Genomic DNA, 115,343 nt, shown 5'->3' on the forward strand with positions numbered 1-115,343 from the left:
CAGCGAACTGTCCGCGCGCTTCTCCTCCCCCGAACCCCATCTGCTGCTGGACGCTACCGAGGCGCCGAAACCCGTGGTGCACAGCCTCGAACTGCGTGGCGTGAGCTACAACCCGCCACCGGTGGAAGGCAGCGAGCCGTTCCACCTGGGGCCGATCGACCTGGACATCAAGCAAGGCGATATCGTCTTCATCGTCGGCGAGAACGGCTGCGGCAAGACCACCCTGATCAAACTGCTGCTGGGGCTGTACCAACCCCAGGCCGGGGAAATACGCCTGAACGGCGAGGCCGTGACCGACCCGGCCCGGGACGACTACCGCCAGCTGTTCACCACCGTGTTCGCCGACTACTACCTGTTCGACGACCTGGTCCAGGGCGGCGGCCAGCAGTCACTGGACAGCGCCACCCAATACCTGGACCGCCTGGAAATCGCGCACAAGGTCAGCATCAAGGACGGCGCCTTTACCACCACCGACCTCTCCACCGGCCAGCGCAAGCGCCTGGCCCTGGTCAACGCCTGGCTCGAAGGGCGCCCGGTGCTGGTGTTCGACGAATGGGCGGCGGACCAGGACCCGGCCTTCCGGCGGATCTTCTACACCGAGCTGCTGCCGGACCTCAAGCGCCTGGGCAAGACCATCATCGTCATCAGTCACGACGATCGCTACTTCGATATCGCCGACCAACTGGTCCGTCTGCGCGCAGGCAAGGTGGTGCGCGAAATGCAACCGGCCTGAATCTTTTTTTCCGGTTTGTTCATGAAGGAACGTCTCACTATCGTTAATGAGAATTAACCGCAATAAATACCAGCACCTGCCAACCTATACATAGAAGAGAACGCATCCATGCCAGCAGTACTCGGTCTCAGTCCCCTGAGTAAAGCGCTATCCATGCGAAAGGCCCTGAACATCAAGCTTCTCCCCAGCGCACTGGCCCTTGCGGTGTCGCTGCCGGTAGCCGGCTATGTACAGGCCCAAGAGATCGAGCTGGACATTCCCGTGCAATCGCTAGGCAGTGCCCTGCAGGAGTTCGGGCGGCAGAGCAACCTGCAGGTGCTCTATAGCCCGCAGGACGTACAAGGCAAGCAGAGCACCGCGGTGAAGGGCAAGATGGACGCGCAACGGGCCATCGGCATCCTGCTGACCGGCAGCGGCATCCGCTACAGCCTGCAGGGCAACTCGCTGACCCTCAGCGCCACCAGTGCCGGCGCCGAGGGCCTCGAGCTGAGCCCGACGCAAGTGACCGCCAACCAGTTGGGCAACGTGACCGAAGGCACCGGCTCCTACACCCCGGGCACCATCGCCACCGCCACCCGCCTGCCGCTGACCCTGCGCGAAACCCCGCAGTCGATCAGCGTGGTCACCCGCCAGCACATGGATGACTTTGCCCTCAACAGCGTCGACGCCGTCATGCGTCATACCCCGGGCATCACCGTGTCGGCGTTCGACACCGACCGGACCAACTACTATTCCCGCGGTTTCTCGATCAACAACTTCCAGTACGACGGCATTCCCTCCGCCGTGCGCAACGTCGCCTATTCGGCGGGCAACACCCTGAGCGACATGGCGATCTACGACCGCATCGAAGTGCTCAAGGGCGCATCCGGCCTGCTCAGCGGCGCCGGTTCCCTGGGCGGCACCATCAACCTGGTGCGCAAGAAGCCCACCGCCGACTTCCAGGGCCACGCCACCCTGGGTGCGGGCTCCTGGGACAACTACCGCAGCGAACTGGATGTCAGCGGCCCGTTGACCGAAACCGGCAACGTCCGCGGCCGGGCCGTGGCCGCCTACCAGGACAAGAACTCGTTCATCGACCGCTACTCGACCAAAAACTCGGTGTTCTACGGCATCCTCGAGTTCGACCTGTCACCCGACACCCTGCTGACCGTGGGCGCCGACTATCAGGACAACGACCCCAAGGGTTCCACCTGGTCCGGCAGCTTCCCGCTGATCAACTCCAAGGGCGAACACAACAGCGCCAAGCGCTCGTTCAGCAACGCCACCGACTGGAGCAGCTGGCAGCAGTACACCCGCACGGTCTTCGCCACCCTGGAACACGACCTGGGCGACGGCTGGGTGACCAAGCTGCAACTGGACCACAAGTACAACGGTTACGACGCCCAGATGGGCTCCATCCAGTTCGACCAGCCGCTGCCCGACGGCAGCGCCGAAATCAACGCCCAGCGCTACAAGGGCGACACCACCAGCGACTCGGCCGACCTCTATGTCAGCGGCCCGTTCAGCCTGCTGGGCCGCGACCACGACCTGGTGCTCGGCGGTTCGATCAGCAAGGCCCACTGGAAAGGCAAGGGTTACTGGGACGAAACCTTCTCGGTCCCCAACCGTGTGGATTACAACAACTGGCACGGCAACCTGCCCAAGCCCGACTGGGGCCCGGTGTCGCAGCCCACCGACGACGTGATCCGCCAGACCGGCGTCTACATGACCACCCGCCTGAACGTGACCGACGACCTGAAAGTCCTGCTGGGCGGGCGCGTGGTCAACTACAGCCTGACCGGCTTGACCCCGACCTACACCGAATCCGGGCGCTTCATTCCCTACGCCGGGGCAATCTACGACCTGAACGATAACTTCTCGGTCTACGCCAGCTACACCGACGTGTTCATGCCCCAGGAGAACTACAACCGCGACCGCGACAACAAGTTGATCGAGCCGGATGAAGGCAAGAACTACGAAATCGGCATCAAGAGCGAATTCTTCGACGGTCGCCTGAACGCCAGCCTGGCCTACTTCGAAGTCAAGGAAACCAACCGTTCGGTACCGGACGATGCCTACAACAACCAGACCCCGACGCCGCCCAACTACGCGTACAAGGGCAGCAAGGCGACCACCAAGGGCTACGAACTGGAAGTGTCCGGCGAACTGGCTCCGGGCTGGCAGGTGCAGGGCGGCTACACCCACAAGGTGGTGCGCGACGACAACGATGTGAAGCTCTCGACCTTCGAGCCCGAAGATCAGCTCAGCCTCTACACCACCTACAAGCTCACTGGCGACCTGGACAAGATGACCATCGGCGGCGGTGCCCGCTGGCAGAACAAGGCCTGGCAGCAAATCTGGAACAGCCCCAAGGGCGTGAATGAAGACATCACCCAGGAATCCTACTGGGTGGTGGACCTGATGACCCGCTACCAGATCACCAAGAACCTGTCGGCGACGCTCAACGTCAACAACATCTTCGACAAGTACTACTACACCAACGTCGGCTTCTATAACTCGGCCATCTACGGTGAGCCACGCAACGTCATGGTCACCACCCGCTGGGACTTCTGATACCCCGCCCCCGCGTCCCCCAAGCCCTGGGAAGGTTCCACCTTCCCAGGGCGTTTTTGTTTGCCCCGGATTCCCTGGCCCCCCTGTAGCCGCTGCCCCGCCGTACAAACAAAAACGCCCCCGGTCACCACAGCGACCGGGGGCGTTTTTTATCCTGGCGGCGTTTACTCCATGGCGGCGACAAAGCTCTCCACGAACTCGGCGTTGTCGATGATCCGGTCATGGTCGGTATCGATCACCACCGAACGCGCCACGCAGGACTGGCCGATGACCTGCCGCATGCTCGACTCGATCAGTTCCTTGTGCTGGCCGGCCCGGCTCAGGCCCGCCCACCAGCAACTGATCGGCGCCTTGATCGGCTTGAAGTCGGCCTGTTCCAGACGCTCGGTCAGGGTCCGGTCGACTTCCCAGGAGATCTCGGCCTCGTTGCCTCGCAGCAACTCTTCCTTGATCTCGCGGAAGGCGTCGCCCAGGGTCTGTTCGGCCCAGGCGCAGAAACGGCTCCATTGCTCGGCCTCGTCCGCCGACCCCGCCTGGCAGTCCAGCCAGGACTGGCGGATCGGCTCGGCGAATTCGCCGAACATCACCCCGAGCAAGGCCACCCGCCGTTCGTTGGCCGAAACCTCGCGCTCATCGCTGATCACCGCCGCGTCCCAGTACTGCTTGAGCCAGACAGGCGGCGCGGAGTCGATCCAGCCGACCATCTCGACCTGCCGCCCCGCCTGCTCCAGGGCATAGGCGACTGCCAACGCCAGGTTGCCGCCCAGGGACCATCCGGCCAGGCGGAAGGCGCCCTGTGGCTGGGCGTCCAGCAGTTGCCTGCTGTAGTCCTCGACCATGGCTTCCCAGCTCGGCACTTCGCCCCCCTGTTCGGCCAGGGCCCGGCAGATCACGCCCATCACCGGCCGCTGCTCGCGCAGCGCCAGGGCGATGGCCTTGTAGCAATGCACCGAGCCGTAGCTGGGGTGGAACAGGTACAACGGAGTGCCCTGGATCTGGCTGTTGAGCTTGACGATCAACGAGCTGCGCGCGTTGCCTTGCAGGCAATTGGCCTGGCCGCGCACGGTCGGGTTGAGCATCAGCTGGCTGACCGACAGGCCAATGCCGCTGGCCTTGCGAATCCGTTCCTTGAGCATCAACACCAGCAGCGAGTGGCCGCCCAGTTCGAAGAAGTTGTCGCTCCGGCCGACACGCTCCACGCCCAGCACCTCGCTCCAGATCGCCGCGAGCTGTTGCTCCAGCTCGCCTTGCGGCGCTTCGAAGTCCTGCGTGCCCTGCTGCGCGTCGGGTTTCGGCAGCGCCTTGCGGTCCAGCTTGCCGTTGGGGCTCAGGGGCATCTGCTCCAGCACCACCCATTGCGCCGGCACCATGTAGTCCGGCAACTGGGCCGCCAGGTGCGCGGCCAGGGTGTCGCGCCAGTCGTCAGGGTGTTCCTGCAGCACCAGGTAGCCCACCAGATGCTTGCCCTCTACCGCCAGCACCGCGGCCTCCCTCACCAGGGCGTGTTCCAGCAGGCGGGCCTCGATCTCGCCCAACTCGATGCGCAAACCGCGCAGCTTGACCTGATGGTCGATACGGCAGGCGTATTCGATCACCCCGTCGGCGCGGTAGCGGGCCAGGTCGCCGGTGCGGTACATGCGCTCGCCGCTGACGAACGGATGGGCCACGAAACGCTCGGCGCTCAGGCTCGGCCGCCGGTGGTAACCACGGGCCAGGCCGACCCCGCCCAGGTACAGCTCGCCCAGCACGCCCACCGGCACCGGTTCGAGGTTGCCGTCCAGCACATAGCAGCCCAGGTTGGCGATCGGTGCCCCTATTGGCACCGCGTCCCGCCCCTCGTCGACGCAGGTCCAGTGGGTGACGTCGATCGCCGCCTCGGTCGGGCCGTAGAGGTTGTACAGGCCGGCAGCCGGCAACTTGGCGAAGACCTGCTGCTGGGCATCCACCGGCAAGGCTTCGCCGCTGCAGATAATCCGTTGCAGGCTGTGGCAGGAGGCTACAGCCGGATCTTGAAGAAACGCCTGCAGCATCGAAGGCACGAAGTGCAGGGTCGTGACCTGCTGCCGGTTGATCAGGCGCACCAGCTTTTCCGGATCACGGTGATCCCCCGGCGCCGCCACCACCAGGCGCGAGCCGGTCATCAGCGGCCAGAAGAACTCCCACACCGAGACGTCGAAGCTGAACGGGGTCTTCTGCAAGACCGTGTCGTGCGCGTCCAGGCCATAGGCCTCCTGCATCCAGCACAGGCGGTTGGTCAGTGCCGAATGACGGTTGCCCGCGCCCTTGGGTTGCCCGGTGGAGCCGGAGGTGTAGATCACATAGGCGAGGTTTTCCCCGTCCAGCGCCACCTGCGGATTGTCCTCGCTGTAGCCTTCGAGCCAGCCTTGCCCCTGATCCAGCACCAGGCACTCCAGGTCGTGCGGGATCGGCAGGCGTTGCAGCAGGTGATCCTGGGTCAGCAGCAGCTTCACCGCGCTGTCTTCGAGCATATAGGCCAGGCGTTCGCGCGGGTATTCCGGGTCCAGCGGCACATAGGCGCCACCGGCCTTGAGCACCGCCAGCAAGCCGACCACCATCTCGATGGAACGCTCCAGCGCCAGCCCCACCAGCACATCGGGACCGACACCGGCGGCCATCAGGCGATGGGCCAGGCGGTTGGCGCGGCGGTTCAGCTGGGCATAACTCAGCTGTTGCTCGCCGAAGGCCAGCGCCGGCGCATCCGGGCTGCGCAGCACCTGATCCTCGATCAGCTGGTGCACGCCCCGTTGCAGCGGGTAATCGCGGGCCGTGGCGTTCCAGTCATGGACCATCCGCTGGCGCTGCGCGACCGGCAACGACGGCAGGTCCGCGAGGCGCTGCGGCTCAGGCGTGGCCAGGGCCAGCAGCAGTTGCCGGAAGTGCTCGGCCAGTTGCTCGATGTCCTGCGCGCCGAAGGCCTGGCGGTCATAGTTGAATTCCAGCACCAGGGTTTCGCCGATGGCCAGCAACACGGTCAATGGATAGTGGGTCTGCTCCAGGCTCTCGATGGCGCCAAAACGCAGGCCCGCTGGCGAGCCCTGCTCCAGTGCCTCGGACACCGGGTAGTTCTCGAACACCAGGATGCTGTCGAACAGCGCTTCGCCACCCAGCCCGGCCCAGCGCTGGATCTCGAACAACGGCGTGTGTTCCTGCTCGCGCAGGCGCAGGTTCTGCTCCTGCAGCTGTTGCAGCCATTCGCCCACCCACATCTGCGGGCTTGGCGTGGCCACCACCGGCAGGGTGTTGATGAACAGGCCGACCTGTTGCTCGATCCCCTGCAATTCCGCCGGACGCCCGGCCACCGTCGCGCCGAAGGCGACGGTGCGCTGGCCGGTATGGCGTTGCAGCAACAATAGCCAGGCACTTTGCACCAGGGTGTTGAGGGTGACCTTGTTGCCCTGGGCGAACGCCTTGAGGCGCTCGGTCTGGTCGCGATCGAGGCTCAGGCGGTGGGCGCCGTTGACCAGCGCGACAGCCGCGTCCTGGGCGACGCCACGGGCCAGCCGCGTCGGTTCCTCGAGGCCAGCCAACTGGCCTTTCCAGAAGGTTTCGCTGATCGAACGGTCCTGCGCCTGCAGCCAGGCGATGTAGTCGCGATAACGCCCGACAGGCGCGCGCAGGGTCTCGCCGGCATAGTGTTGCAACACCTCGCCGAACAGCTGCGAACCGCTCCAGCCGTCCATCAGGATGTGATGGTTGGTGTAGATCAGGTGATGGCTGTCGGCGCCGGTGCGCACCACCACCAGGCTCAGCAAGGGCGCCTGTTCCAGGACGAAGCCCTGGGTCCTGGCCGCTTCGGCCAGGTTGTCGAGGGCTTGCGCCTGGTCCGCGCGGTGCTGCCAGTCATGTTCGACCAGGGGCACTTGCCGCTGCTTGTAGACCACTTGCAGCGGCTGCTCCAGCTCCGCCTGCCAGAGGAAAGCGCTGCGCAGGATATCGTGGTGCTCCAGCGCCACCTGCCAGGCCGCCTGGAAGCGCCCGACGTCCAGGCCCTGCACATCGACCCGCATCTGGTTGATGTAGTCGCCCGAGCCCTGCCCGTACAGGGACTGGAACAGCATGCCCTGCTGCATCGGCGACAACGGATAAATGTCCTCCACCTGCTGGATCGGCAATAACAAGCCATCAAGCTGTTCCTGGCCCAGCCTGGCCAGCGGGAAGTCCGACGGCGTGGCGCCACGGTTCTCGCTCTGGCAGCAATGCTCGATCAGCGCCTTGAGTTCCTCGGCGTAGTCGTCGGCCAGTTGCTGGATAGTCGCCTCGTCGAACATTGCCTGGCTGAAGCTCCAGTTCAGGTTCAGCTCGCCACCGTACACCTGACCGTTGATTTCCAGCCAGTTGCCCAGCGCCGCCTCCGGGCTCTGCTCGGCGCCGGCGGAGTCGCCGGACGGCGCGAACAGCCCTTCGGCCTCGCCGCCCTCGAAGCTGGCATCGAACTGGCCGAGGTAGTTGAAGGTGATCCGCGGCCGCGGCAGCCGGCCCAGCGCTTCGCGGATCCGCGGGCTGCCCAGGTAACGCAGGGCGCCGAAACCGATGCCCTTGTCGGGAATCGCCCGCAGTTGCTCCTTGATCGCCTTGAGCGAGTCGGCCAGGGTCGGCGCCGGCACCAGCTTCACCGGATAGATACTGGTGAACCAGCCCACGGTGCGCGTCAGGTCGATGTCGTCGAACAGCTCTTCGCGACCGTGGCCCTCCAGGCGGATCAGGGTCGACTCGTGGCCGCTCCAGCGCCCGATGACCCGCGCCAGGGCGGTCAGCAGCAGATCGTTGATCTGGGTGCGATAGGCCGCCGGCGCATCCTGCAACAGCTTGCGGGTGAAGGCCTGGTCCAGGTGGGTGGTCACGCTCAGGGCATGGCGGTTGCTCAGGCTGGCGTCCGGGTTGGCGCACGGCAGCTCGGCCCGGCCCCCCTGCAATTGCTCCTGCCACCAGGCCAGCTCGCGTTCCTGGGCCGCGCCCTGGGCATAGCCCTGCAGGTGCCGGGCCCAGTCGCGGGTCGAACTGGTCTTGGCCGGCAGCACCACGGCGGTGTCACGGGCCAGCTGGCGATAGGCGCTCTGCAAGTCCTCCAGCAGGATGCGCCACGACACCCCGTCCACCACCAGGTGATGGATCACCAGCAGCAAGCGCTGGGAACCGTCGGCCAGCTCGGCGAGGACCGCGCGCAACAGCGGGCCCGCGCCGAGGTCCAGGCTGCGCTGGGCTTCTTCGCCGAGGGCGGCGAGCTCCTCGACGCCTTGCAGCGCGCTCTGCCACAGCACCTGGTCGGCCTGATGCTGCTCGGCCGGACGATAGGCCGCGTGCCAGCCGGAGGCATCGGCCACGAACTGCGAACGCAGCGCGTCGTGCTGCACGATCAGTGCTTGCAGGGCCTGGGTGAGGATCGCCGGGTCCAGGCGCTCATGGGGTTGCAGCACCACCGACTGGTTCCAGTGATGACGCTCGGCGATCTCGTCCTCGAAGAACGCCTGCTGGATCGGCAGCAGCAACAGCTCGCCGCTCAGCGCGGCCTGATCGATCGACAGCCCCTCGGTCCCCTGGCGTGCGACTGCGGCCAGGCTCTGCACGGTCTGGTGCTGGAACAGGTCCTTGGGCGTGAAGCGAATGCCCGCCTGACGGGCGCGGCTGACCACCTGGATCGAGATGATCGAGTCGCCGCCCAGTTCGAAGAAGTTGTCGTTCAGGCCGACCTGGGGCAGGCGCAGGACTTCGGCCCAGATCGCGGCGATCTGTTGTTCCAATTCGCTCTGCGGCGCCACGTACTCCTGTTGCAACAGGCTGGCGTCCGGCAGTGGCAAACCCTTGCGGTCCAGCTTGCCGTTGGGGGTCAGCGGCATGCTTTCCAGGAACATCAGGTGCGCCGGCACCATGTAGTCCGGCAAGCGGGCCTTCAGCGCCCGACGCAGGGCTTCGCGGCACGTCGCCTGGGCGGCAACATCCGCGGCCACTGTCGGATCCAGGGTGACGATGTAACCCACCAGTTGCTTGCCGCTCGGCCCGGCCTGGGCCACCACCACCGCTTCGCGCACCGAGTCCTGCTCGCGCAGGCGCGCTTCGATCTCGCCCAGCTCGATACGGAAACCGCGGATCTTCACCTGATGGTCGACCCGACCCAGGTAATCCACCACACCGTCCGGACGACCACGGGTCAGGTCGCCGCTGCGGTACACACGGCTGCCGGGGGCACCAAACGGATCCGGGACAAAACGCTCGGCGGTCAGCGCCGGACGCTCCAGGTAACCGCGGGCCACGCCTTCGCCGCCGAGGTACAGCTCACCGGCGACGCCGATCGGTTGCAGGTTGAGCTGGGCGTCCAACACGTAGCCGCTGCGGTTGCCCAATAGCTCGCCAATCGGTGCATAGGCCGCGCCGCATGGATCGCCCTTGCGCGCCTTCCACAGCAGCGGCGTGACCACGGTTTCGGTCGGGCCGTAGCCGTTGAACAGGTAGGTCGGGCGCAAGGCGCGCCAGGCCAGGTCGTAGCTGGATTGCGCCACCGCGTCGCCGCCAAAGCAGTACACCCGCACCGCCGGTGGGTTGCCGTCGCGCTCGGCATGTTCGGCCAGTTGTTGCAGGTACACCGGCGGGAACACCCCCACAGTCACACCGTGGCGATGCATCTGTGCGTAGGTGTGTTCCGGCAGCCACAGGCTGTCATCGCGGATCAGCACCCGGGCGCCGTTGATCAGCGGGTGCATCCAGCCTTCGTGGGAACCGTCGAAAGCGAAGGACATGAAGTGCAGCTCGCAATCCGCCGGGGTCATTTCATACCGCTCGCCGGTGGCGATGATGTGCGCTACCAGCGGACCGTGGGAGACCGCCACGCCTTTCGGCAGGCCGGTGGAGCCGGAGGTGTAGATCACGTAGGCCAGGTTGTCGCCATCCAGCGCCACGTTCGGCGCACTGTCGTCCTCCCCTGCCCAGTCCTGGATGCGGTCCACCGCCAGGCTGTCCAGCCCGTCCGGGATTGGCAGCTGCTGCGACACCGCGGTATGGGTCAGCAGCAACTTGGCGCGGCTGTCCTGCATCATGTACAGCAGGCGATCACGCGGGTATTCCACGTCCAGCGGCACATACACACCGCCAGCTTTGAGTACCGCAAGGAAGGCCACCATGATTTCCGCGCTGCGCGGCATGGCGATCGCCACCCGCACTTCCGGGCCGACGCCACGGGCCATCAGCGCCCGGGCCAGGCGGTTGGCGCTACGCTCCAGCTCGCCGTAGCTCAACTGCTGATCGCCAAAGATCACTGCCACCGCTTCCGGGTTTTCCCGGGCGCGGTCAGCCACCAGTTCATGTACCAGACGCTTGGCCGGGAAGCCGGAGTCCGTGCGATCCCACAACGCCAGGATCTGCTGCCGTTCGGCGCTGTCGAGCAGGTTCAACTGGCCGATGCTCTGCCGTGGATCGGCGACCATGGCCTGCAACAGGTTCTGCCAGTGCCGGGCCATGCGTGCCACCGTGGCCGGTTCGAACAGGTCCAGGGCATAACCCAGGGAGGCCCAGATGCCCTCCTCGGCTTCCTGGATATCCAAGTCCAGATCGAAATGCGCGGTGCGGCTGTCCCACTCCAGGCCCTCGACCCGCAGGCCGGGCAACTGTTGCTCGGCACGAGCGCCACGGGCGTCGGTCTGGTGGTTGAACATCACCTGGAACAGCGGGTTGTGGCTCAGGCTGCGCTCGGGTTGCAGCGCCTCCACCAGTTGCTCGAACGGCAGGTCCTGGTGGGCCTGGGCCTCCAACGCGCGCTGCTTGACCTGTTGCAGCAGCTGGGCAACCGTCATTTGCCCGTCGATATCGGCCTTGAGCACCTGGGTGTTGACGAAGAAGCCGATCAGGCGCTCGGTCTCGACCCGGTTGCGGTTGGCGATCGGCACGCCGACGCGAATGTCTTCCTGACCGCTGTAGCGGTGCAACAGGGTCTGGAACGAAGCCAGCAACAGCATGAACAGGGTCACGCCCTGCTGCTGGGCCATGGCCTTGAGCTGGGTGGCCAGCAGCGGGTCCAGGGCGATGCCCAGGCGCGCGCCGCGATGGCTTTGCACCGCCGGGCGCTGATGGTCGAACGGCAATTCCAGCACCGGCTGCTCGCCGCCCAGCTGGCCCATCCAGTAGTCCAGCTGGCGTTCTCTTTCGCCGGCTTCCATCCACCCGCGCTGCCATGCGGCGTAGTCCGCGTACTGGATCGGCAAGACCGGCAACTGCAGGTCCTGACCCTGGCTGTAGGCCGCGTACAGCTGCACCAGCTCGTCGACCATGATCTGCATCGACCAGCCATCGGAGACGATGTGGTGCTGCACCAGCACCAGCACATGCTCCTCCTCGCTCAAGCGCAGCAGCTTGACCCGCAACAGTGGGCCCCGCTCCAGATCGAACGGCCGGGCGATTTCCGCTTCGACCCGGGTTTTCAGCTGGGCCTCATCGACGCCCTCGGCATCGACCAGAGCGATATCGACAGACGCCTCGGCGCGAATCACCTGCACCGTGCGCTGGCCGTCCTGTTGCAGGTGGGTGCGCAGGCTTTCATGGCGCGCCACCAGGGTGTCGAAGCTGCGGTGCAGAGCGGCCTGGTCCAGCCGGCCCTTCAGGCGCAGGGCACTCGGGATATGGTAGGCCGCGCTCTGCGGCTCCAGCTGCCAGAGGAACCACTGGCGCTCCTGGGCATAGGACAAGACCAGGGGCTGGCCGCGCTCGACCGGCGGCATGGCCGGCGCCTGGGCGCCCTCGGCATCGCCGGCCGGCAAGGCGCGGACGAAACCTTCGAGGCGCGGCTGCTCGAACAGGGTCCTGAGCGGCACTTCCAGCCCCAGGGTATGGCGCAGGCGCGAGACCACCTGCATGGCCAGCAGGGAGTGGCCGCCCAGCTCGAAAAAGTGATCGGTCAGGCCAATGCGTTCGGCCCCCAGGATATCCGCCCAGATCGCCGCCACCTGTTGCTCCAGCGCGCTCACCGGCGCGATCCAGGCCTGCTGCGCCTGGCTGGCGTCCGGTTGCGGCAGGGCCTGACGGTCCAGCTTGCCGTTGGGGTTGAGCGGCATGCGCTCCAGAAACAGCAGGTGCGCGGGCACCATGTAGTCCGGCAATTGCTCGCGCAACGCGGCCTTGAGCCGCTCGCCCAGGGCCTGTTGCTGCTCTGGCGATGTCAGCGGCCGGGTGGCCACCACATAGCCGATCAGCTGGCTGTCGGCGGCCAGCAGCACGGCTTCGCGCACCTCGGCCTGGGCCAGCAGCAAGGCTTCGATTTCCCCCAGCTCGATACGGAAACCACGAATCTTCACCTGATGGTCGACCCGGCCGACGTACTCGATCACCCCGTCGGCGCGGTAGCGCGCCAGGTCGCCGGTGCGGTACAGACGCTCGCCCGCCGCGCCGAACGGATCGGGCATGAAGCGCTCGGCCGTCAGCAGCGGGCGCTGCAGGTAGGCCCGTGCCAGGCCGCTGGCGCTGCCGATATAGAGTTCGCCCACCGCTCCCACCGGCAACAGGTTGAGGTCGCGGTCCAGCACATACAGGGCCCGCCCCGGCAACGAGCGGCCGATCGGGCTGGCCGTGGCGCCCATGACCGGGTCGGCCGCGGAGCAGTCCAGCACGCTGGAGACCACGGTGGCCTCGGTCGGGCCATAGGTGTTGAGCAACCGCACCTGCTCCAGGCCGGCCCGGCGCCACTGGGCAGGACCGTCGAGGGGCATCGCTTCGCCGCCGATATGCACCTGGCGCAAGGCCCCGTAGGCGCGCGGGCCGGCCGCCAGGCAATCGAGCAGGAACAGGTTCCAGTAGGCGGTCGGCAAGTCGGCCAGGGTAATGCCCTGGCGGATGATTTCGCTGTACAGGCGGGCGCTGTCCCACAGTTCGGGACCGCGCAGGACCACGCTGGCGCCATGGGTCAGGGCCGGGTACAGCTGCTCGACGAAACCGTCGAAGTTCAGGGTGGCGAATTGCAGGACGCGGTCATCCTGGGACAGCCGCGAATAACACGCGGCGATGCCGGTGAACTCGCTCAGGGCGGCGTGATCGATGGCCACGCCCTTGGGCTTGCCGGTGGAACCCGAGGTGTAGATCACATACGCCAGGTTGTGCGGGTCGACCGCCAGCCCCGGATCGCTCTCGGCGCACGACGCCAGTTGCCCGTCCGCCAGGTCGATATCCAGGGCCGCCAGGTCGGCCGGCAAGGGCAGGCGCTGGCGCAGGTGGGACTGGGTCAGCACCAGGCGCACGGCGCTGTCTTCGAGCATGTGTACCAGGCGCTCGCGGGGATATTCCGGGTCCAGCGGCACATAGGCGCCGCCGGCCTTGAGCACCGCCAGCAGGCTGACCACCATGGCGAAGGAACGCTCGACCGCGACCCCCACCAACACTTCCGGGCCGACGCCCTGGTCGATCAGGTAATGCGCCAGGCGGTTGGCCTGGCGGTTCAGTTCGGCATAGCTCATGCGCTGCTCGTCCAGCAGCAGGGCCACGGCATCGGGACGCTGCCGGGCCTGCGCCTCGAATAGTCGATGCACAGGCCCTTGCGCCGTGACGGTGGCGCCGGCATTCCACTCCTGGACCATACGCCGCTGTTCGTCCGCGCTCAGCAGCGGCAGCTCGCCGATCAGTTTCTGCGAACTACCCTGCATGCCGCGCAGCAGCCCTTGCCAATGCTGCGCCAGGCGCTCCACGGTGGCCGCCTCGAACAGGTCGGTGGCGTAGGTCAGGGATGCCCAGAGGTCGTCGCCGGACTCCTGGGTGTCCAGGCTCAGGTCGAAGTGGGTGGTGTGGCTGTCCCACTCCAGGCCTTCCACGCGCAGGCCGGGCAACTGCTGTTCGGCGCGGGCGCCACGGGCGTCGGCCTGGTGGTTGAACATCACCTGGAACAGCGGGTTGTGGCTCAGGCTGCGCTCGGGTTGCAGCGCCTCGACCAGTTGCTCGAACGGCAGGTCCTGGTGGGCCTGGGCCTCCAACGCGCGCTGCTTGACCTGTTGCAACAGCTGGGCAACCGTCATCTGCCCGTCGAGATCGGCCTTGAGCACCTGGGTGTTGACGAAGAAGCCGATCAGGTGCTCGGTCTCGACCCGGTTGCGGTTGGCGATCGGCACGCCGATGCGGATATCCGACTGGCCGCTGTAGCGGTACAGCAGGGTCTGGAACGAGGCCAGCAGGAGCATGAACAGGGTCACGCCTTCGCGCTGCGCCAGGCCTTTGAGGCCCGCCGCCAGCGACGCCTCCAGCTTCAGGTCGAGACGCGCGCCGCGCTGGCTCTGCACCGCCGGGCGCGGGTGGTCCAGGGGCAGCTCCAGCACCGGCTGCTCGCCCCCCAGCAGGGCGCACCAGTAACCCAGCTGACGCTCCTTCTCCCCCGCTTCCATCCAGCTGCGTTGCCACAGCGCGTAGTCGGCGTACTGGATCGGCAGCGCCGGCAATTGCAGGTCCTGGCCTTGGCTATAGGCGGCGTACAACTGCACCAGCTCGGCCACCATCACCTGCATCGACCAGCCATCGGAAACGATATGGTGCTGCACCAGCACCAGCACATGTTCGTCCTCGGCCAGGCGCAGCAGCCTGACCCGCAGCAGCGGGCCCCGCTGCAAGTCGAAGGGCCGGGCGATTTCCGCTTCCACCAGAGTCTTGAGCCGCACATCGTCGGCGCCCTCGGCCTCAACCCGCACGATCTCGACGCGGGCCTGGGCATCGACCACCTGCAGCGTGCGCTCGGCGTCCACCTGCAAACGGGTGCGCAGGCTTTCATGGCGCGCCACCAGGGCGTCGAAACTGCGCTGCAACGCGGCCTGGTCCAGCCGGCCTTTCAGGCGCAGGGCGCTGGGTATGTGATAGGTGACGCTGTCCGGCTCCAGCTGCCAGAGGAACCACTGGCGTTCCTGGGCATAGGACAGCGGCAGGCGGTCGACCGCCATGCGGGTCGGGGCAATCGGCAACTGAGCGAAGCTCATGCCACGGCTTTGCAGCCGTTTGTAAAACAGCTTGCGTTGTTCCAGAGGCAGGCGAACGAAGCGAGACACCAGATCGATATTTTCATTGGAAAGCATTGTTCAAATCGCCTCAAGTTCGCTCAAGAAATCTCTAAGATCATCAAAATCGGCAGCACTGCCCGACCGGCAATCGCCGGCGGCCTGGGCATAGGCCTGCAGTGATTCGGTGTGGAACAGCGCGGCCAACGGCACTTCAAGCCCCAGCTCGGCATGCACCCGCGAGGTGATCTGGGTCGCCAGCAGGGAATGGCCGCCCAGCTCGAAGAAGTGATCGTTCAAACCGACCCGTGGCAAACCCAGGACTTCGGCCCAGATCGCCGCGATCTGTTGTTCCAGTTCGCTCTGCGGCGCCACGTACTCCTGTTGCAACAGGCTGGCGTCCGGCAGTGGCAAACCCTTGCGGTCCAGCTTGCCGTTGGGGGTCAGCGGCATGCTTTCCAGGAACATCAGGTGCGCCGGCACCATGTAGTCCGGCAAGCGGGCCTTCAGCGCCCGACGCAGGGCTTCGCGGCACGTCGCCTGGGCGGCAACATCCGCGGCCACTGTCGGATCCAGGGTGACGATGTAACCCACCAGTTGCTTGCCGCTCGGCCCGGCCTGGGCCACCACCACCGCTTCGCGCACCGAGTCCTGCTCGCGCAGGCGCGCTTCGATCTCGCCCAGCTCGATACGGAAACCGCGGATCTTCACCTGATGGTCGACCCGACCCAGGTAATCCACCACACCGTCCGGACGACCACGGGTCAGGTCGCCGCTGCGGTACACACGGCTGCCGGGGGCACCAAACGGATCCGGGACAAAACGCTCGGCGGTCAGCGCCGGACGCTCCAGGTAACCGCGGGCCACGCCTTCGCCGCCGAGGTACAGCTCACCGGCGACGCCGATCGGTTGCAGGTTGAGCTGGGCGTCCAACACGTAGCCGCTGCGGTTGCCCAATAGCTCGCCAATCGGTGCATAGGCCGCGCCGCATGGATCGCCCTTGCGCGCCTTCCACAGCAGCGGCGTGACCACGGTTTCGGTCGGGCCGTAGCCGTTGAACAGGTAGGTCGGGCGCAAGGCGCGCCAGGCCAGGTCGTAGCTGGATTGCGCCACCGCGTCGCCGCCAAAGCAGTACACCCGCACCGCCGGTGGGTTGCCGTCGCGCTCGGCATGTTCGGCCAGTTGTTGCAGGTACACCGGCGGGAACACCCCCACAGTCACACCGTGGCGATGCATCTGCGCGTAGGTGTGTTCCGGCAGCCACAGGCTGTCGTCGCGGATCAGTACCCGGGCGCCGTTGATCAGCGGGTGCATCCAGCCTTCGTGGGAACCGTCGAAAGCGAAGGACATGAAGTGCAGTTCGCAATCCGCCGGGGTCATTTCATACCGCTCGCCGGTGGCGATGATGTGCGCTACCAAAGGACCGTGAGATACCGCCACGCCTTTCGGCATGCCGGTGGAACCGGAGGTGTAGATCACATAGGCCAGGTTGTCGCCATCCAGCGCCACGTTCGGCGCACTGTCGTCCTCCCCTGCCCAGTCCTGGATGCGGTCCACCGCCAGGCTGTCCAGCCCGTCCGGGATTGGCAGCTGCTGCGACACCGCGGTATGGGTCAGCAGCAACTTGGCGCGGCTGTCCTGCATCATGTACAGCAGGCGATCACGCGGGTATTCCACGTCCAGCGGCACATACACACCGCCAGCTTTGAGTACCGCAAGGAAGGCCACCATGATTTCCGCGCTGCGCGGCATGGCGATCGCCACCCGCACTTCCGGGCCGACGCCACGGGCCATCAGCGCCCGGGCCAGGCGGTTGGCGCTACGCTCCAGCTCGCCGTAGCTCAACTGCTGATCGCCAAAGATCACTGCCACCGCTTCCGGGTTTTCCCGGGCGCGGTCAGCCACCAGTTCATGCACCAGACGCTTGGCCGAGAAGCCGGAGTCCGTGCGATCCCACAACGCCAGGATCTGCTGCTGTTCGCTATCGTCGAGCAGCACCACCTGGGCAACGCTCTGCTGCCGGTCGGCGACCATGCCTTGCAACAGGTTCTGCCAGTGCCGGGCCATGCGCTCGATGGTCGCGGCCTCGAACAGATCGGTGGCATAACTCAGGGACGCGCGCAGCTCGGCCGGCGCCTCCTCGATATCCAGGGCCAGGTCGAACTGGGCCACGCCCTCGTCCCAGGTCACCACCTCGATATCCAGTTGCGCCATGGACTGCAATTGGCTATCGGCCGAGGTCACCCGGTGGTTGAACATCACCTGGAACAGCGGGCTGAGGCTCAGGCTGCGCTCGGGTTGCAGCGCCTCCACCAGTTGCTCGAACGGCAGGTCCTGGTGGGCCTGGGCCTCCAGCGCGCGCTGCTTGACCTGTTGCAGCAACTGGGCAACCGTCATTTGCCCGTCGATATCGGCCTTGAGCACCTGGGTGTTGACGAAGAAACCGATCAGACGCTCGGTCTCGACCCGGTTACGGTTGGCGATCGGCACGCCGACGCGAATGTCTTCCTGGCCGCTGTAGCGATGCAGCAGGGCCTGGAACGAAGCCAGCAACAGCATGAACAGGGTCACGCCCTCGCCCTGGGCCAGGGTCTGGAGGTCCGCCAGCAACTGCGCATCCAGCCGCAGGTCCAGGCGCGCGCCACGGTGGCTCTGGATCGCCGGACGCGGGTGATCGAACGGCAATTCCAGCACTGGCTGCTCGCCGCCCAGCTGGCCCATCCAGTAGTCCAGCTGGCGCTCTTTCTCGCCGGCTTCCATCCACTGGCGTTGCCATATGGCGTAGTCCGCGTACTGGATCGGCAGCGCCGGCAAGTGCAGGTCCTGGCCTTGGCTGTAGGCGCCGTACAGCTGCACCAGCTCATCGACCATGATCTGCATCGACCAGCCATCGGAGACGATGTGGTGCTGCACCAGCACCAGCACATGCTCGTCCTCGGCCAGGCGCAGCAGCTTGACCCGCAACAGCGGCCCCAGCTGCAAATCGAACGGCCGGGTAATCTCCTCCACCACCCGGGCCTTGAGGCTGGCCTCGTCGGTTGTCGCCAGCGCGATGTTGAGGGTTGCCTCGGCGCGAATCACCTGCACCGTGCGCTGGCCATCCTGCTGCAGGCGGGTGCGCAGGCTTTCATGGCGCGCCACCAGGGTGTCGAAGCTGCGCTGCAACGCGGCCTGGCCCAGCCGGCCCTTCAGGCGCAGGGCGCTCGGGATATGGTAGGCGGCGCTCTGCGGCTCCAGCTGCCAGAGGAACCACTGGCGTTCCTGGGCATAGGACAGCGGCAACGGCAGGTCGCGGCTGACCTTGTGGATCGCCGGAACCTCGCTGGCCACGTTGCCCAGCGCGTTGACGAAATCCCCCAGCAGCGGTTGCTCGAACAGGGTCTTCAGCGCGACCTCGATGCCCAGCGCCTGGCGCACCCGCGAAACCACCCGCGTGGCCAGCAGGGAGTGACCGCCCAGCTCGAAGAAGTGGTCTTCCAGGCCGACCTGCCGGGCGCCCAAGACATCGGCCCAGATCGCCGCGACCTGTTGTTCTTTTTCGCTGACCGCCGGCACATGGCGTTTCTGCAACAGGCTGGCGTCCGGTTTTGGCAGGGCCTTGCGGTCCAGCTTGCCGTTCGGCGTCAGCGGCATGCGCTCGAGGAACAGCAGGTAGGCCGGCACCATGTAGTCCGGCAACGATTCGCGCAGGGCTGCCTTGAACCGCTCGCGCAGCACCGCCTGATCCGCCTCGGTGGTCGCGTCGTGGGTCACCAGGTAGGCGACCAGTCGATCGTTCTCGGCCAGCACCGCCGCTTCGCGGACCTCGGCCTGGTCACGCAGGCAGCTTTCGATTTCACCCAGCTCGATGCGGAAACCACGCACCTTCACCTGATGGTCGACCCGGCCGATGTACTCGACCACGCCATCAGCGCGATAACGCGCCAGATCGCCGGTGCGGTACAGCCGCTCGCCCGAACCGGCAAACGGATCGGGCACGAAGCGCTCGGCGGTCAGCGCCGCCCGGCCGTGGTAACCACGGGCCAGGCCGACGCCGCCGATCAGCAGCTCGCCGGCCGCCCCCACCGGGCACGGCGCCAGGTCGGCGCTGAGGATGAATAGCGAGGTATTGGCAATCGGCCGGCCGACAAAGGGCTGGGCGTCGCACAGACGATAGGCCGCCGACCAGATGGTGGTTTCGGTCGGGCCGTAGAGGTTCCACACCGTGCCTTGCAGGTCGAGCATGCGCTGGGCCAGGTCGTTCGCCAGCGCCTCGCCGCCGCACAGGCACTTGATGCCGCGCAGCAGGGAACGCCGTTCGCTGTCGAGCAGCATGCGCCAGGTCGAGGGCGTGGCCTGCACCACGCTGGCCGCCTGGGCCTGCAGCAGGTCGAGGATCGCTTGCGGGTCCAGCGAAAGCTCCTTGTCGCCCAGCACCACGGTCGCGCCCACGCTCAGCGGTACATAGAGTTCCAGGGCGAAGATGTCGAAGGAGAAGGTGGTCAGCGACAGCATCCGCTCGTCACGGCCGATCTCCAGGATAGCGGCCATGCCGCTGGTGAAGCTGCTCAGCGCCTGATGACGGATCATCACGCCCTTGGGCCTGCCGGTGGAGCCCGAGGTGTAGATCACATACGCCAGATGCTCCGGCGACAGCACCAGGTTCGGGTTCTCGTCGCTGCACCCGGCTTCGGCAACCGGCCCGTCCACCAGCAGCACCCGCGGGCCGCTCGGCAGTTGCAGGCGCTCGCGCAGACGCTCCTGGGTCAGCAGCACCTGGGCGCGGCTGTCTTCGAGCATGAAGGCCAGGCGCTCGGCCGGGTATTGCGGATCGAGCGGCACATAGGCGCCGCCGGCCTTGAGGGTGGCCAGCAGGCCGACCACCATCTCCACCGAACGCTCCAGCGCCACCGCCACCCGCACGTCCGGACCGACCCCGGCGTCCATCAGGCGATGGGCCAGGCGGTTGGCGCGGCGGTTCAGTTCGGCATAGCTCAGCGACTCGCCGTTGCAGTGCAGGGCAATGGCCTGCGGTTGCGCCAGCACCTGGGCTTCGAACAACTGATGCACGCCCCGGTCCTGTGGATAAGCGGTCGCCGTGGCGTTCCACTGATGCACGATCTGCTGCCACTGCGCTTCGCTGAGCAACGGCAGGTCGTCCAGGCGCGCGCTGGCTTGAGTCGCCACGGCCCGCAGCAGGTTCTGCCAGTGCTGCATCAGGCGTTCCACGGTGGCCGCTTCGAACAGGTCGGTGGCGTAGGTCAAGGAGGCCCAGAGACCTTCGGCAGTCTCCTGGGTATCCAGGTTGAGGTCGAACTGCGCGGTGTGGCTGTTCCACTGCAAGCCTTCCATCAGCAGGCCGGGCAGTTGCCGGGCGTTACGCGCGTCGCTCTGATGGTTGAACATCACCTGGAACAGCGGGTTGTGGCTCAGGCTGCGCTCGGGTTGCAGCGCCTCCACCAGTTGCTCGAACGGCAGGTCCTGATGGCTCTGCGCTTGCAGCGCGCGCTGCCTGACCTGCTGCAACAGCCCGACAAAGGTCATCTGAGCGTCGATATCGGCCTTGAGCACCTGGGTGTTGACGAAGAAGCCGAGCAGATGTTCGGTTTCCACCCGGTTGCGGTTGGCGATCGGCACGCCGATGCGGATATCCGCCTGGCCGCTGTAGCGGTACAGCAGGGTCTGGAACGCGGCCAGCAACAGCATGAACATCGTCACGCCTTCGCGCTGGGCCAGGGCCTTGAGCTGCTGCACCAGTTCCGGCTCCAGCGCCAGATCCAGGCGCGCGCCACGATGGCTCTGCACCGCCGGGCGTGGACGGTCCAGGGGCAATTCCAGCACCGGCTGTTCGCCCCCCAGCAGGGCCTGCCAGTAATCCAGCTGGCGTGCCTTCTCCCCTGCTTCCATCCAGTTGCGCTGCCACTGTGCGTAGTCGGCGTACTGGATCGGCAGCGCCGGCAATTGCAGGTCCTGGCCCTCACGGTAAGCGGCGTACAGCTGCACCAGCTCATCGATCATGATCTGCATAGACCAGCCGTCGGAGACGATATGGTGCTGGACCAGCACCAGCACATGCTCCTCCGCACCCAAGCGCAGCAGGCTGACCCGCAACAGCGGGCCCTGTTCCAGGTCGAACGGCCGGGCGATTTCCTCGTCCACCAGGCTTTCCAGCCGGGCTTCGTCGGCATCGGTCAAACGGATCGCGATGGCCCCTTCGGCGTCGATCACCTGCACGGTGCGTTCGCCGTCCTGCAACAGGCGGGTACGCAGACTTTCGTGACGCGCCAGCAGGCTGTCGAAACAGCGCTGCAAGGCGTCCAGGTCCAACCGGCCCTTCAGGCGCAGGGCGCTGGGCACATGGTAGGCGGCGCTGTCGGGCTCCAGCTGCCAGAGGAACCACTGGCGTTCCTGGGCATAGGACAACGCCAGCGGCTGGCCACGTTCCAGGACCTGCATCGGCGGCGTGCCGGCCCCTTGCACCTCGGCGCAGGCGGCGGCGAAAGCGCCCAGGGTCGGCTGCTCGAACAAGGTACGCAGCGGCACTTCCAGGTGCAGCTCATGACGGACCCGGGAGATGACCTGGGTGGCCATCAGCGAGTGTCCGCCGCGCTCGAAGAAGTGCTCGCCCAGGCCGACAGGCGCGCTTTGCAAGACGTCTTCCCAGATCGCCGCGAGCTGGCGCTGCAAACTGGTTTGCGGCGCTTGATAAGCCTCGCCGCCCTGAGCCGGGTCGGGTTTGGGCAGGGCCTTGCGGTCCAGCTTGCCGTTGTGGTTCAGCGGCAGGCGGTCGAGCAACAGCAAGTGGCTCGGCAGCATGTAGTCCGGCAACGAACGGGCCAGCGCCTGCAACAGTTGCGCGCGATAAGCGTCCTGCGATGGCAGGGTCGCCAGGGCCGGATCGCTGGCCACCACATACGCCACCAGTTGCGCACCCGCCGGACTGTCCTGGGCGATCACCGCCGCCTCGCGCACCTGTTCCAGGGCTTGCAGGCAGGCTTCGATCTCGCCCATTTCGATGCGGAAACCGCGAATCTTCACCTGATGGTCGATACGGCCGACGTACTCCAGGTCCGCGCCGTTGTAACGGGCCAGGTCGCCGCTGCGGTACAGCCGCGCCCCCGGTTCGGCGGCGAAGGGGTCGGGCAGGAAACGCTCGGCGGTCAAGCCGGGGCGATCGAAATAACGCTGCGCCAGGCCAAACGACGCGCCAATGCACAGCTCACCGACACCACCGGCCGGCAACAGCTGGCCGGCGCTGTCGAGCACATAGAGCGCGCGTCCGCCAATGGCCTGGCCGATCGGCACGCCAAAGGCATCGCTGGCGTCTTCCAGGCGGCACTCATGCACGCTGGAGACCACCGTGGCCTCGGTCGGGCCGTAGGTATTGAGCAGGCGCACATGCCCCAGGCCAGCCTCGTGCCACAGGCGCAGGCCCTCGACGGACATGGCTTCGCCGCCCACATGCACCTGGCGCAGGCGGCCCAGGGAACGCTTGGCGTCGATCGCGCACTCGCGGGCCAGCAGGTACCAGTAAGCCGCCGGCAAATCGGCCAGGGTCACGCCATGGCGGACCATCTCGTCCGCCAGTTGCCCGACATCCCAAGGCTCGTCGCCACGCATGACCAGGGCCGCGCCGACGCAGAGCGGCGGATAGCACTGCTCGACAAAACCGTCGAAGCTCACGGTGGCGAACTGCAGCACCCGGTCCTCGGCCGTCAGCCGCGAATACTCGGCGGCGGTCTGGCAGAACTCGCGCAGCGCGCCGTGATCGATGGCCACGCCCTTGGGCAGGCCGGTGGAACCTGAGGTGTAGATCACATACGCCAGGTCGCTGGCGGCGGCGCGGTTCTGCGGATCGCTGTCGGCATACGCCGCCAGCTCAGTGTGCAGATCGTCCAGGCACAACGCTCCCAAGCCCAGTCGCGGCAGCGATGCCGGCAATACCAGATCTTCCAGCAGCCCGGCTGCGCACAGCAGCAGGTCCAGGCGGCTGTCCTCGATCATGTAGGCCAGGCGTTCGGCCGGGTATTTCGAGTCGAGCGGCACATAGGCCGCGCCGCTTTTGAGCACCGCCAGCAGGCTGACGATCAATTGCGGGCCTCGGCCCATGGCCAGGCCGACCCGCTGGCCGGGCGCCACGCCCTGCTCCAGCAGGCGGTGCGCCAGGCGGTTGACCAGGGCATTCAACTGGCCATAGCTCAGCCGCTGGTCGCCGGCTTGCAGCGCCAGCGCGTCCGGGGTGGCGGCGGCCTGCGCGGCAAAACGCTGGTGCACCAGCTGTTCGCTGTGCAGGTGCAGCACCTGGGGCTGGCTCACGGCGAGGACCGCGGCCTGCCCGGCGCCATCCAGCAGGCGCAGTTCGCCCAGCGGCGCCTGCGGCAGGGCAACCATCTGCGCCAGCAGGTGCTGGAGGTCGGCGCTCAATTGCGCAACCTGGGCGGCGCTGAAGCGCGCCAGGTCATAGCTGAACTCCAGGCTCAGCCCGGCGCCGAGCTCGATGCCCAGGGTCAGCGGATAGTGGGTGCGCTCGTGGTTGTGCAACTCACCGAACGCCAGTCCGGCCGGCGCGCCGCCCTTGAGGGCCTCGGCCACCGGGAAGTTCTCGAATACCAGCAGGCTGTCGAACAGCGCCGTCCCCTGCTGCCCCGCCCAGCCCTGGATGTCGTAGAGCGGTATATGTTCGTACTCGCGCATGCTCAGGTTGAGGTTCTGCAGCGCGGCCAGCCACTGGTTCAGCGGCTGGTCCGGCGCCGCCGCGCAGACCAGCGGCAGAGTGTTGATGAACAGCCCCAGTTGCTGCTCGATACCCGGCAAGGCCGCCGAACGCCCGGCCACCGTGGCGCCGAAGACCACGCAATCCTGCCCGGTATAGCGTTGCAGCAGCAGGCCCCAGGCCGCTTGCACCAGGGTGTTGAGGGTGACCTTGTGCTGCCGGGCGAAGTCCGCCAGCCGCTGGGTCGCGGCTGCGTCCAGCGCCACCCGATACTCGGCGCTGCCGCTGCCGTCGACCGGCGGACGCAAGGCCTCGGCCAGCAATGTCGGGGTTTGCAGCGGGGCCAGCGCGGCCTTCCAGAACCGTTCGCCGGCAGCGCTCGACTGCTGCTGCAACCAGCCCAGGTAGTCACTGTACTGACTCAAGGGCTGGCCCAGCGGCTGGCCCGGGGCCTGTCCGGCATAGTCCTGGATCACTTCGGCGAGCAGCTGCGCGTTGCTCCAGCCGTCCATCAGGATGTGGTGGCTGGTGTAGATCAGGTGCCAGGCATCGTCGCCGCGGCGGACCAGTTGCAGGCGCAGCAGCGGCGCGCCGCTCAGTTCGAAACCACGCTTGCGCTCGGCGCTCGCCAGGGCCTCGAGGTCCGCGGCGGCCTCCTCGATGACCTGCCATTGCAGCTCGACCTGACGGTGCACCACCTGGTGCGCGACCTCCAGCCCCAGCCAGTGGAAGCTGCTGCGCAGGATCGCGTGGCGGTTCAGCGCGGCTTGCCAGGCGCGAGCGAAGGCCTGGAGATCCAGGCCGCGGATATCCAGGCGCAGCTGATTGATATAGGCCTCGGCCTGGGGCTCGTACAGGGTGTGGAACAGCATGCCCTGCTGCATCGGCGACAGCGGATAGAGGTCTTCGATGGCGCTGCTGTCCGGCGCCAGCACATCCAGCTGAGCCTGGCCGATGGTCGCCAGCGGGAAGTCCGACGGCGTGGCCTGGCCGGCCGGGACCGCGCAGCAATGGGCGATCAGCGCCTTGAGTTCCAAGACATAGGCGTCGGCCAGGCGCTGCACGGTGGCGTCCTCGAACATCTCGCGGCTGAAGCCCCATTGCAGCGCCAGCTCGCCACCGTAGACCTGCCCTTCCAGGGTCAGCCAGTTGGCCAGCGGCGCATCCGGGTCCTGGGCGCGGCCGCTGCTTTCCACGGCGGGGACCAGCAGCGCCGTGTCGTCGAACTGACGGTCGAACTGCCCCAGGTAGTTGAAGGTGATGCGCGGCGCCGGCAGGGCCCGCAGCAGCTCGCGACTGCCCGGCTCGCCCAGGTAGCGCAGCAGGCCGTAGCCCAGGCCTTTGCCCGGCACGGCGCGCAGTTGTTCCTTGATCGCCTTGATCGCGCTCGCCAGTTCGTCCTGGGGCTGCAGGCGGACCGGGAACAGGCTGGTGAACCAGCCGACGGTGCGGCTCAGGTCGAGGTCGGCGGACAGTTCTTCGCGACCGTGGCCTTCGAGTTGGATCAGCGCCGCGTCCTGCCCGCTCCAGCGGCAGAGCACACGGGCCAGCGCGGTCAGCAGCAGGTCGTTGACCTGGGTGCGATAGGCCGCCGGCGCGCTTTGCAGCAGTTGCCGGGTCAGCTCGCTGTCCAGCCGCGATTCGATCTTGCGCTCCAGGCGATTGTGCAGGCCGCCTTGCGGGTTATCGCACGGCAGGTCGAGCCCGGCCTGTTGCTGCGCCTGCCAGTAAGGCAGTTGAGCCTCCAGTTGTCGGGCATGGCTTTGCAGCTGCTCGGCCCAGGCCTGGTAGGCGCTGGTCTTGGCCGGCAAGGCCACTGCGCTACCCGCCGCCAGCTGGCCGTAGGCGCGCTGCAGGTCCTCGAGCACGATGCGCCAGGACACACCGTCCACCACCAGGTGGTGGATGACCAGCAACAGGCGCTGGCTGCCATCGGCCAGATCCACCAGCGCGGCCCGCAACAGCGGCCCCTGCTGCAGGTTCAGGCTGCGCTGGGCCTCGTCGCAGAGCACAGCCAGGGCTTCGGTGTTTTCAGCCTGGCACTGCCACAGGCCGCTCTCCCCGAGCGGTGCGGCGTGGCTTTGCTGCCAGCCGTCGGCGCCCTGGACAAAACGCAGGCGCAGGGCATCGTGATGATTGAGCACTGCCGTCAGCGCGCCTTCCAGCCACCGCGCTTGCAGCTTCTGGCGCGGGGTCAGGAGCAGCGACTGGTTCCAGTGGCCAGGTTGGGCAATCGCCTGCTCGAAGAAATACTCCTGGGCCGGGGTCAGGATCGCCTCGCCGCTGACCGGGCCCTGGTCGATCACGCTCGGGCTCTCGAACACCGCCGCCAGCGCCAGGCTGCGCACCGTCTGGTACTGGAACAGGTCCCGCGGGCTGAGGCGGATGCCGGCCTGGCGGGCGCGGCTGACCACCTGGATCGAGATGATCGAATCGCCGCCCAGTTCGAAGAAGTTGTCTTCCAGGCCGACCTGCTCCAGGCCCAGGACGTCGCACCAGATCGCCGCCAGGGCTTTCTGCGTGGCGTCCTCGGGAGCGATGAAGGCGTGCTGCGCTGTGGCTTCGGGCAGCGGCAACGCCTTGCGATCGAGCTTGCCGTTGGTGGTGACCGGCAGTTTCGCCAAGGGCATCAGGTAAACCGGCACCATGTATTCCGGCAGGCTGCCCAGCAGCCACGCCTTGAGCTCTTGCTGCCAGGTGGCGGCCGGCTCGGCGTCCTCCAACACCAGATAACCCACCAGTTGCTTGCCGCCCTGCACCAGCACCGCGGCTTCGCGCACCAGCGGGTGCTGCATCAGGCGGGTCTCGATTTCGCCCAGCTCGATGCGCAGCCCGCGCAACTTGACCTGGTGATCGAGGCGGCCGAGGTATTCGATGACCCCGTCGGCGCGCTGGCGCACCCGGTCGCCAGTGCGATACAGGCGCGTGCCAGCCTCGAACGGGCTGGTGACGAAACGCTCGGCCGTCAGCCCCGGACGGCGATGGTAACTGCGGGCCAGGCCGGCGCCGCCCAGGTACAGCTCGCCGGCGACACCGGCTGGCACCGGCGACAGCTCGGCGTCCAGCACATAGGTGCGCAGGTTGGCGATCGGACGGCCGATCGGCACGCCAAGGGCGCCCTCGTCGACACAGGTCCAGTGGGTCACGTCGATGGCCGCTTCCGTCGGCCCATAGAGGTTGTACAGCGCGGCGTCCGGCAGCTTGGCGAACACCTGCTGCTGGGCGTCCAGGGGCAAGGCTTCGCCGCTGCAGACAATGCGCTTGAGGCTGGCGCAGGCCCGTACGCCCGGCTCGTGGATGAACGCCTGGAGCATCGACGGCACAAAATGCAGGGTGCTGATGCCGTGCTTGACGATGGTCTCGATCAACAGCGCCGGCTCGCGATGGGCGCCCGGCGCAGCCACCACCAGGCGCGCGCCGGTCAGCAGCGGCCAGAAGAATTCCCAGACCGACACGTCGAAGCTGAACGGGGTCTTTTGCAGCACCGCGTCGCTGCCGTTGAGCCCATAGGCGTCCTGCATCCAGCACAGGCGGTTGACCAGCGCGGCATGGCTGTTGCCGGCGCCCTTGGGCTTGCCGGTGGAACCGGAGGTGTAGATCACGTAGGCCAGGTTCAGCGGCCCGCCGGCCAGGGCCAGCGGGGCTTCGCTGTAGCCGTCCAGCCAGTCCTGGTCCTGATCGAGGATCATGACCTTGAGCGCCTCGGTCGGCAGCACCGGCAGCAACGCGCTTTGCGTGAGCAACAGGGCGATGCCGCTGTCTTCGATCATGTAGGCCAGGCGGTCCAGCGGGTATTCCGGGTCCAGCGGCACATAGGCGCCACCGGCCTTGAGGATCGCCAGCAGGCCGACCACCATTTCGATCGAGCGCTCGACACAGATGCCCACCAGCACGTCCGGGCCCACACCCTGCTCGCGCAGCAGGTGCGCCAGCTGGTTGGCGCGGGCGTCGAGCTGGGCGTAGCTCAGTTCACGCTCGGCGAACACCAGGGCCGGCGCATGCGGCGTACGCCGCACCTGCTCTTCGATCAACTGGTGAAGGCAGCGCTCGACCGGGTAGCGGGCCTCGGTCTGGTTCCACTCCAGCAGCAGTTGCTGCCGTTCGGCGGCGGCCAGCATCGGCAGCTCGCCGACCCGCTGCGCGGTATCGGCGACCATCGCCTGCAACAGGCGGGTCCAGTGTTGCGCCATGCGCTCGATGGTGGCGGCGTCGAACAGGTCGTTGGCGTAGGTCAGCGCGGCCTGCAGCTTGCCGGCCTTCTCGAAGGTGTCCAGGGTGAGGTCGAACTGGGTGGTGCGGCTTTGCCACTCCACCAGGCCCAGCTCCAGGCCCGAGGCGGTGCTGACCGCGCTGATGTCGGCGACCTGCGGCTGATGGTTGTACATCACCTGGAACAGCGGGGTATGGCTCAGGCTGCGCTCCAGCTTGAGCGCCTCCACCAGTTGCTCGAACGGCAGGTCCTGATGGGCCTGGGCGCCGAGGGCCGCTTCCTTGACCTGTTGCAGCAACTGGCTGACCGGCGTCTGCCCGTTCAGCCGGGTACGCAGCACCTGGGTGTTGACGAAGAACCCGATCAGCCCTTCGACTTCCGCGCGGTTGCGGTTGGCGATCGGCACGCCGACGCGGATGTCGTCCTGCCCGGTGTAGCGATGCAGCAGCACGTTGAAGGCCCCGAGCAACAGCATGAACAGCGTCACGTTGTGCTGCCTGGCGGTGGCGCGCAACTGCGCGGCCAGGGCCGGCTCGATGGCGAAGTCATAGCGGGTGCCGCGATAGCTGGGCATCGCCGGGCGCGGATGGTCGGTGGGCAACTCCAGCACCGGGTGCTCGTCGCCCAGTTGTGCCTGCCAATACTCCAGTTGCCGCGCCTGCTCGCCGGCTTCCAGCCAGCGGCGCTGCCACAGGGCGTAGTCGCTGTACTGGATCGGCAAGGCCGGCAGTTGCGGCGCTTGCTGCCGCTCATGGGCGTCGTAGAAACGGATGAATTCGTCGATCAGCACATTCATCGACCAGCCGTCGGAAACGATGTGGTGCAAGGTCAACAGCAGCACATGTTCCTCGTCCGCCAGCTTCAGCAGCTTGACCCGCAGCAGCGGCCCGCTGCCCAGGTCGAACGGTTGCAGCGACTGGCGCTGCGCCTGGTCCGCGACCGCCTGCTCGCGCGCGTCGGGCGCCAGGGCGCTCAGGTCCACCGACTCCACGGGCACCGCGGTCTCGACCGCCACTTGCTCCAGGCGCTCGTCGGCATGGCGCTTGAACACCGTGCGCAGAGTCTCGTGGCGCGCCACCAGGCTGGCGAACGCCTGCTCCAGGGCCGGCAGGTTCAGGGCGCCACGCAGGCGCACCGCGCCCGGCAGGTTATAGGCGCCGCTGTGTGGGTCCATCTGCCAGAGGAACCACATCCGTCGCTGGGCATAGGACAGCGCCTGGCGATCCTCGGCGGCGATCCCGGCGGGAATCGGAAACAACGAAAAGTCGATGTTTTCCGCCCGCAGACCATCGAGGAACAACCGCCGCTTTTCCAGCGGCAGCTCGATAAATCGACTGGCGAGTTTCAGGGACTTTTCAGCATTCATCTGGCTTCATCCGTACATGTTGGGTATCGAGCATTGGCTCGGCTATCCCTACGGAACGGATGGGCAGGAGGAAAAATTAACCTCTCGCGGCGGCGCGCCAGGGCGCGGCCCGCCGTTAAATTCCACGGATGGCGACTCGTCAAAAGAGGACCATCACTTTCCACACAAGGTCGCGATCATGTCCTCTGCAACCTCACTGGCCAACTTCCTGTCAAACAGCTCGCTGGCAAACGGCTTGCGCAAACTGGTTGGCGCAGGCAACCAGCAGCCGCGCGCCTACCGCCTGATCAATGTCCAACTCAAGCAACGGATCAGCCTCAGCCCCTGCATGGCGCGCTTCGTGTTTACCGGCGAGGACGTCGCCCACACCCGCACCTTGGCGCCGGACCAGCGCATCAAGCTGCTGTTCCCCGCTGCCGACGGCCTGCCGCCCGAGCTGCCGTGCATCGGCGACTGGCACGCAGCCCGGCGCAAGCTGCCGGCGGCGCAGCAGCCACCGATGCGCACCTACACCATCCGCGCCCTGCGCGCCGAGCCCGCGGAGCTGGACGTGGATTTCGTGCTGCACGGGGTCACCGGCCCGGCGTCGCGCTGGGCGACTCACGCCAGGGTCGGCGACCGCCTGCAAATGGCCGTGCCCGACAAAGCCTTCAGCGGCGACCCCGGCGGCTACGAATGGCAACCGCCGGCGGGAATCCGCAAGGTCCTGCTGATCGGCGACGAAACCGCGCTGCCGGCCATCGCCGGGATTCTCGAAGACCTGATGGCGTACCCGACGCCACCCGATGTCCAGGCGTTCATCGAGGTGCCCCACGAAAGCGATTGCCTGGCGCTGCGCCACAACCACCAGACCCGCCTGAGCTGGCTGCCCCGCGACGTGCTGGGCGCCAGCCATGGCGAGGCGCTGATGCATGCCGCCCGGGAACTGGCCGAGCTGCCCGCGCCGGGCAAGCACCCGCGCCCCCTGAAACCCCAGGAGAACGCCGACGACCTGCGCCCCTGGGATTCGGCGAAACCTGCGGACAACAACTTTTATGCCTGGATCGCCGGCGAGTCGGGCACGGTCATGAAGATCCGCCGGCACCTGATCAACGAGCGCGGCCTGGAACGCCGCAACCTGGCACTGATGGGCTACTGGCGCCTGGGCCGCTCGCTGGAATAAAGGCAGCCCCCTCTTGCTCCCCGCAAAAAAAGACCCAACGCCAGGCGCTGGGTCTGCACAGTCGCAGCAACACCCCTTCAACCCGTCAGCGCCACCCGCCGGGCATGCCGACGCCGATGGGGCTCAAGGTGATCCTTGATCATGCGCAGCACCTTGGGCTCGTGCTCATGAATGAAGAAGTGCCCACCGGATAGCATGTCCACGGAGAAGCTGCCGCTGGTTTCCCGGCGCCAGGCCATCAGTTGCTCGGTGCTGGCCCGGTCGTCCTTGCCGCCCAGCACATGCACCGGGCACTTGAGCGGGGTCCGCTGCTGCGGACGGAAACTGCCGCACAGCAGGAAGTCGGCGCGCAGCACCGGCAGGGTCAGGCTCATCAGCTCCTGGTTGGCCAGTACCTCTTCAGGGGTGCCGTTGAAGGTGCGCAGCTGTTCGATCAACTGGGCATCGGTTTTCGGCTCGGCCAGGTCGCGGTCGTATTCACCGCGCTCGCTCGGCGCCGCGGTGCCCGAGGCGAACAGCGCCACCGGCTCCGGGCCTCCCAGCTGGCGCAGGGCATGGGCCATCTCGCACGCCAGCAACGCCCCCAGGCTGTGGCCGAACAAGGCATAAGGCGCCTGCAATGCCGGCAAATGCTCCCTGGCCAGCTGCTGCGCCAACCCCGCCAGATCGGTTTGCAAGGCTTCGCCAAAACGCGCGCCCCGCCCCGGCAGTTCCACCGGCTGCAACTTCAGCCAGTCGGGCAGTTTGCGCCGCCAGCGGCTATAGACCATGGCGCTGGCGCCGGAATACGGCAGGCACAGCAGCGTCAACTGGGTCACTGTGTTCCCCTTGAAAAAAATGATGGTAAAGACTGAACGTGCCACCTGGCCGGCAAATTAGTGCGCAAACTGCTTAGTACGGGTCATTTGATACAGGCCCTGGAGCCTATAAATTTCCCGCCACAGCCTTCGTTCCCTGTTGCAGATCAAACCGCAAACAAGAGAGATCGCCGTGGACTTGCAGACCATTCTGTCAAAGCTGTTCGCCAATGCCGGTGCCGTGGGAATCGAAGGCACCTTTCAGTTCGTGTTCGGTCCACAGCTGGCATTCTGGTCAGAGGTCAAGGCACACAGCCGGACCGAAGCCGGCCGGCATCCGGCGCCTGATGTCACCATCGAGGTCGCCCAGGCCGACTTTCTCGGGATCATGGGCGGCAGCGCCAACGTCGAGGAACTGTTCGCCAGCGGGCGCCTGAAAATCGGCGGCAACATGGGCCTGGCGACGCTGCTGCCGCAGATCATCGACCATGCCCGACATGGCGGCGCAGTGGAAAAGAAAGTCGAGATGAACACCCGCTACCCCACCCCGCCGCGCTACAGCGAGCAAGTCTCGGCCGGCCTGCCGACCCAGCGCACGGTGGAGCGGCGCCCGCGCAGCGGGCTGTCGGTAGAGGAGTTCAAGACGCGCTACCTGCCCCAGGGCATTCCCGTGGTGATCAGCGATGCCCTGCAGGACTGGCCGCTGTTCAAGCTCAGCCGCGAAGAATCGCTGGTGCATTTCGCCGAGCTGCAAGGCATCACCCGCCACGGCGACTACGTGAAAAAGACCTTTTCCACCGAGCGCGACTTCCGCTCCACCTCCATGGCCGGGTTCATCGCCGCGCTGGACAACCCCGCAGCAAAAAGCGCCGACGGCGAACCGCCCGCCTATATGGGCAACAACATCCTGCCGGCGCAGTTGCTGGAGCAGATCCAGTACCCGCCCTACTTCGACCGCTCGCTGTTCATCCCGCCGCGGATCTGGATCGGCCCCAAGGGCACCCTGACTCCGCTGCACCGCGACGACACCGATAACCTGTTCGCCCAGGTCTGGGGGCAGAAGTCCTTCATCCTCGCCGCGCCCCACCACCGTGAGGCCCTGGGCACCTGGTCGACCGCCCCCGAGGGCGGGCTCGACGGCTGCGAGGTCAACCCGGACGCGCCGGACTACGAGCGTTTTCCGGCCTCGCGGGACGTGACCTTCCTGCGCCTCACCCTGGAAGCCGGCGACCTGCTGTTCCTGCCCGAGGGCTGGTTCCACCAGGTGGAGTCGGTGTCCACCTCGCTCTCGGTGAATTTCTGGGTCAACTCCGGGCGCGGCTGGTAAGGCTCAGGCGACCGCCGGCTGGCCGCGGGTCAGTCGGCGACAGCTCTGTACCGCCGCCCCCAGCACCACCACTCCCGCCGCCTGCGCCACCCAGAAGCCGCTGCGTGCGCCAAAGGCATCCACCAGCCAGCCGGAACTGGCCGCGCCGATGGCCACGCCGATGCTGACCCCGGTGACCAGCCAGGTCAGGCCCTCGGTAAGCTTGGCCGGCGGCACGATGTTTTCCACCAGGGCCATGGCGACGATCAGGGTCGGGGCGAAGAACAGGCCGGAGACGAACACCGCCAGGGACAGGCCGAAGATATTGCTCGCCAGCAGCAATGGCAGGGTGGTCACGGCGGTGGCGATGCCGCCGTACATGAACAGTCGCGGCAGCGGGATATTCAGTTTCAGCGCACCAAAGGCGATACCCGCCAGGCAGGAACCGATGGCGTACACCGACAGCACGATGCTCGCCGCCGCGGGTTGCCCCTGCTGCTGGGCGAACGCCACGCTGACCACGTCCACCACACCGACGATCATGCCCATGGCGATCATCAGCAGCACCAGCAACTGCAACTCCAGCGAGCGGATGATCGACGCGTCGTGCCCGGCCTCATGGGGGTGCACCGGCGGCTCGGTCGCCCGTTGCGCTACCAGCGCGGTGACGCCAATCGCCAGCATCAGCAGCGCCGCCAGCGGCCCGGCCTCGGGGAAGGCCGCCACGCACAGCCCCACCGACAACGGCGGGCCGACGATAAAGCACACCTCATCGAGCACCGATTCCAGGGCGTAGGCGGTCTGCAACTGTGGCTGGCCGCGGTACAGTTCGGTCCAGCGGGCGCGGATCATCGCCGGTATGCTCGGCATGCAGCCGGCCAGGGCGGCGAACAGGAACAGCGTCCAGTGCGGCGCCTGCAACCGGGTGCACAGCAGCAACGCCAGCAGCGCCCCGCCGCCCAGGCCGGCGGCGATCGGCAGCACCCGGCCCTGGCCGAAACGGTCGACCAGGCGCGACACCTGGGGTGCGCAGAAGGCCGTGGCCAGGGCGAAGGTCGCCGCCACCGCACCGGCCAGCGCGTAACCGCCCTTGAGCTGGGCCAGCATGGTGATCAGGCCGATGCCGGTCATCGACATCGGCATCCGCGCAATCATCCCCGCCACCACGAAAGCGCGACTGCCGGGGGCCTTGAACAGTTCGCGGTAAGGGTTTGCCATCGTCATCACACCTTGTCTGAGGGCTGTAACTTGCCAGAAATGCACCGCAAGGCAAAAATACATACGGTGCGTATGTGAGAAAGCATGAGAACATACGCAGCGTATGTCAATCCACCTGTCAGCTGTGTGAGTGCCCGCCATGAGCCCGCGTCAACGCGCCGAGATGATCGAAGAAACCCGCAGCAAACTCATCGCCAGTGCCCGCCAGGCCTTTGGCAGCCTGGGTTATGCCAACACCTCGATGGACGACCTGACGGCCGAGGCGGGCCTGACCCGGGGGGCCTTGTATCATCATTTCGGCGACAAGAAAGGCCTGCTGGCGGCGGTGGTGGAACAGCTCGACACAGAGATGGACCAGCGCCTGGAGGCGATCTCGCGCGGCACCGACGACCTCTGGGGCGCCTTCGTCCAGCGTTGCCGCACCTACCTGGAAATGGCCCAGGAAGCGGAGATCCAGCGCATCGTCCTGCAGGATGCGCGCGCGGTACTCGGGGACCTGACCGAGGCCAGCGAGGAACAGTGCGTGGCGTCCTTGAGCACGCTGCTGGATGAGCTGATGCAGGCCGGCCTGGTGGTCAACGCCCCCAGCGAAGCCCTGGCGCGCCTGATCAACGGCAGCCTGCTCGACGCCTCGCTGTGGATCGCCCGGGACGAGCATCCGGGGCAACGCCTGCAGCAGGCGTTGGTCGGCCTGGAGGCGCTGTTGCAGGGCTTGCGGGTGCGCTGAGCCCTGGCACCCGAGGCTTGCACCGCCCCCGCCCTGCTCCGGGAATTCGTAACCCCGGTGAACTCCTGCCCGCTCTTGCCAGTCAGCTGAACAGGCTCTCCGGTTAAGGTGCGTGCTCATGAACATCTCCCTGAACCAGCAAGTCGCCCTGGTCACCGGCGCCAGTTCCGGCATCGGCGCCGCGGCGGCCACCGCCCTGGCCGCGGCCGGGGCTTCGGTGGTGCTCAATTACCATCGGCAGGCGGCGCCCGCGGAAAAACTCGCCGCCGACATCAACGCCTGCGGCGGCCGGGCCATTGCGGTGGGCGCCGACATTTCCCGGGAAGATGAAGTCCAGCACCTGTTCGACAAGGCCCTGGAAGCCTTCGGTTTCCTCGACATCCTGGTGGCCAACTCGGGCCTGCAAAAAGACGCCGCCACCGTGGACATGACCCTGGAGGACTGGAACCAGGTGATCGGCGTCAACCTCACCGGCCAGTTCCTCTGCGCCCGCGCCGCCCTGCGCATTTTCAACCGCCAGGGCATCCGCACCGGCGTGTCGCGGGCCGCCGGCAAGATCATTCACATGAGCTCGGTGCACCAGTGGATTCCCTGGGCCGGGCACGTCAATTACGCGGCGTCCAAGGGCGGCGTGGACATGCTGATGCGCAGCCTGGCCCAGGAGGTCGGCCACCAGCGCATCCGCGTCAACGCCATTGCCCCGGGCGCGATCGCCACGCCGCTCAATCGCCAGGCCACCGAGAGCGCGGCCGAGCGCAAGCTGCTCGAGCTGATTCCCTACGGCCGTATCGGCGACGTCAAGGATGTGGCCAACGCCGTGGTCTGGCTGGCCAGCGATGCGTCCGACTATGTGCTTGGCAGCACCCTGGTGATCGACGGCGGCATGAGCCTGTATCCGGAGTTTCGTGACCATGGCTGACACTGAACGACAGGCGCCGATCGACGCCCACGGCATCATTGGCGACCTGCGCACCGCCGCGCTGGTCAACGACAAGGGCAGCGTGGATTTTCTCTGCTGGCCGGAGTTCGACAGCCCGTCGATCTTCTGTTCGCTGCTCGACACCCCGGACGCCGGCATCTTCCAGCTGGCACCGGACCTGCCCGACGCCCGCCGCGAACAGATCTACCTGCCGGACAGCAACGTGCTGCAGACCCGCTGGCTCAGCGAACGGGCCGTGGTGGAAGTCACCGACCTGCTGCCGATCGGCGACAGCGAGGATGACCTGCCACTGTTGATCCGCCAGGTACGGGTGGTCAGCGGCCGCACCACCCTGCGCCTGCGCTGCGCGGTGCGCCATGACTATGCCCGCGCCACGACCCGGGCGCGGCTGGACGGCGACGCGGTGTGCTTCGAGGCCGACCAACAGCCGGGCCTGCGCCTAATCGCCAGCCAGCCCCTGCGCATCGACCGGCAGGCGGCGGTGGCCGAGTTCGAGCTGGCACAGGAGCAGAGCGCCGAATTCATGCTCGGCGGCATCGACGATCCGCGGCTGGTCGCGGGCGGCAGTGACCTGTGCCTGGAACGCACATTGAAGTTCTGGCGCGACTGGATCGGCCAGTCCAACTACCGCGGCCGCTGGCGCGAGATGGTCAACCGTTCGGCCCTGGCGCTGAAGCTGCTGACCTCGCGCAAACATGGGACGATCGTGGCCGCCGCCACTTTCGGCCTGCCGGAAACCCCGGGCGGCGAACGCAACTGGGATTATCGCTACACCTGGATCCGCGACGCGTCGTTCACCGTCTACGCCTTCATGCGCCTGGGTTTTGTCGAGGAGGCCAACGCCTACATGCGCTGGCTGCGCGGGCGGGTCAGCGATTGCTGTGGCCAGCCGACCAAGCTCAACATCCTGTACGCCATCGACGGCCGCCAGCAGTTGCCGGAAATCCAGTTGCCGCACCTGTCCGGGCATGGCGGCGCGACGCCCGTGCGCATCGGCAACCAGGCCTACGACCAGGTCCAGCTGGACATCTTCGGCGAGCTGCTGGATGCGGTGTACCTGGTCAACAAATACGGCGAGGCGATTTCCCACGAAGGCTGGAAACACGTAGTGGATGTGGTGGATCAGGTTTGCAGTAGCTGGGACGGCGAGGATGTGGGTATCTGGGAAATGCGCGGCGAGCAGCATCATTTCCTGCATTCGCGGCTGATGTGCTGGGTGGCCCTGGACCGGGCCATCCGCCTGGCCTCGAAGCGCTCGCTGCCGGCGCCGTTCGCCCGCTGGGACCAGACCCGCCAGGCGATCTACGACGATATCTGGAGCAACTTCTGGAACGAGGAACGCGGGCATTTCGTCCAGTACCGGGGCGGCACCACCCTGGACGGCTCGATGCTGCTGATGCCGCTGGTGCGTTTCGTCGGCGCCCGCGACCCGCGCTGGCTGGCGACCCTGGAGGCCATCGAAAGGACCCTGGTGCGTGACGGCATGGTCTACCGCTATCGCAACGAAAACAGTCAGATCGATGGCCTGGCCGGCACCGAAGGCGCGTTCGCCGCCTGTTCGTTCTGGTACGTCGAATGCCTGGCCCGCGCCGGCCAGGTGGACAAGGCCCACCTGGAGTTCGAGCAACTGCTGCGCTACGCCAACCCGCTGGGGTTGTACGCCGAAGAGTTCGACAGCCATGCCCGGCACCTGGGCAACACCCCCCAGGCACTGACCCACCTGGCCCTGATCAGCGCGGCGAGCTTTCTCAATCGCCGGCTCAGTGGCGAGAAGATCCTCTGGCAGCCTTGAGCGGCCTCGCTCGTCGCACGCAAATACCCGCACTCTTCTGCAGGAGCGAGGCTTGCCCGCGAAAGAGGCAACGCGGAATGCCGGGTGTACCGCGTCATCGTTCATCGCTCGCAAGCTGCGCTCCTACAGAAGCACACGCCGTTCGCGGCAACGGCGGTTTGCGGGCAGAATAGGCCGCCCGGTCCTCTCGAGGATTCCCATGCGCCAGGTGCTGCTGATCATCGATGTGCAACCCACGTTCAACCCGCCGGACTGGCTGGTGAACGGCATCAACGCCCTGCTCGGCCAGCTGCCCTCGGTGGCCACCGTCGAACACCATGACGAAAACCACACGCCCTTCATCCGCCAACTCGGCTGGCAACCCGCCGCCGATGACCACAGCCTGGTCGCCGCCGACCGCGTCTTCATCAAGCACGGCTACTTTCAGACTTTGTCCATGGCAGCTTCACCCTGTCCGGCTTCAACAAAGTGCAAAGGGACTATCAGCGGGATGCGCCCTACTCACTATTGGGCGACTACCTCATTGTCCAGTCGGATGAAGGCACGTATGTGCGGGTAGTCGAAGACATCACGATCGCTGAGCTGATTGGCCAGCACGGGGCCTACATCACGCTGAAGGCCTTCGACATTGCGCTGACCATGCTCATGCGGGCGTCCGGTGACTATGCCGATGCGTTCAATTGGTGGCCGGGACGCACGATGCTGGAGGACTATGACGCGCTCGTCAGCCAGTACGACGACAATACGAACTTCCTCTGGCTCTCTGAAAAACATCGGTTGGCCGTTTGCAGGGTAGAAGGCCGATACCGATGAGCTAGAGTTCGAATCTTGGTCAACGATGGTGCCTGGAATGAAAAGCTCGCCTTCGCTCGAACACGTGCTTACGCCCCGCCTGCATATCGCCTACGAACACCACGGCCCCGCCGACGGTGCGCCGGTGATCTTGCTGCACGGTTTTCCCTACGATCCCCGCAGCTACGACGAGATCGCCCCCGAGCTGGCGGCGCGTGGTTATCGGGTGCTGGTGCCGTACCTGCGCGGCTACGGCCCGACCCGTTTCGCTGGCCCCGACATCCTGCGTTCCGGGCAGCAGGCGGCGCTGGCCCAGGACCTGCTGGACCTGATGGACGCCCTGCAGATCCGCCAGGCCGCCCTCGCCGGTTTCGACTGGGGCGGTCGCGCCGCCTGCATCGTCGCGGCCCTGTGGCCGGAGCGGGTGCGCTGCCTGGTGAGCGCCGACGGCTACAACATCCAGGACATTGCCCGCTCGACCCAACCGCGGCCGCCCGAGACCGAGCACCGGCTCTGGTATCAGTACTATTTCCACACCCAACGCGGCGTGGATGGCCTGACCGCCAACCGTCGCGAACTGTGCGCACTGCTGTGGCAACTGTGGTCGCCGACCTGGGACCGTGGCCGCGAACTCTACGACCTGAGCGCGCCGTCGTTCGACAACCCGGACTTCGTCGAAGTGGTGATCCACTCCTACCGGCATCGCTTCATGTACGCACCGGGCGACCCGAGCCTGGAACATATCGAGCAGGCCATGGCACAACAGCCACCGATCCGCGTACCGACCATCTCGTTGTGCGGCGGCGCTGACGGGGTCGGCCCGGCAAGCGAAGAAGACGAAGACATCGGCCTGTTCACCGGCCCTTACCAACGCCGGATCTTGCCCGGGGTCGGCCACAACGTCCCCCAGGAAGCACCGCAGGCCACCTTGCAGGCGCTGCTGGAACTACTGGAAGCCTGACTCCCCCTCCGGCGAAAAACGCTCCCGATACGCCTGCGGCGTCACGCCGACGAGCCGCAGGAAGCTGCGGCGCAGGGTTTCTTCGCTGCCGAAGCCGCACTGCACCGCGATGCGCTTGATCGGTACGCCGCTGTCGCCGAGCAGGCGCCGGGCGCTTTCCACGCGGATCTGTTCGATGGCCCGGGCCGGGGTCTGGCCGGTGTCGGCGCGGTAGTGGCGGACAAAGCTGCGTTCGCTCATGCCGGCCTGTTCGGCCAGGGTCGGGAGGTTCAGCTCGCGACCGAGGTTTTCGGCGATCCAGGCGTGCAGGTCGTCGAAGCGGCTGCCCTGCTTTTGCAGGGCCAGGGTCGCGCTGAACTGCGACTGGCCGCCCGGGCGCTTGAGGAACACCACCAGTTGCCGGGCCACGTCCAGCGCCAGGGCGTGCCCCAGGTCCGCCTCGACCAGCGCCAGGGCCAGGTCGATGCCGGCGGTGACGCCGGCCGAGGTCCAGACCGGCCCCTCGTTGATGAAGATCGGGTTGGCTTCCACCCGCAAGCGCGGATATTGCCGCGCCAACTGCTCGCAGCGGGTCCAGTGGGTGACCACCCGGCGCCCGTCGAGCCAGCCGCTGGCGGCCAGCAGGAAGGCCCCGGTGCACACCGACGCCACCCGCCGCGCCAGCGCTGCCTGCTGGCGGACCCAGGCCACCAGCGCCGGGTCTTCGGCCGCGGCGTACACGCCCCAGCCGCCGGCGATGATCAGGGTGTCGCAAGGCGTGCCCGGCGCCGGCAAGGGCTCGGCCAGCAGCGCCAGCCCGGCCGAGGTGGTCACCGGCCCGTCGCCCGCGGCGATCACGTTCACCGCGTAGGGCAGCGGCAGGCCTTTATGCCGCGCCAGGTCGTTGGCCGAAGAAAACACCTGCAACGGGCCCGTGACGTCGAGCACCTGGGCGTTAGCGAAGGTCAGTACATGAACGGTTCTGGCGGTCTGGGGCATGGTTGGCGTGAATCGTGGGCAGGTTGGCGTATTCGCCAAAGCCTAGGGCGCTAGAGTCGAACCGTCCAGCTGCATAGGGCTGGACACCTTCGAACTTTTCCAGGGAGATACCCCATGACACTGCAGATCGGTTTCCTGTTGTTCCCCAACGTCCAGCAACTCGACCTGACCGGCCCCTACGATGTGCTCGCGTCGCTGCCGGACGTGCAGGTGCATCTGGTCTGGAAGGCGCGCGGGCCGGTCACCGCCAGCACCGGCCTGGTGTTGCAGGCGACCACCAGCTTCGCCGATTGCCCGCCGCTGGACGTAATCTGCATTCCCGGTGGCGCCGGTGTCGGGCCGTTGATGGAAGACCCGCAGACCCTCGATTTCATCCGCCGGCAGGCGGCGCAGGCGCGTTACGTCACTTCGGTGTGCACCGGTTCCCTGGTGCTCGGCGCGGCCGGGCTGTTGCGTGGCAAGCGCGCTACCACCCATTGGGCCTACCACCATCTGCTGGAAGCGCTGGGGGCGATCGCGGTGCAGGAGCGCGTGGTGCGCGACGGCAACCTGTTGAGCGGTGGCGGGATTACCGCCGGGATCGACTTTGCCCTGACCCTGGCCGGCGAGCTGTTCGGCGAGGCAACGGCGCAGCGGGTGCAGCTGCAACTGGAGTACGCCCCGGCTCCGCCTTTCGCCGCCGGTAGCCCACGGACAGCGCCCAAAGCGGTGGTGGAAGAAGCCCAGCGGCTCGCGGCGAACTCCATCAAACAACGCGGCGAGATAGTCGACAGGGTCGTGGCGCAGTGGTAGCAGGCCTGAGACCTGCGCACGCTGGGGGGAAGAAAGATGCGGGCCAGGGCAACCTCATCGGCCAGCTGAGCCCTGGCCGCATCTTCGCTTGACCGACGTCAGGCCGGGACTGCTTGCTCACTGGCCTGTCGGAGGTAGTCGATCACCTGCTGCACGGTCTGCAGGCTATCGGCTTGATCGTCCGGGATGGTGAGTTCGAACTCGGCCTCCAGGGCCGTCACCAGTTCCACCCGGGCCAGCGAGTCCGCTCCCAGGTTCCCGACGAACGAGTCCTGGTTGCCGATCTGCGCCAGGTCGACGGCCAGTTCGCTCGCCACCACTCTTTTCACACGTTGCTCGAGGGTTTCCATAGTCATTCCCTTGCAGTTGGATGCGTACCACGAAACAGTGGCCGGCCCGCGCCGGCCACCGGGTTGTTGCGCCATGGCGAGGCGCGTCAGACCACCGTCAGGTGCATGAAGCCACCGGAGAAGCGCCCGCTTTCCGGGACGAAACACAGCACACGCTGCCCCTTGTGCAGGCGCCCGGACTCCAGCAGCTCGTGGATCATGATGTAGATCGACGCCGAGCCGGTGTTGCCGCGCTCGGACAGGTTGGTGAACCAGCGCTCCTGGGGAATCGCCAGTTCGGTGTTTTCCAGGCACTCGGCAATCGGCTGGCGGAAGTATTCCGACGACATGTGCGGCAGGAACCAGTCGATAGCCTCGGGCGACAGGTTGCGCTTGATCATCACCTCCTTGAGCGGTTTGCCGAGGGTGTACTTCACCACGTTCTCGTTCAGCAGCCGCACGTCCTGCTTGATCGCGAAGATCGAGCGCGACGCCCACTCCTCCGGGGTCAGCAGCTTCTAGCCGACCAGGCTGTCGTCCTCGGCCTTTTCCGCGCCGGCGTACATGCAGGTCGGCAATTCGTTGGCGTAGGAGAAGATGTCGATCCAGTCGATGCGCAGCGACAGGCCGCCGGCCCGTGGCTGGTTCTCGAGCAGGAAGGCCCCGGCGCCGTCGGACAGCATCCAGCGCAGGAAGTCTTTATCGAAGGCGATTTCCGGGCGGGCCGCCATCTGCGCCACCAGCACCTTGTTTTCCGCATCGAAATTGCGCGCATGCAGCACCGGCGAAGGCACCTCCGAGGCGGTGGCCACGGCATTGCGGCTGGCCCCGGAAAGCACCGACAGGTAGGCGTACTTCAACGCGGTGAGGCCCGCCAGGCAGATGCCGGCGGTGGACACCACTTCGCAAGGCTTGTTGCCCAGTTCGCCATGCACCATCACGCCATGGTTGGGCATCAACTGGTCCGGTATGGTGGTGCCGGTGGACAGGCATTCCATGGAGTCCAGGATAAAACCGTCGCCCACCAGGCCCTTGATCGCCTCGGCGGTTATTTGCGCGTTAGTGAAACGGGGAATACCGGTCTGCGGGTCCAGCACATAATAGCGCTGCTTGATGCCGTTATTGCGCAGCACTACTTGCCGAGACCGTGAAGGTCGCCCGCCCACATACCCGAGGATGTTTTCCATCGTATCGTTATCCACTGCCTCTCCCGGCATATAAGTGGATGTTTTCGTAATATAGACAAACGATTCACTCATGATGACTTCACTCTTCAGTTTCAAGATTTAGTTTCGAGCCGGACGGTTGTTCGTAATAACGCTGCAACTCGTCCAGTCGCGTCCGGATAATGGGATGAAGCAAACGGCGTAACACCAGTGAAATAGGCAGGACAGTCAAGATGACCAACAATAGATAAACGATGAACAAGCACAGCAAGAGTCGCCGTAGCCATTGCCCATACTTGCCGAAACGGCAAATTATTCCCGACCAGAACTTGAAGCCTTTATAGCCCGCACGCTCGCCGAGTATCAGCCCGGGGTTGACGGGCGACGCCCCCAGCCCTGCCAGCATCGGCCCTTCGGCTTTCTCTTTATTGGCATACAGGGTGGCCTTCAATGCACGCCCGAAACGTGCTGCGCCCTGGACATCCTCGGCGCTGATCCCGGCCTTGGGCAGGCCGAGGAATGACTCGCGGCTGCCGGTGAACATCCAGCGCGGCGTGGTAATCAGGGTGGCGAAGGCATTGGCCCGGTCGGTCAGCACGACATTGTCGCGCAGCCGCGCGCCGGCCTCGTCCAGCAGGCGCTTGACCACCTCCTGGGCCATCAGCCACATGTTGCGGCAGGCGATCACCGTGACCACCGGGCGCCCGGCCAGCAGGCGCTTGCCTTCCGCGCTCTGGAGAAACGCGGTGATCAGCGGCGACGGCGAGAGGAACCAGACCTGATACGCCAGGATCACCAGGTCGAAAGGCCACGGATGATCGGTATGCACCGGTTCGATGGCCGGCGGGTGAGCTGCACGGTCTCGGGAAACACGTCGAAAAACTTGCCCACCGGCCAGGGAAACGGATAGGCGACCCGGGGCTTGAGCACCACTTCATGCACTTTGACCTCCTGCGTCGAACGCAGGGGCGAGATCAGGCTTTCGACCACTTCGCTCAACTGACCGCTTTGCGAATAACGAACCACAAGAACATGTTTCATAAGTGCGAGGACCTTTTGTTTTTCAACCACACAGACACGCCAGAGATCACTTGAGATGAACTTCAGCATGAAAGGCAGCTTTATAAGTTGGGCACGACAGAAAAGACGCGTGCTGTATTCGTGGCAGGTCGAACTTAAGAACAAAGTATAATGAACGACAAAACAGCAGCACCCGGAGCAGCGGCCTGGTGATGAACTGAAAGCGGGAATCGCCCACCCCGCATTCCAAACACTATCTGCCTGTTTTTGACAGAATGTATTTGTAGCGAGACAGAACTCGTCTTCTTGGCTGAAACTCTATCTGCAATCGGACGCTTGTAAACCTACCAACTCTGGTAGGTCATTCACGCTACCCAACGAACAAACTTACATGCTCTTATCTGAACTTTCTTCATCTAAGCAGGGTATGTTAAATACTGGCTACTGGCCTTAATTGAAAAGTTTTCCCGCGCGTGTTCAGGCAGTCTCTACACTCTGGCCCAGCCTTCCCCCAGGAGCCTTGCCATGCACAAGACTTACACCGGCAGTTGTCATTGCGGCGCAGTGCGCTATGAAGCCGAGATCGACTTGAGCCAGGGCACCCACAAGTGCAATTGCTCGATCTGCAGCAAGACCCGCAACTGGAATGCGATCATCGCCCCCAAGGCCTTTCGCCTGCTCAGCGGCGAACAGGCGCTGAGCGATTATCGGTTCAATCGCGGCAATACCCATCATCTGTTCTGCAAGCATTGCGGCGTGCGCCCCTTCGGGCGCGGACATGTGCAGGAGATCGGCGGCGACTATGTCGCGGTGCAGGTGATGACCCTGGACGACATCGACTTGCAGGAACTGCTCGCGGCCCCGGTGCGCTATACCGACGGGCGTCATGACAACTGGGGGAATGTGCCGGAGGAAACCCGCCACTTATAGCCCCCGGGGCTTTTCCACAGGCGAAAAAAAACCCGCCGAAGCGGGTTTTTTTCAAGACCATTACGACATCCTGTCGCTGCATCCTTGCACATGGTCGGTCATCCATGACCCTGAGCGCGTCCTGCGCTGCAGTTGGTGGGTGAAGATTAAGCCTGTCGCCCAATCGGCAACAGGCGAAATAGCAGCCAGTGCATGTAAGCCTTTCGCCATAAAACCACTGACCAAAACCCCTAGGCCGCACCTTCCAGGGCCTGGATGGCCAACTCCGCCACCTGCAGTTCGTGTTCCATGCTGGCTATGTCGCCGTCTTCCAGGAACCACGCGGCGGACAGCCCGGTATAGGCCAGCACCCATTGCAGCAGGCGCTTGCGCTCCAGCCCCGCGGCCTGGGCGATGACCTCGACCTGGCGGGTGAAGCGCTGCGGATCGCCGCTGGTCGGCAGGTCCGGGTTGCAGATCAGGTTGGCGAAATCGAAGCCGCGCTCGCCCATGACCCGCTTGGGATCGATCACCAGCCAGCCACGCTCCTCGAAATCCAGCACGTTGTCGTGATGGATATCGCCGTGCAGCACCACCTGCTCCCGAGGGGATGCCAGCAACTCGTCGGCCGTGGCCAGGCAGCGCAGGAACATCCCACCCTCGCGCCGGGCGGCCGGGCGCAGGGCCTTGAACCATACCGGCAGGGTCAACAACGGCGGCAAGGGTGTCGAGCGTGGCGCATGCAGGCGTGCCAGGCTGGCGCAGACGATCCGGCTGACCTCGTCGTCTTCGCCGGCCAGGGCCATCTGCATCAACGAGCGCCGACCCATGGCCCGCTCCATCAACAAGGCATCGCCGTGGTGCGCGTAGACCCGGGCGGCACCCTCCCCGGCCCACCAGACCATCAGGCGGTTACCGTATTTTTCCTCGTCGTCGAGGGCGATCTTCAGCATCGCCGGCGCGTCGTCCAGGCGCACCGGCAACAGGTGGCTGCCAGGGGTGACGATAGGCTCGCCATCGACCCGCAGGTTCCAGCGTTTCAGGTAAAACTCGAACATCCGTGACGATTTCCGTTATGACTCGACAAAGGCCTGCAATTGACCCAGGGCCTGATCCCACTGCTGGCTGATCACCTCCAGCGAGCGCCGGGCTTCGGCCAGCCGGCCCGGCTCCAATGCCCACAGGCGCTCGCGCCCCAGCTTGGCGTCGCGCACCAGCCCGGCCTGCGCCAGCACCTGCAGATGCTTGGTCACCGCCTGGCGGCTGATGTCGGTGCCGAGGGTCAACTGGGTGATCGACATGGCGCCGCCGCCACACAGGATGGCGACGAGCCGCAGGCGGGTCTCGTCACCCAGTGCCGCGAAGATCATGGCCGAGCCGTCCAGCGATGCCGCCACCGGCAACAGGGATGGGGAAGAAGTATCAGGGGCCAAGGTAGGTCTCGATATTGTTCATCTGCTCATCCCAGCCACGGCTGTTCATGCGAAACGCCTTGAGCCGCCGCTCGGGGGGAATGCCATCGAACCCCGACTCGACCACCCGCAGCAAGGTGCCGCCGTCCAGGTCTTCGAGTTCGAATTGCACCAGGGTGCTGGGCTCGCCGGAGTAGTCGACTCCAGGCTCCACCGCGTACGGGTGCCAGCTGAAAGCGAACAGGTGTTCGGGCTCCAGCCGCTCCACCAGCACATCCCAGACCAGGTGTTCATACCCGGGATAGGTAATCTGCCCCCGGGTGCGTTGCCCGACGACAAAACGCTGGCCCGCGAGCGCCACGCCGAACCAGCTGCCGAACGCCTCGGCATCGGCCAGCGCGGCCCAGACACGAGAGCGGGTTGCCTTGAGCAGGATCTTTCTTTCGATGCGATCTGATGAGTTCATGGGTCACCTCCAGTGATGAAACCCTAGCTCGCCCTCACAGAAGAGCAACCTTTAAGTTGCATTTTTCCACAAAGACGGACATGCGGTCGTCACCAGGACTAGGATGCAGGCCAATGACCCGTCGCCTGCCGGAACCCGGCGGTCCGCAAAACGTCCCTTGGTACTCCTTAATTGTCCCTCGCGAGAATCCCCATGAACCCACGTTTTCTGCTGGCCCTGGCGCCGCTGCTGCTCACCCCGCTGGCGCAGGCCGCCGACTGTGCCAACGCCACCACCCAGGCCGCCATGAACCAGTGCGCCGCCCAGCAGCACAAGGCCGCGGACAAGGAACTGAACACGCTCTACCAGCGCATCACCCAGCGCCTGAAGGACAACCCGGAGGGCAAGAAGCTGCTGGTCAGCGCCCAGCGCGCCTGGCTGGTCTTCCGGGATGCGGAGTGCGGGTTCGCCGCCTCCGGGGTCGCCGGTGGCAGCGTCTATCCGTTGATCTACAGCAACTGCACCACCGACCTGACCAAGGCCCGGGTCGAGGCGTTCAAGACCTACCTCAAGTGCCAGGAAGGCGACCTGAGCTGCCCGGTGCCGGGCAATTGATGAGGTTCGCTCCCGCAGTCCTGCGGGAGCGAACGGGTGATGGCGCTATCCGCGCCTAACGCTCGAACACCTGCGCCGTGGTGATCGCCATGTCCCCGCCCGGCAGCTTGATGCTGCCGATCTGCTTCAGGCTGTCGGCATCGAAGATCGCCACGTCGTTGAAGGTCCCGGCCAGGTAGATCTTGGTGCCTGCCTTGTTGAAGGAAATGCAGTAGTAGGAATGGTCCAGGGTGGCGGCCTGGAGCAGTTTTTTCTGCTTGATGTCGTACTTGGCCAGGCGGTTGAGCACACCGAACATCAGGTTCGGGTCCTTCGGCGAACGCATGCCGCTGAAGTAGATTTCCGTCAGCGGACCGAAGTCGGTGGTTTCGCTCTTGCCGGTTTTCAAGTCGATGCTGAACAGGCCGTACAGGTACTCGGCGCTGGCCGGATCCTGTTTCTTGTCCTTGAACTTGGCGGCGGTGTAGAGCAGCGAGAAATCATGGCGCCAGGTCTGCTGGTTCCACACGTAGAGCACGTCCGGCGCGCTGTAGTTCGGGCGCTTCCAGTGGCGGCTGGGGATCAGCACGTCGAACTTGCCGGTCTTGACGTCGACCTTGTACACGTCCGCCCCGGCCACATAGAGCGAGCCGTCGTCGCCGCTCTGCATGATGGTCAACTGCCGTGGCGCCGGGAAGCTGCGCACCGGCCTGGCCTTGAGCCCGGCGTCGGTGGCGTAGACGTCCAGCCGCGGCTGCTTGACCTCGTAGCGGTCGTTGAGCATCTGGGTCGGGTTGGCCACGGTGTACAGCTCCTTGCCGTCGTGGCTGACGGTGAAGGCGAACATCGAGCGAGCCTTTTCCCCCGGCTGCTGGGTGATGCTGGCGTGGAACACCTGCTTGCAGCTGTCCAGCTCGACCCCGTAGACATCGGCGTAGTGGTTGTTCAGCACGTAGGCGACCTTGCGATCCGGCGCCAGTTGCACGGTGCCGGGGCCGAAGGCGTCGGGCATCTTGCAGGTCTTGTACAGCGTGTCGCTGGCCAGGTCGATCACGTGCAGGTTGTTCGGGTAGTTGGTGGTGACCATGTATTCATGGCCGGCGTTGAGGGCCTTGTTGTCGTCGGCCAGGACGCCGAGGGAACAGGCGCCCAGGATCACGGAAGCGGCCAGGCCGCAGGCATTTTTGCGAAGCATGCTGGAATCCTTCTACTGACCGATTACTTGTCTTTGGGGAACACGGTACCGAGGTTGCGCCAGTTCTCGTTGGAGGCCTGGGCGTCCTTGTTCCAGTCGGGGTAGGTGCTCATCATGTCCGGCACCTGGGCCGGCCACCAGCACGGGTCGGAGCAACCGTAGAGGTCGGCCTCCATCGGCTGGCACAAGGACGACACGCCACCGAAGGCATCGATTTCCCAGCCCGGGTCGGTGGTCGAGGCACAGCCGGCCACCGAACTCATGGCGACCACCTCTTCGATACGGTTCTCGTCGGCGGCCTGTTCCAGTTTCTGGGCTTTGTTATTGATCGGCTTGAGATGTTTCATGTCAGTGAGCCTTGCGCGGAGTGATGTAGCTGCTGATGAACGCAGGGTTGTGGGCCATGATCCGGCTGTAGACCTCGATGCCGAAATCCACCCAGTCACGCATCAGTTCGCAATAGTGATAGGTCGGGTGCGCCGGGTCGCCGTAGCGGGCGTAGCTCTCGTGGTAGCAGCCGCCGGAACACAGGTTGCGGATGCGGCAGCTGTCGCAGCCGGTGTTGGTGCGGTCCAGGCGCTGGGACAGGAAGTCGTTGAGCTCCATCTGCTTCACCCCGCCGTCGCGCACGTTGCCGAAGGTCGGCAGCGATGAGCCGGTAAAGCGGTGGCACAGGTTCAGCTCGCCCTTGTGGTCCACCGCCAGCATCTTCAGCCCGGCGCCACAGGGCAGCGCCTTCTTGTGGCCTTCGTGGATATCGGTGATCAGCTGGTGCAGGTTGGAGAAACCGATATTGCGATGCTCCAGGGCCGCCTCCAGGTAGCGCCGGCCCAGGCGCTTCATGCTGGCGAAGACTTCGATCAGTTCCTCGCCTGTGAGGTTGAAGCTGCTGATATCGCCCGAGGTCACCGGGGCAAACCCGACCTCGGCGAAACCCAGTTCGTTGAACAGGTGGTCCCAGATGGTTTCCACGTCGGTGACGCCGGTGGTCAGGGTCACCCGCGCGCCGACCGGGCGGCTGTCGTAGCGAGCCAGCAGCATCTGTGCCTTGCGCCGCACCACGTCATAGGTGCCCTGCCCGCCCACGGTGATGCGGTTGCGGTCGTGCACGGTCTTTGGCCCGTCGATGCTCACCGACAAACCGAAGCGGTGGGCATTCAGGTAGTCCACCGTTTCCTCGGTGAGCAACGTAGCGTTGGTGGTCATGACGAACTCGACGAACTTGCCCGCCTCGCGAAAACGCTTCTCGCAGTAGTCGACCATGTACTCGATCAGCTTGCGGTTGCTCAGCGGCTCGCCACCAAAGAACACCACGGTGAAACGCTCTTCATCGGGGGATTCCCTGAGCAGCATTTCCACCGAGGCGATGGCCGTCTCGACGTCCATCTTCTTGCCCGCCGAGGGCTTGTCCAGGTCTTCCTTGTAGCAGTAGGTGCAACTCAGGTTGCAGCCGGTGTTGACGTTGAGCACCACGGTGTTGATCGCCGTGCGCTCGACCCGTTTGACCGCGATCTCCGGGGTCAGCGGCGAGCCGTCGCTGACCAGCTCCAGGGCGATCAGCTCGCGCAGGGTTTCGTTGATTTCCTCGCCGTTGAACCGTGCGCCGAGGCGCTGGACCAGGTCCTCCGGGGTGCAGCCGGGGCCGCGCAAGGTGTCGATGATGGTACCGGTCAACTCATCGCTGGCGAACAGCGAACTGCTGGGGATATGGAACAGCATGCGGTCGGCATCGACCTGCACTTCGTGCAGGTTGCGTTCGACCAGATTCAAGATAGCGCCCATTGCAAACCTCCTGTGCCGGCCCCTTTTCGCGGGGGCCCGCGGTCATTCCGAAAGGGTGTCTCAAGCCACGGACCGCGCCTTACGGGATGGGTGGATTGTTCCAGCGTTGCACGGTGACGATCAGGTGGCCTTCGCCGGTCAGGGATTTCCCTGCGTCGTCGACGGCGGCGATCACCTTGAGGTTGCCGGCGTTGTTGGTGGACATCTTGCGCTGCGGATTGGGCCCGGCATCACCCGGAATGAACACGCCGCTGTCGGCCTGCATCTGGCCTGCGAACTTGACGTCTTCGTCTTCCTTGGCCCGCTCGTCGAAGGCCTCGACCTTCCACTGCGCCGGGAACACGCCGATGCGGTACGGCTTGCCATCGTCGCCCTTGCCCCAGGCTTCGGCATCGAAGCGGCCCTGGACCTTGGGCGTCGAACCACCGCCATCACCGACCCGCGCCACCGAGAATTCAGGCACGACCTTGACTTCGGCGATCGTGCTGTAGACCGACAGCGTCGGGCCTTTCAGTGTGCCGACGGTGACGTTGCGCAGGCCCGGTTGGGCATTGGCGGCTGCCTTGAGTTTGAGCTTGATCCGCTGCGGGCTCTGCTCGATGACTTCGAGCACTTCCACGCCTTTGCCAAAACTCGGTTTGCCGGTGAGGCCGCTGCCGATCAGGGTGACCTCGGTTTCGCCGCCGGCCTTGAGATAACCCGGCTGCACCGCCAGCAAACGACTGCTGCCCTGCTTGGCGGCGACGAAGTCCAGGCCGCGTTCGTCGTGCTCGGCCTCGAACATCCGGCCCTGCAATTCATTGCCTTTGGCGGCGAACACCTGACGCATGCTCACGCCGTCGATGCTGACATTGCCGCGCCACTCGTAGCCGCTGTAGAGGATCGCGCTGCCCTCGCCGTTGAACGGGCTGCCGTCGGCGTACTGGCCCTTGACGCTGACCTTGAAGCTGTCATTGCCGTCGGCGCTGACGCTCATCACCCCGGCCAGTTCGCCCTTGCCCGGCAGATGGCCACTGAAGCTCCAGTCGCCTGCCAGGGTCTCGGCCTTGGGCGCGCTGCCCAGCCATTTTGTCCAGGCCGGGTTGTCCAGCCGATACCGCTTGGCCAGCAGCGGCACCATCTCCTTGCGCGCCAGGTCGAACCAGTCGCGATCGCGGGACAGCGCCTGGTATTCCAGGGACGGCCATTGGCCGAGGTGGAAGTTCACCAGGCGCTCCCACTCCTGGGCCGGACGCCGTTGCAGGGCGACCCGCGCGCCGGAGTGGCAGCGGCCGCACATCTGCCTGGTTTGTTCGTCGAACTTCTCCACCGTGTTCAGGCGCCGCTCCAGGGCATAACGCACGCCGTCGGTTTCGCTCGGCGCCAGGCCCTGGGTGTCGGCCAGGTATTTGACCAGGGTGCGGCGATCGTCGTCGCTGATCTGCAAGCCATGCATAACCTGCATGCGGGCGATGCTCATCAGCCAGCCTTCCGGGGTCTTGCGCTGGTGGCTGATGCGGCTCAAGCCGCCCCCCGTTTCCGGGGTATGGCAGCCCTGGCAGGTTTCCTTGAGGATGGCCTGGGCATCGCGCGCCGCGAGGCTGGGAGGGGAATGCAAGGCGGCGCAGACCGCCAGCGCCAGCAGGCCGCTGGACATGCCTGCTCGGAGTGTTCTCTTGATCAAGGTCGGACCTCCACGGAGCTTTTTTTTATTAGTGAGCTTTTTATTGTTGTGCGTCGTTTTTATGGTTTCTGCCATGCCCGTCGCGCCGGGCATGGAGGCAAGAGAAACGGTTGAAGTGAGCAATACACGGAGCGTGCCAGCTTACAAATGATGTGTTTTATCAAGGGTTTGCTGGAGTTTCAGGACGCACCTCCCAGGCAATCGCCGGCCGTCCGCGTTTAATTTCGCGACAACTGTTCCACTCTGAGACGAGACCCGCCTGTGCCTGCAAGAGCAGAGGGATCTTGAGAGCTAAGCATAGGAAGGGAGAGGTGGCTGGCAGCGGAGGTGCATTCTGAATCGCCCCCGAGAAATGGCTGTAGCGCCCTCCTCGGCAGCTGCTAGGATGCCTGGCTTAACCGCTTCAGCCACCGGCCCCGACAGGAATCGCGCCATGCTCAATGCCCTGCTTTTCGATCTCGACGGCACCCTGACCGACACCGACCAACTGCACCTGCTGGCGTTGCAGCAGTTGTTGCTGGAGGAAGATGGCCGGATGTTCACCCATCAAGAGTTCGAGGCCCATGTCAGTGGCCAGGCCAATGCCAACATGTGCCGCTACCTGTTTCCGCAGCGCTCGGTGGCCGAGCACGAGGCCTTTGCCGATCGCAAGGAAGCGCGCTTTCGCCAGTTGTCGCCGCAGCTGACGCCGATGCCGGGCCTGCTGCGCCTGCTGGATTTCGCCCGGGAACGCGGCATTGGCGTGTGCGTGGTGACCAATGCGCCACGGGCCAACGCCGAGCACATGCTGGCCGTGCTGGGGCTGGACGATCGCTTCGATACCGTGCTGGTGGCCGAGGAATTGCCGCGGGCCAAGCCCGACCCGCTGCCCTACCTCACCGGCCTGGAGTACCTGGGTGCCAGCGCCGAGGCCGGGATTGCCTTCGAGGACTCGATCCCCGGCCTGACCGCCGCGGTCGGGGCCGGGATCTTCACCGTCGGCCTGGCCACCAGCCAGAGCCCCGAGGCCCTGCTGGCCGCCGGTGCACATCTAGTGGTCGAAGACTTCAACGACCCGCAATTGTGGGCGGTGATCGAGCGGATGCTCGGCCCGCGCTGAGGCCGCGTCATGCCCGGCACGGCCGGGCGACTCAGAAATAACCCGAGGATTTTCAGTTGTGTCTGATAGTCCGGCACGCGTTGGCTCTTGAAGATAGCGCCCCGCACGCCTGTCGTATCAAGGACCTTCATGAACGCCCTCACCTCCCTCTCCCTGCTGGCCCTGCTTGGCCTTGCAGCCAGCACGGGCCATGCCCAGGAAGCCCCCGAACCGGCCTCGCCGGAAGCCACCAGCAGTTGCCTGACCCGCGGCGAGACCATCAAGAGCAGCCTGGAAAAACTCCTGCCCGACCCCGAGTACCGCCGACTGGCCGGCCTGCAACGGGCGCTGGAACCCCTCAGCCGTTATTGCGACGGCCTGCACTTCGAGCACAACCCGCCCCTGCGCCAGGCCGAATACCAGGTGATATTGCGCCAGATGGAACTCGAGGCCGCGCAGCGTTATGGCGACCCGAGCATCATCGACAAACGCAAGGCGCGGCTCACTCACGCCCTGCAAGTCCTGCAATACGCCCTCGGCGCCCACGACAACTGAAGCGGGTTCCTGCCCGTTGCGCTTCGTCAGCGGCTCGCTCCGGCGAGCCCGGGCCTGCTCTGGCGCCAGACTTTTCCCAACGGATTCAACAGCCTGCAAAATCCGCTCGAGAGTATTCAGAACTCCTCGCAGATGGGAATGCAACTAATTGTTATGCAAGGAATTTTCTAATATTTCTCTAAGATTGTTCTGAATTGTGCCGATGGATTTTGTAGGACAAAAGGAGCAATCTGGAAATGAGAAACAATCAGCCCGTTACACAACGTGAAGTGGCTCTGGGGTCGAACCAGAAACTCATCTCCACTACCGACGCCCGTGGCGTCATCAGCTACTGCAACGATGCCTTCGTGGACATCAGCGGTTTCGACCGCGCTGACCTGATCGGCGCCCCACAGAACATCGTCCGTCACCCCGATGTCCCTCCCGCGGTATTTGCCCATATGTGGGCGGCGCTGAAACAGGGCCAGCCGTGGATGGGCATCGTCAAGAACCGCTCGAAGAACGGCGACCATTACTGGGTCAACGCCTACGTCACGCCGATTTTCGAGGGTAGCCGGATCGTCGGCTACGAATCGGTCCGGGTCAAACCCAGCGCCGAACAGATCCGTCGCGCGCAAGACCTCTACCAGCGCCTCAACCGCCAGCAGCCGGCCATCCCCCGCCGGCATCGCTGGCAACCGGCCCTGCTCGGCTGGGCGCCCTTCCTGGCCACGGGCCTGGCCGGTGCCCTGAGCGGTCTCTGGCTGGCGCCGCCCCTGGCGCTGGCGGTGGCCGCCGGGATCTCCGTACCCCTGGCGCTGCTGGCGATGCAGCGCCAGAACAATGCCGCCCGGCGCCTGCTGCAACTGGCCGACTCGTCCACCTGCGACCCGTTGATCGCGCAGATGTACAGCGACGCCCACGGCCCCCAGGCGTGCCTGGAAACCGCCTTCGTCAGCCAGGACGCGCGGCTGAAAACCTGCCTCACCCGCCTGCAGGACAGCGCCGAGCAGCTCAATACCCTGGCCAGCCGCTCCGATACCCTGGCCAGCGACAGCTCCCGTGGCCTGGACCGCCAGCGGCTGGAAACCGAGCAGGTGTCCGCCGCCGTCAACCAGATGGCCGCCACCACCCAGGAAGTGGCCAGCCACGTGCAGCGCACCGCCGACGCCACCCAGGCCGCCAACCAGTTGACCGGGCGTGGGCGTGAAGTGGCCCGCGATACCCGTGAAGCCATCGAACGCCTGTCCCAGGTAGTCGGCGAAACCGGGCAGAGCGTCGCGCAACTGGCCAGGGACAGCGACGAGATCGGCACCGTGGTCGATGTGATCAAGGGCATCGCCGACCAGACCAACCTGCTGGCGCTCAACGCCGCCATCGAAGCGGCCCGCGCCGGTGACATGGGCCGCGGTTTCGCCGTGGTGGCCGACGAGGTTCGCCAGTTGGCGCAGCGCACCGCGCAATCGACCCAGCAGATCCATGAGCTGATCACCCAGTTGCAGAACTCCTCGCAAAACGCCGTGCAGAGCATGGAAAGCGGCCAGCGCCAGGCCGAGGAAGGCGTGGCCCGAGTGCTGGAAGCCGACCAGGCGCTGCTGGGCATCAGCGAGGCGGTGGCCAACATCACCGACATGACCACCCAGATCGCCGCCGCCACCGAGGAGCAGAGCGCCGTCGCCGAGGAAATCAGCCGCAATATCAGCACCATCGCGCAACTGGCCGACCAGACCTCGGAACAGGCCCATCACTCGGCCGAACTGAGCAAGGAACTGACCCAGACCGCCACCACCCAGTACTCGCTGGTGGAGCGTTTCAACCGCTAGGTTCGGGGTGGATAACGGCGCCAGCCCGCTCCACCGCGCCCTGAACCGCAGCGACAAAAAAAGCCCGTCGATGTGCGGGCTTTTTTTATCCGTCGAAACCGGCCTCAGTCGGCCGCCAGCTGCTGCTGATATTCCTTTACATAACCATTGGCCAACTGGGCCTTCTGCTTGTCGTCGAGGATTTTGCCGGCCATCTGGAAGAACTTCTGCTCTTCCTCCTCCAGGTGGTGATGCACCTTGTCCACCAGCTTCTTCGCCGTGGCCAGCCAGGCCGGGCTGGACATCTCGGTCTGGTCCAGCGCCTCGATCAACTCGTCCATCGCATGGTGCTCGGCAATCGCGTGCCGGCTCAGGTCGACGCCGTTGTCGTGCTCCATCAACGGCAGGTAGAAGAAGCGTTCCTCGGCCGTCTCGTGGGCTTGTACTTCGGCCTTGAGCTGGGCGTAGGCCGCGCTGCGTTCGGGGCTGTCCCCCGAGGTGCGAATCAGTTCGGCAGCGTAGCTGCGCTGGCGTTCGTGGCTCTCACGCAGGGCTTCGAAGATGTTCACAGGCAAATCTCCACGGCTGGATCGATACAGGCTTGTCTTGACTAGACACTGGCCGTTCGACGGCAGTTCAACCGCAGATGGTGGGGGCCGGAAATGGCCCCGGGATCGCTGGAGAGAGCAGCAGCCAGCCGGTGGCTGCCGCTCCTGAGGGGGATTACTGCGCCTCGGTCTTCTGCTCCTTGCAGTCCTTGAGCAGCTGCTGTTCCTTGGCGGTGTGGTCGGCTTCCAGGAAGCTCAACAGGCCACTGTCGCCCTTGGTGTGCCAGCGGTAGCTGTTCTGCTCGTCGTCGGCGACATACAGCGCGCCGGAGCCTGAACGGGCGATATGCATCGGTATCAGCTGGCCCTTGTAATACAGGGTGGCGAACGAGGCGCCGTTATCGATGTTCAGGTACGCCGCCTGTACCTCTACCCCACCCTCGCAGCGGTAGCTGGCCAGGCTGCTCTGGTACGCCGGCAGTTCCGGCTCGGCCGGGGTCGTCGCGGCCTGGGCGAACAACGGCGCCAGCAGCAAGGTGGTTCCCAGGATCGTTGAAATCTTCACTGCACATCTCCTTGTTCAATGCTCCTTTTATAACGAGCCCCTTTACGACGAATTCGCGGCGGGTAAGTTCAGGCCAGACTTGTCTCAAGGCATTCGCAAATTGCGACAGCCTGTATCCGGCGCCCTTCCGTATCCTTAAATAAACCCGATTAAAATCATCGACTTAAGCACCAGCCAAAACTGGCACAGGGGTTGCGAAAGCCCTCGCCTCACGCATAACAAGAGGTTCTGTCATGGCTATTGCAACCCTGCTTCCCGCCACCACCGCCTTTATCCAGCGCGCCCCGCGCATGCTGATCGGCGCCGAATGGGTCGAGGCCGCCGACGGCCAGACCATGCCCCTGCGCAACCCGGCCACCGGCGAGCAACTGTGCGTGGTGCCGCGGGCCACGGTGGACGATGTCGACCGCGCGGTGCTGGCTGCGCGCCAGGCCTTCGACGATTCGCCCTGGAGCCGCACCCGCCCGCGGGAACGGCAGAACCTGCTGTGGAAACTCGCCGACCTGATGCAACGCGACGCCGAGCTGCTGGCGCAACTGGAATGCCTGAACAACGGCAAGAGCGCCACGGTGGCCCAGGTCATGGACGTGCAACTGGCCATCGATTTCCTGCGCTACATGGCCGGCTGGGCGACCAAGATCGAAGGCAGCAGCGTCGAGGTCTCAGTGCCGCTGATGCCCGACCAGCAGTTCCACAGTTTCATCCGCCGCGAGGCGGTGGGCGTGGTCGGCGCCATCGTCGCCTGGAACTTCCCGCTGCTGCTGGCCTGCTGGAAGCTCGGCCCGGCCCTGGCCACCGGCTGCACGGTGGTGCTCAAGCCGGCCGACGAAACCCCGCTGACCGCGCTGAAACTCGCCGAGCTGGTGCAGGAAGCCGGCTACCCCGACGGCGTGTTCAACGTGGTCACCGGCACCGGCATCACCGCAGGCGCCGCCCTGACCCACAACCCACGGGTGGACAAGCTGACCTTCACCGGCTCCACCGCGGTGGGCAAGGAAATCGGCAAGATCGCCATGGACTCCATGACCCGGGTCACCCTGGAGCTGGGCGGCAAGTCGCCGACCATCGTCATGGCCGATGCCGACCTGGGCAGCGCCGCGGCCGGCGCCGCCAGCGCGATCTTCTTCAACCAGGGCCAGGTCTGCTGCGCCGGCTCCAGGCTGTATGTGCAACGCAAGCACTTCGACAATGTGGTGGCCGATATCGCCGGCATCGCCAACGCCATGAAGCTCGGCAGCGGCCTGGATACCAGCGTCGACATGGGCCCGCTGATCTCCGCCCGGCAGCAGGAACGGGTCTGGCGCTACATCGAGATGGGCCGGGAAAGCGGCGCCACCATTGCCTGCGGCGGCGAGCAGTTCGGCCCCGGTTATTTCGTCAAGCCGACGGTAATCGTCGACGTCGACCAGCAGCATTCGCTGGTGCAGGAAGAGATCTTCGGCCCGGTGCTGGTGGCGATTCCTTTCGACGACGAAGCCGATGCCCTGCGCATGGCCAACGACAGCTCCTACGGCCTGGGCGCGAGCATCTGGTCCAACGACCTGGCGGCGGTGCACCGGATGATCCCGCGGATCAAGTCCGGCTCGGTCTGGGTCAATTGCCACAGCGCCCTCGACCCGGCGCTGCCGTTCGGTGGCTACAAGATGTCCGGCGTGGGCCGGGAAATGGGTTACGCGGCGATCGAGCATTACACCGAGCTGAAATCGGTGTTGATCAAGCTCTGACCCGCGCGAGCCCTAGCGCCTCGCACTCGCGCAAGCGCTTCTCCACGGGGGCGCCGGGCTCTGTCCGGCGCCTCCCGACGACTGGTCCAGGGTCGCCGACCCGCTGCCCGGCCCGCGCCCCGAACGGCTGCTACGCTGAGCCCGAGCCTGGCTCCCCCCCTCTTCAACGCACACCTCATCACCACCGAAAACCCGAGGACAGCATCATGGGATCAAATGGAAATGATCACGACTGGGTCCAATGCGGATGCCACAACCCCATCTGGAACGCTCTGAAGGACACCCTCGACCCGGCCAGCCAGCCACAGGACGTCAATGAGCTGGCCAAGGAACCGGCCGGCGAGTCCATCATCTTTACCAACGGCACCATCTACCCCTTGCGCGACGGCAACATGGACGAACGGGTCGAGGCCCTGGGCATCCACGCCGGCGACGTGGTCGCATCCGGCACCCTGGCCGCCGTCGAAGCCCGCATGAACGCCCTGGGCATCACCTACAAGAAGCAGTCCCTGAACGGCAAGACCCTGTTGCCCGGCCTGATCGAACCCCACGCCCATATCGTGCAGAGCTGCGCCATGGAAGGCTGGCTGAACCTGGGGGCCATCGATACCGACAACCCGGATGAGCTCAAGAACCAGCGGCTACGGCCCACCTATGACTGGAACTGGTTGAAAAGCACCATCCAGGCCAACCTGCCCAAGGACAACTCGGCCTGGATCCTCGGCCATCAGGTCGATCCGGCGCTGATGCCGTTCCAGGTCGTCCCCCACGGCCTGAACAGACTCATCACCTTTCACTGTGGCCCAGGCGACGACATCGGCAACCTGGACACCATCGACAAGCAGCACCCGATGCTGCTGATCAGCGCGTCCATGCACACCGCCTACCTGAACACCGCGGCGAGCGATGCGGTGTTCAAGAAGACCGGCGTAAGGGCCGACAACGGAGTCCTGCAGGAAGCCGAGGTGCTGGCCGCCATCAAGAGCATTCCCCTCAGGCAGCAGCTGGAAATACTGAATATCTTCAAGCACCTCGAGGACTACTTCGACAAGGCTTCGCGCCGCGGCATCACCCTGCTCTACGACGCGATGATGGACTCTCAGTCGAAGCTGGTACTGGGCGCCTACTTCCTGACCCGCCCCAGGAAGCTGCGGATCGGTTACGCCGCCGCCTGCGATGGCACGCCCGAGGCCATCGGCAAGCTGCCGCGCTACCAGCCGGTCAGCCGGGAACAGGCCAAGCGCTTCTATCAGGGCGCGGTCAAGCTGGTGTCGGACGGTTCCAACCAGGGGCTGACGGGCTACCAGGCCACGCGCTACTGCTGCGAGGCGACGCGGCCGGTGGGCAATTTCAATTTCTGCGACCAGGACCATACCCCGATCACCACACCCGACGCCTACAAGACCGTGGTGCGCAATGCCGTCGAAACCGGCTGGCCGCTGATGATCCACGCCAATGGCGACCGGGCCATCGAGTTCACCCTGCAAGCCTATGAGGCGGCCTTGCAGGGCGGCAGCGCCCTGGAAAAACGCCACCGCATCGAGCACTGCTCGCTGCTGACCGCCGACACCCTGCAGGCCATGCAGCGCCTGGGCCTGTCGCCGAGCTTTCTGATCGGTCATGTCGGCTACTGGGGCTATGCCTTCAAACAGGCGATCTTCGAAGGCAAGGCCGAACAGATGCTCGACCTGTGCCAGTCGGCCCTGGAGCACAGCCTGAGAGTGACCCTGCACAGCGATTGTTCGGTAACGCCGCTGGGACCGCTGCGCTCCATGGAACAGGCGGTGACCCGCAAGATGGAAGGCATACGTGATGCCCAGGGGCAGTTCGTCCATGACCCAAGGCAGCAACCGATCCTCAATGAAGCCGAGTGCCTGACGCGCAAGCAGGCCCTGAAAGCCATCACCTATGACGCCGCCTGGCAGTGCCACGCCGAAGGCTGGACCGGTTCCTTGCAGGACGGCCATTTCGCGGACCTGGTGATTCTCGAGCAGGATCCCCTCGACGAAAAAGTACCAGCCACCCACATCAGGGACATCAAGGTCTGCGAAACCTGGAAAGGTGGCCACCGGGTGTACCTCAAGCCCGATAGCTGATCGTTAGCCATGGCAAGCCGGGCGGCGGGGTTTGATGGCCGCGGCCCGCGATCAATCGCCCAGGCGCTACCACTTCGCTGATCGATCGCCCGAGCCTTTTACGACGGCTACGCCGTCGATCGCAGCCTGCGGCAGCGGCTACAAAAGCCGCCCCCGTCGCTTCAAGGCTTGTATCCCTGCCCCAGCAACCAGCCACGCACGGCCCTGTCCTGCGCCTCGCTCAACCCCGCCAGCACTTGTTGCGCCGGCTCGTTGGGCAAGCGGCGCAACAGCGGCGCCAGCTCCACCCCCTGCACATGCCAGATACCCAGCGGCTGGTCCGGGGTAATCACCACCTCGGCTTCGTCCACCAGGCCCTCGCGCAATACCGGGGCGCGCTCGATGCGCAGGGCGGAAAAATCCGCCTCGCGGTGCGCCGGCTCACGGTCCGGCCATTGCCGGCGGGCCTGCCAGAACGGCTGCCCGGCCCAGCGCTGCTCGTCGGCATAGAAATCGCGGCCGATGCGGGCGAAGCGCAGGAACAGTTGCTCCACCCGCCGGGCATGGAAACGCTGCGCCAGGGCCGCGCGTTCGGGCCGTTGCAGCAGCGTGTTGATCACCGCCGGCGCCTGCAACGCCGAGGACAGCGACTGGAAGATACCGTTGCCCGACAGCGGGTCCACGGCCATGGCCGCATCGCCCACGCGAATCCAGTTGGCGCCACACACCTGCGGGCAGAGAATCGCCGTGCTGCTGCGCGCGTGCAGCTGCAAATCAAGCTCCGGCCCATCACCGAAGAACTCCCGCGCCGAGGCCGAACCCTGGCGCCGCTGACGGCAGTAATCCAGCAACTGCGCCTTGCCCGGCAACTCGGCGCTGGCCACGTCCACTGTCAGTTGCCAGTAACACTGGCCGTCGGCCTGGCGCGCCATCCAGGCCCAGCCGTCCTCAAGGCTGTGCACGGCGCTGGCGGTGGTGCCCGGCGCGCCCTGCCAACGGTTGAGCAGGCTGAGGGTTTCCGGGCCCCGCAGGCCTTTGCCCAGCTCTTTACTCAAGGCAGGCGCCTGGCGCCCGCGGGCCTCCACCAGAAAATCCGTTAGCCGCTCGGGCTGCCCCTCGATCCGCACCCGATGCCCGCTCAAGGACGACTGCACGTCCAGTACCCTGCCTTCGATCAACTCGATCCCAGCCTCGCGCAGATCCTCGCGCAGGCCGCGATCGAAGCGCGGGCGATCCAGCAGGTATTCGACGTTCTGCGCATGGCTCTGGCCGTTCCATGCCACCTGACGCTGGGACGCCTGCAACCCAGCCTCCAGCGCCCGCCCCAGGCCGGCGCCACGCAGGGCTTCGAGCACCCGCAGCGACACCCCTTCGAGCGCCGGGAAACGCCGCCACTCGCTGACCAGCGCCACCGCGTAGCCCAGCCGTCGCAAGCCCAGGGCCACCGCGGCGCCGGCCGGACCGGCGCCGAGAATCAGCAGCGGCCTCATGTCCAGCCGCGCCGTTCGGGGCCGTGATAGCGGGCATGGGTCTGCAGCCACTGGACCACCTGCGGGTTGTCGGCGTCGTGGTGTTCGCCGAGGTAACGGGCGATATGCCCGCTCAGTGCCGCGCAGCCCAGGCTCGCGCCGGACTGGCCGGGATGGCTGCCCTGCACGCAGGCGGCGAAATCCGCCTGCTGGCTGTCGAGCCACGACCATTCGCCGGGGGTGCAACGGGCATCGCCGGTCACCCGCAGCACACCCGGGTAGCGGGCCGGGAATACGCCTTCGCCCTGGGCCGGGCTCGATGCGCACAACAGCACGCCGCGGGCCAGGGCGGCGGCGCAGGCTTCGCGCAACAGGCTGCGGTCCTGGCGCAGCCCCAGGCTGAGGTTGATCAGCCGCACCCGCTGGCTCACCAGCCAGTCCAGGGCGCTGGCGATCTGCAGGGCGCTGGTCACCCCGCGCTGGTCGAACACCTGGGCCACACAGAAACGCGCCTTGGGCGCCCGCGCGCCGATCGCCTCGATGATCGCGCTGCCGTGGCCGAGGGGGTCCTCGCGCAAGTCGCCCTCGCCCACCCCGTCCTCCACCAGGTAGAAGCGCCGCCCGGCCACCACCTGCGGGCGTTGCCCGGCCGTATGCCCGCTGTCGACCACGCCGATCCGCAGCTCAGGCTTCATGGGGCACCTTCACCGATTGCAAGACACCGTCCACCAGCTCGAAGCGCAGGTCGGCGTCGGCCAGGGTCGAGGGCCGGTGGCTGATCAGGATCCGCGTGCGCCCGGCGAACAGCCGGTCGATGGCCTCGATCACTTCGCGCTCGGTGCTTTCGTCCACCGCCGAGGTGGCCTCGTCCAGCACCAGGATCAACGGGGCCTGGAGCAGCGCGCGGGCAATCGCGATCCGTTGTTTCTGGCCGCCGGACAGCTGCTGGCCGCGCTCGCCCAAGGGGCTGTCCAGGCCTTCGGGCAGCGACTCGATCAGGCTCTCCAGTTGCGCCAGCCGCGCCACCTCGGCCACCGCCGCCCGCGGTGCGTCGGGCACGCTGTAGGCCAGGTTGTCGGCCAGGCTGCCGCGGAACAGCACGATGTCCTGGCTGACCACGGCGATGCGCCGGCGCAGCTCGAACAGATCGAGCTGGCGCAGGTCGACACCGTCCAGCAGCACCTGCCCGGACTGCGGGTCGTGGTGGCGTTGCAGCAGGTCGATCAGGGTCGACTTGCCGACCCCGGAGCCGCCACCCAGGGCCACCTTCAGGCCATAGGGAATGCGTGCCTCGATGCCGCGCAGGGTGCTGGGGCGCCCCGGGTGGCTGAAATGCACGTCGCGGAAATACAGCTCGCCGCCGCTAGGCATCGGCAGCGGTTGCGCCGGCGTGGTCACGCTCGGTTGTTCGCCGCGCAATTCCATGACCCGGCCCAGGCTGACGGTCATGCGCTGGATCGCCACGTACAGCCCCAGCAGGCTCTGCACCGGCCCCACGGCCATGCCCAGGTAAGTGGAAAAGGCGATCAGCGCGCCCAGTTGCCAGGTGCCCTGCACCACCCAATAACCACCGATCAAAAACGCACAGGCCCGCGACAGCGAGGTCAGGGTGCCGGGCACCGCCTGGGTGAAGAACTCGCTGACCTGCAGGCGCAGCAACTGGCTCATGTAGCCCTGGCCCAGGCGCTCCAGGCGCTGCGCTTCGCGCTGCTGCTGGCCGGCGCTCTGGATGAACTTCATCACCGGCAGGGTCTCGACCATGAACGACGACATGTCCGCCGAACGCTCGCGCAATTGCCGCACATCGCGCTCGACCTTGCGCCGCATCCAGCGCAGCCAGAGCAGGTCCAGGGGAATCAGCAGCAGCGCCAGCAATGACAGCTGCCAGGACAGGGTCACCAGCAGCGCCAGGGCCACCACCAGGCCGATCACGCTGGACACCGCGGAGAACAGCGAGTCGACGGCAAACCGCTGGATCTCCGCCACGTCGCCATCGAGCCGCGACATCAGGTCGCCGATCCGCCGCTGCCCATAGAAGCCCGGCGACAGGCGCTGCAAATGACGGTACAGGTCGTCGCGCAGGGCGAACAGGATCCGCCCCGACAGGCGCGTGTGCAGGTAGCGGTTGATGCCCGACAGCGCGGTGCCCAGCAGCCCGGCGAGAATCATCAGCCCGGCGATCCACACCAGCATCGGGAAATTGCGCGCCAGCAGGCCGTCGTCGATCAGCAGCTTGGTCAGCCACGGCTGCACCAGTACCAGCAGCGAGGCGCAGACCGACAGCGCCAGCAGCCCGGCGATGGCCAGGCGCTGCGGGCGGACAAACCCGTACAGCCAGCGCAAGGCGGCTTGCAGGGCCGCGGGGTCGGGGCTGTCCACCAGCCGGCTGAGCAGGCGCGACATCAACTGCGCAACTGCTTGAGCTTGCGGTACAGGGTCGCGCGGCTGATGCCCAGGGCATCGGCGGCGGCGGAAACATTGCCCTGGTGACTGTCCAGCGCCTGGCGGATCAGCTCCAGCTGGTTCTCGCGGATGCTGCCGGTGGCCGGCCGCTCGCTGGCGTTGAGATCGTCGAGCATGCTGTCGGGCAAATGGTCGAGGCCCAGGGCCGCTTCGCCCTCCTCGCGCATCGCCAGCGCCGTGCGCAGGACCATCTCCAGCTGGCGGATGTTGCCCGGCCAGTGATAGCCGGCCAGCAGCTGGCGCAGGTCCCCGGCCAGGGCCACCCCGGGGCTGCCAAGCTTGGCCAGCAGGACCTCCAGCAGCGCGTCGAAGTCCTCGCGTTCGCGCAGCGCCGGGAGCATCACGCTGATGCCGTTGACCCGGTAGAACAGGTCCTCGCGGAACTGCTTGTCGGCCACCTGCTGCTTGAGGTCGCGGTGGGTGGCGCAGATCAGCGCGATGTCGATGTCCTGCTCTTCGCCGGCGCCCAGCGGCGCCACCTTGCGGTCCTGCAACACCCGCAGCAGGCGCGCCTGCAAGGCCAGCGGCATATCGCCGATTTCATCGAGGAACAGGGTGCCGCCGTGGGCCTGTTGCAAGCGGCCGATCATGCCGCCACGGCGCGAACCGGTGAAGGCGCCCTCACGATAACCGAACAGCTCCGACTCGATCAGGCCCTCGGGGATTGCCGCGCAGTTCACCGCGATAAAGGGCTTGTCGGCGCGGCTGCCGGCCAGGTGCAGGGCGTGGGCGACGACCTCCTTGCCGGTGCCGGTTTCCCCCAGCAGCAACACCGGCAAGGCATTGGCCAGGCCTTGCCGGGCCATGCGCAAGGCGCGGGCATAACGGCTGTTGCTGCCTGCCAGAACCTCGAGTTGCGGATGGCTCGGGGCTTTTTTTGGCGCACTACGCGGCACGCTGCTGACATTGATCGAGCGTTGCGGCGCGCGCAGGGTCTTGTAGAAGAACTCGCCCTTGGCGGTCTGCAGGCTGCCGACGCCGCCCTGTTGCAGGCGCGCCAGCAAGTGCAGGCCGTCGACGCCGAGAAACTCCTCGCAGCGCCGGCCGACCAAAGCCGCGCGCGAGGCATCGAGCAACTGGCAGGCCTGGGTGCTGACCGCGAGGATCTGCCCGCCCAGGCTCAGGGCCAGCAGGCCTTGCCAGGGGGACTCCAGGTACTGCCGGCGACTGTGGAAGGCCAGGACGATCTGCTCCGGATAGGAGGCGTTGAACACCCGGCTCTCGATCTGGCTGACAGCCATGGCCAGCAGCGCCGAGCTGTCCTGGAAGCGCCCCAGCGGACCTTCGCGGGTCAGGTCGAGCACGCCGAGGATCTCGCCCTGGGGGCAATGGATGGGCACCGAGGTGCAGGAGAAATGGCTCAGGCGATCCAGGTAATGTTCGCCGCAGTCGATCAGGGTGGTGCGTGCTTCCACCAGCGCCGTGCCCAGGGCATTGGTGCCACGGGTGGCTTCGCTCCAGCAGGCGCCGAGGGCGATGTCCTGCACGCCGCTGCCCTTGAGCCGGTCGGCGCGGCCTTCGATCGAGAGAATGGTGGCGTCGGCATTGGCCAGGATAATCAGGCCGTCCTGGCCCTGGCGCTCGGCCAGGTAGTCGATGGCGGGGATCGCCGCGTCGAGCAGCAGGCGATTGCTCGCCAGCAGCACCTCGAGGCTGGCGCCGGATTCCAGGGTCAGTTCCGGCTGGCCATTGAAGTGCACGCCATGGCTGAGGCTGCGCCGCCATGAAGCATCGATTTCCGCACGCAATACGCCGTCGGGGACTTCGCCTTCCAGATGGAGTTTTGCCCGGGCCAGTCCGGCCTTGTGCTGCAGCTCGCCCGTTGTTGTTTTTATGAGAGTCATCAAGCGCTCCGAATCGGTCCGCCCGGCCCTCCCCGGTCCATTCCCTTGGATTGCGAGGAGCACGCAAGCCAAGGCCAATGTCTACACCCGGTTCAGATGGCAGTAAAGGGAAGTTTGGCCCGTGGCCAGCCTTGCCTTTAAGAAGCAAAACCTGCGCCACGGGAGAAACCGCGCCAGGGCATCTTGACGTTAACGTAAAGCGGATGGCAAGTGCCGTATGGCGTCCGGTTCCCCCTGGTACTCACTGGTCGCCTGGCGGTAGAACGGCCCGGTAAATGACCAGTCTGAATGGGGGAACATAAAGCAGGTAATGCGGACAGGCTGCCAACTAGGTCCCTTTATATTCTGAAATGACTTATTGCCAATACTTACAAGAAGCCAGGGTCATTCTTTAGCGGGGTTATAAAGACAACTTCGCACTATTACCAGCCGCACTTATCTTTATAGCCATCCAGTAACACCATCCTTTCCCTGGCCAAGTCAGTTATCCGACAAATCTGTAACCGCTCAAAACTTCAGGGGCATCTTACTGTTTTAAATAAATAAAAAAATATTATCGGACACTAGAAAACAATGACTACGCTGATCTTGCTGGATGCGAACGGACAGAACGCGAGTCGACAAGGAGGTCGAAGTCATGCGTCAGAACACTATTGCCCCGCACTTCTACGACCTATCAAGACCGTCAGCTTGCACACTTCAAGCCGCCCAGAAAAATCACCTACGCCCCTCTAAATCAACCTCCCGAAAAGTTGCCACTTCAGGACAGAGCCTGATTGGCGCCCCCTATGAAAGTCCATGGAGATGGAAAGCCGGAATTCAGCGCAGACCTGGACCCCACCAGCAGCGAGCATTCCCTGGAGGCCACGCTTCCTGGCAACCACCGCGCTATCGCCACCGACGGCGTCTATGGCATCGCCTACCAGGACGACTGCAGCGAACCCCGGCAAGGTCGGGCCTGCAGTACCACAGCCAGTCCATCAGCCGCCAGGACAGCTGATATGAGCATTGCCGCGGTCCATATCGCCCCCTGTATCGGCAGTGGCGGTGAGGCGTTGCGGTCAAGGCTCGACGGCAAGTACCACGACCCCAGCCTGCCCTGCACGGCCGGCTGATCCTGTTCCGAAGACACTCCTCAAACAGTCACAGGTGCCTGAATGAATACCAAATGGTTGAACGGCTTGAGCATTTTCTATGACGACAACAGTAACGAGTCCCTGCGCGGCGTACTGAAGACCGATGTCAGCGGTCACCTGATCGGCACCTATCAAGGGCCGAAGGCTTCCGGCTACACCACGCTTTATGGCCGCCTGGAGACAAAAAATGGCACGCTACGCCCGAGCTATCTGCTTCCCGCCTTCACCCAGCGAACCCAGAAGGATGTCGACACCACGTCGATCCAGGCCAGCGACGACTTCGTTGCCGTCTGGGCCAGCAACGACCCGGGAGCCTTTCGCATCTTCGTGCGTAAATACAGCGTCAGCGAGAGCCAGGGTATCGGCGCGCCCTACCCGGAAATCCAGATCAGTGGCTCCAACGGGGATTACGTCTGCCCCAGGGTCATCTACAACCCCGCCAACTGCCAGCTCTTCGCCTGCTGGATCGGCGTGACCGAACGCCAGTTGCAAGGCATCTGGCTGGACAAGGACACCCTCGAGCCGACCAGTTATCCGGTGATGATCACCACGGCCGTCTATCCGACCCTGTTTAATCCCGGTGCCGACCTGGACACTTCCACCTACGAAAATATCGTGCTGATGAACCATGGCGACGGGGTGATCGTCGGCGTCCAGGAAACCCTGAGCAAGATCAACTTCCTGCGAGTGGGCAACCCCACCTCCGGCACGTCGCAGGTCAAGCTGCTGACCAGCTACTCGCAAACCGGCATGGGCAAGTTCCATGCGACCTTCGACACAGTGCACAACAACATCATGCTGGTTTATATCGGCACCAGCGCCTATGTCTATGGCGACCGAGTCCGGATCTTCGGCAAGGCCGATCAGTATGAGGCCGAGCAGTACCAAAACGATCAGGACCTGCAAGCCCTCTCCCCCGTTCGCCTGAACAACAATGTCTACGCCTCGAGCCAGCCCTATATCAATGCCATGCCGGCCGCATGCGGTGTCATTGACTTCCTGGTGACCTGGAGTACCGGTTATACCGGCATCTTTTTCAACCGGTTCGATGACACCTTCATCCCCTTGACGGCGGAAACATCGATCAACCCGAACGACAGCGGCAATACCTTTCCGAAAGCCGTCGCCAGCGACAACCAGATCGCCGTGCTGCTGCAGGCGACCCGTTTCAACAGTAACGCCCTGGGCGCCCAGGGCATCCTGGCTTATGTGAGCAACTACGACTAGGCAGCGCTTACCTTCCGCCGACATCCCGGGCGGGGCCGATCCTGCCCCGCCCGGGATAGATAAGGTTCTTGGCAAACATCGCTTCACCGATGCCGATAGCCGTCGAACCCTGGGCCAGAAAGTTTTCGATTTCGTCTCGATGCCTGGCCATGAAGTTCGCTTCTTCCGCGCTGAGCGGTTTGAGTGCGCCATTGGCCTTGGCCACGGCCTCCATCTGCAACCCTTCTTCGCGGGTACATTGCAGGTTGCCGGGATCGCTGAGCACGATCATCGAGCCAGCCTTAACGTCACCCAAGTCGGGATTAAGCGACTCAAACTTGCTCATCACGGCTGGATTGCGAGAAGTGAACAGCACGGACTCAAGCTGTTCACGGCTCATGCTTTTAGGCACGACGTAAAAGCCCGGCTCTTGCGGTTGAGGTTTTACGACAGGTTCGGCATCAGGCAACGCAGGCTTGGCTTTTTCTTGCAGGCAACGATCCGGGGAACCCGCCGCCCAGCCCTTTCCGGTGATGTGTGAATACTTGCCGAATGTGTCGCCGCTCAAAGGGTTGAAAGGGTCATTCGAGACCAGCAGCCAATCGCCCTTTTCTACGCTCGCCAGGATTTCGCGCAGATCATCGTTCGATAGATGGCCGCGCGAACTGCCGTAGGCATAAAGCAAATCATCCAGCCCATCGATTCTGTTGCCGTAATGTCCGAGGGCCTGCTGAACCTCGGACCGGGCAAAAAATGGCGACTCGATTTTGTTGAAACCAATTCCTTCACGCTCGCGATCTTGTCGACGAATAAGGCGCAACCCCATACACCCTCCTCCCTGATAAACGATGCGTCCAAACAAGCCGTTGAACGCGGCGGATCTATTGATAAGGCGGGGGAATGGTGCTGGAGTCGGATCAAGGTCTGAGATGGCGTATTGGTCGCCTACTCTGTTGTTACGTTCAGTCATTGAGTCGGGATTGCGCTCATGAGAACGCGTCATTACTCTGCGCCGGTCGCTGCCAAATCAGCGACCGGGTGTAGGAGCCCGGGAATCGCACCGTGCACAAGCACCCAGCTTTTTCTGGGTGTTTTTTGCTGCCACCCAGCTTGTAGGAGGGTCTGGAGGTAGCCCACTTAACGCATGGAGCCATATCAATGAACGGATGCATCCCGCTTCACAGCACTGCCACCGAGCATCCTGTCCTGCTGATCGATTCCAACGCCTCGCTGGTGGACTTACTAGCCTGCACCAGGGCCGCGCATTCGCGCCATTCACAAACTGATGAACAGCCTGTCTTGCATGACCGCGCGTACTGCGGATGAAAGTGATTTGTTCCAGATCGCCGATATCGCCTCACTGCTGCTGAGCGATGGTGTGGCGTTGCTGGATGTTGCCCAGGGCAAAGCGATGCAAGGGCCGGAGGTGGGTCGGCTCTAAGTGCTTGTAGCCCTGCACGATGAGGGCCACTCAAGCATCCATTGCGAGTGAAAAGGTTTGCGGATAAGCGAGTTGCAGTTGTGTAGGCTTCCCGAAGAAATGCCGGCAACTGCAACTCGAACATCTGGGCAACGGGACTATCGCACTAGCTGCCGAACGGTGGCGGCATCGGTATATCGCCAAGCTGCAACCCCAGCAGCGATATGTACTCGTAGATGTGTTGATAGCCGGATTGAGCCTGATAGGTTGTGCACTTGGATTGAAGTTCCCCGCAGAGCCGCAGCTCCATGTTCGAGCTACCCATGCCCCATTGCGTGTAGTTCAAATTATTATTTGTAACAGTATCTATTGCCAAACAAACCATTTCCTTCGTGCCATTATCAATGACGTTGGTGGGTTCATAGAGCGTCAAGGAGAAATCCAGAGAAGTTGCGCACCACGCCATCGGAACAACATCCAGAGTGTTGTATATCCGTAGCGCATTACCGGCCATTTGCTTATTGAAATAGCTCGCAAAAAAACCATCGCCAGCCGTTGGCGCAGCAATCGTTTCGCAATAAAAATTAAAGCCCGAGAGTTTCTCTTTTAGATAGAGCGCGAGTACCGACATTAGCGCACCGCCAAGGCTATGACCGACCAATCGGATCGTCGCCCCACTCCGCTGCTTCCCGAGAAAATCGCAAAGTGTGCCCTGAACACCAATAGTAGATGGCGTATTCAATATCTTTTGTACACCCAATGCAGTTCCCGGCGATATGCTTGCCGGCACCGGGCAGCTCTTGATGAGTTCCTGTAACGGCACCATTGGAAAAATATCAAGATCGTCCACCTGATCTTGAAGAGAATCGCCAAGGGTCCCACTCGTCACCACTACGATGTCGTTCCCACTTTTCCCGCCGATCAGCACCACTGTGATATGAGCCGCGTAATCGCCATCCATAGCCAGAGCGGGGCCCCAGACTACGGCATAGCCGCCGCCAACCTTGGAGCCATTAAGGCGCGAAAGAATGTTGTCTTTAACCTGGCTCGGCGAAGGTTTTTTGATGTTTTGCCAGGACGGCGAATACCTCGCCGAATTATTCACCACGTAAGCGTGTGTAAGACTGATTTGCCTTTGTTGAATTGAGTCTAGAGAAGTCATGACTGTTCCTTGTCTCGAAGATAAATAAATTTTCAACGGGACCAACGAAAATTCACGGCAGCCGTCGATCCTTCCGGGCCAGCAAGAGTGAGTGTAGTCGCAGTTTTGGAAGCGTGAGTACGATGCAATCCCCCTTGCTCATTCAACTTGATATGCAGCCGCTGATTCAGGGGCTTTGGTATGAGGGGCGTCCAGAGGCAGCGCAATCAGCGCTTCCAGACCCCAGCCTCGGCAAAAAAAGCCCGTGCGTTGTCTTCCAGGCTTTCCAGGTGATAGCCGCCTTCCTGCACGATCAAACACGGCAGGCCGAGGCTGCGGATGCGTTCGCCGAGGCGGGCGAAACCTTCGCGGGTTACCGCGACTTTGCTTTGCGGGTCGAGCTCGTAGATGTCGAAGCCCAGGGACAGCACCAGCACTTGCGCGTCGAAGGTTTTCACTGCCGCCAGGGCGATTTCCAGTTGGGCGAGGAAATCGGCTTCGCTGGCGCCGTGGGCCATTGGCAGGTTGAGGTTGTAGCCCAGCCCCGCGCCGCTGCCGCGCTCGTCGGCGAAGCCGGCGACGCCCGGGTAGAAGTTGGTCGGGTCGCCGTGCACCGAGACGTACAGCACGTCGTCGCGCTCGTAGAAGATTTCCTGGATGCCCTGGCCGTGGTGCATGTCGGTGTCCAGCACCGCGACCCGGGCGAATTTCTCGCGCAGCACCTGGGCGGCGATCGCCGCGTTGTTCAGGTAGCAGAAACCGCCGGCGGCCTCGGCCCGGGCGTGGTGGCCCGGCGGACGACACAGGGCGTAGGCCGCCGGTTCGCCGTCGAGCAAGGCTCGGGCACCGGCAATCGCGCTTTGCGCCGACCAGTAGGCCGAACGCCAGGTCAGCTCGCCCACCGGGCAACTGCCATCAGCCAGGTAACGCGCGGCCTGGGCGAGGATGCCGCGCAGGGCGTTGGGTTCACGGACAAAGATGTTCGACATCACCTCCTCGCCCCAGTCTTCGGGAATTTCCTTCCAACGCTGGTGGGCTTCCTTGAGGAACTGCAGGTACGCCGCACCGTGCACCGCCAGCAGCGGTTGCAGGCCGGCATCTTCCGGTTGCTGCACGTCAAAGCCCAGGGAGTGCGCGGCCTGCACCAGGCGTTGGGCGCGCTCGGGTACTTCCTGGGGCGTGCGCATCTGGCCGCGGGAGTAATAGCTGCGCGGATGGTGCAGCAGCTGTTCGGGGTGGAAAAAACTGCGCATGACCTTCTCCTTATGCAACCTGGCCGGCGCGGGCCAGCACGGCGTTGAGCAATACATCGGTGCCCTGGCGCACGTCCTCGGGCAAGACGTCTTCGGCTTCGTTGTGGCTCAGGCCGCCGACGCACGGGATGAAGACCATGGCCGTGGGGCAGAACCGCGCCAGATGGATCGCGTCGTGGCCGGCGCCGCTGACGATCGATTGTTGAGCGTAGCCCAGGCCGTCCACCGCCTGCTGCACCGCCGCCACGCAGTCGGCATCGAAGGGCGTGGCCGGGCTGATCCAGTGCGGGCTGATGGTCACCTTCAGCTGGCGCTGTTCGGCGATGGCGCCAAGCCGCGCGCGGACCTCCTGCTCCATGGCGGCGATGGCGCTGTCGCGGTGGTGCCGCAGGTCGACGGTGAACTGCAATAGGCCGGGAATGGTGTTGCGCGAGGACTTGGCGATGCTCAGCTCACCGACGGTAGTCAGGCCCTCGGGGGCGAAATCCGTGGCCAGGGTTTCGATCGCCAGGATCATCTGCGCGGCGCCGTAGAGCGCGTCCTTGCGCAGCGGCATGGGCGTGGTGCCAGCGTGGGCGGCCATGCCTTCGACCTGCACGTCGAGCCAGCGGATCGCCTGGCCACCGCTGACCACGCCGATGCTCTTGGCGTTGTCTTCGAGGATCGGCCCCTGCTCGATATGCGCCTCGAAATAGGCATCCACCGCCCCGCCCAGGGGCCGTGTGCCGGCGTACCCGGTGGCGTGCAGCGCCTCGGCGACGCTGATGCCATCGGCGTCGCGCACCGCCAGGGCGGTCTCCAGGTCCATGATCCCGGTGAACACCGCCGAGCCGAACATGGCCGGGGTGAAACGCGCACCCTCTTCATTGGTCCACACCGCCACTTCCAGCGGCTTGCGGGTCTGGATGTGCAGATCGTTGAGGCGGCGCACCACCTCCAGGCCGGCGAGCACGCCGTACACGCCATCGAAGCGCCCGCCTTCGGGCTGGGTGTCGAGGTGGCTGCCCATCATCACCGGGGCGGCGTCGGGATCGCTGCCTGGACGGCGGGCAAACAGGTTGCCGATAGGGTCGACGCTCAGGCTCATGCCAGCCTCCAGGCACCAGCGGGCGAACAGTTCGCGCCCGGCCTTGTCGTCTTCGCTCAGGGCCAGGCGGCAGCTGCCGCCACGGGCGGTCGCGCCGATTTCGGCCATGGCCATCAGGCTCGCCCACAGGCGTTCGCCGTTGATCTTCAACATGCTTCGGTTCTCCGGATGCGATAAAAACTCAAGCCATTTCCAGGCGGTGGACGGCGGCATGCCGGCGAGACAGGGCCAGCACGCAGAGCAGCGAGATGGTCGCGATCAGGCTGTAGAACAGCGCCATCGGCCACCACTGGCCGGCGAACTGGTGGGCCAGCCAGGTGCCGATCAGCGGCGTCAGGCCACCGGCCACAGCGCCGCAGACCTGATAGGCCAGGGAGATCGCGGTGTAGCGCACGCGGGTCTCGAACATGCCGCTGACGTAGCCGGCGATCACCGCATAGAAGGACGCCATGCACACCACCGCCAGGGCGATGCCGAGGATGATCAGCGGCGCCTGGCCGCTGCTCACCAGCACGAACATCGGGTACGGCGACGCCATGGCCAGCAACGACACCAGGCACAGGAAACGCGTGGCGCCGAGCTTCTCGGCGGTCCAGGCCGCCAGCGGCTGGATGCAGAACTGGATGATCGCCACCACGAACAGGCATTCCAGGATCAGCGAGCGCGGCAACCCCAGTTGCTGGGTGCTGTAGGCAATCATGAAGGTGTTGGTGAAATACACCCCGGCGATGCCCAGGGTATTGGCGCCGATGCACAGCAGCAGCGGACGCCAGGCGCTTTGCAGCACTTCCATCACCGGCGCCTGCTCCTTACGCTGGGCCTTGTGCGCCTGCTCGCGGCTGGCGAGGAATTCCGGCGATTCATTGACCCCCAGGCGAATCGCCAGGCCCACCACCAGCAACAGCGCACTGGCGAGGAACGGCAGGCGCCAGCCCCAGCTCATCAGGTCTTCTTCGGGCAGGCGGGTGACCGCGCTGAAGGCCAGCAGCGACAGGATCAACCCGGCCGGGCTGCCCAGTTGGGCGAAGGAGGCGAAGAAGTTGCGCCGGCCCTTGGGCGCATGCTCGCCGGCCATCAACACCGCCCCGCCCCACTCGCCACCGACAGCGATGCCCTGGACGATGCGCAGCAGGATCAGCAGCACCGGCGCCGTCGCGCCGATCTGTGCATAAGTCGGCAGCAGGCCGATGCACACCGTGACCACGCCCATCATCAGCAGGGTGATCACCAGGGACTTCTTGCGCCCGATGCGATCACCCATATGGCCGAACACGATGCCGCCCAAAGGCCGGGCGAAGAAGCCCACGGCGAAGGTGCCGAAGGCCGCCATGGTGCTGAACAGTTTGTCGTCGGAGGGGAAGAACAAGGCGCCGAACACCAGCGCCGCGGCGGTGGCGTAGATGTAGAAGTCGTACCACTCGATCATGGTGCCGATAAAGGCGGCGGCCGTCGCACGGCGCGGCTGGGGCGAAGCTGAAGGCTTCATGGATCGTGCTCCTTTGATTATTTTTCTGGCAGGAGAGAACGGGAACGCAGAGGCGCTCTGGCGGCGCCTGTCTGGGAGGGATTTATCGTCGCGGGCCTATAATTAGTCAATTTTCTATTTATTATGCTGATTATTACCACTGCTTATTATCAGCCCTGCACTTCGACCCAGAGCCCTGCACCATGTCCAACCGCCTGCCCGACCGCCTGCTCAACGACCGCCTGGACTGGAACCTGCTGCGCACCTTTCGGGTGATCGGCCAGGAGCTGAGCATCAGCCGCGCGGCCGCCCGCCTGCACCTGACCCAGCCGGCGGTGAGCCAGGCCCTCAAGCGCCTGGAGGAACAATTGGGCCGCCAGTTGATTGCCCGGCGCGGACCACGTTTTGCCCTGACCGAAGTCGGCGAGCAGATCTTCCATCTGGCCGGCGAGATCTACGGGCAGATGTCCCAGGTCAGCGGCGTGCTGGAGCAGCCGGCCGACGAAGTGATCGGCAAGGTGCGCCTGCTGATGATCAGCCGGATCTTTTCCGAGCGTTTCGATGACTTCCTCGCCGACTTTCATCGCCAGCATCCGCGGGTCGACCTGGAGATCGAGGTGATGCGCAGCTCGGACATCGTCAGCGCCCTGCAGGAAAAAACCGCGACCCTCGGCCTGAGCCTCAACCGCCGGCCCCAGCCGCGCCTGGAACAGCGGTTGTTCCTGCGCCAGCGCTATGCGTTTTTCTGTGGCAAGCACCATGCCCTGTTCGGCCAGCAGAAGGTGGCCGAGGGCGATTTGCAGCGGGAGAATTTCGTCAGTTTCACCAGCGACCAGATCGGCGGCATGCTCTCGCCGCTGACCATCTTTCGCGACCAGCAGGGTTTCAGCGGGCGCATCGTTGCTTCGTCGCCGAGCCTGGAGGAAGTGCGGCGCCTGGTGATCGCCGGCTACGGCATCGGCTGCCTGCCCGAGCATGTGGTGGCGGCCGATGTCGAAGCCGGGCTGCTGTGGCGCCTGCCGCCCCATGAAGGCATCGCCGACGTCGACATCCATCTGCTGTGGAACCGCGAACAGCGCATGAGCCGCGCCGAGACGGTCTTTATCGAAGCCTTGCAGGCCTGCCTGGGCGCTCAGTAACCCTGGGCCCTGTCCACCTCGTTCAACAGCGGCTCGCCGGCTTGCAGGCGCCGCAGGTTGTCCGCCACCTGCTCGGCAATGCAATCGTGGGAGGCCGCCGACGCCATGTGCGGGGTAATGGTGACCCCGGGGGTGGTCCACAGCGGATCATCGGCCGGCAGCGGCTCCTGCTCGAACACGTCGAGCAAGGCGCCGCGCAATTGGCCGCTGGCCAGGGCCTGGCGCAAGTCGTCGAGGTTGAGGTGGCCACCCCGCCCGACATTGACCAGCGCCGCGCCGCGGGCCAGCCGGGCAAAGCTGTCTCGCCCGAGAATGCCGCGGGTCTCGACAGTCAGCGGCAACAGGTTGATCAGCAGTTCCACTTCATCGAGAAAGGGCTCCAGTTGCCCCGGCCCGACGAAGGTCTGCACCCCCGCCAGGCTCTTGGCACTGCGAGCCCAGCCGCGCACGTCGTAGCCGGCGGCGGCCAGGTCAAGGGCAATGGCGCTGCCCAGGGAACCCAGGCCCATGACCCCGACCTTGAACTGCCGCGCCGGCCGTTGCAGCGGCCGCTCCCAGTGCCGTTCGCGCTGCTGCTCCAGCACCCGGTCGAAGCCGCGGTGATAGTGGATCACCGCCCAGCGCAGGTACTCGGTCATGCCCTGGCGGTGCCCCGGGTCCACCACCCGGCAGATCGGCAGGTCCGGGCACGAAGGGTCGTGTTCCAGATGGTCGATGCCCGCGGCCACCGAATGAATCACTTGCAGATTGGGCAAACGCCCCAGGCTGCCGGCGGGCGGAAACCAGCAAGCGGCCATAAGTGCCTGGGCGGCACGCGGATCGTCGGTCAGCACCGCCAGCAGCTGTGGCGCACAGCGGGCAAAGGCGGCCTGCAGTTGCTTGAGCAACAGGCTGTCGCGGGACAGCAGCACCACGATGCTCATGACAGATAGGACTCGCGCTGGGACTCGATCAGGGTCAGGGCGGCTTCCCAGGCCAGTTCGATGATGTTGTCGGCGTCGTCGCGTTCGAACTGTTCGGCGGTGTGGGCACAGACTTCCGGCGACGGGTAGTTCAGCTCGCAACCGCCGGCCAGCGCCTGGACCTGGGCCTGGCAGGCGCGCTCGAGGAAATGGATCTCCTGGAAGGCATGGGCGACGCTGGCACCGCCCACCAGCAGGCCGTGGTTGCGCAGGATCATCGCCTTGTGCGGGCCGAGGTCGGCGATCAGGCGCTCGCGCTCGTCGAGGGACAGGGCGATGCCTTCATAGGTGTGGTACGCCAGCTTGCCGTAGAACTTCAGCGCATGCTGGCTGATGGGTAACAGCCCCTGCTTCTGCGCGGCCACCGCCATGCCGGCGGCGGTGTGGGTGTGGATCACGCAGTTGAGGTCCGGGCGCGCCATGTGGATCGCCGAGTGAATGACGAAGCCGGCGGCGTTGACCCGGTGCCCGGCGTAGTGCGGATCGACGATGCGCCCTTGCTGGTCGATGCGCACCAGGTCGCTGGCACGCATGCGGTCGAAAATCACCCCGTAGCGGTTGATCAAAAAGTGATGCTCGGGCCCTGGAATACGCAGGGTGATGTGGGTGTCGATCAGGTCGGTCATGCGAAAGTGCGCGACCAGTCGATACAGGGCCGCCAGCTCGCAGCGGGCCTGCCATTCAATCGGGCTCATGTGTTCAGGTTTGCTCACGAATACACCTCTTTGGCAGCGTGGTGGACAGTTGGGTTGGCGCGCAGCCGGGCCAGGCCGCAGACGCCGATCAATGACAGGACCGAGAGCAGGCTGAAGAACACCGCCAGCGGCAGCCACTGCCCCGAGAATTTGCTGGCCAGCAAGGTGCCGATCAGCGGCGTGCTGCCACCGGCGACCGCGCAGGCCAGTTGGTAGGCGATGGAGATCCCCGAGTAGCGCAGGTGCACCGGGAAGGCCTGGGTCATGTAGCCAGCGATCACCGCGTACAGCGCCGAGAGAATCACCACCGCCAGGGCGATGCCGAGGGTCATCAGCACAATGTTCTGGGTGCCGACCAACAGGAACATCGGGTACGGCGTGGCCATGCACAGCAGCGCCACCCGCTTGAGGAAGCGCCCCTCGCCGATACGCTCGGCCAGCAATGCGGAGAGCGGCTGCGACAGGAGCTGGATGATCGTCACCAGGAACAGGCAATCGAGAATGGTCGCCCGGGAAATGCCCTGGTACTGGGTGACGTAGGTGATCATGAAGGTGTTGGTGAAGAAGAAGCCGGCCGAGCCGATGGTCACCGCGGCGGCGGCGAACAGGATCTGCTTCCAGCAACTGCGCAGCACTTCCATCACCGGGTACTGGGCAGTTTCGTTGTTGTCCCGGGCCTTGGCGAACTCCGGCGACTCGTGCACGCCGGAGCGGATCATCAGGCCGAACATCATCAGCACGCCGCTGGCGAGGAACGGCAAGCGCCAACCCCAGTCGAGGAAGTCCTGCTGGTCGAGGCTGGTCACCAGGCGGAAGGCGATCAACGCCAGCAGCAGGCCGGCCGGGCTGCCGAGCTGGGCAAAGGAAGCGTAGAAAGTCTTGCGCCTGGCCGGAGCATGTTCGCTGGCCATCAGCACCGCCCCGCCCCACTCGCCGCCCACGGAAATGCCCTGGATGATGCGCAGCACGATCAGGCTGATGGGCGCCCAGATACCGACGCTGGCATAGCTGGGCAAAAGGCCGATGCCGGTGGTGGCCAGGCCCATCAGCGCCATGGTCACCAGCAGCATTTTCTTGCGCCCGAGGCGATCGCCCAGATGGCCGAACACCATGCCGGCCATGGGCCGGGCGATGAAGCCCACGGCGAAGCTGCCGAAGGCCGCCAGGGTGCTCATCACCGGGTCGCTGCTGGGAAAGAACACCTGACCGAGGACCAGGGCCGCAGCCGTGGCGTAGATGTAGAAGTCGTAGAACTCGATGGTCGTGCCGATAAAGGCCGCCGCCGCGGCTCTGCGCGGTTGAGGGGAAGTGTGCATGCAAGGACCCTGTGTAATTGTAGTTTTGGGCAGGTGCGGAAGGCTTGGATCACGGCGCTCTGCGGCGCTTGTGGGCTTTATCGCCGGCGTGCCAGGATTAGTCAATTTTCAAATCCTTATCCTTGCTATTAGCACAGCTACTAGATGGAGCCGCCATGCCCACACCACTCTCCACGTCCAACCCCTGGGTCGGTCGGCGTTTTCTCAACGATCGCCTGGACTGGAACCTGCTGCGCACCTACCTGGTGATCGGCCAGGAAGGCAGCATGAGCCGCGCCGCCGCGCGCCTGCACATCACCCAGTCAGCGGTCAGCCAGGCCCTCAAGCGCCTGGAGGAACAGCTCGATTGCGTGTTGATCGCCCGCAGCGGACGACGCTTCGAGCTGACGGAAACCGGGGAGGAAGTGCTGCGCATCGCCACCGATATCTATGGCGATATTTCGCGCCTGGGCACCGTGGTGGAGAGCCGCAACGACGACGTGGTGGGCAAGATCCGCATCCTCACCGTCAGCGGCGTGCAAGCGCCGCATTACGACGAGTTCCTCGCCGATTTCCATGAGGCCCACCCGAAAATCGAGCTGGAAGTCGAGGTGATGGGCAGCTCGGACATCATCAGTTCGCTGCTGCAAAAGACCGCGACCCTGGGGGTCGGCTTGTGCCGTCTGCCGCAACCCAGGCTGGAACAGCGGGTGCTGTTTCGCGAGCGGTATGCCTACTTCTGTGGCCAGCGTCACCGCCTGTTCGGCCAGCAGGGCCTGAACCTGCAACAGCTGGCCAACGAGAACTTCGTCAGCTTCACCAGCGACCAGCTGGGGGGCAACCTGTCACCGCTGACGCTGTTTCGCGACCAGCAGGGCTTTACCGGCAAGATCGTCGCCTCCTCTACCAGTTTCGAGGAGATTTATCGCCTGGTCTGCGCAGGGTTCGGTATCGGCTGCCTGCCGATCCACCTGGTCAAACGGAATGTCGAGCAAGGGCTGCTCTGGCGTTTGCCGCCGGACGAGGGCGTGGTGGATTTCGATATCCAGCTGCTGTGGCACCGGGAACAGAAGATGAGCCAGGCCGAAACCCTGTTCCTGGACAGCATCCAGCACATGCTCAGTATTCGTGAGCAGGTGCCGGACAGCCTGATGTTCAAATGACTCAGGCGTGGGGAACGTCCGGCCCCTTGCCCGGGCTGGCGTATTGCGGCTTCAGGTGGCCTTGCTGATCGAGCAGCCAGGCATCCATGACCTGACGCACCACCGGCCCCGCGACCCGGCCACCGGCCTCGCCGTTCTCGATCATCACCGCCACCACAATCTGCGGGTGCTCGGCCGGAGCGAAGCCGACGAACAAGGCATTGTCACGATGACGCTCGCGGGTCTTGAGCCGGTTGTAACGCTCGCCCTGCTTGATCGCCACTACCTGCGCCGTACCGCTCTTGCCGGCGATGCGGTATTGCGCGCCGGCCGCTGCGTCGCGCGCGGTGCCCCGGGGCGCGTGCATCACCATCTGCATGCCGTGGCTGACCAGGTCCCAGTCGACCGGGTCCTTGAGCTGGATATTCGGCATCGGGTGTTCGTCCACCGGCGCCACGCCATCGACGGTCTTGGCCAGATGAGGGCGATTCCACACGCCCTTGTTGGCGATCAGCGCCGTCGCCTGGGCCAGCTGTAGCGGTGTGACCTGCATATAGCCTTGGCCGATGCCGAGGATCACCGTCTCGCCGGGGAACCACGGCTGGCGCCGGGTGGCGCGCTTCCAGGCCTGGGATGGCATCAGCCCCGGCGCTTCCTCGAACATGTCCAGGGAGACTTTCTCGCCCAGGCCGAACATCGCCAGGTAATCGTGCAGGCGGTCGATACCAAGCTTGTGCGCCAGGTCGTAGAAGTAGGTGTCGTTGGAACGCATGATCGCCGCGTCCAGGTCCACCCAGCCGTCGCCGCTGTGGTTCCAGTTGCGGTATTTGTGGTCGACGTCCGGCAGTTGGTAGTAACCCGGATCGAACACCCGGGTCGAGGCGTTGACCACCCCGGAATCCAGCCCGGCGATCGCCACTTCCGGCTTGATGGTCGAACCCGGCGCGTACAGGCCGCGCAGCACACGGTTGAACAGCGGCCGGTCGATGGAGTCGCGTAACGCGCTGTACTCCTTGAAGCTGATGCCGGTGACGAACAGGTTCGGGTCGAAGCTCGGCTTGCTGACCATCGCCAGCACTTCGCCGGTCTGCGGGTCGAGGGCCACCACCGATCCGCGACGGTCGCCCAGGGCCGCCTCGGCCGCCTCCTGCAACTTCACGTCGAGGCTGAGCACGATGTTTTTCCCAGGGATCGGATCGGTGTGCTTGAGCACCCGCATGACCCGGCCCTGAGCGTTGGTTTCCACCTCTTCATAGCCGACATGGCCATGCAGCTCGGACTCGTAGAACCGCTCGATCCCGGTCTTGCCGATCGACTGGGTGCCGCGGTATTCCACCGAGTCCAGGACCTTGGCTTCCTTCTCGTTAATGCGCCCGACATAGCCGATGGAATGGGCGAAGTGCGCACCCATCGGATAGTGCCGCACGAACTGCGCCTCGACCTCCAGCCCCGGCAGGCGGTACTCGTTGACCGCCAGCACGGCGATCTGCTCTTCGGTCAGTTCATAGAACAGGGTGACCGGCACGAATGGGTGGCGTGACTGCTTCAGCGCCTTGTCGAACAGGACGCGGTCTTCGGCGGGCAGGTGCAGCAGGCTGACCACCTGGTCCAGCTCGCCTTTGAGGTCGGTGGTGCGCTCGCGGGTAATGGTCAGGTTGAAACTGGGGCGGTTGTCGGCCAACAGCACGCCGTTGCGGTCGTAGATCAGGCCGCGGGTCGGGGTGATGGGCAGCACGTGCACACGATTGTTTTCGGAGATGGTCGAGTGATAGTCGAACTCGACCACCTGCAGGAAGTACAGGCGCCCGATCAGGGTGCAGGTGATCGCGACCACCAACAGGGCACAGGCCAACAGTCTTTTGTTGACCAGCCGCGTCTCTTTTTCGTGGTCCTTGATCGGTATCGGTTCAGGCATTGCTACAGCTTCTCGTGGAATAGTGAACGCTGATCCGTGCGGGTGAATGTCGGTCCCTTGAAAAGCGAGCTGCACCATACCAAAAACCGCCCCGGCGCTTTCATGAAGAATTCGGCCGATTCGTGATGCCCGCTCAAGATTGTTGTTCCGATTCATGCATTTTTCCGTGGGCCGGGCCTGGGGATACTGCTGCCCTGTAATCCCTATGATCGTCTTGCCACGGGCGAGACGCTGGAGCCCTTCATGCACCCTCGTTTTCAACGCCTGCTTGGCAGGAACAACTTTTCCATCGGCCTGGAACTGCCCCTGGACAATGACTGGTCGAGCGATGGCCAGCGCCTGCGCCAGATCGAAGGTCGCCCTTTCGGCGTGCCGGACCTCAAACAACATGCAACCCTCGCCCGTCTGGCGGACCAGGCCGGCTTTCGTGCGCTGTGGGTACGTGATGTGCCGGTGTACGACCCGGATTTCGGCGATGCCGCTCAGGTCTTCGAAACCTTTTCCTACCTCGGCTACCTGGCCGGTATCACGCACAACATCATGCTCGGGACTGCCGCGGTGGTCCTGCCGCTGCGTCAGCCGTGGCTGACCCTCAAGGCGGCCAACAGCATCGACGAGTTGAGCGATGGTCGCTTGCTGCTGGGGGTCGCCAGTGGTGACCGGCCGATGGAGTATCCGCTGTTCGGCGTCGATTACGCCCAGCGTGGGGAGCTCTTCCGCGATGCGGTCGAGCTGCTGCACAGCCAGGGGCAGGATCGCTTGCCCGAGGGCGCGCATCTGCTGCCACAGCGCCCTGAAGCCGCACCGCTGCTGGTGGCCGGACTGGGCCAGCAATCGCCGGCCTGGATCGGTGAGCACATGGACGGCTGGCTGGCCTATCCGGGCACCCCGGAGGAGCACCGCCGACGCGTCGCACTCTGGCGGGAGGTCGGTGGCGACAAACCCTATATCAGCTTCGTCCACCTGGACCTCGCCGCCGATCCGCACGCCCCCATGCAGCACCTGCGCTTTGGCGGCCGCTGTGGGCGCCTGGCATTGATCGACGAGCTGCAGGCCCTGCGAGAAGCGGGCGTGCAGCATGTCGGCCTGCATCTGCGGCGCAGCGAACGTCCGGTGGCCGAGGCCATCGAGGAAATTGCCGAATTCGTACTGCCGAGGTTTCACCATGCCAACTGAATACAACGCCTGGGGCTGGACCGCAGGGGCCGGCCTGGAAGGCCTTCAACGGATCCGCAAGGTATTGCCGCAACCGGGGCCCAAGGAAGTGTTGATCGCCAATACCGCGATCGCCCTCAACCCGGCGGACTGGAAGATCATCGAGTGGGGGCATGCCGATTGGCATACCGGCCGGGTGCCTGGTATCGATGGCGTCGGTGTGGTGGTGGCCGCGGGAGCCGCGGTGGCGCTGAAGGTCGGTACGCGGGTGGCTTATCACCAGTCGCTGAGCCGTGATGGCAGCTTCGCCGAGTATTGCCTGCTCGATGCCGATACGGCGCTGCCGGTTCCTGAGTCACTGGATGACGCGGTTGCCGCCAGCCTGCCCTGCCCCGGCCTGACCGCCTTGCAGGCGCTGGATAAAGTCCCCGTTGTAGGTGCACGTGATGTGCTGGTGGTGGGGGCTGGCGGGGCAGTGGGTTCACTGCTGGTTCAGTTGGCGGTGCAACGTGGTTTGCGGGTGTGGGCGACGGCGTCCGCCAAGCATCATGCGCGGTTGCTGGCACAGGGCGTGGTCGGGGTCTTCGACTATCAGGCAGATACTTGGCAAACCGAGCTGCAATCACGGTTGGGGGAACGTCGCCTGCATGCGCTGTTCGATACCGTCAGCGGCGCTCACGCGCGCAGCCTGGCAGAGCTGCTGGGCTACAACGGGCACCTGGTGTGCATTCAGGATCGTCAGGAGACGACGCCATTGCCGGCGTTCAGCACCGCGATCTCACTCCACGAGGTGGCCCTCAACAGCATTCACGCTTACGGCAGCCGGACCGACTGGCAACAGCTACGCCAGTACGCCGAACAACTGATGAGCCAAACCGTGTCGGGCCTTCTGCAACCTGCACCGCTGATTGAGTTCGACTTCAACCAATTGCCGGAGAAACTGCGGGCATTGAAGAGTGGCGAGCAGCATGGCAAGTGTGTAGCCCGGCTAACGCACAACAGCCTGGGACGTTAACGCCGGTCAAGGGTGCCTTCGGCTTGAGATAGTGCTTGAGTCGAAACGCGCTACTCTCTGGCGACTGGAAATGTTTTTCTACGCGCCAAAGACAAAACCCCAACTGCTTTCGCAATTGGGGTTTCGGAATTTAATCTTGACGATGACCTACTCTCACATGGGGAAACCCCACACTACCATCGGCGATGCATCGTTTCACTTCTGAGTTCGGGATGGGATCAGGTGGTTCCAATGCTCTATGGTCGTCAAGAAATTCGGTGTGCCGACTCGTCTTTCGACGTTTCAGCAAATTGGGTATGTAATAGCTTTGTGTGTTTTCTCGAACTTTCGGTTCGTTTCGTCTTCACACACCGCAATTCGCTCTTAAGCAAATTGCTTGGGTGTTATATGGTCAAGCCTCACGGGCAATTAGTATTGGTTAGCTCAACGCCTCACAGCGCTTACACACCCAACCTATCAACGTCGTAGTCTTCGACGGCCCTTTAGGGAACTCAAGGTTCCAGTGAGATCTCATCTTGAGGCAAGTTTCCCGCTTAGATGCTTTCAGCGGTTATCTTTTCCGAACATAGCTACCCGGCAATGCCACTGGCGTGACAACCGGAACACCAGAGGTTCGTCCACTCCGGTCCTCTCGTACTAGGAGCAGCCCCTCTCAAATCTCAAACGTCCACGGCAGATAGGGACCGAACTGTCTCACGACGTTCTAAACCCAGCTCGCGTACCACTTTAAATGGCGAACAGCCATACCCTTGGGACCGGCTTCAGCCCCAGGATGTGATGAGCCGACATCGAGGTGCCAAACACCGCCGTCGATATGAACTCTTGGGCGGTATCAGCCTGTTATCCCCGGAGTACCTTTTATCCGTTGAGCGATGGCCCTTCCATACAGAACCACCGGATCACTAAGACCTACTTTCGTACCTGCTCGACGTGTCTGTCTCGCAGTCAAGCGCGCTTTTGCCTTTATACTCTACGACCGATTTCCGACCGGTCTGAGCGCACCTTCGTACTCCTCCGTTACTCTTTAGGAGGAGACCGCCCCAGTCAAACTACCCACCATACACTGTCCTCGATCCGGATGACGGACCTGAGTTAGAACCTCAAAGTTGCCAGGGTGGTATTTCAAGGATGGCTCCACGCGAACTGGCGTCCACGCTTCAAAGCCTCCCACCTATCCTACACAAGCAAATTCAAAGTCCAGTGCAAAGCTATAGTAAAGGTTCACGGGGTCTTTCCGTCTAGCCGCGGATACACTGCATCTTCACAGCGATTTCAATTTCACTGAGTCTCGGGTGGAGACAGCGCCGCCATCGTTACGCCATTCGTGCAGGTCGGAACTTACCCGACAAGGAATTTCGCTACCTTAGGACCGTTATAGTTACGGCCGCCGTTTACCGGGGCTTCGATCAAGAGCTTCGCGTTAGCTAACCCCATCAATTAACCTTCCGGCACCGGGCAGGCGTCACACCCTATACGTCCACTTTCGTGTTTGCAGAGTGCTGTGTTTTTAATAAACAGTCGCAGCGGCCTGGTATCTTCGACCGGCATGGGCTTACGGAGCAAGTCCTTCACCCTCACCGGCGCACCTTCTCCCGAAGTTACGGTGCCATTTTGCCTAGTTCCTTCACCCGAGTTCTCTCAAGCGCCTTGGTATTCTCTACCCAACCACCTGTGTCGGTTTGGGGTACGGTTCCTAGTTATCTGAAGCTTAGAAGCTTTTCTTGGAAGCATGGCATCAACCACTTCGTCACCTGAAAGGTAACTCGTCATCAGCTCTCGGCCTTAGAACCCCGGATTTACCTAAGATTCCAGCCTACCACCTTAAACTTGGACAACCAACGCCAAGCTGGCCTAGCCTTCTCCGTCCCTCCATCGCAATAACTAGAAGTACAGGAATATTAACCTGTTTTCCATCGACTACGCTTTTCAGCCTCGCCTTAGGGACCGACTAACCCTGCGTCGATTAACGTTGCGCAGGAAACCTTGGTCTTTCGGCGTGGGTGTTTTTCACACCCATTGTCGTTACTCATGTCAGCATTCGCACTTCTGATACCTCCAGCAAGCTTCTCAACTCACCTTCACAGGCTTACAGAACGCTCCTCTACCGCATCACTTACGTGATACCCGTAGCTTCGGTGTATGGTTTGAGCCCCGTTACATCTTCCGCGCAGGCCGACTCGACTAGTGAGCTATTACGCTTTCTTTAAAGGGTGGCTGCTTCTAAGCCAACCTCCTAGCTGTCTAAGCCTTCCCACATCGTTTCCCACTTAACCATAACTTTGGGACCTTAGCTGACGGTCTGGGTTGTTTCCCTTTTCACGACGGACGTTAGCACCCGCCGTGTGTCTCCCATGCTCGGCACTTGTAGGTATTCGGAGTTTGCATCGGTTTGGTAAGTCGGGATGACCCCCTAGCCGAAACAGTGCTCTACCCCCTACAGTGATACATGAGGCGCTACCTAAATAGCTTTCGAGGAGAACCAGCTATCTCCGAGCTTGATTAGCCTTTCACTCCGATCCACAGGTCATCCGCTAACTTTTCAACGGTAGTCGGTTCGGTCCTCCAGTCAGTGTTACCTAACCTTCAACCTGCCCATGGATAGATCGCCCGGTTTCGGGTCTATACCCAGCGACTAAACGCCCTATTAAGACTCGCTTTCGCTACGCCTCCCCTATTCGGTTAAGCTCGCCACTGAATATAAGTCGCTGACCCATTATACAAAAGGTACGCAGTCACAGAACAAAGTCTGCTCCCACTGCTTGTACGCATACGGTTTCAGGATCTATTTCACTCCCCTCTCCGGGGTTCTTTTCGCCTTTCCCTCACGGTACTAGTTCACTATCGGTCAGTCAGTAGTATTTAGCCTTGGAGGATGGTCCCCCCATATTCAGACAAAGTTTCTCGTGCTCCGTCCTACTCGATTTCATGACTAAGAGACTTTCGCGTACAGGGCTATCACCCACTATGGCCGCACTTTCCAGAGCGTTCCGCTAATCTCAAAGCCACTTAAGGGCTAGTCCCCGTTCGCTCGCCACTACTAAGGGAATCTCGGTTGATTTCTTTTCCTCAGGGTACTTAGATGTTTCAGTTCCCCTGGTTCGCCTCTTGCACCTATGTATTCAGTACAAGATAACCATCTTATGATGGCTGGGTTCCCCCATTCAGACATCTCCGGATCAAAGTCTGTTTGCCGACTCCCCGAAGCTTTTCGCAGGCTACCACGTCTTTCATCGCCTCTGACTGCCAAGGCATCCACCGTATGCGCTTCTTCACTTGACCATATAACCCCAAGCAATCTGGTTATACTGTGAAGACGACATTCGCCGAAAATTCGCGATTAAACTCACAAATTTTACCTTAGCCTGAATAAACACCAGTGAAAGTGCTATCCAGTCTATCTTTCTATCACATACCCAAATTTTTAAAGAACGATTCTGATAAAGATCAGAAATCAACATTCATCGCCACTTTAGCGGAATGCTCATTTCTAAGCTTTAAACGATGGACACCAATCTGTAATGGTGGAGCCAAGCGGGATCGAACCGCTGACCTCCTGCGTGCAAGGCAGGCGCTCTCCCAGCTGAGCTATGGCCCCGTATCGCTACAGGGTGCACCAGTAATTGGTGGGTCTGGGCAGATTCGAACTGCCGACCTCACCCTTATCAGGGGTGCGCTCTAACCAACTGAGCTACAGACCCAATCGTCTTCTTCAATGAATCAAGCAATTCGTGTGGGAGCTTATGAAGCAGCTGATGTCGTCGATTAAGGAGGTGATCCAGCCGCAGGTTCCCCTACGGCTACCTTGTTACGACTTCACCCCAGTCATGAATCACACCGTGGTAACCGTCCTCCCGAAGGTTAGACTAGCTACTTCTGGTGCAACCCACTCCCATGGTGTGACGGGCGGTGTGTACAAGGCCCGGGAACGTATTCACCGCGACATTCTGATTCGCGATTACTAGCGATTCCGACTTCACGCAGTCGAGTTGCAGACTGCGATCCGGACTACGATCGGTTTTATGGGATTAGCTCCACCTCGCGGCTTGGCAACCCTCTGTACCGACCATTGTAGCACGTGTGTAGCCCAGGCCGTAAGGGCCATGATGACTTGACGTCATCCCCACCTTCCTCCGGTTTGTCACCGGCAGTCTCCTTAGAGTGCCCACCATAACGTGCTGGTAACTAAGGACAAGGGTTGCGCTCGTTACGGGACTTAACCCAACATCTCACGACACGAGCTGACGACAGCCATGCAGCACCTGTCTCAATGTTCCCGAAGGCACCAATCCATCTCTGGAAAGTTCATTGGATGTCAAGGCCTGGTAAGGTTCTTCGCGTTGCTTCGAATTAAACCACATGCTCCACCGCTTGTGCGGGCCCCCGTCAATTCATTTGAGTTTTAACCTTGCGGCCGTACTCCCCAGGCGGTCAACTTAATGCGTTAGCTGCGCCACTAAGAGCTCAAGGCTCCCAACGGCTAGTTGACATCGTTTACGGCGTGGACTACCAGGGTATCTAATCCTGTTTGCTCCCCACGCTTTCGCACCTCAGTGTCAGTATCAGTCCAGGTGGTCGCCTTCGCCACTGGTGTTCCTTCCTATATCTACGCATTTCACCGCTACACAGGAAATTCCACCACCCTCTACCATACTCTAGCTCGCCAGTTTTGGATGCAGTTCCCAGGTTGAGCCCGGGGATTTCACATCCAACTTAACGAACCACCTACGCGCGCTTTACGCCCAGTAATTCCGATTAACGCTTGCACCCTCTGTATTACCGCGGCTGCTGGCACAGAGTTAGCCGGTGCTTATTCTGTCGGTAACGTCAAAATACTCACGTATTAGGTAAGTACCCTTCCTCCCAACTTAAAGTGCTTTACAATCCGAAGACCTTCTTCACACACGCGGCATGGCTGGATCAGGCTTTCGCCCATTGTCCAATATTCCCCACTGCTGCCTCCCGTAGGAGTCTGGACCGTGTCTCAGTTCCAGTGTGACTGATCATCCTCTCAGACCAGTTACGGATCGTCGCCTTGGTGAGCCATTACCTCACCAACTAGCTAATCCGACCTAGGCTCATCTGATAGCGCAAGGCCCGAAGGTCCCCTGCTTTCTCCCGTAGGACGTATGCGGTATTAGCGTCCGTTTCCGGACGTTATCCCCCACTACCAGGCAGATTCCTAGGCATTACTCACCCGTCCGCCGCTCTCAAGAGAAGCAAGCCTCTCTCTACCGCTCGACTTGCATGTGTTAGGCCTGCCGCCAGCGTTCAATCTGAGCCATGATCAAACTCTTCAGTTCAAACATCTTTGGGTTTTGAGAAAACCCTAAACTTGGCTCAGCAATCGTTGGTTACATCTTTGATTTCTCGCGGAGTAACTTGTGATGCTGATAATCTTTTTGACTATCAGTCTGACTCCACAAGCACCCACACGAATTGCTTGATTCAGTTGTTAAAGAGCGGTTGGTCAAGTCTTTCGTCTCAACCGAGGCGCGCATTCTACAGCAGCCCCTGTATCTGTCAAGCGGTTATTTTAAGAAGTTTTCAAAGTTTCCTTTGCAACTTCAACCACTTGCGCTTCCGATCTCTCGTCAGCGGGAGGCGAATTCTACAGCGTTACACGCTGCTGTCAACACCTCTTTTTCTCCGCTTTCGACCGAGAAGATCGAACCGTCAACAAGGCGAAAACAAGACACCTTACCAACTCCTTCGGGCTTCGATGAACTGAAGCGCAACCGCTGTCGAAAACTGCGTAACTCGTTGAATCTCAAGGAGTTTTCCGTTTCGACTGCGCCGGAATTGGGGCGAATTATAGACTCCCAGAATCTGCCGTCAACCCCTAATTTGTCTTTTCTATCAATAACCTGCAAAAACAGATAAATCCTTCTCTATATAAGAAGAGCAGAAACACCATGAGCAATATATTGCTCATGCGCTCTTAGTTGAGCATCATGTCGGCGCCCCCAATCTCCCTTTTTAAACCCGGATGATGCCTTGCCATGAATGACCAGCCCCGCAGCCTAACCTCAACCCTGTTCCCGGCGGGACTGCTGCTTATTGCCATGGCGTCCATCCAGTCCGGCGCCTCACTGGCCAAAAGCATGTTCCCGATCGTGGGCGCACAGGGCACCACCACACTGCGCCTGATCTTCGCCAGCATCATCATGCTGCTGCTATTGCGCCCGTGGCGCGCGAAGCTCACCGCCAAGTCCCTGCGCACGGTCATTGTTTACGGGATGGCACTGGGTGGAATGAACTTCCTTTTCTATATGTCGCTACGCAGCGTTCCTCTGGGAATCGCCGTCGCCCTGGAATTCACCGGCCCGCTTGCCGTGGCCATTTATGCTTCGCGAAAAGCCATCGACTTTCTCTGGATCCTCCTGGCGATTATCGGCTTGCTGCTGTTGATCCCTACCAGCGACACCAGCGCCGGCATCGACCTGATCGGTGCAGGCTATGCCTTAGGGGCTGGTGTGTGCTGGGCGCTTTACATTCTGTTCGGGCAAAAAGCCGGAGCCGACAACGGCATCCAGACCGCAGCGCTGGGTGTAATGATCGCCGCCTTGTTCGTTGCACCTATCGGTATCGTGCACGCCGGAGCCGCCTTGCTGACCCCCAGCCTGATTCCCATCGCCATCGGTGTGGCCATTCTCTCCACTGCCCTTCCCTATAGCCTGGAGATGGTCGCCCTGACCCGAATGCCGGCGAGAACCTTCGGCACGCTGATGAGTATCGAACCAGCTTTCGGTGCCTTGTCTGGGCTGCTGTTCCTCCACGAATACCTGTCTCTCGCACAATGGCTGGCTATTGCCTGCATCATCCTGGCGTCAGTGGGTGCGACCCTGACCATGCGCAGCGAATCGAAACCTTTGGTAGCAGCGGATTGATTCTCGGTTGTACATAGCTCTGGCATTTGCCGCTCAATTAGGCCATGTTTAGGCGCTGTAACTCAGCGCCAGTCATGGATTTTTCGGGCAAGGACCGCACAGACACCAAAGTGACAGCTAACGCAGTCGAACCCGGACAACAGATCCGGGATCAGCAATAGGGACAGGAATGAAACGTTTTTTGATTCTGTTAGCCGTACTTGCCATCGCAGGTTGCGCCGCAACTTCGAAAACCGAGGTCAAACGCGGAAAGAAGGGCCTGCATATCAACTGCTCCGGCCTGTCCTCCTCCTGGGACAAATGCTACGCCAGCGCTGCCACCTCCTGTGGCCCCAAAGGCTACAAAGTGATCGCCAAGTCCGGCGATACGGTGGAGGATCCGGGTGATTACCCCTTCGGCCTGAACCCCGCCGGCTACACCAGCCGCAGCATGATCGTCATCTGCAAGTAGGCAGCAGCTGCCTACTGCATATCCTGCGCTGGCAACTGACGAACAATTTCGTCATGGCTCGATTTCAGGACCTGGCGCTGAATGTCCGGACTGACCAGCATTCGCGCCACCACCAACGCCCCCACACATTGCGACAGGATCGACCAGGCTAGGCTATCGCTGCCCAGGGTGTGCGCCCAACTCTGCTGCAAACGGCAAATCCAGTCTTCCGCCTGCTGTCGAACCACCTCGTCCGCCCGTGAAATTTCCGCGCCCAAGGTCGGCAGCGCACAGCCTGTTTCCGGACTCTCGACATGCGCCATGCTCAAGTAGTGCTTGAGGCAGCGCTCAAGCCGCATCCGGCTTTGCTCGCCATCGGCACCCAGGCGCTCAAGGCTCTGGCTCAGTTCCCGTTCGACAATCGAACCGAACAGCTCATCCTTAGACGAAAAGTGGCTGTAGAACGCACCGCCACTCAGCCCGATCGCTTTCATCAGGCCATCGACCCCCACGGTCGAAAACCCTTCCTTTTTGGCTGACACGGCGCTGCTTTGCAGCAACCGCTCCCTGGTTTCCTGCTTGTGACTGGCTGAATAACGCATGACGCCCCTCTCCTCTCTTCGCCTTGACGCTCGGCGAATCGTAGCATAACGTTCGTTTAGTTAACGAACGTTTACCAATAGAGCGATCCCACCATGACTACAGCTACAGAGAACAAGAAAGTCGTTTTGGTCGTCGGAGCCGGCGATGCCACAGGCGGTGCCATCGCCAAGCGTTTTGCCCGGGAAGGTCTTGTGGCCTGTGTCACCCGACGCAGCGCGGACAAGTTGCAGCCACTGGTGGAGGCCATCCAGCAATCGGGAGGCGAAGCCCACGGGTTCGCCTGCGACGCTCGAAAAGAGGAAGAAGTGATTGCCTTGATCGAACAGATCGAGCGCGAGATCGGCCCGATCGAGGCCCTGGTGTTCAATATCGGCGCCAACGTGCCGTGCAGCATCCTCGAGGAAACAGCGCGCAAGTACTTCAAGATCTGGGAGATGGCCTGCTTCTCGGGTTTCCTCAATGCGCGGGAAGTGGCCAAGCGCATGGTGACTCGCAAACGCGGGACCATCCTGTTCACCGGGGCCACCGCAGGTTTGCGTGGCGCTGCGAGCTTTGCCGCCTTTGCCGGAGCCAAGCATGGCATTCGCGCACTGGCGCAAAGCATGGCCCGGGAACTGGGACCGTTGAACATCCACGTTGCTCACGTGGTGGTCGATGGCGCCATCGACACTGACTTCATCCGCAACAGCTTCCCGGAAAAATATGCGCTCAAGGATGAAGACGGCATCCTCAACCCCGAGCACATCGCCGACAACTACTGGCATCTGCACAGCCAGCCCCGAGATGCCTGGACCTTCGAACTGGATCTGCGGCCCTGGAACGAACGCTGGTAGCCCCTCCCCCATAACAACAAAAAGGAGCATTACCGATGAGCAAAACCGTCGAGTTCTTTTTCGACCTGGGCAGCCCGACCTCGTACCTGGCCTACACCCAACTGCCGAAGATCTGTGCCCGGACGGGCAGCCAACTGATTTACCAACCCATGTTGCTCGGTGGCGTGTTCAAGGTCACTGGAAATGCCTCGCCAATCAGCATCCCCGCCAAGGGGCGCTACATGCTTCAGGACCTGGCGCGTTATGCCAGGCGTTATGAGGTGCCGCTGGCGTTCAACCCACACTTCCCAATCAACACCCTGCTGCTGATGCGCGCGGTGACCGGCATGCAGCTGCGACATCCACAGCGTTTTATTGCCTTTATCGACTGCCTGTTCCGCGCACTCTGGGTCGAGAAGCGCAACCTGAACGATCAGGCCACAGTGGCAGCGGTCCTCAGTGAAGGAGGATTCGATCCGCAGGAAGTGCTGGCCCTGGCCAACGATGAAGAAGTCAAGAACGCCCTCAAGGACAAGACCGAACAAGCCTTGCAGCGCGGCGTGTTTGGCGCGCCGAGCATGTTCGTCGATAACCAGCTGTTTTTCGGCCAGGATCGCCTGGACTTTGTCCTCGAAGCCTTGAGTTAAGCCAAGACATCGATATGACGAGCAACGCAATTCGCACTGCCAGCCCAAAGCCGGCAGCGCGACTCACGTTCAGAGAGTTGCTGTACGGGTATTCAGCCATTCCAGCGCCGCGCCCTGCAGCAGCGGACTCAGGCGCCGACGCACTTCAGCGTGGTAGGCGTTGAGCCACTCACGCTCGTCCTGGGTCAGCAACGACGACTCCAGGCAGCGACTGTCGATCGGGCACAGGGTCAGGGTTTCGAACTTGAGGAACTCGCCGAACTCGGTGGTGCCCGCCTCACGGTTCATCGCCAGGTTTTCGATGCGCACGCCCCAACGGCCCGGACGATAGGTCCCCGGCTCGATCGAAGTGATCATCCCTGGTTGCATTGCGGTTTGCGGGGCCGGTGCCGCCTGATAGGCGATCACCTGCGGACCTTCGTGGACATTGAGGAAGTACCCCACGCCATGGCCGGTGCCGTGCCCATAGTCCACGCCTTCGGCCCAGATCGGCGCGCGGGCGATGGCGTCCAGCAGCGGCGACAGGATGCCCCGCGGGAACTGCGCCCGGGACAAGGCGATCACGCCCTTGAGCACCCGCGTGCAATCGCGTTTCTGCTCCACGCTCGGAGTGCCGACCGGGACCATGCGGGTGATGTCCGTGGTGCCGCCCAGGTATTGGCCGCCGGAATCGATCAGCAGCAGGCCATCGCCTTCGATCACCGCGTGCTCTTCTTCGGTGGCGTGGTAATGCGGCATCGCGCCATTGGCGTTGAACGCGGCGATGGTGTTGAAACTCAGGGACACGTAACCGGGACGACGAGCCCGGGCCGCAGTCAGGTGCTCATCGATGGTCAGTTCGGTGATGCGCTCACGGCCCCAGGCCGACTCCAGCCAGGCGAAGAATTCGCAGAGCGCGGCGCCATCCTGCTCCATGGCGTGACGGATATGCTCGGCATCGGCCAGGCTTTTCTGGGACTTGGCCAACGTCGTCGGGTTCAGGCCTTCCAGCAGCTTCACGACACTCCCGAGGTTGTCCAGTAAACCGGCGGTAACCCGCGCCGGATCCACCAGCAGGCTGGCGCCGTTGGGGATCGCACTGAGGGCCGCGGCCACTTCGCTGTAGTCACGCAGGCTGATGCCGTCCTGCTCCAGCACGGCACGCAAGGCGTCATCGACTTTGCTCAGCGCCACGAACAGCGTCGCCTGCTGCTGGCTGATCAGGGCGAAGGAGACGAATACCGGGTTGAACGAGACGTCACCGCCGCGCAGGTTGAACAACCAGGCGATGTCATCGAGGGTGGCGATGAAATGCCAATCCGCGCCTCGCTCTTTCAGGGTTTCGCGCAACTTGCCGAGCTTCTCGACCCGGCTGACCGTGGCCTGGGGCGGCAAATGCTGATAGATCGGCTGATCCGGCAGGCTCGGGCGGTCGCTCCAGACTTTGTTCAGCAGATCGATATCGGTGCGCAGGCGAGCGCCACGTTCCTGCAACTTGTTGCCCAGGGTACGCGCCGAGGCCAGCGCCATCACCGCGCCGTCGACTGCGACCACGCCCCCTTCCGGGGTCTGCTCGGCCAGCCAGTCCAGCGGACCGGGCTGGCCCGGCAACAGTTTGACCAACTCGATGCCGCTGCCCTTGAGCTCCTTGGTCGCCTGCTCCCAATAACGGCTATCGGCCCAGACCCCGGCGAAATCAGCCGTCACGATCAAGGTGCCGACTGAACCGTGAAAACCCGACAGCCATTGCCGGCCTTGCCAGTAACCGGGCAGGTACTCCGACAGGTGCGGGTCGGCCGACGGCACCAGCAGGGCATGAATGCCCTCGCGGCTCATCAGCTCACGGGTGCGCGCCAGGCGCTGGGGGACCACTCCATTGGTCAAGGGCTGCGTACTCATTGTGTCTCCTGCTACCAGGTGAATCATTGTTATTGGATACCGAGGGCATAAGCCCTCAGGGTTGGGCAACCGCCCAGAACGCCGGTGCACTGGCGGATGAAGCCTTGATCAGCTGGACGGCTTGATCGATGTCCTGCTCGGTGGTGAAGCGGCCCAGGCTCAGGCGGATGGTCCGCCCCGCCGCCCGGGCGTCGAGCCCCAGCGCCAGCAACACATGGGACGGCGCATTACACGCCGAGTTGCAGGCCGAGGTCGCGGAAAACGCGATGGAGGCACTCAGGGCCGCCGGGTTGAACTCCCCTTCACCGAAGGTGAGGCTCAAGGTATGAGGAATGCGTTGGGCTGGGCTGCCGTTCAGGCGCAGCCCCGGCACGTCGGCCAGTTGTTCGAGCAGGCGCTCGCGCAGCCGAGCGATGGTCGCCGCTTCCTCATCAAAATGTTCGGCGGCCAGGGCAAAGGCGGCGCCCATGGCGGCAATCTGATGGGTCGCGAGCGTCCCGGAGCGCAAGCCGCCTTCATGGCCGCCGCCGTGGATCTGCGCCTGCAAGCGCTGCTGCGCGCGAGGGCCGACGTACAGCGCACCGATGCCCTTGGGGCCGTAAATCTTGTGGGCGGAAAAGGACATCAGGTCCACCGGCCACTGCGCCAGGTCGATCGCCACCTTGCCCGCGCCCTGGGCCGCATCGACATGCAGCAGCGCACCGCGCTCGCGGACCACGCGGCCAATGCCTGGAATGTCATTGACCGTACCCAGCTCGTTGTTGACCAGCATCAGCGACACCAGGAAGGTGTCGTCGCGCAGGGCTTCGCTGACCGCCTCGGGGGTGATCAGCCCGTCGCGGTCCGGTACCAGGTAAGTCACTGCCACGCCGGCAGCCTGCAGCTGGCTGGCGGTATCGAGAATGGCCTTGTGTTCGATCTGGCTGGTGATGATGTGCCCGCCGGATACGCCCCGGGCCTGAGCCACGCCCTTGAGCGCCAGGTTGTTGGATTCGGTGGCGCCGGAGGTCCAGACGATCTGCTCGGGCGCCGCGCCCACCAGTTGGGCGACCTGCTGCCGCGCCAGCTCGACGCTGCGCCGGGCCTGTTGGCCGAAGGCGTGGGAACTGGACGCCGGATTGCCGAAGTTACCGTTGAACCCCAGGCATTCCAGCATCACCTGAATGACTCGCTCATCCACCGGCGTGGTGGCGGCGTAGTCGAAATAGAGAGGACGTTTATTCATCGCAAAAATACCCGCAGAGCCTGTTCCAGGATCAAGGTTCGCTCGGTGCCGAACGCTGATACGCGCCTTTTCGGCAACGCAAAAACGGCAGACCGTCAGCAATACCCGATCGGATGCAGTTAAAGAAGGACAACTTCATTTAAAAGTGCGTAGGAACGCTCCCGAGGGGCAGCTTAACAGGCTCCGGGAGCCGGGTTAAGCGAGGTTCGGCCAAGGGGCCGAAGAACACGGCGGAAGGCGGGGAAAATCATCACAGGGTTTTGCCGACTGTCACCGACAGTCCGTCAGCCTCTGCGAGCAAGGCCGCGGAAGATCGACAAATCAGCTGGCACGGCCATGCAGGGTCACGCTGTGTTCGGCGTTCATTTCGCCCTGCTGGTCGAAACCGAAGGTCCGTTGCGGGGCAAGCAGCTCGGCCTTCTTCTGCTGGTATTCGTCAAAGGACAGCCCGCGCCGGTTCAGGGCTTCCAGCGCCAGTTCGCGAGTTTCCTCGGCGGTATAAGGACGAGATTCCGGGCCCGGCTGGCTGGCACAACCGGCCAGGACCGAGGTGACGACAAGCAGGGAAAAGACGAGCGAACGGTTCATGGCAAAGGCTCCTGGATCTGGGCTGCGAGGCAATGGACACAGGCTACCGTCGCCCTTCCCGGGGCAGAAATCATCACGCTCGATAGTGGCTATCGATTCCCCTATCGCAGCCCATAGCGCCCTCTCTTATCTCTAAAAGACCTATAAATATTGAAATAAAATATTTTTTAGGAATATCAGTAAACCTTTATAACAGGCCCATCGCGCCGCCTGCTGTTGCCTCGGCAACTGTTCGCCAGGCAACAGCCAATCAACAAAACAGTGTCTCCCCAACAACAGCCTGATCCTGCAACAGCGCCACAAGCCCCTCCACTCAAGGCTTTGCCCCGCTGGTACAGCTCTTGCTCAAGCCCTGGGACTACTCACTGCTCGTTGAGCCCTGTTCAACAAAGGAACTGATCATGTCGCGTCCATTAAAAGTCGTTGCCCTGTCCGGTGGAACCTGGCGCCCCTCGCGCACCCTGGTGCTGACCCAGGCGCTGCTCGCCGAACTGGCGGGGCAATTGCCGATCGAGAGCAAACTCATCGAACTGGGCGACATCGCCCGCCCATTGGGCGCGGCCCTGTCCCGCCAGGAACTGGCGGCGGAAGTCGAAGCCGAGTTGCAGGCCATCGAAAGCGCCGACCTGCTGATCGTCGCAGCGCCCGTGTATCGCGGCTCCTACCCGGGACTGCTCAAGCATCTGTTCGACCTGATCGACTTCAACGCCCTGATCAATACCCCCGTGCTGCTCGCCGCCACCGGTGGCAGCGAGCGTCATGCCCTGGTGCTGGATCACCAGTTGCGGCCGCTGTTCAGTTTCTTCCAGGCCCTGACCCTGCCGATTGGCGTCTATGCCACCGAGGCCGACTTCGCCAACTACCAGATAACCAGCGAGCCCTTGAAGGTCCGCATTCGCCTTGCGGCAGAACGCGCCGCGCCCCTATTCGGCGTGCATCCGAAAAATCTGCTGAAAATCGCTTAAGGACCTGTCATGGACGTTTTCTGGTTTCTTCCGACTCACGGCGACGGCCATTACCTGGGCACCACCCAGGGCGCGCGTCCGGTCACCCTCAACTACCTCAAGCAAGTGGCCCAGGCCGCGGACAGCCTGGGTTATCACGGCGTACTGATCCCCACCGGCCGCTCGTGCGAAGACTCCTGGGTGATCGCCTCGGCGCTGGTGCCCCTGACCGAACGCCTGCGCTACCTGGTGGCGATCCGTCCGGGGATCATCTCGCCGACCGTCTCGGCGCGCATGGCCGCGACCCTCGACCGGCTATCCAACGGTCGCCTGCTGATCAATGTGGTGACCGGCGGCGACCCCGACGAGAACCGTGGCGACGGCAGTTTCCTCAGCCACAGCGAGCGTTATGAAGTCACCGACGAATTCCTGAGGATCTGGCGCCGCGTGCTGCAAGGCGAAGCCGTGGACTTCGAAGGCAAGCATCTGCATGTACAGAACGCCAAGGCCCTGTACCCGCCGGTGCAGAAGCCCTATCCGCCGCTGTATTTCGGCGGTTCCTCGGACGCCGCCCATGACCTCGCCGCCGAACAGGTGGATGTCTACCTGACCTGGGGCGAACCACCGGCCGCCGTCGCCGCGAAACTCGCCGATGTGCGTGAGCGGGCCGCCCGCCATGGCCGCACGGTGAAGTTCGGCATCCGCCTGCATGTGATCGTGCGCGAAACCGCGGAAGAGGCCTGGAAAGCCGCGGACAAGTTGATCGAACACATCAGCGACGAGACCATCGCCGCCGCGCAGCAATCCTTCTCGCGTTTCGACTCCGAGGGCCAGCGGCGCATGGCCGCCCTGCATGACGGGCGGCGCGACAACCTGGAAATCGCCCCCAACCTCTGGGCCGGCGTCGGCCTGGTGCGTGGCGGCGCCGGCACCGCGCTGGTGGGCAACCCCGAGCAGGTCGCGGCGCGGATCAAGGAATACACGGATCTGGGGATCGAGAGCTTCATTTTCTCCGGCTACCCGCACCTGGAAGAAGCCTATCGCTTTGCCGAACTGGTGTTCCCGCTGCTGCCGGAACCCTATGCCAGCTTGGCCGGACGTGGCGTGACCAACCTCACCGGGCCGTTCGGCGAAATGATCGCCAATGACGTGTTGCCGGCGAAGGTAGCTGGAGGCTGATGGCCGTGGCGGCCTGCTGCCCGGTCACCCGACAGAACGCTACGCGGGCAAGCCCCGCTCCTACAGAAGCCACCTGCGGCTGCTCGCTCTCCCTGATAGCCCACCGATTTCACGGCCCAACAACCGGCCCCGAACGAGGAACACCGCGTGACTGCCAAGCCGCAAAGCGCCCTGTTGTCCCCCTTGCAGACCGCCCGCCAGCTGGCGGCCGAGTTTGCCCTGACCGCCGTCGAACGCGACGAACGCGGCGGAACCCCGAAAGCCCAGCGCGACGCCCTGCGCCAGAGCGGCCTGCTGGCCCTGAGCATTCCCACCCAGTACGGCGGCCTGGGCGCCATCTGGAGCGAGACCCTGAACATCGTCCGCGAGTTCGCCAAGGTCGACAGCTCCATCGCCCACGTCTTCGGCTTCCATCACCTGATGCTGGCCACCGTGCGCCTGTTCGCCCGCCCGGAACAATGGCAACCCTGGTTCGAACAGACCGCGCGCAAGAACTGGTTCTGGGGCAACGCCCTCAACCCGCTGGACACCCGTACCGTGGTGAAGAACCTTGGCGGCTGGCGCGAGTTCTCCGGCAAGAAGAGCTTCTGTTCCGGCGCCAGCGATTCGGAAATGCTCATCGCCTCGGCGGTCGACGAAAGCAACGGCGGCAAGCTGCTGATCGCCGCCATCCCCAGCGGCCGCAGCGGCATCACCCTGCACAACGACTGGAACAACATGGGCCAGCGCCAGACCGACAGCGGCAGCGCCAGCTTCGAGCGGGTGCGGGTCGAGGAATCGGAGCTGCTGCTGGACCCGGGGCCCTTGAGCACGCCCTTTGCCTGTCTGCGCCCACTGATCGCCCAGCTGACCTTCACCCATATGTTCCTCGGCATCGCCGAAGGCGCCTTTGAAGAAGCCCGCCAGTACACCCTCACCGAAACCCGGCCCTGGCATAAGTCCAGCGCCCAAGAGGCCTATCAGGACCCTTACGTGCTGGGCCATTACGGCGATTTCTGGGTGGCCCTGGAAGGCATGCGCCTGTTGGTGGAGCGCGCCGCGGAGCTGCTGGACAAGGCCTGGGCCAAGGGCCCAAACCTGAGCGCCGAAGAACGCGGCCACCTGGCCACGGCCATCGCCACCGCCAAGGTCGCCACCACGCGCCAGGGCCTGGAACTGTGCAGCCGCCTGTTCGAGGTCACCGGCGCCCGCTCCACCCACGCTTCCCTGCGCCTGGACCGGCATTGGCGCAACCTGCGCACGCAAACCCTGCACGACCCGGTGGATTACAAACTCCATGAGTTGGGTGACTGGGCCCTGAACCAGTCCCTGCCGACCCCGACTTTCTATTCCTAGCCTTCTGTTCCCGGAGCTTGTCCATGCAGCTTTTGACCTTACCGCCCTCGCCTGCCCTGGCCACCTCGATCCGGGCCACCGCCCAGGTATTCGAAGACCCGAAATCCCAGGCCTTGCTGGCGCATCTGCAGCAGGTCGCGCCGAGCGAAGCCAGTGTGCTGATCATCGGCGAGACCGGTACCGGCAAGGAGCTGGTGGCTCGCCATATCCACAACCTCAGCGCCCGGCGCAACCGGCCGTTCGTGGCGGTGAACTGCGGCGCGTTCTCCGAGTCGCTGGTGGAGGCCGAGCTGTTCGGCCATGAAAAAGGCGCCTTCACCGGGGCCCTGAGCGCCAAGGCCGGCTGGTTCGAAGAAGCCAATGGAGGGACCCTTTTCCTCGACGAGATCGGCGACCTGCCGATGGCGATCCAGGTGAAGTTGCTGCGGGTGCTGCAGGAGCGCGAGGTGGTGCGCCTGGGTTCGCGCAAAAGCATTCCCATCGATGTGCGGGTGCTGGCGGCGACCAACGTGCAACTGGAGAAAGCCATCAACGCCAGGCATTTCCGCGAGGACCTGTACTACCGCCTCGACGTGGTCAGCCTGGAACTGAGCCCGCTGCGCGAACGTCCCGGCGACATCCTGCCGCTGACCCGGCATTTCATCGAAGCCTACAGCCAGCGCCTGGGCTACGGCGCCGTGACCATCAGCAGCGAGGCCGAGCACAAGCTGCGCAGCTACAGCTGGCCGGGCAATATCCGCGAACTGGAAAACGTCATCCACCACACCCTGCTGATCTGCCGCGACGGCGTGATCGAGCGCGACGACCTGCGCCTGTCGAACATGCGCATCGAGCGCCAGGACGACAGCCACCACAGCCACGACGACTCAGCCGAAGCCCTGCTTGAGCGGGCCTTTCACAAGCTTTTCGAGGAACAGGCCGGCGCCCTGCATGAAAAGGTCGAGGATACGCTGCTGCGCGCGGCCTACCGTTTCAGCCACTACAACCAGGTGCACACCGCCAACCTGCTGGGCCTGAGCCGTAACGTCACCCGCACCCGGCTGATCAAGATCGGCGAACTGGCGGTGAACAAGCGCCGTCCGCCGGAAAAACCCGGCCAGCACGAACGCACCCTGCAACTGTCGATCTAGCTGGCCAAACGGCAATGCAGCGCGTTGTCCGGGCTGCGCTCGATGCTGCGCACCACCTGGAACGAGCCGAAGGTCACGGTCTTGGCCTGATAGGCGCGCATCAGTTGCCAGAAGTCCTGTTCGCCCTTCTCGAAACTCTGGAAGGCCGCCTCGCCGGCTTCCCGGGTTTGCCATTGCAGGTAGTTGAGCACCCGCCGGCCGTCCTCGCTGGCCTGCACGCTGCCACTCAGGAACCCCGGGTAACCCTGGGCCAGGCGCTCGGTCTGCTCGGACAGCGCCGACACCAGGGCGGATTGTTGATGGGGTTCGATTTCGAATTCGATCAATTGCGTAAAGCTGCGGTTTTGCGCAAACGCGTGCATGGCAAGTCCCCACTGACGGATAAACGGAATCTTGTGATTCGAAGGCCTGCAGGGTAAAACCTCCAGTTAAGTAAAGGTCAAGCGACTTTTGCTCATTCCCCACCCGCAGGAGCGCTGCATGCTCACCCCCGAAACTGTGCACAAGGAACTCACCGTCGGCCAAGTGGCCGCCCGCAGTGGCGTAGCGGTCACCGCGCTGCATTTCTATGAAACCAAGGGGCTGATCAAGAGCAACCGCAACGCCGGCAACCAGCGCCGTTATCCACGGGAAGTGCTGCGCCGGGTGGCGCTGATCAAGGTGGCGCAGCGCCTGGGCATTCCCCTGGCCGAGATCGGCCAGGCCCTGCGCAGCCTGCCGGACCACCGCGCACCGACGGCCGCCGATTGGAAGCGGCTGTCCGAACAGTGGAGCCATGAACTGGATGAGCGGATCAAGCAACTGACTCTGCTGCGCGACCGCCTCAATGGCTGCATCGGCTGCGGCTGCCTGTCGATGCAAGACTGCCCGCTGCGCAACCAGGGCGACCAGCTGGGCGAACATGGCCCGGGCGCGCAATTGCTGGAAACCGACTGAGCGGACGGCGCAGCGGTTTCCCCAGCCGGCAATCGGTGGAGCAGCCGCTGCTGGCGTCTTTTCAGGTCAAACCTCGGAATGCCGCCCAGCCCGATCGCGGCCTGCGGCAGCGGTGACACCTCTTCCCCTGATCGCTGGCTCACTGTTGCCTGGCGAACACCTCGTCAGTTCAAACCAGGCTGTGGATTCCCCGGGCCTATAGTGAACCGACCGGAAAACCGGCCAGGTTCACTTCGACGAACACCCAGACAAGAAAGGAGAACCGAGATGAGCGTCAAACCCATCCCCGAGGGTTACCCCAGCATCACGCCCTACCTGGGAATCACGCAGGCTGCCGAGGCTATCGAGTTCTACAAGAATGCCTTCGGCGCCATCCAGGTCATGCGCCTGGACATGCCCGACGGCAGTGTCGGCCATGCCGAGCTGCGCATCGGCGACTGCCCGATCATGCTGGGAACGCCCTGCGACCAAGGGCCATTGAGCAATCCCGACCAATCGCCTTCGGTCGGCCTGCACCTGTACGTCAACGATGTCGACAAACAGTTCGCCCAGGCCATCGCCGCCGGCGGCCAGGTGGTGTCCGAGGTCAAGGACCAGTTCTACGGCGACCGCAGCGGCACCCTCAAAGACCCGTTCGGCCACCTGTGGTTTCTCGCCACCCGCAAGGAAGACCTGAGCGAAGAGCAGATCAAGCAGCGGGCCATGGAGATGTTTAAACAGCAGGGATAAGCCCTGAACCTGTAAACCGTTGATCGCGGGCAAGTCGGATCGCCGCCCGCTCGCTCCTACAGACGTGCGTTCCCTTGTCGGAGCGAGGCTTGCCCGCGATAACGCTCTCAGCCCCATCACAGCATTGGCTTTTTGCACGCCATTGGTCGCGCGGAAACATTTACTTTCATATCGTCTTTCGGGATTTACGATTCTCATTCGTCTTAATTAGATGCAGCAGGTCGCGTTGGCGAAGGCTACGCCGCGGGTTTATCTCCGGGTTCGGCAGACGCCCGCGGCTCCACTCCTCGAATCAAGACGCGTGCTCAATGTCGAAGAAGTCCCGCTCGAAAATCTGGTTTCTCGTTCACAGCTGGCTGGCGCTGCCCATCTGGTTCTTTGTGCTGATCGTTTGCGTCACCGGCACCCTGGCCGTGGTCAGCCAGGAAATCGTCTGGCTGGCCAACCCCGACATCCGGGCCAGCAAACCTTCCGACGACGCCCAGCCACTGAGCCATGACCAGATCGTCAAGGCCATCAAGCAGGCCGAACCGCAGACCCTGGTCGACAGCATCAGCACCCCCGACGAAGCGCATTTCGCCCTGACCGTGGGCGTCAACTACCCCGATGGCCGTTCCGTCGAGGTCTATGTCAATCCATACACCGGCGTTATCCAGGGCGTCAGCCCGCAGTTCAACTTCCAGGCCTTCACCCGAGCGCTGCACGGCTGGTGGCTGGTGCCTTTCACCAATGGCTACAGCTGGGGCTGGTACCTGGTATCGCTGCTCGGCCTGCCGATGCTGGCTTCGCTGGTCACGGGCCTGGTGGTCTACAAGAAGTTCTGGAAGGGTTTTCTCAAGCCGACCCTGCGCCTGCGCCACGGCGCGCGGATTTTCTGGGGCGACTTCCATCGCCTGAGCGGCATCTGGTCGATCTGGTTCATCGCGGTGATCTCCATCACCGGCACCTGGTTCCTGATCGAGGCGATTCTCGGCGACAACCAGATCACCATTTCCAGCGAACCCATAGTGCCGGTGATCGCCCGCGAAAGCGTGCCAACCTCCGCCAACGGCAGCCCGGCGCCGATGATCGGTGTCGATAAAGCCATCCGCCTCACCACCCAGAAGATTCCGGACTTCGAGGTCGGCTTCGTCCGGCTGCCGGCCAATGCCTACAGCCACCTGTTCATCGGCGGCCGCGGTTGGTACCCGCTGATGTACCAGACCGCCAACCTCAACCCGTACACCGGCTCCATCGATACCACACACCTGCTGTCCGATCGCTCGACCCTGGAGTTCGTCACCGAGTCCATGCGTCCGCTGCACACCGGTGACTTCGGCGGCATCTGGATCAAGCTGATCTGGTGCTTCTTCGGCCTGTTGCTGAGCATGATGGTGCTCAGCGGCCTGCTGATCTGGACCAAGCGCACCGCCCTGGCCACCGCCGCGGCCCTCAAGCGCAGCCACAAGACAGCGCGCCCCGCCCTCGCCCAGCGCCCGCTTGCGGCCCTGCACAGCGACACCCCGGAGGGCAACCTGTGAGCAAGACAGACAGCGCAATGCCGGTTTCGCCCCTGCGCCAGTTCTGGCTGAAATGGCGTTTCCACCTGAACATCCTGCTGTTGCTGATCCCCCTAGGCTTCATGCCCAAGTACTTTGCCGACGCGGCGCTGGCCCGTGGCGATAGCGGCCTGGGCGAACGCGAGGTGGGCGAGGTGCAGGTCGGGCCCTGGAGCCTGCGCCTGGCCGAACTGCGTAACGAAGCGCCGCAACTCCAGGGGCCGGCCGGCTATATGAAGGGCTTCAACGCCGCCCTGTGCGACGCCTGCATCGATCAGGTCAAGGCCACCTACCTGCGCATCGGCAAGCCCCGCAGCCTGCGCGCCGCCGGGGTGATTTTCTTCGGCACCGCGTACCGCATGGGGGCCAGCCTGCCCGTTCCGGAAAAGACCAAGGCCGACGCCGAGCTGTGGATCACCATGGAAGGCTGGGACGGCAGCATGCACCAGGCGGCCATCCCCCTGGGCCAGGCATCCCCGGCGACCCTCGCCTGGCTGAACAAACAAGGAGGCAAACCATGATTGCTGTACCCACCGCCCGCCTGCGCCTGCTCGGTGCCGGCGCGCTCCTGTTCGCCAGCGCCGTGTTCAGCGGCGGCGCCCTGGCCCACAACCCGATGTGCGAGTGCAAGCAGATCGACGGCGAGCAGATCCGCTGCACCGGCGGCTTCTCCGATGGCAGCGGCGCCCCGGGGGTGACCATGGACGTGATCGGCTACGACGAAACCATCCTGGTGCCCGGCAAGCTGGGCGCCGACTCCACCCTGACCTTCAAGAAACCCGACGCCGAGTTCTATGTGCTGTTCGACGCCGGCCCCGGCCACGTGGTCGAGATCGACCAAGCCGACATCGAGGCCCCATGAGCACCTCCACCCTCCAAGTCGTGCGCCCGGCCGGCGCCGGCCATGAAACCCTCTACGTCCTGCTGCTGTGCCTGTTGATCCTCAGCGTGGCCGGTTCCGTGGTGCTGTGGCGCGGCGAAACCCGCGAAGTGGCCAGCGTCGACAGCCATCAACTGGACGCCCGCCGCGACCTCACCGCCGGCGAACAGGGCCTGTACGCCGACCTGCGGGTGACCCTCGACGAAATCCGCCTGCTGCGCGAAGAAGCCCAGGTCCTGCCGACGCCCGAGCAACTGGCCGAGGAAGGCTTTGCGCCCTTTGCCCAGGACGCCAGCGCGGTGAGCCGTGGCGGGCATGTCTGGCAACTGCGGCAACAGGCCTACGTCGGCCTCAGCCGGAACATTGAAGTGGCCGGTTCGTTGCTGATGCGCATCGCTGCCGATCCGGCCGCCGCCCCGGACATCTGGCTCAATCGCGGCCCGTCCCTCGCCGCCCCCGACGACCTCAGCGACGCCGCCCTGGTCAGTGCCGGCTGGCAGCAGGTGGTCGCGCAATTCGATGCCGGAGTGACCCGCCAGCATCGCCACTGAACCCACGCATTCACCCGAGAGAAGACCGCTAGCCCATGCCTATTTCATCTCAACGCCGCCCGTTCCTGCGGGTGCTGCTGGTCAGCCTGTTCGCCCTGTTGCTCATCCCTCTCGCCACGGCCGACCAGGCCAAGCGCCTGCGTATCGGCATCACCCTGCATCCCTACTACAGCTATGTGGCCAACATTGTCGGCGACAAGGCCGAGGTCGTGCCGCTGATTCCCGCCGGCTTCAACCCCCACGCCTATGAGCCGCGCGCCGAAGACATCAAGCGCATCGGCACCCTGGACGTGATCGTGCTCAACGGCGTCGGCCACGACGACTTCGCCGACCGCATGATCGAGGCCAGCGAGCGCCCGGACATCCCGGTGATCGAGGCCAACCAGAACGTGCCGCTGCTGGCCGCCACCGGCATCGCCGCACGCGGCGCCGGCAAGGTGGTCAACCCGCACACCTTCCTGTCCATCAGCGCCTCCATCGCCCAGGTCAACAACATCGCCCGCGAGCTGGGCAAGATGGACCCGGCCAACGCCAAGGCCTACACCCAGAACGCCCGCGCCTACGGCAAGCGCCTGCGGCAGATGCGCGCCGACGCCCTGGCCAAGCTGACCACGGCGCCCAACGCCGACCTGCGGGTGGCCACGGTGCACGCCGCCTACGATTACCTGCTGCGCGAGTTCGGCCTGGAAGTCACCGCCGTGGTCGAGCCGGCCCATGGCATCGAGCCCAGCCCGAGCCAGTTGAAAAAGACCATCGACCAACTGCGTGAGCTGGACGTCAAGGTGATCTTCTCCGAGATGGACTTCCCGTCCACCTACGTCGACACCATCCAGCGCGAGTCCGGGATCAAGCTGTACCCGCTGTCGCACATTTCCTACGGCGACTACAGCGCCGAGAAATACGAGAAGGAAATGGCCGGCAACCTCGACACCGTGGTCCGGGCGATCCAGGAGGCCGGCGCATGACCGCCCTGCACACCCTGGCCCGCGGCCCGTCCATCGAGTTCGACCAGGTCAGCCTGACCCTGGGCCGCACCACCATCCTCGACAACGTCAGCTTCAAGGTGCAGCCCGGCACCCTGCATGCGCTGGTGGGCCCCAACGGCGGCGGCAAGAGCTCGCTGATCAAGACCCTGCTCGGGCAGATGCCCCACCAGGGCCAGTTGAGCCTGCACTGGCCGGGCGAACCGGGGGTGATCGGTTATGTGCCGCAAGCCCTGGAATTCGATCGCGGCCTGCCGATGACCGTCGACGACTTCATGGCCGCCATGTGCCAGCGCCGCCCGGCTTTCCTCGGCCACAGCCGGCATTACGCCACGGCCATAGGCGAAGCCCTGGAGCGGGTCGGCATGCAGGACAAGCGCAAGCGGCGCATGGGCGCCCTGTCCGGCGGCGAACGCCAGCGGGTGTTGCTGGCCCAGGGGCTGATCCCGGCGCCGCAGTTGCTGGTGCTGGACGAGCCGATGTCGGCCCTCGATGAGGCCGGCATCCAGGTTTTCGAGCGCCTGCTCGGCGACTGGCGCCAGGCCGGGATCACCCTGTTGTGGATCGAACACGACCTGGAAGCGGTCGGCCGCCTGGCGGACCGGGTCACCGGACTGCATCGCCGGGTGCTGTTCGACGCCCAGCCGCAACAAGCGCTGACCCCGGAATGCCTGCTGACGCTGTTTTCCACCCACCCGCGCAGCGCGGACATCGTCAGCGGGAGTGTTGCCTGATGAGTTACGAAACCTTTCGTCTGATGATCCAGGGCTGGGCCTCCTCTGGTTACCTGCCGGAAGCGCTGGCCTATGGGTTTGTGGTCAACGCCCTGCTCGCCGGCCTGTTGATCGGCCCGGTGCTCGGCGGGTTGGGCACTCTGGTGGTGGTCAAGCGCTTCGCCTTCTTCTCCGAAGCGGTGGGCCACGCGGCCCTGACCGGCGTGGCCATCGGCATTCTGCTCGGCGAGCCCTACACCGGCCCGTACGGCAGCCTGTTCGGCTACTGCCTGCTGTTCGGCATCCTGCTCAACTACCTGCGTAACCGCACCGGCCTGGCGCCGGACACCCTGATCGGCGTGTTCCTCTCGGTGTCCCTGGCCCTGGGCGCCAGCCTGCTGCTGATCCTCGCCGGCAAGATCAACGTGCACATCCTGGAAAACGTGCTGTTCGGTTCGGTGCTCACGGTCAACGGCAACGACCTGCTGGTGCTGCTGATCGTCGGCGCCCTGGTGATGGGCCTGAGCCTGCCGCTGTACAACCGCATCATGCTGGCCAGCTTCAACCCGCAACTGGCGGCGGTGCGCGGCGTCGCGGTGAAAACCCTGGACTACCTGTTCGTGATCCTGGTGACCCTGATCACCGTGGCCGCGGTGAAAGTCATAGGCGCGATCCTGGTAGGCGCCCTGCTGGTGATCCCGGCGGCGGCCGCGCGTCTGTTGAGCCAGTCGCTCAAGGGCTTTTTCTGGATCTCGGTGCTGATCGCCACGCTCAGCACCCTGTGCGGCATCCTGCTGCCGATCCTCTTCGACCTGCCGGTGCCCTCCGGCGCCGCGATCATCCTGGTGACCGGTGTCGCCTTCACCCTGGCCGCCATTGCCCGCGGCATTGTCCCCAGCCTCAAAGGGAATATCGGATAAATGCACAGCTCATTACGTCACCTGACACTTCCCCTGGCTTTGGCCCTCGCCGAACTGAGTAGCGCTCCGGCCCTGGCCCAGCCGGACCGTTTCGAACCCATGCGCGTCACCGCCAACCAGAGCCTGGGCACCACGGCGCTGCACAGCAGCCGTTCACACAAGCCACTCACCGTGCTGGCCTCGCTGCCGGTGACCTTCGGCCTTGCCCAGTTGCTGCTGCAAGGCACCGACGTGCAGCTCGAACGCGCTGCCCCCGACAACCTGCCGGGCTCGCGCCAGACCGCCTACTTCACCGGGCGTGGCGCCCCGGCGCTGCACAAGCTGGCCCTCGACGCCGACGCGGTGATCGGCCTGCGCTCGATCTGGCCGGACGACCCGCTGTACCCCAACGCGCGGCGCAGCAACATCCGCATCGTCGAAGTCGATGCCGCGCGCCCGGTGGACGGCGCCCTGCCCGGCGTGGCCCTGCAACCCGGCAAGAGCGATGGCCTGAACAGCCAGCCGTGGCTGTCGAGCAACAATTTAGGGCGCATGGCCGATGTGCTGGCCGCCGATCTGGTGCGCCTGACCCCCGCCGCCAAGCCGAAGATCGACGCTAACCTGGCCAGCCTCAAGCAACGCCTGCTCAAGCTCAGCGCCGATACCGAGGGGCAGTTGGCCAACGCCGACAACCTCAGCGTGCTCAGCCTCAGCGATCACTTCGGTTATCTGGTCAGTGGGCTCAACCTGGAACTGCTGGACGTCGACGCCCGCGCCGACAACGAGTGGACACCCGAAGCCCTGCAGCAGCTGCAAGCCCGGCTCAAGGACAACGAGGTGGCCATCGTCCTGCATCACCGCCAGCCGTCCGACGCGATCAAGGCCGCCATCAGCGCCGCCGGCAGCCAGTTGCTGGTGCTGCAAACCGACAGCGCCGACCCGCTGGCGGAGCTGGAGAGCAACATCCAGCAAATCACCACGGCGCTGGACGCCAAGTCCTGAATGGGCCATGCGGCAACTGCGTTGCCGATCGCAGCCTCGCTGGGACTCGGCAGCGGCTACAGGCGCCTGCCTGCGCTTACAAATTCCCCCAAGAATCGCCCGTCTCGCCGGTGCTAGCCTGCTGCTCCCCTTGAACGGACAGGAAGCCCCGCCATGAGTGACTACCTCAAGCTCAACCAGGCCAACTGGGACGAGCGCGCACCGCTGCACGCGGCCTCGCCGGACTACCAGGCACAGCTGTTTGTCGACGACCCGCGGCACCTGTCCGAGGTGGTGCGGTTCGACCTGCCGCTGCTGGGAGACATCAGCGGCCTGCGCGGCGTGCATCTGCAATGCCATATCGGCACCGATACCCTGTCGCTGGCCCGCCTCGGCGCGCGGATGACCGGGCTGGACTTCTCCCCCGCGTCCCTGGCCGAAGCCCGCAGCCTGACGGCGCGCACGGGTGCGGCTATCGAGTTCGTCGAATCCGACGTCTACAAGGCCTCCGAAGTACTGCCCAAGGGAGCCTTCGATCTGGTCTACACCGGTATCGGCGCCCTGTGCTGGCTGCCCAGCGTCGACACCTGGGCGCGTAATGTCAGCAAACTGCTCAAGCCCGGCGGCCGGCTGTTTATCCGCGAAGGCCACCCGATGCTCTGGGCCCTGGACGAAAGCCACGAGGATGCGCTGCTGGTGGACCTGCCCTACTTCGAGCGCAGCGAACCGCTGGTGTGGGACGACGACAGCACCTACGTCAGCACCGACCGGCCGCTCAAGGCCACGGTGACCCATGCGTGGAACCATGGCCTGGGGGAAATCGTCAGCGCGCTGCTCAAGCACGGCCTGCAGATCAGCGGCCTGGTGGAACACCAGAGCATCCCCTGGGAAGCCCTGCCCGGGCAGATGCGCCGTGACGAACGAGGCGAATGGCACCTGCAACAAGCCCCTTGGCGCCTGCCATTGAGCTACACCTTGCAAGCCATCAAGCGCCCGATCTGACGCCCACAAAAAAGCCCGCTGGACCTAAATCCAGCGGGCTTTTTGCGTCCCCTGCATCCCCTGTAGCCGCTGCCAAGCCTGCGAGGCTGCGAGGCTGCGATCGACTGCGCAGCAGGCGCAAAACCTGAGAATGCGTAGAGTCTGGCTCAACGCGCGGCCCCCGTTACGGCCGCTTCGCGCCCGAGCGCAGCCTCGCAGGCTTGGCAGCGGCTACAGCAGCGGGGTAATCAGTTGGCCGCCGACTGGGCATCCATCTTCTGCCGCAGGCTCAGCGGGCGCATGTCGGTCCACACCTCTTCGATGTAGGCCAGGCACTCCTTCTTGAAGCCGCTCTTGCCCACGGTGCGCCAGCCTTGTGGCACAGCCTTGTAGTCCGGCCAGATCGAATACTGCTCCTCATGGTTGACCACTACCTGAAAGAGGATGTCCTCGCGGTCAAATACTGAAGTCATTACGTGTCTCCATCGCTGTAAGGCTCGCTGCGCCGAGCGCGCAGCGGTTGTGAATAAGGAACGTTCGAGGCCCGTGGAAAATTAGAGGCTGGCGACCGCCGCCGCCAAGGCGCGGCTGAAAATATCCGCCACCTGGTCGATTTCCGCCGCGGTGATCACCAGCGGCGGCAGAAAACGCACCACGCTGCCATGGCGCCCGCCCATTTCCAGGATCAACCCGCGCTTGAGGCATTCGCGCTGCACCAGCGGTGCCAGGCGGCTGAACTGCGGCGGATGGCCCAGGGCGTCTTTCTCGCCGGCCGGGTCCACCAGTTCGATGCCCAGCATCAGGCCACGCCCGCGAATGTCGCCCATCTGCGGGAAGTCGCGCTGCAGGATACGCAGGTGCTCGCGCAAGCGCTCGCCCATGGCGGCGGCATGCTCGGCCACCTTGTGTTCCTTGAGGTAGCGCATCACCGCGGAACCGGTGGCCATGGCCATCTGGTTGCCACGGAAGGTGCCGGCATGGGCGCCCGGCAGCCAGGTATCGAGCCAGTCGCGGTAGACCACCACCGCCATCGGCAGGCTGCCGCCGATGGCCTTGGACATCACCACCACATCCGGGATGATCCCCGCGTGCTCAAAGGCGAACATCTTGCCGGTACGGCCAAAGCCGCTCTGGATCTCGTCGACGATCAAGGCCACGCCGGCCTTTTCAGTGATGCGACGCACACCCCGCAGCCAGTCGAGGTCGGCGGGAATCACCCCGCCCTCGCCCTGCACGGCTTCGACGATGATCGCCGCCGGCAGCTGCACGCCGGCTTCCGGGTCGCTCAGCAGGTTTTCCAGATAGCTCAGGTTGGCCTTCACCCCCGCTTCGCCGCCCAGGCCGAACGGGCAGCGGTAGTCGTAAGGGAACGGCAGGATCTGCACGCCATTGGTCAGCAGCGCCCCCAACGGCCGCTTCGGCCCCAGGCTGCCCATCAGGCTCAAGGCGCCCTGGCTCATGCCGTGGTAAGCGCCCTGGAACGACAGCACGGTGCTGCGGCCGGTGGCGGTACGGGTCAGCTTCAATGCCGCTTCCACCGCATCGGTGCCGGTAGGGCCACAGAACTGGATTTTCGCCTCGGCGGCCAGGGCGGGCGGCAACAGGCCGAACAGGTCCTGGACGAACTGGTCCTTGACCGGCGTGGTCAGGTCCAGGGTCAGCAGCGGCAGCTCATCGGCCAGCACCTGCTGGATCGCCTCGATCACCACCGGGTGGTTGTGGCCCAGGGCCAGGGTGCCGGCACCGGCCAGGCAGTCGATGAAACGCCGGCCTTCGACGTCCTCGACATAAATCCCGCACGCGCGCTTGAGCGCCAGCGGGATCCGCCGCGGGTAGCTGCGGGCATTGGATTCCTGCTGGTTCTGCCGGGCCAGCAACGGCGATTCGGTGAACTGGTAAAGCGTTTCGGCCGGCGCGGGACTGGTCCGCGCGGGCTGATCGTCGACAAGGCTGGTAGCAACTGACATCTCTCGAATCCTCACGCTGATGAGTTGAGCGAAACCGCACACCACACAGGTACGCAGTCGGTTCAGCGCGCACTCGCAGGTTTTCCTGTTCTGGAAACGCATCAGCGACGAGTGGATTTACACCCGGGAGAGGGTTTATTGCGTATCAACCACGAAGGTGGTGGCGAATATCAGAACGTCGTCGCGGGCAAGCCTCGCTCCTACAAGGTCACGCCGATCTGTAAGAGCGAGCGGGCGGCGATCCGACTTGCCCGCGATAAGGCCGTCAGGCCGATTGCAGCGGCATGGTCAACTCGACCCGCAAGCCATCGGGCCGGCTGTCGAAATGCAGCACGCAGCCGCAGCGCTGGACGATCGCCTGGACGATGGCCAGGCCCAGGCCGCAACCGGTGCTCTGGCCGTTGCGCCAGAAGCGCTGGGTCAGGTGCTGCAAGTCATCCTCGGGAATGCCGCTGCCATGGTCGCGCACCTGGAAACGCACACGGTTGCCGAAGGCTTCCAGGTTCAGCTCCACCGGCGCATCGCTCGGGGTATGGCGCAGGGCGTTGTCCAGCAGGTTGCGCAGCGCGGCGATGGCCAGCACCGAGGGCATTTCCAGCGGCGCCGCCGACACCCGCTCGTCGATATGCAGCCGGACCCGCTGCCGGGCGCCGCTGGCGGCGTCCTGGATCGCGGTTTTCGCCACCTGTTCGGCGCTGCACTGCACACCGTCCTCGAACGACAGGCTGCCCTCGACCCGCGCCAGCAACAGCAGCTGCTCCAGGGTCCGGTGCAGACGGTCGGCGCCTTCTTCGGCGCGCGCCAGGGATTGATCGCGGGCCGCGCCGTCGGTCATGCGCGCCACTTGCAGGTGAGTCTTGATCGCCGTCAGCGGGCTGCGCAATTCGTGGGCGGCGTCACCGGTCAGGCGACGCTCGCGTTCGATGGTCTTGCCGATGCGCTGGAACAGCTGGTTCTGGGTTTCCAGCAGCGGCCGCAACTCGCTGGGCAGCGGCTGGATCTGCAACGGCTCCAGGGAGTCGGCACTGCGGCGCATCAAGGCATCGCGCATGCGGTTCAGCGGCGCCAGGCCCTGGCCGATCCCCAGCCACAGCAACCACAGGCAACCCAGCAACGCCACGCCGACCGGCACCGAGGCGGCCAGCAGCACCGACATGTTCAGTGCTTCACGCTCGACCTGCCGATCGGCGGTGGTGATATGCAAGTCGCCCCGGGCCAAGGTGAAGCTGCGCCAGCGCACGCCATCGATCATCTGGTCGTGAAAGCCCATGCGTTCGGCTTCGAGTTTCTCGTCAGGGTGGTTATGACTGCGGGCGAGGATCTCGCCGCGCAGGGAACTGACCTGGCAGGCCATGCCCCCGGGAATGTTCAGTTGTTCGGCACTGAAATGGGTGCCCTCGCCCTTGCTCGGCAACGGCGGCAATTGTTCCAGGAGGCCGGCGACCATGCGCGCCGAAGCCACCAGGCGCTGGTCGAGGGAAAACATCATCTGGTTGCGCAAGTCGCTGAACATCCAGGCCGCGGCCAGCGCCCAGATCAGCACAAAGGCCGCGCCGATGGTCAGGCTCAAGCGCAAACGCAGGCTCATCACTTACGACTCCTCCCCACCATCCGCCGGCCCCAGGCGATAGCCCAGGCCACGCACGGTCTCGACGATGCCGTTGCCGAGTTTGCGTCGCAGGTGGTGGATGTGCACGTTGAGGGCGTTGCTTTCCAGTTCGTCGTTGAAGCCGTAGACGCTGTCCTTGAGCTGCTCGCTGGACAGCACCCGGCCGCGGTTGTGCAGCAGCGCCTGGAGCAGCGACTGCTCGCGCCGCGACAGGTCCACCGGCTGGCCGCCGAGCAGGGTTTCGCGGGTGCTCGGGTCGTAGGTCAGGCGGCCGTGTTCGATCAGGTTGACGCTGCGCCCCGCCACCCGGCGCAACAGGGTGTGCAGGCGCGCCGCCAGTTCCCGCAGGTCGAAGGGCTTGAGCAGGTAATCGTCGGCGCCGGCCTGCAGGCCGTCGACCCGGTCGCTGACCGAGTCCCGCGCGGTGAGGATCAGCACGGGGATTTCCAGGCCGTTGTGGCGCAGCTGCTTGAGCAGCTTCAGGCCGTCTTCGTCGGGCAGGCCGAGGTCGAGCACCATCACGTCGAACTCCGCCACGCCGAGCATGGCCCGCGCCGCCGAGGCGGTGGCCACGTGCTCGACCGTCAGGCCCTGGGCCGTGAGGCCGGCCACGATCCCGCTGGCAATCAGTTCATCATCTTCACAGACCAGTACGTGCATGGTGAAACCTGTAGAAAAGGGGTGCATTAAAACTATCGCCGATTAAGCCGACATTATGCCCGCACCGCCAGTGTCACAAGGCGTGCAGGGTTAATCATCGGTTAATCGCCATCGGCCATTGTGCCCCCCACTTGCACCGGTTTAAGGCTTTTCCATGCGTCGTCTGTTCATCCTGTTGTTCATGCTGCTGTCGGGCCTGGCCCAGGCGGGTAACAACCCGTTCGAGGTCAAACCCGACTTTCTCCCGGTCGGCAAAGCCTTCGTCTTCACCTCCGAACGCCTGGCCTCGGGGGAAACCCAGCTGTTCTGGCAGATCGCCGACGGTTATTACCTGTATCAACAGCGGCTGAGATTCGACGGCCTGGCGGACGCGCACAAACCGGCGCTGCCCGAGGGTGAGGCCCACAGTGACGAATTCTTCGGCGCGCAACAGGTGTACCGCCAGGGCCTGGAACTGAAAATCCCCGCCGGCGCCACCGGCAAGGTCAAGCTCGGCTGGCAGGGCTGCGCCGACGCCGGCCTGTGCTACCCGCCGCAATCCCTGGAAGTGGACCTGGGCGGCAGCCCGGCCGCCGCCAATGCAACCAATGCCACCGAGGCCAGCGACCAGGCCCTGGCCAGCGGCCTGCAACA

The 115,343-nt window shown here is 64.2% G+C and carries 79 protein-coding genes, 2 tRNA genes, 3 rRNA genes and 6 pseudogenes (2 of these 90 cut by a window edge); 46 read left to right on the plus strand and 44 right to left on the minus strand.

The genetic code is table 11. The features are described from left to right. A protein-coding gene (locus H0I86_RS20825; RefSeq protein WP_180921990.1) for a cyclic peptide export ABC transporter crosses the window boundary here: on the plus strand, window positions 1-733 show its final stretch. It extends 920 nt beyond the left edge of the window; the window shows 733 of its 1,653 coding nt (coding positions 921-1,653); the start codon falls outside the window, past its left edge; the stop codon is at window positions 731-733. Between the two features lie 153 nt (window positions 734-886). Continuing rightward, window positions 887-3,286, plus strand: a complete 2,400-nt coding sequence (locus tag H0I86_RS20830) for a TonB-dependent siderophore receptor (protein WP_373369368.1) — start codon at window positions 887-889, stop codon at window positions 3,284-3,286. 164 nt (window positions 3,287-3,450) lie between these two features. Here the strand turns inward: H0I86_RS20830 and H0I86_RS20835 are convergent, their stop codons facing one another. After that, window positions 3,451-15,327: a non-ribosomal peptide synthase/polyketide synthase gene (locus H0I86_RS20835; RefSeq protein WP_180921994.1), complete on the minus strand. Its 11,877-nt coding sequence runs from the start codon at window positions 15,325-15,327 to the stop codon at window positions 3,451-3,453. A gap of 3 nt (window positions 15,328-15,330) precedes the next feature. After that, window positions 15,331-29,517 (minus strand): non-ribosomal peptide synthase/polyketide synthase, encoded by a 14,187-nt coding sequence (locus tag H0I86_RS20840; RefSeq protein ID WP_180922002.1) that lies wholly within the window; start codon window positions 29,515-29,517, stop codon window positions 15,331-15,333. Window positions 29,518-29,695: 178 nt separating this feature from the next. Here H0I86_RS20840 and H0I86_RS20845 point away from each other — a divergent pair, with 178 nt between their 5' ends. Next, window positions 29,696-30,679 carry a siderophore-interacting protein gene (locus H0I86_RS20845; RefSeq protein ID WP_180922004.1) on the plus strand — a complete coding sequence of 328 codons (984 nt, stop codon included), beginning with the start codon at window positions 29,696-29,698 and terminating at the stop codon, window positions 30,677-30,679. A gap of 77 nt (window positions 30,680-30,756) precedes the next feature. Here the strand turns inward: H0I86_RS20845 and H0I86_RS20850 are convergent, their stop codons facing one another. Further along, window positions 30,757-31,497 (minus strand): thioesterase II family protein, encoded by a 741-nt coding sequence (locus H0I86_RS20850; RefSeq protein WP_180922006.1) that lies wholly within the window; start codon window positions 31,495-31,497, stop codon window positions 30,757-30,759. A 172-nt stretch (window positions 31,498-31,669) separates the two neighbouring features. Here H0I86_RS20850 and H0I86_RS20855 point away from each other — a divergent pair, with 172 nt between their 5' ends. Then, window positions 31,670-32,803 (plus strand): cupin-like domain-containing protein, encoded by a 1,134-nt coding sequence (locus H0I86_RS20855; protein ID WP_180922008.1) that lies wholly within the window; start codon window positions 31,670-31,672, stop codon window positions 32,801-32,803. Window positions 32,804-32,806: 3 nt separating this feature from the next. Here the strand turns inward: H0I86_RS20855 and H0I86_RS20860 are convergent, their stop codons facing one another. Then, the gene (locus tag H0I86_RS20860) at window positions 32,807-34,000 is read right to left on the minus strand and encodes an MFS transporter (RefSeq protein ID WP_180922010.1); all 1,194 of its coding nucleotides are present in this window, start codon (window positions 33,998-34,000) and stop codon (window positions 32,807-32,809) included. A gap of 139 nt (window positions 34,001-34,139) precedes the next feature. On the opposite strand from H0I86_RS20860, the gene H0I86_RS20865 reads away from it, so the two are divergent. The 6 genes and pseudogenes from H0I86_RS20865 (at window position 34,140) to H0I86_RS20890 (ending at window position 39,212) form a co-directional block, all read left to right on the plus strand. After that, entirely contained in the window at window positions 34,140-34,727 is a 588-nt protein-coding gene (locus tag H0I86_RS20865; protein ID WP_180922012.1) for a TetR/AcrR family transcriptional regulator, read from the plus strand. 118 nt (window positions 34,728-34,845) lie between these two features. Next, entirely contained in the window at window positions 34,846-35,646 is an 801-nt protein-coding gene (locus H0I86_RS20870) for a glucose 1-dehydrogenase (RefSeq protein WP_180922018.1), read from the plus strand. Further along, entirely contained in the window at window positions 35,639-37,459 is a 1,821-nt protein-coding gene (locus tag H0I86_RS20875; RefSeq protein WP_180922019.1) for a glycoside hydrolase family 15 protein, read from the plus strand. Before H0I86_RS20870 ends, H0I86_RS20875 begins: the two co-directional genes overlap by 8 nt. Window positions 37,460-37,658: 199 nt before the next feature. Next, window positions 37,659-37,889, plus strand: a pseudogene (locus H0I86_RS20880) (hydrolase); the annotation flags it as partial. Window positions 37,890-38,008: 119 nt separating this feature from the next. Next, a complete protein-coding gene (locus H0I86_RS20885; RefSeq protein ID WP_180922020.1) occupies window positions 38,009-38,272 on the plus strand; it encodes a hypothetical protein in 264 nt (87 codons plus the stop codon). A 37-nt stretch (window positions 38,273-38,309) separates the two neighbouring features. After that, window positions 38,310-39,212 carry an alpha/beta fold hydrolase gene (locus H0I86_RS20890; RefSeq protein ID WP_180922021.1) on the plus strand — a complete coding sequence of 301 codons (903 nt, stop codon included), beginning with the start codon at window positions 38,310-38,312 and terminating at the stop codon, window positions 39,210-39,212. Here H0I86_RS20890 and H0I86_RS20895 read toward each other — a convergent pair. Next, complete coding sequence (locus H0I86_RS20895) at window positions 39,198-40,190, minus strand: GlxA family transcriptional regulator (RefSeq protein ID WP_180922022.1); 993 nt, start codon at window positions 40,188-40,190, stop codon at window positions 39,198-39,200. The genes H0I86_RS20890 and H0I86_RS20895 overlap by 15 nt on opposite strands. A 114-nt stretch (window positions 40,191-40,304) precedes the next feature. Here H0I86_RS20895 and inhA point away from each other — a divergent pair, with 114 nt between their 5' ends. After that, window positions 40,305-40,982: an isonitrile hydratase gene (gene inhA / locus H0I86_RS20900; protein ID WP_180922023.1), complete on the plus strand. Its 678-nt coding sequence runs from the start codon at window positions 40,305-40,307 to the stop codon at window positions 40,980-40,982. Between the two features lie 98 nt (window positions 40,983-41,080). Here the strand turns inward: inhA and darC are convergent, their stop codons facing one another. From darC to darA, 3 genes and pseudogenes are all read right to left on the minus strand, one after another. After that, window positions 41,081-41,338 (minus strand): 2-hexyl-5-propylresorcinol biosynthesis acyl carrier protein DarC, encoded by a 258-nt coding sequence (darC, locus tag H0I86_RS20905; RefSeq protein WP_180922024.1) that lies wholly within the window; start codon window positions 41,336-41,338, stop codon window positions 41,081-41,083. 80 nt (window positions 41,339-41,418) lie between these two features. Beyond that, a pseudogene (gene darB, locus H0I86_RS20910) lies at window positions 41,419-42,570 on the minus strand (beta-ketoacyl synthase DarB). A 7-nt stretch (window positions 42,571-42,577) separates the two neighbouring features. Then, window positions 42,578-43,518: pseudogene (gene darA, locus H0I86_RS20915) on the minus strand (2-hexyl, 5-propylresorcinol biosynthesis aromatase DarA). Window positions 43,519-44,022: 504 nt separating this feature from the next. Between darA and H0I86_RS20920 the strand changes: the two are divergent. Continuing rightward, window positions 44,023-44,427: a GFA family protein gene (locus H0I86_RS20920; protein WP_180922025.1), complete on the plus strand. Its 405-nt coding sequence runs from the start codon at window positions 44,023-44,025 to the stop codon at window positions 44,425-44,427. Window positions 44,428-44,657: 230 nt separating this feature from the next. Here the strand turns inward: H0I86_RS20920 and H0I86_RS20925 are convergent, their stop codons facing one another. Genes H0I86_RS20925 through H0I86_RS20935 form a run of 3 tightly spaced genes read right to left on the minus strand, consistent with a single transcriptional unit; the run spans window position 44,658 to window position 46,284 of the window. Further along, entirely contained in the window at window positions 44,658-45,464 is an 807-nt protein-coding gene (locus tag H0I86_RS20925; RefSeq protein ID WP_180922026.1) for an aminoglycoside phosphotransferase family protein, read from the minus strand. Between the two features lie 15 nt (window positions 45,465-45,479). After that, window positions 45,480-45,839, minus strand: coding sequence for an ArsR/SmtB family transcription factor (locus H0I86_RS20930; protein WP_180922027.1), 360 nt, complete (start codon window positions 45,837-45,839; stop codon window positions 45,480-45,482). Continuing rightward, entirely contained in the window at window positions 45,829-46,284 is a 456-nt protein-coding gene (locus tag H0I86_RS20935; protein WP_180922028.1) for an SRPBCC family protein, read from the minus strand. Before H0I86_RS20935 ends, H0I86_RS20930 begins: the two co-directional genes overlap by 11 nt. A gap of 192 nt (window positions 46,285-46,476) precedes the next feature. Between H0I86_RS20935 and H0I86_RS20940 the strand changes: the two genes are divergently transcribed. After that, a complete protein-coding gene (locus H0I86_RS20940; protein WP_180922029.1) occupies window positions 46,477-46,878 on the plus strand; it encodes a lysozyme inhibitor LprI family protein in 402 nt (133 codons plus the stop codon). Window positions 46,879-46,933: 55 nt separating this feature from the next. Here H0I86_RS20940 and peaD read toward each other — a convergent pair whose 3' ends face one another. The 4 genes from peaD to peaA form a co-directional block, all read right to left on the minus strand. Next, window positions 46,934-48,052 carry a quinohemoprotein amine dehydrogenase subunit beta gene (gene peaD / locus H0I86_RS20945; RefSeq protein WP_180922030.1) on the minus strand — a complete coding sequence of 373 codons (1,119 nt, stop codon included), beginning with the start codon at window positions 48,050-48,052 and terminating at the stop codon, window positions 46,934-46,936. 23 nt (window positions 48,053-48,075) lie between these two features. After that, the gene (qhpC, locus tag H0I86_RS20950; RefSeq protein WP_007921889.1) at window positions 48,076-48,399 is read right to left on the minus strand and encodes a quinohemoprotein amine dehydrogenase subunit gamma; all 324 of its coding nucleotides are present in this window, start codon (window positions 48,397-48,399) and stop codon (window positions 48,076-48,078) included. Window position 48,400: 1 nt separating this feature from the next. Continuing rightward, on the minus strand, window positions 48,401-49,834 hold the full coding sequence (gene peaB, locus H0I86_RS20955; RefSeq protein WP_180922031.1) for a quinohemoprotein amine dehydrogenase maturation protein: 1,434 nt from the start codon (window positions 49,832-49,834) through the stop codon (window positions 48,401-48,403). Window positions 49,835-49,913: 79 nt separating this feature from the next. After that, complete coding sequence (gene peaA / locus H0I86_RS20960; RefSeq protein ID WP_180925887.1) at window positions 49,914-51,494, minus strand: quinohemoprotein amine dehydrogenase subunit alpha; 1,581 nt, start codon at window positions 51,492-51,494, stop codon at window positions 49,914-49,916. A gap of 436 nt (window positions 51,495-51,930) precedes the next feature. On the opposite strand from peaA, the gene H0I86_RS20965 reads away from it, so the two are divergent. From H0I86_RS20965 to aer, 4 genes and pseudogenes are all read left to right on the plus strand, one after another. Beyond that, window positions 51,931-52,596, plus strand: coding sequence for an HAD family hydrolase (locus tag H0I86_RS20965; RefSeq protein WP_180922032.1), 666 nt, complete (start codon window positions 51,931-51,933; stop codon window positions 52,594-52,596). 129 nt (window positions 52,597-52,725) lie between these two features. Then, window positions 52,726-53,130 carry a DUF1090 family protein gene (locus tag H0I86_RS20970; protein WP_180922033.1) on the plus strand — a complete coding sequence of 135 codons (405 nt, stop codon included), beginning with the start codon at window positions 52,726-52,728 and terminating at the stop codon, window positions 53,128-53,130. 236 nt (window positions 53,131-53,366) lie between these two features. Then, window positions 53,367-53,633: pseudogene (locus tag H0I86_RS32670) on the plus strand (PAS domain-containing protein); the annotation flags it as partial. A 354-nt stretch (window positions 53,634-53,987) separates the two neighbouring features. Then, a pseudogene (gene aer, locus H0I86_RS32675) lies at window positions 53,988-54,932 on the plus strand (methyl-accepting chemotaxis protein Aer); the annotation flags it as partial. A gap of 104 nt (window positions 54,933-55,036) precedes the next feature. On the opposite strand, the gene H0I86_RS20980 reads toward aer, so the two are convergent. Beyond that, complete coding sequence (locus H0I86_RS20980; RefSeq protein ID WP_180922035.1) at window positions 55,037-55,480, minus strand: hemerythrin domain-containing protein; 444 nt, start codon at window positions 55,478-55,480, stop codon at window positions 55,037-55,039. A gap of 154 nt (window positions 55,481-55,634) precedes the next feature. Continuing rightward, window positions 55,635-56,024, minus strand: coding sequence for an MliC family protein (locus tag H0I86_RS20985; RefSeq protein WP_180922036.1), 390 nt, complete (start codon window positions 56,022-56,024; stop codon window positions 55,635-55,637). A gap of 233 nt (window positions 56,025-56,257) precedes the next feature. On the opposite strand from H0I86_RS20985, the gene H0I86_RS20990 reads away from it, so the two are divergent. Together H0I86_RS20990 and H0I86_RS20995 are read left to right on the plus strand one after the other, a co-directional pair. Beyond that, the gene (locus H0I86_RS20990; RefSeq protein ID WP_180922037.1) at window positions 56,258-57,748 is read left to right on the plus strand and encodes an aldehyde dehydrogenase family protein; all 1,491 of its coding nucleotides are present in this window, start codon (window positions 56,258-56,260) and stop codon (window positions 57,746-57,748) included. A 206-nt stretch (window positions 57,749-57,954) separates the two neighbouring features. Beyond that, entirely contained in the window at window positions 57,955-59,844 is a 1,890-nt protein-coding gene (locus H0I86_RS20995; RefSeq protein ID WP_180922038.1) for an amidohydrolase, read from the plus strand. Between the two features lie 161 nt (window positions 59,845-60,005). Here the strand turns inward: H0I86_RS20995 and qhpG are convergent, their stop codons facing one another. Genes qhpG through H0I86_RS21015 form a run of 4 tightly spaced genes read right to left on the minus strand, consistent with a single transcriptional unit; the run spans window position 60,006 to window position 65,599 of the window. Beyond that, entirely contained in the window at window positions 60,006-61,313 is a 1,308-nt protein-coding gene (gene qhpG / locus H0I86_RS21000; RefSeq protein ID WP_180922039.1) for a flavin-dependent monooxygenase QhpG, read from the minus strand. Continuing rightward, on the minus strand, window positions 61,310-61,987 hold the full coding sequence (qhpE, locus tag H0I86_RS21005) for a subtilisin-like serine protease QhpE (protein WP_180922040.1): 678 nt from the start codon (window positions 61,985-61,987) through the stop codon (window positions 61,310-61,312). Before qhpE ends, qhpG begins: the two co-directional genes overlap by 4 nt. After that, window positions 61,977-63,695: an ABC transporter ATP-binding protein gene (locus H0I86_RS21010; protein WP_180922041.1), complete on the minus strand. Its 1,719-nt coding sequence runs from the start codon at window positions 63,693-63,695 to the stop codon at window positions 61,977-61,979. Before H0I86_RS21010 ends, qhpE begins: the two co-directional genes overlap by 11 nt. Next, window positions 63,695-65,599 carry a sigma-54-dependent Fis family transcriptional regulator gene (locus H0I86_RS21015; protein ID WP_180922042.1) on the minus strand — a complete coding sequence of 635 codons (1,905 nt, stop codon included), beginning with the start codon at window positions 65,597-65,599 and terminating at the stop codon, window positions 63,695-63,697. The genes H0I86_RS21010 and H0I86_RS21015 overlap by 1 nt, the downstream gene beginning before the upstream one ends. A 788-nt stretch (window positions 65,600-66,387) precedes the next feature. Here H0I86_RS21015 and H0I86_RS21020 point away from each other — a divergent pair. Both H0I86_RS21020 and H0I86_RS21025 read left to right on the plus strand, forming a co-directional pair. After that, window positions 66,388-66,714 carry a hypothetical protein gene (locus H0I86_RS21020; RefSeq protein WP_180922043.1) on the plus strand — a complete coding sequence of 109 codons (327 nt, stop codon included), beginning with the start codon at window positions 66,388-66,390 and terminating at the stop codon, window positions 66,712-66,714. Window positions 66,715-66,756: 42 nt separating this feature from the next. Beyond that, window positions 66,757-67,962: a hypothetical protein gene (locus H0I86_RS21025; RefSeq protein WP_180922044.1), complete on the plus strand. Its 1,206-nt coding sequence runs from the start codon at window positions 66,757-66,759 to the stop codon at window positions 67,960-67,962. 7 nt (window positions 67,963-67,969) lie between these two features. Here the strand turns inward: H0I86_RS21025 and H0I86_RS21030 are convergent, their stop codons facing one another. After that, window positions 67,970-68,767, minus strand: a complete 798-nt coding sequence (locus H0I86_RS21030) for a hypothetical protein (protein WP_258019352.1) — start codon at window positions 68,765-68,767, stop codon at window positions 67,970-67,972. A 332-nt stretch (window positions 68,768-69,099) separates the two neighbouring features. On the opposite strand from H0I86_RS21030, the pseudogene H0I86_RS32540 reads away from it, so the two are divergent. Then, window positions 69,100-69,382 (plus strand): annotated as a pseudogene (locus tag H0I86_RS32540) (hypothetical protein). 145 nt (window positions 69,383-69,527) lie between these two features. Here H0I86_RS32540 and H0I86_RS21040 read toward each other — a convergent pair. The 4 genes from H0I86_RS21040 to H0I86_RS21055 form a co-directional block, all read right to left on the minus strand. Next, the gene (locus tag H0I86_RS21040) at window positions 69,528-70,523 is read right to left on the minus strand and encodes a lipase family protein (protein WP_180922045.1); all 996 of its coding nucleotides are present in this window, start codon (window positions 70,521-70,523) and stop codon (window positions 69,528-69,530) included. A gap of 206 nt (window positions 70,524-70,729) precedes the next feature. Continuing rightward, window positions 70,730-71,755, minus strand: a complete 1,026-nt coding sequence (locus tag H0I86_RS21045; protein ID WP_180922046.1) for a histone deacetylase family protein — start codon at window positions 71,753-71,755, stop codon at window positions 70,730-70,732. Window positions 71,756-71,765: 10 nt separating this feature from the next. Further along, entirely contained in the window at window positions 71,766-72,995 is a 1,230-nt protein-coding gene (locus H0I86_RS21050) for a Zn-dependent hydrolase (RefSeq protein ID WP_180922047.1), read from the minus strand. Between the two features lie 28 nt (window positions 72,996-73,023). Then, the gene (locus H0I86_RS21055; RefSeq protein ID WP_180922048.1) at window positions 73,024-74,328 is read right to left on the minus strand and encodes an MFS transporter; all 1,305 of its coding nucleotides are present in this window, start codon (window positions 74,326-74,328) and stop codon (window positions 73,024-73,026) included. Between the two features lie 182 nt (window positions 74,329-74,510). Here H0I86_RS21055 and H0I86_RS21060 point away from each other — a divergent pair, with 182 nt between their 5' ends. Further along, window positions 74,511-75,446, plus strand: coding sequence for a LysR family transcriptional regulator (locus H0I86_RS21060; protein WP_180922049.1), 936 nt, complete (start codon window positions 74,511-74,513; stop codon window positions 75,444-75,446). Here H0I86_RS21060 and H0I86_RS21065 read toward each other — a convergent pair. The 3 genes from H0I86_RS21065 to H0I86_RS21075 are packed head-to-tail and all read right to left on the minus strand — an operon-like array spanning window position 75,440 to window position 78,419. Beyond that, complete coding sequence (locus H0I86_RS21065) at window positions 75,440-76,369, minus strand: 2-hydroxyacid dehydrogenase (RefSeq protein ID WP_180922050.1); 930 nt, start codon at window positions 76,367-76,369, stop codon at window positions 75,440-75,442. The genes H0I86_RS21060 and H0I86_RS21065 overlap by 7 nt on opposite strands. Continuing rightward, window positions 76,366-77,121 (minus strand): class II aldolase/adducin family protein, encoded by a 756-nt coding sequence (locus tag H0I86_RS21070; RefSeq protein ID WP_009050034.1) that lies wholly within the window; start codon window positions 77,119-77,121, stop codon window positions 76,366-76,368. The genes H0I86_RS21065 and H0I86_RS21070 overlap by 4 nt, the downstream gene beginning before the upstream one ends. Next, window positions 77,118-78,419, minus strand: a complete 1,302-nt coding sequence (locus H0I86_RS21075) for an MFS transporter (protein ID WP_180922051.1) — start codon at window positions 78,417-78,419, stop codon at window positions 77,118-77,120. Before H0I86_RS21075 ends, H0I86_RS21070 begins: the two co-directional genes overlap by 4 nt. Window positions 78,420-78,574: 155 nt before the next feature. Between H0I86_RS21075 and H0I86_RS21080 the strand changes: the two genes are divergently transcribed. Then, on the plus strand, window positions 78,575-79,561 hold the full coding sequence (locus H0I86_RS21080) for a LysR family transcriptional regulator (RefSeq protein WP_180922052.1): 987 nt from the start codon (window positions 78,575-78,577) through the stop codon (window positions 79,559-79,561). A gap of 1 nt (window position 79,562) precedes the next feature. Here the strand turns inward: H0I86_RS21080 and mrdA are convergent, their stop codons facing one another. Then, window positions 79,563-81,455: a penicillin-binding protein 2 gene (gene mrdA / locus H0I86_RS21085; RefSeq protein WP_180922053.1), complete on the minus strand. Its 1,893-nt coding sequence runs from the start codon at window positions 81,453-81,455 to the stop codon at window positions 79,563-79,565. Between the two features lie 243 nt (window positions 81,456-81,698). Between mrdA and H0I86_RS21090 the strand changes: the two genes are divergently transcribed. Both H0I86_RS21090 and H0I86_RS21095 read left to right on the plus strand, forming a co-directional pair. Then, a complete protein-coding gene (locus tag H0I86_RS21090) occupies window positions 81,699-82,631 on the plus strand; it encodes a TIGR03571 family LLM class oxidoreductase (RefSeq protein ID WP_180922054.1) in 933 nt (310 codons plus the stop codon). Then, a complete protein-coding gene (locus H0I86_RS21095) occupies window positions 82,621-83,625 on the plus strand; it encodes a zinc-binding dehydrogenase (RefSeq protein ID WP_180922055.1) in 1,005 nt (334 codons plus the stop codon). The genes H0I86_RS21090 and H0I86_RS21095 overlap by 11 nt, the downstream gene beginning before the upstream one ends. A 134-nt stretch (window positions 83,626-83,759) precedes the next feature. Here H0I86_RS21095 and rrf read toward each other — a convergent pair. The 5 genes from rrf to H0I86_RS21120 all read right to left on the minus strand — a co-directional run bounded on the left by rrf (window position 83,760) and on the right by H0I86_RS21120 (window position 88,925). Further along, a 5S ribosomal RNA gene (gene rrf / locus H0I86_RS21100) occupies window positions 83,760-83,875 on the minus strand. Between the two features lie 137 nt (window positions 83,876-84,012). Continuing rightward, window positions 84,013-86,904, minus strand: a 23S ribosomal RNA gene (locus tag H0I86_RS21105). Between the two features lie 240 nt (window positions 86,905-87,144). Beyond that, a tRNA-Ala gene (locus H0I86_RS21110) sits at window positions 87,145-87,220 on the minus strand. Window positions 87,221-87,246: 26 nt separating this feature from the next. Then, a tRNA-Ile gene (locus H0I86_RS21115) sits at window positions 87,247-87,323 on the minus strand. A gap of 65 nt (window positions 87,324-87,388) precedes the next feature. Next, a 16S ribosomal RNA gene (locus H0I86_RS21120) occupies window positions 87,389-88,925 on the minus strand. Together the 16S, 23S and 5S rRNA genes with 2 tRNA genes alongside form the textbook arrangement of a ribosomal RNA operon. A gap of 699 nt (window positions 88,926-89,624) precedes the next feature. Here H0I86_RS21120 and rhtA point away from each other — a divergent pair. Next, the gene (gene rhtA / locus H0I86_RS21125) at window positions 89,625-90,512 is read left to right on the plus strand and encodes a threonine/homoserine exporter RhtA (RefSeq protein WP_180922056.1); all 888 of its coding nucleotides are present in this window, start codon (window positions 89,625-89,627) and stop codon (window positions 90,510-90,512) included. Between the two features lie 169 nt (window positions 90,513-90,681). Next, window positions 90,682-90,963 (plus strand): hypothetical protein, encoded by a 282-nt coding sequence (locus H0I86_RS21130; protein WP_009050041.1) that lies wholly within the window; start codon window positions 90,682-90,684, stop codon window positions 90,961-90,963. 11 nt (window positions 90,964-90,974) lie between these two features. Here the strand turns inward: H0I86_RS21130 and H0I86_RS21135 are convergent, their stop codons facing one another. Further along, a complete protein-coding gene (locus H0I86_RS21135; RefSeq protein ID WP_180922057.1) occupies window positions 90,975-91,544 on the minus strand; it encodes a TetR/AcrR family transcriptional regulator in 570 nt (189 codons plus the stop codon). A 93-nt stretch (window positions 91,545-91,637) separates the two neighbouring features. Between H0I86_RS21135 and H0I86_RS21140 the strand changes: the two genes are divergently transcribed. Both H0I86_RS21140 and H0I86_RS21145 read left to right on the plus strand, forming a co-directional pair. Beyond that, entirely contained in the window at window positions 91,638-92,378 is a 741-nt protein-coding gene (locus H0I86_RS21140) for an SDR family oxidoreductase (RefSeq protein WP_180922058.1), read from the plus strand. A gap of 35 nt (window positions 92,379-92,413) precedes the next feature. Continuing rightward, window positions 92,414-93,004, plus strand: a complete 591-nt coding sequence (locus H0I86_RS21145) for a 2-hydroxychromene-2-carboxylate isomerase (RefSeq protein ID WP_180922059.1) — start codon at window positions 92,414-92,416, stop codon at window positions 93,002-93,004. Window positions 93,005-93,073: 69 nt separating this feature from the next. Here H0I86_RS21145 and H0I86_RS21150 read toward each other — a convergent pair whose 3' ends face one another. The 3 genes from H0I86_RS21150 to H0I86_RS21160 all read right to left on the minus strand — a co-directional run bounded on the left by H0I86_RS21150 (window position 93,074) and on the right by H0I86_RS21160 (window position 96,695). After that, entirely contained in the window at window positions 93,074-94,882 is a 1,809-nt protein-coding gene (locus H0I86_RS21150) for an aminopeptidase P family protein (protein ID WP_180922060.1), read from the minus strand. Between the two features lie 55 nt (window positions 94,883-94,937). Continuing rightward, window positions 94,938-96,107: a cysteine desulfurase family protein gene (locus H0I86_RS21155; RefSeq protein WP_180922061.1), complete on the minus strand. Its 1,170-nt coding sequence runs from the start codon at window positions 96,105-96,107 to the stop codon at window positions 94,938-94,940. Window positions 96,108-96,428: 321 nt separating this feature from the next. Then, window positions 96,429-96,695: a hypothetical protein gene (locus tag H0I86_RS21160; RefSeq protein ID WP_180922062.1), complete on the minus strand. Its 267-nt coding sequence runs from the start codon at window positions 96,693-96,695 to the stop codon at window positions 96,429-96,431. Between the two features lie 401 nt (window positions 96,696-97,096). On the opposite strand from H0I86_RS21160, the gene msuE reads away from it, so the two are divergent. The 4 genes from msuE (at window position 97,097) to H0I86_RS21180 (ending at window position 101,283) form a co-directional block, all read left to right on the plus strand. Then, complete coding sequence (gene msuE / locus H0I86_RS21165) at window positions 97,097-97,660, plus strand: FMN reductase (protein ID WP_180922063.1); 564 nt, start codon at window positions 97,097-97,099, stop codon at window positions 97,658-97,660. Between the two features lie 9 nt (window positions 97,661-97,669). Continuing rightward, a complete protein-coding gene (gene ssuD, locus H0I86_RS21170; protein ID WP_180922064.1) occupies window positions 97,670-98,818 on the plus strand; it encodes an FMNH2-dependent alkanesulfonate monooxygenase in 1,149 nt (382 codons plus the stop codon). A gap of 147 nt (window positions 98,819-98,965) precedes the next feature. After that, window positions 98,966-100,153, plus strand: coding sequence for an acyl-CoA dehydrogenase family protein (locus tag H0I86_RS21175; protein WP_180922065.1), 1,188 nt, complete (start codon window positions 98,966-98,968; stop codon window positions 100,151-100,153). Between the two features lie 23 nt (window positions 100,154-100,176). Next, window positions 100,177-101,283, plus strand: a complete 1,107-nt coding sequence (locus H0I86_RS21180; protein ID WP_180922066.1) for a sigma-54 interaction domain-containing protein — start codon at window positions 100,177-100,179, stop codon at window positions 101,281-101,283. On the opposite strand, the gene H0I86_RS21185 is transcribed toward H0I86_RS21180, so the two are convergent. Then, window positions 101,280-101,645 (minus strand): antibiotic biosynthesis monooxygenase, encoded by a 366-nt coding sequence (locus H0I86_RS21185; RefSeq protein ID WP_009050052.1) that lies wholly within the window; start codon window positions 101,643-101,645, stop codon window positions 101,280-101,282. The genes H0I86_RS21180 and H0I86_RS21185 overlap by 4 nt on opposite strands. A 118-nt stretch (window positions 101,646-101,763) precedes the next feature. Between H0I86_RS21185 and soxR the strand changes: the two genes are divergently transcribed. From soxR to H0I86_RS21240, 11 genes are all read left to right on the plus strand, one after another. Next, window positions 101,764-102,219, plus strand: a complete 456-nt coding sequence (gene soxR, locus H0I86_RS21190; RefSeq protein ID WP_009050053.1) for a redox-sensitive transcriptional activator SoxR — start codon at window positions 101,764-101,766, stop codon at window positions 102,217-102,219. A 267-nt stretch (window positions 102,220-102,486) separates the two neighbouring features. Continuing rightward, window positions 102,487-102,948 (plus strand): VOC family protein, encoded by a 462-nt coding sequence (locus H0I86_RS21195; RefSeq protein WP_180922067.1) that lies wholly within the window; start codon window positions 102,487-102,489, stop codon window positions 102,946-102,948. A gap of 308 nt (window positions 102,949-103,256) precedes the next feature. Further along, window positions 103,257-104,468, plus strand: coding sequence for a PepSY-associated TM helix domain-containing protein (locus H0I86_RS21200; RefSeq protein WP_180922068.1), 1,212 nt, complete (start codon window positions 103,257-103,259; stop codon window positions 104,466-104,468). Further along, window positions 104,465-105,007 carry a PA2404 family protein gene (locus tag H0I86_RS21205; protein WP_162095822.1) on the plus strand — a complete coding sequence of 181 codons (543 nt, stop codon included), beginning with the start codon at window positions 104,465-104,467 and terminating at the stop codon, window positions 105,005-105,007. The genes H0I86_RS21200 and H0I86_RS21205 overlap by 4 nt, the downstream gene beginning before the upstream one ends. Further along, window positions 105,004-105,348, plus strand: coding sequence for a hypothetical protein (locus tag H0I86_RS21210; RefSeq protein WP_258019354.1), 345 nt, complete (start codon window positions 105,004-105,006; stop codon window positions 105,346-105,348). The genes H0I86_RS21205 and H0I86_RS21210 overlap by 4 nt, the downstream gene beginning before the upstream one ends. Continuing rightward, window positions 105,345-105,917: a DUF6162 family protein gene (locus tag H0I86_RS21215; protein ID WP_180922069.1), complete on the plus strand. Its 573-nt coding sequence runs from the start codon at window positions 105,345-105,347 to the stop codon at window positions 105,915-105,917. The genes H0I86_RS21210 and H0I86_RS21215 overlap by 4 nt, the downstream gene beginning before the upstream one ends. A 35-nt stretch (window positions 105,918-105,952) precedes the next feature. Beyond that, window positions 105,953-106,882 (plus strand): metal ABC transporter substrate-binding protein, encoded by a 930-nt coding sequence (locus H0I86_RS21220; RefSeq protein ID WP_180922070.1) that lies wholly within the window; start codon window positions 105,953-105,955, stop codon window positions 106,880-106,882. Then, a complete protein-coding gene (locus H0I86_RS21225; protein WP_180922071.1) occupies window positions 106,879-107,634 on the plus strand; it encodes a metal ABC transporter ATP-binding protein in 756 nt (251 codons plus the stop codon). Before H0I86_RS21220 ends, H0I86_RS21225 begins: the two co-directional genes overlap by 4 nt. Continuing rightward, the gene (locus H0I86_RS21230) at window positions 107,634-108,533 is read left to right on the plus strand and encodes a metal ABC transporter permease (protein ID WP_180922072.1); all 900 of its coding nucleotides are present in this window, start codon (window positions 107,634-107,636) and stop codon (window positions 108,531-108,533) included. Before H0I86_RS21225 ends, H0I86_RS21230 begins: the two co-directional genes overlap by 1 nt. Continuing rightward, window positions 108,534-109,514: a metal ABC transporter solute-binding protein, Zn/Mn family gene (locus H0I86_RS21235; protein WP_180922073.1), complete on the plus strand. Its 981-nt coding sequence runs from the start codon at window positions 108,534-108,536 to the stop codon at window positions 109,512-109,514. A 153-nt stretch (window positions 109,515-109,667) separates the two neighbouring features. Further along, a complete protein-coding gene (locus tag H0I86_RS21240; RefSeq protein WP_180922074.1) occupies window positions 109,668-110,495 on the plus strand; it encodes a class I SAM-dependent methyltransferase in 828 nt (275 codons plus the stop codon). Window positions 110,496-110,722: 227 nt separating this feature from the next. Here the strand turns inward: H0I86_RS21240 and H0I86_RS21245 are convergent, their stop codons facing one another. The 4 genes from H0I86_RS21245 to H0I86_RS21260 form a co-directional block, all read right to left on the minus strand. Continuing rightward, the gene (locus tag H0I86_RS21245; protein ID WP_180922075.1) at window positions 110,723-110,947 is read right to left on the minus strand and encodes an MbtH family protein; all 225 of its coding nucleotides are present in this window, start codon (window positions 110,945-110,947) and stop codon (window positions 110,723-110,725) included. Window positions 110,948-111,028: 81 nt separating this feature from the next. Continuing rightward, window positions 111,029-112,441 (minus strand): aspartate aminotransferase family protein, encoded by a 1,413-nt coding sequence (locus H0I86_RS21250; protein WP_180922076.1) that lies wholly within the window; start codon window positions 112,439-112,441, stop codon window positions 111,029-111,031. Window positions 112,442-112,706: 265 nt separating this feature from the next. Continuing rightward, window positions 112,707-114,029, minus strand: coding sequence for an ATP-binding protein (locus tag H0I86_RS21255; RefSeq protein ID WP_180922077.1), 1,323 nt, complete (start codon window positions 114,027-114,029; stop codon window positions 112,707-112,709). Between the two features lie 3 nt (window positions 114,030-114,032). Beyond that, the gene (locus H0I86_RS21260; RefSeq protein WP_009050065.1) at window positions 114,033-114,710 is read right to left on the minus strand and encodes a response regulator; all 678 of its coding nucleotides are present in this window, start codon (window positions 114,708-114,710) and stop codon (window positions 114,033-114,035) included. A 154-nt stretch (window positions 114,711-114,864) separates the two neighbouring features. Between H0I86_RS21260 and dsbD the strand changes: the two genes are divergently transcribed. Continuing rightward, window positions 114,865-115,343: the 5' end (the start) of a protein-disulfide reductase DsbD gene (gene dsbD, locus H0I86_RS21265; protein ID WP_180922078.1), read on the plus strand. It continues 1,261 nt past the right edge of the window; 479 of the gene's 1,740 nt are visible here — the first part of the coding sequence; it begins with the start codon at window positions 114,865-114,867; its stop codon lies beyond the right edge, outside the window.

The organism is Pseudomonas chlororaphis subsp. aurantiaca (genome assembly GCF_013466605.1).
Taxonomy (GTDB): Bacteria; Pseudomonadota; Gammaproteobacteria; order Pseudomonadales; family Pseudomonadaceae; genus Aquipseudomonas; species Aquipseudomonas chlororaphis_I.

What these genes read in the sequence shown, in the direction of transcription:
- H0I86_RS20865 (WP_180922012.1), top strand. Translation starts at nt 34,140, where the DNA reads ATGAGCCCGCGTCAACGCGCCGAGATGATCGAAGAAACCCGCAGCAAA.
- H0I86_RS21055 (WP_180922048.1), bottom strand. Translation starts at nt 74,328, where the DNA reads ATGAAGCCTTCAGCTTCGCCCCAGCCGCGCCGTGCGACGGCCGCCGCC.
- H0I86_RS21065 (WP_180922050.1), bottom strand. Translation starts at nt 76,369, where the DNA reads ATGAGCATCGTGGTGCTGCTGTCCCGCGACAGCCTGTTGCTCAAGCAA.
- H0I86_RS21050 (WP_180922047.1), bottom strand. Translation starts at nt 72,995, where the DNA reads ATGTTGAAGATCAACGGCGAACGCCTGTGGGCGAGCCTGATGGCCATG.
- H0I86_RS21200 (WP_180922068.1), top strand. Translation starts at nt 103,257, where the DNA reads ATGTCGAAGAAGTCCCGCTCGAAAATCTGGTTTCTCGTTCACAGCTGG.
- H0I86_RS21080 (WP_180922052.1), top strand. Translation starts at nt 78,575, where the DNA reads ATGCCCACACCACTCTCCACGTCCAACCCCTGGGTCGGTCGGCGTTTT.
- inhA (WP_180922023.1), top strand. Translation starts at nt 40,305, where the DNA reads ATGACACTGCAGATCGGTTTCCTGTTGTTCCCCAACGTCCAGCAACTC.
- H0I86_RS21240 (WP_180922074.1), top strand. Translation starts at nt 109,668, where the DNA reads ATGAGTGACTACCTCAAGCTCAACCAGGCCAACTGGGACGAGCGCGCA.
- H0I86_RS20830 (WP_373369368.1), top strand. Translation starts at nt 887, where the DNA reads ATGCGAAAGGCCCTGAACATCAAGCTTCTCCCCAGCGCACTGGCCCTT.
- H0I86_RS21255 (WP_180922077.1), bottom strand. Translation starts at nt 114,029, where the DNA reads ATGAGCCTGCGTTTGCGCTTGAGCCTGACCATCGGCGCGGCCTTTGTG.
- H0I86_RS21140 (WP_180922058.1), top strand. Translation starts at nt 91,638, where the DNA reads ATGACTACAGCTACAGAGAACAAGAAAGTCGTTTTGGTCGTCGGAGCC.
- H0I86_RS20840 (WP_180922002.1), bottom strand. Translation starts at nt 29,517, where the DNA reads ATGAATGCTGAAAAGTCCCTGAAACTCGCCAGTCGATTTATCGAGCTG.
- H0I86_RS21235 (WP_180922073.1), top strand. Translation starts at nt 108,534, where the DNA reads ATGCACAGCTCATTACGTCACCTGACACTTCCCCTGGCTTTGGCCCTC.
- H0I86_RS21145 (WP_180922059.1), top strand. Translation starts at nt 92,414, where the DNA reads ATGAGCAAAACCGTCGAGTTCTTTTTCGACCTGGGCAGCCCGACCTCG.
- H0I86_RS21160 (WP_180922062.1), bottom strand. Translation starts at nt 96,695, where the DNA reads ATGAACCGTTCGCTCGTCTTTTCCCTGCTTGTCGTCACCTCGGTCCTG.
- H0I86_RS21250 (WP_180922076.1), bottom strand. Translation starts at nt 112,441, where the DNA reads ATGTCAGTTGCTACCAGCCTTGTCGACGATCAGCCCGCGCGGACCAGT.
- H0I86_RS21130 (WP_009050041.1), top strand. Translation starts at nt 90,682, where the DNA reads ATGAAACGTTTTTTGATTCTGTTAGCCGTACTTGCCATCGCAGGTTGC.
- H0I86_RS21040 (WP_180922045.1), bottom strand. Translation starts at nt 70,523, where the DNA reads ATGACTTCTCTAGACTCAATTCAACAAAGGCAAATCAGTCTTACACAC.
- H0I86_RS21010 (WP_180922041.1), bottom strand. Translation starts at nt 63,695, where the DNA reads ATGTCGCGCCTGCTCAGCCGGCTGGTGGACAGCCCCGACCCCGCGGCC.
- peaB (WP_180922031.1), bottom strand. Translation starts at nt 49,834, where the DNA reads ATGGGCGCTATCTTGAATCTGGTCGAACGCAACCTGCACGAAGTGCAG.
- H0I86_RS21150 (WP_180922060.1), bottom strand. Translation starts at nt 94,882, where the DNA reads ATGAGTACGCAGCCCTTGACCAATGGAGTGGTCCCCCAGCGCCTGGCG.
- mrdA (WP_180922053.1), bottom strand. Translation starts at nt 81,455, where the DNA reads ATGCCTGAACCGATACCGATCAAGGACCACGAAAAAGAGACGCGGCTG.
- H0I86_RS21090 (WP_180922054.1), top strand. Translation starts at nt 81,699, where the DNA reads ATGCACCCTCGTTTTCAACGCCTGCTTGGCAGGAACAACTTTTCCATC.
- H0I86_RS21060 (WP_180922049.1), top strand. Translation starts at nt 74,511, where the DNA reads ATGTCCAACCGCCTGCCCGACCGCCTGCTCAACGACCGCCTGGACTGG.
- qhpE (WP_180922040.1), bottom strand. Translation starts at nt 61,987, where the DNA reads ATGAAGCCTGAGCTGCGGATCGGCGTGGTCGACAGCGGGCATACGGCC.
- H0I86_RS20990 (WP_180922037.1), top strand. Translation starts at nt 56,258, where the DNA reads ATGGCTATTGCAACCCTGCTTCCCGCCACCACCGCCTTTATCCAGCGC.
- ssuD (WP_180922064.1), top strand. Translation starts at nt 97,670, where the DNA reads ATGGACGTTTTCTGGTTTCTTCCGACTCACGGCGACGGCCATTACCTG.
- H0I86_RS21180 (WP_180922066.1), top strand. Translation starts at nt 100,177, where the DNA reads ATGCAGCTTTTGACCTTACCGCCCTCGCCTGCCCTGGCCACCTCGATC.
- H0I86_RS21220 (WP_180922070.1), top strand. Translation starts at nt 105,953, where the DNA reads ATGCCTATTTCATCTCAACGCCGCCCGTTCCTGCGGGTGCTGCTGGTC.
- H0I86_RS21215 (WP_180922069.1), top strand. Translation starts at nt 105,345, where the DNA reads ATGAGCACCTCCACCCTCCAAGTCGTGCGCCCGGCCGGCGCCGGCCAT.
- H0I86_RS21025 (WP_180922044.1), top strand. Translation starts at nt 66,757, where the DNA reads ATGAATACCAAATGGTTGAACGGCTTGAGCATTTTCTATGACGACAAC.
- H0I86_RS21095 (WP_180922055.1), top strand. Translation starts at nt 82,621, where the DNA reads ATGCCAACTGAATACAACGCCTGGGGCTGGACCGCAGGGGCCGGCCTG.
- H0I86_RS20995 (WP_180922038.1), top strand. Translation starts at nt 57,955, where the DNA reads ATGGGATCAAATGGAAATGATCACGACTGGGTCCAATGCGGATGCCAC.
- H0I86_RS20965 (WP_180922032.1), top strand. Translation starts at nt 51,931, where the DNA reads ATGCTCAATGCCCTGCTTTTCGATCTCGACGGCACCCTGACCGACACC.
- H0I86_RS20925 (WP_180922026.1), bottom strand. Translation starts at nt 45,464, where the DNA reads ATGTTCGAGTTTTACCTGAAACGCTGGAACCTGCGGGTCGATGGCGAG.
- H0I86_RS21135 (WP_180922057.1), bottom strand. Translation starts at nt 91,544, where the DNA reads ATGCGTTATTCAGCCAGTCACAAGCAGGAAACCAGGGAGCGGTTGCTG.
- H0I86_RS21210 (WP_258019354.1), top strand. Translation starts at nt 105,004, where the DNA reads ATGATTGCTGTACCCACCGCCCGCCTGCGCCTGCTCGGTGCCGGCGCG.
- H0I86_RS21155 (WP_180922061.1), bottom strand. Translation starts at nt 96,107, where the DNA reads ATGAATAAACGTCCTCTCTATTTCGACTACGCCGCCACCACGCCGGTG.
- H0I86_RS21260 (WP_009050065.1), bottom strand. Translation starts at nt 114,710, where the DNA reads ATGCACGTACTGGTCTGTGAAGATGATGAACTGATTGCCAGCGGGATC.
- H0I86_RS21245 (WP_180922075.1), bottom strand. Translation starts at nt 110,947, where the DNA reads ATGACTTCAGTATTTGACCGCGAGGACATCCTCTTTCAGGTAGTGGTC.
- msuE (WP_180922063.1), top strand. Translation starts at nt 97,097, where the DNA reads ATGTCGCGTCCATTAAAAGTCGTTGCCCTGTCCGGTGGAACCTGGCGC.
- qhpC (WP_007921889.1), bottom strand. Translation starts at nt 48,399, where the DNA reads ATGAAACATCTCAAGCCGATCAATAACAAAGCCCAGAAACTGGAACAG.
- H0I86_RS21195 (WP_180922067.1), top strand. Translation starts at nt 102,487, where the DNA reads ATGAGCGTCAAACCCATCCCCGAGGGTTACCCCAGCATCACGCCCTAC.
- H0I86_RS21225 (WP_180922071.1), top strand. Translation starts at nt 106,879, where the DNA reads ATGACCGCCCTGCACACCCTGGCCCGCGGCCCGTCCATCGAGTTCGAC.
- H0I86_RS21045 (WP_180922046.1), bottom strand. Translation starts at nt 71,755, where the DNA reads ATGCGCAGTTTTTTCCACCCCGAACAGCTGCTGCACCATCCGCGCAGC.
- H0I86_RS20970 (WP_180922033.1), top strand. Translation starts at nt 52,726, where the DNA reads ATGAACGCCCTCACCTCCCTCTCCCTGCTGGCCCTGCTTGGCCTTGCA.
- H0I86_RS21230 (WP_180922072.1), top strand. Translation starts at nt 107,634, where the DNA reads ATGAGTTACGAAACCTTTCGTCTGATGATCCAGGGCTGGGCCTCCTCT.
- soxR (WP_009050053.1), top strand. Translation starts at nt 101,764, where the DNA reads ATGCTCACCCCCGAAACTGTGCACAAGGAACTCACCGTCGGCCAAGTG.
- H0I86_RS20875 (WP_180922019.1), top strand. Translation starts at nt 35,639, where the DNA reads ATGGCTGACACTGAACGACAGGCGCCGATCGACGCCCACGGCATCATT.
- H0I86_RS20870 (WP_180922018.1), top strand. Translation starts at nt 34,846, where the DNA reads ATGAACATCTCCCTGAACCAGCAAGTCGCCCTGGTCACCGGCGCCAGT.
- H0I86_RS20845 (WP_180922004.1), top strand. Translation starts at nt 29,696, where the DNA reads ATGTCCTCTGCAACCTCACTGGCCAACTTCCTGTCAAACAGCTCGCTG.
- H0I86_RS21185 (WP_009050052.1), bottom strand. Translation starts at nt 101,645, where the DNA reads ATGCACGCGTTTGCGCAAAACCGCAGCTTTACGCAATTGATCGAATTC.
- peaD (WP_180922030.1), bottom strand. Translation starts at nt 48,052, where the DNA reads ATGCTTCGCAAAAATGCCTGCGGCCTGGCCGCTTCCGTGATCCTGGGC.
- H0I86_RS21030 (WP_258019352.1), bottom strand. Translation starts at nt 68,767, where the DNA reads ATGGGGTTGCGCCTTATTCGTCGACAAGATCGCGAGCGTGAAGGAATT.
- H0I86_RS20935 (WP_180922028.1), bottom strand. Translation starts at nt 46,284, where the DNA reads ATGAACTCATCAGATCGCATCGAAAGAAAGATCCTGCTCAAGGCAACC.
- H0I86_RS20895 (WP_180922022.1), bottom strand. Translation starts at nt 40,190, where the DNA reads ATGCCCCAGACCGCCAGAACCGTTCATGTACTGACCTTCGCTAACGCC.
- H0I86_RS21075 (WP_180922051.1), bottom strand. Translation starts at nt 78,419, where the DNA reads ATGCACACTTCCCCTCAACCGCGCAGAGCCGCGGCGGCGGCCTTTATC.
- darC (WP_180922024.1), bottom strand. Translation starts at nt 41,338, where the DNA reads ATGACTATGGAAACCCTCGAGCAACGTGTGAAAAGAGTGGTGGCGAGC.
- qhpG (WP_180922039.1), bottom strand. Translation starts at nt 61,313, where the DNA reads ATGAGGCCGCTGCTGATTCTCGGCGCCGGTCCGGCCGGCGCCGCGGTG.
- H0I86_RS20940 (WP_180922029.1), top strand. Translation starts at nt 46,477, where the DNA reads ATGAACCCACGTTTTCTGCTGGCCCTGGCGCCGCTGCTGCTCACCCCG.
- H0I86_RS21015 (WP_180922042.1), bottom strand. Translation starts at nt 65,599, where the DNA reads ATGACTCTCATAAAAACAACAACGGGCGAGCTGCAGCACAAGGCCGGA.
- H0I86_RS20920 (WP_180922025.1), top strand. Translation starts at nt 44,023, where the DNA reads ATGCACAAGACTTACACCGGCAGTTGTCATTGCGGCGCAGTGCGCTAT.
- H0I86_RS20860 (WP_180922010.1), bottom strand. Translation starts at nt 34,000, where the DNA reads ATGGCAAACCCTTACCGCGAACTGTTCAAGGCCCCCGGCAGTCGCGCT.
- H0I86_RS20835 (WP_180921994.1), bottom strand. Translation starts at nt 15,327, where the DNA reads ATGCTTTCCAATGAAAATATCGATCTGGTGTCTCGCTTCGTTCGCCTG.
- H0I86_RS20890 (WP_180922021.1), top strand. Translation starts at nt 38,310, where the DNA reads ATGAAAAGCTCGCCTTCGCTCGAACACGTGCTTACGCCCCGCCTGCAT.
- rhtA (WP_180922056.1), top strand. Translation starts at nt 89,625, where the DNA reads ATGAATGACCAGCCCCGCAGCCTAACCTCAACCCTGTTCCCGGCGGGA.
- H0I86_RS21020 (WP_180922043.1), top strand. Translation starts at nt 66,388, where the DNA reads ATGAAAGTCCATGGAGATGGAAAGCCGGAATTCAGCGCAGACCTGGAC.